Annotated in this window: 135 protein-coding genes and 2 tRNA genes (1 of these 137 only partly in view); 66 read left to right on the forward strand and 71 right to left on the reverse strand. The window is 63.4% G+C overall.

Features of this window, described 5'->3' with window-relative positions:
* Positions 1-74 precede the first annotated feature (74 nt).
* Together V474_RS01795 and V474_RS01800 are read right to left on the reverse strand one after the other, a co-directional pair.
* Positions 75-1,394, reverse strand: coding sequence for a chloride channel protein (locus tag V474_RS01795; RefSeq protein WP_059149841.1), 1,320 nt, complete (start codon positions 1,392-1,394; stop codon positions 75-77).
* 233 nt (positions 1,395-1,627) lie between these two features.
* On the reverse strand, positions 1,628-2,239 hold the full coding sequence (locus V474_RS01800) for a hypothetical protein (protein ID WP_059149842.1): 612 nt from the start codon (positions 2,237-2,239) through the stop codon (positions 1,628-1,630).
* Between the two features lie 447 nt (positions 2,240-2,686).
* On the opposite strand from V474_RS01800, the gene V474_RS01805 reads away from it, so the two are divergent.
* The 4 genes from V474_RS01805 to V474_RS01820 all read left to right on the forward strand — a co-directional run bounded on the left by V474_RS01805 (position 2,687) and on the right by V474_RS01820 (position 6,941).
* Positions 2,687-4,303 carry a phospholipase D-like domain-containing protein gene (locus V474_RS01805; protein ID WP_082699556.1) on the forward strand — a complete coding sequence of 539 codons (1,617 nt, stop codon included), beginning with the start codon at positions 2,687-2,689 and terminating at the stop codon, positions 4,301-4,303.
* Positions 4,272-4,892 (forward strand): GTP cyclohydrolase I FolE, encoded by a 621-nt coding sequence (gene folE, locus V474_RS01810; RefSeq protein WP_059149843.1) that lies wholly within the window; start codon positions 4,272-4,274, stop codon positions 4,890-4,892. The genes V474_RS01805 and folE overlap by 32 nt, the downstream gene beginning before the upstream one ends.
* Before the next feature lie 18 nt (positions 4,893-4,910).
* Entirely contained in the window at positions 4,911-5,372 is a 462-nt protein-coding gene (locus V474_RS01815) for a GFA family protein (protein WP_082699557.1), read from the forward strand.
* Between the two features lie 120 nt (positions 5,373-5,492).
* Complete coding sequence (locus V474_RS01820) at positions 5,493-6,941, forward strand: hypothetical protein (protein ID WP_059149844.1); 1,449 nt, start codon at positions 5,493-5,495, stop codon at positions 6,939-6,941.
* A 3-nt stretch (positions 6,942-6,944) separates the two neighbouring features.
* On the opposite strand, the gene V474_RS01825 is transcribed toward V474_RS01820, so the two are convergent.
* Positions 6,945-7,625, reverse strand: a complete 681-nt coding sequence (locus tag V474_RS01825; RefSeq protein WP_059149845.1) for an SDR family NAD(P)-dependent oxidoreductase — start codon at positions 7,623-7,625, stop codon at positions 6,945-6,947.
* Positions 7,626-7,790: 165 nt separating this feature from the next.
* Positions 7,791-8,270, reverse strand: a complete 480-nt coding sequence (locus V474_RS01830; protein WP_059150730.1) for a peroxiredoxin — start codon at positions 8,268-8,270, stop codon at positions 7,791-7,793.
* 295 nt (positions 8,271-8,565) lie between these two features.
* On the opposite strand from V474_RS01830, the gene ahcY reads away from it, so the two are divergent.
* From ahcY to trxA, 9 genes are all read left to right on the forward strand, one after another.
* A complete protein-coding gene (ahcY, locus tag V474_RS01835; RefSeq protein WP_059149846.1) occupies positions 8,566-9,987 on the forward strand; it encodes an adenosylhomocysteinase in 1,422 nt (473 codons plus the stop codon).
* A 153-nt stretch (positions 9,988-10,140) separates the two neighbouring features.
* Positions 10,141-10,404 (forward strand): hypothetical protein, encoded by a 264-nt coding sequence (locus V474_RS01840; RefSeq protein ID WP_059149847.1) that lies wholly within the window; start codon positions 10,141-10,143, stop codon positions 10,402-10,404.
* A 396-nt stretch (positions 10,405-10,800) separates the two neighbouring features.
* Positions 10,801-13,158 carry a sensor histidine kinase gene (locus V474_RS01845; RefSeq protein WP_059149848.1) on the forward strand — a complete coding sequence of 786 codons (2,358 nt, stop codon included), beginning with the start codon at positions 10,801-10,803 and terminating at the stop codon, positions 13,156-13,158.
* Entirely contained in the window at positions 13,155-13,598 is a 444-nt protein-coding gene (gene tsaE, locus V474_RS01850; protein WP_059149849.1) for a tRNA (adenosine(37)-N6)-threonylcarbamoyltransferase complex ATPase subunit type 1 TsaE, read from the forward strand. Before V474_RS01845 ends, tsaE begins: the two co-directional genes overlap by 4 nt.
* A complete protein-coding gene (locus tag V474_RS01855) occupies positions 13,595-14,611 on the forward strand; it encodes an aminoglycoside phosphotransferase family protein (RefSeq protein WP_059149850.1) in 1,017 nt (338 codons plus the stop codon). The genes tsaE and V474_RS01855 overlap by 4 nt, the downstream gene beginning before the upstream one ends.
* Positions 14,608-15,333 (forward strand): nucleotidyltransferase family protein, encoded by a 726-nt coding sequence (locus tag V474_RS01860; RefSeq protein WP_059149851.1) that lies wholly within the window; start codon positions 14,608-14,610, stop codon positions 15,331-15,333. The genes V474_RS01855 and V474_RS01860 overlap by 4 nt, the downstream gene beginning before the upstream one ends.
* Positions 15,326-18,328, forward strand: a complete 3,003-nt coding sequence (gene addB, locus V474_RS01865; protein ID WP_059149852.1) for a double-strand break repair protein AddB — start codon at positions 15,326-15,328, stop codon at positions 18,326-18,328. Before V474_RS01860 ends, addB begins: the two co-directional genes overlap by 8 nt.
* Positions 18,325-21,855 carry a double-strand break repair helicase AddA gene (addA, locus tag V474_RS01870; RefSeq protein ID WP_059149853.1) on the forward strand — a complete coding sequence of 1,177 codons (3,531 nt, stop codon included), beginning with the start codon at positions 18,325-18,327 and terminating at the stop codon, positions 21,853-21,855. The genes addB and addA overlap by 4 nt, the downstream gene beginning before the upstream one ends.
* Before the next feature lie 91 nt (positions 21,856-21,946).
* On the forward strand, positions 21,947-22,267 hold the full coding sequence (gene trxA / locus V474_RS01875) for a thioredoxin (RefSeq protein ID WP_059149854.1): 321 nt from the start codon (positions 21,947-21,949) through the stop codon (positions 22,265-22,267).
* 94 nt (positions 22,268-22,361) lie between these two features.
* Here the strand turns inward: trxA and V474_RS01880 are convergent, their stop codons facing one another.
* From V474_RS01880 to V474_RS01895, 4 genes are read right to left on the reverse strand one after another with little or no spacing between them, the layout of a single operon-like run.
* Positions 22,362-23,171: an inositol monophosphatase family protein gene (locus V474_RS01880; RefSeq protein WP_059149855.1), complete on the reverse strand. Its 810-nt coding sequence runs from the start codon at positions 23,169-23,171 to the stop codon at positions 22,362-22,364.
* Positions 23,168-23,791, reverse strand: coding sequence for a glutathione S-transferase family protein (locus V474_RS01885; RefSeq protein WP_059149856.1), 624 nt, complete (start codon positions 23,789-23,791; stop codon positions 23,168-23,170). The genes V474_RS01880 and V474_RS01885 overlap by 4 nt, the downstream gene beginning before the upstream one ends.
* Before the next feature lies 1 nt (position 23,792).
* On the reverse strand, positions 23,793-25,019 hold the full coding sequence (gene argJ / locus V474_RS01890; protein ID WP_059149857.1) for a bifunctional glutamate N-acetyltransferase/amino-acid acetyltransferase ArgJ: 1,227 nt from the start codon (positions 25,017-25,019) through the stop codon (positions 23,793-23,795).
* Between the two features lie 32 nt (positions 25,020-25,051).
* Positions 25,052-25,996 carry an acyltransferase family protein gene (locus V474_RS01895; RefSeq protein WP_059149858.1) on the reverse strand — a complete coding sequence of 315 codons (945 nt, stop codon included), beginning with the start codon at positions 25,994-25,996 and terminating at the stop codon, positions 25,052-25,054.
* A gap of 203 nt (positions 25,997-26,199) precedes the next feature.
* Here V474_RS01895 and V474_RS01900 point away from each other — a divergent pair, with 203 nt between their 5' ends.
* Complete coding sequence (locus V474_RS01900; protein ID WP_059150731.1) at positions 26,200-26,478, forward strand: hypothetical protein; 279 nt, start codon at positions 26,200-26,202, stop codon at positions 26,476-26,478.
* A gap of 115 nt (positions 26,479-26,593) precedes the next feature.
* Positions 26,594-29,353: a preprotein translocase subunit SecA gene (gene secA / locus V474_RS01905; protein ID WP_059149859.1), complete on the forward strand. Its 2,760-nt coding sequence runs from the start codon at positions 26,594-26,596 to the stop codon at positions 29,351-29,353.
* A gap of 275 nt (positions 29,354-29,628) precedes the next feature.
* Here secA and V474_RS01910 read toward each other — a convergent pair whose 3' ends face one another.
* The 4 genes from V474_RS01910 to V474_RS01925 form a co-directional block, all read right to left on the reverse strand.
* Positions 29,629-30,045, reverse strand: coding sequence for an acyl-CoA thioesterase (locus V474_RS01910; protein WP_059149860.1), 417 nt, complete (start codon positions 30,043-30,045; stop codon positions 29,629-29,631).
* An 11-nt stretch (positions 30,046-30,056) separates the two neighbouring features.
* Positions 30,057-30,512: a MarR family winged helix-turn-helix transcriptional regulator gene (locus V474_RS01915; RefSeq protein ID WP_059149861.1), complete on the reverse strand. Its 456-nt coding sequence runs from the start codon at positions 30,510-30,512 to the stop codon at positions 30,057-30,059.
* A gap of 150 nt (positions 30,513-30,662) precedes the next feature.
* A complete protein-coding gene (locus V474_RS01920) occupies positions 30,663-32,954 on the reverse strand; it encodes a bifunctional salicylyl-CoA 5-hydroxylase/oxidoreductase (protein ID WP_059149862.1) in 2,292 nt (763 codons plus the stop codon).
* A 103-nt stretch (positions 32,955-33,057) separates the two neighbouring features.
* Entirely contained in the window at positions 33,058-33,522 is a 465-nt protein-coding gene (locus tag V474_RS01925) for a MarR family winged helix-turn-helix transcriptional regulator (protein ID WP_059149863.1), read from the reverse strand.
* A 103-nt stretch (positions 33,523-33,625) separates the two neighbouring features.
* On the opposite strand from V474_RS01925, the gene V474_RS01930 reads away from it, so the two are divergent.
* The 3 genes from V474_RS01930 to V474_RS01940 all read left to right on the forward strand — a co-directional run bounded on the left by V474_RS01930 (position 33,626) and on the right by V474_RS01940 (position 38,094).
* A complete protein-coding gene (locus V474_RS01930; RefSeq protein WP_059149864.1) occupies positions 33,626-34,402 on the forward strand; it encodes a cyclase family protein in 777 nt (258 codons plus the stop codon).
* Between the two features lie 6 nt (positions 34,403-34,408).
* The gene (locus tag V474_RS01935) at positions 34,409-36,553 is read left to right on the forward strand and encodes an indolepyruvate ferredoxin oxidoreductase subunit alpha (protein WP_059149865.1); all 2,145 of its coding nucleotides are present in this window, start codon (positions 34,409-34,411) and stop codon (positions 36,551-36,553) included.
* A 68-nt stretch (positions 36,554-36,621) separates the two neighbouring features.
* Positions 36,622-38,094 carry an indolepyruvate oxidoreductase subunit beta family protein gene (locus V474_RS01940; protein WP_059149866.1) on the forward strand — a complete coding sequence of 491 codons (1,473 nt, stop codon included), beginning with the start codon at positions 36,622-36,624 and terminating at the stop codon, positions 38,092-38,094.
* A 60-nt stretch (positions 38,095-38,154) separates the two neighbouring features.
* Here the strand turns inward: V474_RS01940 and V474_RS01945 are convergent, their stop codons facing one another.
* From V474_RS01945 to V474_RS01960, 4 genes are all read right to left on the reverse strand, one after another.
* The gene (locus V474_RS01945; protein ID WP_059149867.1) at positions 38,155-38,781 is read right to left on the reverse strand and encodes an OmpA family protein; all 627 of its coding nucleotides are present in this window, start codon (positions 38,779-38,781) and stop codon (positions 38,155-38,157) included.
* Positions 38,778-40,613 carry a cation:proton antiporter gene (locus V474_RS01950; protein WP_059149868.1) on the reverse strand — a complete coding sequence of 612 codons (1,836 nt, stop codon included), beginning with the start codon at positions 40,611-40,613 and terminating at the stop codon, positions 38,778-38,780. Before V474_RS01950 ends, V474_RS01945 begins: the two co-directional genes overlap by 4 nt.
* Positions 40,614-40,681: 68 nt before the next feature.
* Entirely contained in the window at positions 40,682-42,019 is a 1,338-nt protein-coding gene (locus V474_RS01955; protein WP_059149869.1) for an anti-phage deoxyguanosine triphosphatase, read from the reverse strand.
* Between the two features lie 116 nt (positions 42,020-42,135).
* On the reverse strand, positions 42,136-44,298 hold the full coding sequence (locus V474_RS01960) for a M3 family metallopeptidase (protein WP_059149870.1): 2,163 nt from the start codon (positions 44,296-44,298) through the stop codon (positions 42,136-42,138).
* 720 nt (positions 44,299-45,018) lie between these two features.
* Here V474_RS01960 and V474_RS26780 point away from each other — a divergent pair.
* Positions 45,019-45,153, forward strand: a complete 135-nt coding sequence (locus tag V474_RS26780; RefSeq protein WP_269085124.1) for a hypothetical protein — start codon at positions 45,019-45,021, stop codon at positions 45,151-45,153.
* Here the strand turns inward: V474_RS26780 and V474_RS01965 are convergent.
* Together V474_RS01965 and V474_RS01970 are read right to left on the reverse strand one after the other, a co-directional pair.
* Positions 45,143-45,217: transfer RNA gene (locus V474_RS01965), tRNA-Asn, on the reverse strand. The genes V474_RS26780 and V474_RS01965 overlap by 11 nt on opposite strands.
* 141 nt (positions 45,218-45,358) lie before the next feature.
* Complete coding sequence (locus tag V474_RS01970; protein ID WP_236710760.1) at positions 45,359-46,132, reverse strand: NAD kinase; 774 nt, start codon at positions 46,130-46,132, stop codon at positions 45,359-45,361.
* A 97-nt stretch (positions 46,133-46,229) separates the two neighbouring features.
* On the opposite strand from V474_RS01970, the gene V474_RS01975 reads away from it, so the two are divergent.
* Positions 46,230-47,612, forward strand: a complete 1,383-nt coding sequence (locus V474_RS01975; protein WP_059149872.1) for an EAL domain-containing protein — start codon at positions 46,230-46,232, stop codon at positions 47,610-47,612.
* 25 nt (positions 47,613-47,637) lie between these two features.
* On the opposite strand, the gene mfd is transcribed toward V474_RS01975, so the two are convergent.
* Positions 47,638-51,138 carry a transcription-repair coupling factor gene (mfd, locus tag V474_RS01980; RefSeq protein ID WP_059149873.1) on the reverse strand — a complete coding sequence of 1,167 codons (3,501 nt, stop codon included), beginning with the start codon at positions 51,136-51,138 and terminating at the stop codon, positions 47,638-47,640.
* Between the two features lie 296 nt (positions 51,139-51,434).
* Here mfd and V474_RS01985 point away from each other — a divergent pair, with 296 nt between their 5' ends.
* On the forward strand, positions 51,435-52,181 hold the full coding sequence (locus tag V474_RS01985) for an SDR family NAD(P)-dependent oxidoreductase (RefSeq protein WP_059149874.1): 747 nt from the start codon (positions 51,435-51,437) through the stop codon (positions 52,179-52,181).
* A gap of 49 nt (positions 52,182-52,230) precedes the next feature.
* On the opposite strand, the gene V474_RS26010 is transcribed toward V474_RS01985, so the two are convergent.
* The 3 genes from V474_RS26010 to V474_RS01995 all read right to left on the reverse strand — a co-directional run bounded on the left by V474_RS26010 (position 52,231) and on the right by V474_RS01995 (position 53,297).
* The gene (locus V474_RS26010) at positions 52,231-52,380 is read right to left on the reverse strand and encodes a hypothetical protein (protein WP_169794983.1); all 150 of its coding nucleotides are present in this window, start codon (positions 52,378-52,380) and stop codon (positions 52,231-52,233) included.
* A gap of 166 nt (positions 52,381-52,546) precedes the next feature.
* Positions 52,547-52,819: an FAD assembly factor SdhE gene (locus V474_RS01990; protein WP_059150732.1), complete on the reverse strand. Its 273-nt coding sequence runs from the start codon at positions 52,817-52,819 to the stop codon at positions 52,547-52,549.
* Positions 52,820-52,874: 55 nt separating this feature from the next.
* The gene (locus V474_RS01995) at positions 52,875-53,297 is read right to left on the reverse strand and encodes a baeRF12 domain-containing protein (protein WP_059149875.1); all 423 of its coding nucleotides are present in this window, start codon (positions 53,295-53,297) and stop codon (positions 52,875-52,877) included.
* 111 nt (positions 53,298-53,408) lie between these two features.
* On the opposite strand from V474_RS01995, the gene recG reads away from it, so the two are divergent.
* The 16 genes from recG (at position 53,409) to V474_RS26020 (ending at position 61,949) form a co-directional block, all read left to right on the forward strand.
* Complete coding sequence (gene recG / locus V474_RS02000; RefSeq protein WP_059149876.1) at positions 53,409-55,466, forward strand: ATP-dependent DNA helicase RecG; 2,058 nt, start codon at positions 53,409-53,411, stop codon at positions 55,464-55,466.
* A gap of 136 nt (positions 55,467-55,602) precedes the next feature.
* Positions 55,603-55,679 (forward strand) — tRNA-Pro (locus V474_RS02005).
* A gap of 139 nt (positions 55,680-55,818) precedes the next feature.
* Entirely contained in the window at positions 55,819-56,346 is a 528-nt protein-coding gene (locus V474_RS02010; protein WP_059149877.1) for a hypothetical protein, read from the forward strand.
* The gene (locus V474_RS02015) at positions 56,333-56,710 is read left to right on the forward strand and encodes a hypothetical protein (RefSeq protein WP_148649251.1); all 378 of its coding nucleotides are present in this window, start codon (positions 56,333-56,335) and stop codon (positions 56,708-56,710) included. Before V474_RS02010 ends, V474_RS02015 begins: the two co-directional genes overlap by 14 nt.
* On the forward strand, positions 56,707-57,267 hold the full coding sequence (locus V474_RS02020; RefSeq protein WP_148649252.1) for a hypothetical protein: 561 nt from the start codon (positions 56,707-56,709) through the stop codon (positions 57,265-57,267). Before V474_RS02015 ends, V474_RS02020 begins: the two co-directional genes overlap by 4 nt.
* A complete protein-coding gene (locus V474_RS02025; RefSeq protein WP_059149880.1) occupies positions 57,264-57,575 on the forward strand; it encodes a hypothetical protein in 312 nt (103 codons plus the stop codon). The genes V474_RS02020 and V474_RS02025 overlap by 4 nt, the downstream gene beginning before the upstream one ends.
* Entirely contained in the window at positions 57,565-57,867 is a 303-nt protein-coding gene (locus V474_RS02030; protein ID WP_059149881.1) for a hypothetical protein, read from the forward strand. Before V474_RS02025 ends, V474_RS02030 begins: the two co-directional genes overlap by 11 nt.
* A complete protein-coding gene (locus tag V474_RS02035) occupies positions 57,867-58,355 on the forward strand; it encodes a DUF1643 domain-containing protein (protein WP_059149882.1) in 489 nt (162 codons plus the stop codon). The genes V474_RS02030 and V474_RS02035 overlap by 1 nt, the downstream gene beginning before the upstream one ends.
* A 351-nt stretch (positions 58,356-58,706) precedes the next feature.
* Positions 58,707-59,054 carry a hypothetical protein gene (locus tag V474_RS26015; RefSeq protein ID WP_169794984.1) on the forward strand — a complete coding sequence of 116 codons (348 nt, stop codon included), beginning with the start codon at positions 58,707-58,709 and terminating at the stop codon, positions 59,052-59,054.
* Positions 59,051-59,503: a helix-turn-helix domain-containing protein gene (locus tag V474_RS24740; RefSeq protein ID WP_169794985.1), complete on the forward strand. Its 453-nt coding sequence runs from the start codon at positions 59,051-59,053 to the stop codon at positions 59,501-59,503. The genes V474_RS26015 and V474_RS24740 overlap by 4 nt, the downstream gene beginning before the upstream one ends.
* A complete protein-coding gene (locus V474_RS25415) occupies positions 59,504-59,923 on the forward strand; it encodes a hypothetical protein (RefSeq protein ID WP_148649253.1) in 420 nt (139 codons plus the stop codon).
* Between the two features lie 90 nt (positions 59,924-60,013).
* Positions 60,014-60,280 (forward strand): hypothetical protein, encoded by a 267-nt coding sequence (locus V474_RS02040; RefSeq protein ID WP_059149883.1) that lies wholly within the window; start codon positions 60,014-60,016, stop codon positions 60,278-60,280.
* Positions 60,281-60,348: 68 nt separating this feature from the next.
* Positions 60,349-60,564, forward strand: a complete 216-nt coding sequence (locus tag V474_RS02045; RefSeq protein ID WP_059150733.1) for a hypothetical protein — start codon at positions 60,349-60,351, stop codon at positions 60,562-60,564.
* A 129-nt stretch (positions 60,565-60,693) separates the two neighbouring features.
* Positions 60,694-60,909, forward strand: coding sequence for a YHYH domain-containing protein (locus tag V474_RS24745; protein ID WP_082699561.1), 216 nt, complete (start codon positions 60,694-60,696; stop codon positions 60,907-60,909).
* A 419-nt stretch (positions 60,910-61,328) separates the two neighbouring features.
* On the forward strand, positions 61,329-61,691 hold the full coding sequence (locus V474_RS02050; RefSeq protein WP_059149884.1) for a thermonuclease family protein: 363 nt from the start codon (positions 61,329-61,331) through the stop codon (positions 61,689-61,691).
* Between the two features lie 102 nt (positions 61,692-61,793).
* A complete protein-coding gene (locus V474_RS26020; RefSeq protein ID WP_169794986.1) occupies positions 61,794-61,949 on the forward strand; it encodes a hypothetical protein in 156 nt (51 codons plus the stop codon).
* Between the two features lie 6 nt (positions 61,950-61,955).
* On the opposite strand, the gene V474_RS02055 is transcribed toward V474_RS26020, so the two are convergent.
* On the reverse strand, positions 61,956-62,576 hold the full coding sequence (locus V474_RS02055; protein ID WP_059149885.1) for an SOS response-associated peptidase: 621 nt from the start codon (positions 62,574-62,576) through the stop codon (positions 61,956-61,958).
* A gap of 100 nt (positions 62,577-62,676) precedes the next feature.
* Here V474_RS02055 and V474_RS02060 point away from each other — a divergent pair, with 100 nt between their 5' ends.
* The 6 genes from V474_RS02060 to V474_RS02080 all read left to right on the forward strand — a co-directional run bounded on the left by V474_RS02060 (position 62,677) and on the right by V474_RS02080 (position 66,460).
* Positions 62,677-63,000 (forward strand): hypothetical protein, encoded by a 324-nt coding sequence (locus tag V474_RS02060; RefSeq protein ID WP_059149886.1) that lies wholly within the window; start codon positions 62,677-62,679, stop codon positions 62,998-63,000.
* An 11-nt stretch (positions 63,001-63,011) separates the two neighbouring features.
* Positions 63,012-63,380 (forward strand): hypothetical protein, encoded by a 369-nt coding sequence (locus V474_RS02065; RefSeq protein WP_059149887.1) that lies wholly within the window; start codon positions 63,012-63,014, stop codon positions 63,378-63,380.
* A gap of 389 nt (positions 63,381-63,769) precedes the next feature.
* The gene (gene tnpA / locus V474_RS26930; protein ID WP_059149888.1) at positions 63,770-64,144 is read left to right on the forward strand and encodes an IS66-like element accessory protein TnpA; all 375 of its coding nucleotides are present in this window, start codon (positions 63,770-63,772) and stop codon (positions 64,142-64,144) included.
* A complete protein-coding gene (tnpB, locus tag V474_RS24750) occupies positions 64,141-64,488 on the forward strand; it encodes an IS66 family insertion sequence element accessory protein TnpB (RefSeq protein WP_255535862.1) in 348 nt (115 codons plus the stop codon). The genes tnpA and tnpB overlap by 4 nt, the downstream gene beginning before the upstream one ends.
* A 62-nt stretch (positions 64,489-64,550) precedes the next feature.
* Entirely contained in the window at positions 64,551-66,161 is a 1,611-nt protein-coding gene (gene tnpC / locus V474_RS02075) for an IS66 family transposase (protein WP_059149889.1), read from the forward strand.
* The gene (locus V474_RS02080) at positions 66,161-66,460 is read left to right on the forward strand and encodes a hypothetical protein (RefSeq protein WP_059149890.1); all 300 of its coding nucleotides are present in this window, start codon (positions 66,161-66,163) and stop codon (positions 66,458-66,460) included. The genes tnpC and V474_RS02080 overlap by 1 nt, the downstream gene beginning before the upstream one ends.
* Positions 66,461-66,471: 11 nt before the next feature.
* Here V474_RS02080 and V474_RS02085 read toward each other — a convergent pair whose 3' ends face one another.
* The 17 genes from V474_RS02085 to V474_RS25425 form a co-directional block, all read right to left on the reverse strand.
* On the reverse strand, positions 66,472-66,840 hold the full coding sequence (locus tag V474_RS02085; RefSeq protein ID WP_148649254.1) for a hypothetical protein: 369 nt from the start codon (positions 66,838-66,840) through the stop codon (positions 66,472-66,474).
* Positions 66,841-66,998: 158 nt separating this feature from the next.
* The gene (locus tag V474_RS26025) at positions 66,999-67,145 is read right to left on the reverse strand and encodes a hypothetical protein (RefSeq protein ID WP_169794988.1); all 147 of its coding nucleotides are present in this window, start codon (positions 67,143-67,145) and stop codon (positions 66,999-67,001) included.
* Between the two features lie 192 nt (positions 67,146-67,337).
* Complete coding sequence (gene lysC, locus V474_RS25420) at positions 67,338-67,607, reverse strand: Rz1-like lysis system protein LysC (protein ID WP_148649255.1); 270 nt, start codon at positions 67,605-67,607, stop codon at positions 67,338-67,340.
* Positions 67,534-67,926 carry a hypothetical protein gene (locus V474_RS02090; protein ID WP_059149892.1) on the reverse strand — a complete coding sequence of 131 codons (393 nt, stop codon included), beginning with the start codon at positions 67,924-67,926 and terminating at the stop codon, positions 67,534-67,536. The genes lysC and V474_RS02090 overlap by 74 nt, the downstream gene beginning before the upstream one ends.
* Positions 67,923-68,288, reverse strand: a complete 366-nt coding sequence (locus V474_RS02095; protein WP_059149893.1) for a phage holin family protein — start codon at positions 68,286-68,288, stop codon at positions 67,923-67,925. The genes V474_RS02090 and V474_RS02095 overlap by 4 nt, the downstream gene beginning before the upstream one ends.
* Before the next feature lie 14 nt (positions 68,289-68,302).
* Positions 68,303-68,980, reverse strand: coding sequence for a glycoside hydrolase family protein (locus tag V474_RS02100; RefSeq protein WP_082699562.1), 678 nt, complete (start codon positions 68,978-68,980; stop codon positions 68,303-68,305).
* Between the two features lie 99 nt (positions 68,981-69,079).
* Complete coding sequence (locus V474_RS02105; protein ID WP_059149894.1) at positions 69,080-69,373, reverse strand: hypothetical protein; 294 nt, start codon at positions 69,371-69,373, stop codon at positions 69,080-69,082.
* A 2-nt stretch (positions 69,374-69,375) separates the two neighbouring features.
* Positions 69,376-69,837 (reverse strand): hypothetical protein, encoded by a 462-nt coding sequence (locus tag V474_RS02110; RefSeq protein WP_148649256.1) that lies wholly within the window; start codon positions 69,835-69,837, stop codon positions 69,376-69,378.
* 53 nt (positions 69,838-69,890) lie between these two features.
* Positions 69,891-70,637, reverse strand: a complete 747-nt coding sequence (locus V474_RS02115; protein ID WP_201785981.1) for a hypothetical protein — start codon at positions 70,635-70,637, stop codon at positions 69,891-69,893.
* A complete protein-coding gene (locus V474_RS02120; protein ID WP_059149897.1) occupies positions 70,601-70,891 on the reverse strand; it encodes a hypothetical protein in 291 nt (96 codons plus the stop codon). Before V474_RS02120 ends, V474_RS02115 begins: the two co-directional genes overlap by 37 nt.
* On the reverse strand, positions 70,891-76,458 hold the full coding sequence (locus V474_RS02125) for a hypothetical protein (RefSeq protein ID WP_059149898.1): 5,568 nt from the start codon (positions 76,456-76,458) through the stop codon (positions 70,891-70,893). Before V474_RS02125 ends, V474_RS02120 begins: the two co-directional genes overlap by 1 nt.
* Positions 76,458-76,874 carry a DUF6950 family protein gene (locus V474_RS02130; RefSeq protein ID WP_059149899.1) on the reverse strand — a complete coding sequence of 139 codons (417 nt, stop codon included), beginning with the start codon at positions 76,872-76,874 and terminating at the stop codon, positions 76,458-76,460. Before V474_RS02130 ends, V474_RS02125 begins: the two co-directional genes overlap by 1 nt.
* The gene (locus V474_RS02135) at positions 76,874-77,509 is read right to left on the reverse strand and encodes a hypothetical protein (RefSeq protein ID WP_059149900.1); all 636 of its coding nucleotides are present in this window, start codon (positions 77,507-77,509) and stop codon (positions 76,874-76,876) included. Before V474_RS02135 ends, V474_RS02130 begins: the two co-directional genes overlap by 1 nt.
* Positions 77,509-78,108 (reverse strand): hypothetical protein, encoded by a 600-nt coding sequence (locus V474_RS02140; protein ID WP_059149901.1) that lies wholly within the window; start codon positions 78,106-78,108, stop codon positions 77,509-77,511. Before V474_RS02140 ends, V474_RS02135 begins: the two co-directional genes overlap by 1 nt.
* 42 nt (positions 78,109-78,150) lie before the next feature.
* Positions 78,151-80,631 (reverse strand): tape measure protein, encoded by a 2,481-nt coding sequence (locus V474_RS02145; RefSeq protein ID WP_169794989.1) that lies wholly within the window; start codon positions 80,629-80,631, stop codon positions 78,151-78,153.
* Positions 80,632-80,697: 66 nt separating this feature from the next.
* Positions 80,698-81,069 (reverse strand): HK97-gp10 family putative phage morphogenesis protein, encoded by a 372-nt coding sequence (locus V474_RS02150; RefSeq protein WP_201785983.1) that lies wholly within the window; start codon positions 81,067-81,069, stop codon positions 80,698-80,700.
* 25 nt (positions 81,070-81,094) lie between these two features.
* Complete coding sequence (locus tag V474_RS25425; protein WP_148649257.1) at positions 81,095-81,367, reverse strand: hypothetical protein; 273 nt, start codon at positions 81,365-81,367, stop codon at positions 81,095-81,097.
* A gap of 57 nt (positions 81,368-81,424) precedes the next feature.
* Here V474_RS25425 and V474_RS25430 point away from each other — a divergent pair, with 57 nt between their 5' ends.
* Together V474_RS25430 and V474_RS02165 are read left to right on the forward strand one after the other, a co-directional pair.
* Positions 81,425-81,886 carry a zinc ribbon domain-containing protein gene (locus V474_RS25430; RefSeq protein WP_148649258.1) on the forward strand — a complete coding sequence of 154 codons (462 nt, stop codon included), beginning with the start codon at positions 81,425-81,427 and terminating at the stop codon, positions 81,884-81,886.
* A gap of 76 nt (positions 81,887-81,962) precedes the next feature.
* Positions 81,963-82,298, forward strand: coding sequence for a hypothetical protein (locus V474_RS02165; protein ID WP_059149906.1), 336 nt, complete (start codon positions 81,963-81,965; stop codon positions 82,296-82,298).
* A gap of 163 nt (positions 82,299-82,461) precedes the next feature.
* On the opposite strand, the gene V474_RS02170 is transcribed toward V474_RS02165, so the two are convergent.
* From V474_RS02170 to V474_RS02210, 10 genes are all read right to left on the reverse strand, one after another.
* Complete coding sequence (locus V474_RS02170; RefSeq protein ID WP_059149907.1) at positions 82,462-82,929, reverse strand: hypothetical protein; 468 nt, start codon at positions 82,927-82,929, stop codon at positions 82,462-82,464.
* A complete protein-coding gene (locus V474_RS02175; RefSeq protein WP_059149908.1) occupies positions 82,929-83,384 on the reverse strand; it encodes a phage tail protein in 456 nt (151 codons plus the stop codon). Before V474_RS02175 ends, V474_RS02170 begins: the two co-directional genes overlap by 1 nt.
* A 134-nt stretch (positions 83,385-83,518) precedes the next feature.
* On the reverse strand, positions 83,519-83,677 hold the full coding sequence (locus V474_RS26030; RefSeq protein WP_169794990.1) for a hypothetical protein: 159 nt from the start codon (positions 83,675-83,677) through the stop codon (positions 83,519-83,521).
* Positions 83,678-83,689: 12 nt separating this feature from the next.
* A complete protein-coding gene (gp17, locus tag V474_RS02180) occupies positions 83,690-84,151 on the reverse strand; it encodes a tail completion protein gp17 (protein ID WP_059149909.1) in 462 nt (153 codons plus the stop codon).
* The gene (locus tag V474_RS02185) at positions 84,151-84,528 is read right to left on the reverse strand and encodes a hypothetical protein (protein ID WP_059149910.1); all 378 of its coding nucleotides are present in this window, start codon (positions 84,526-84,528) and stop codon (positions 84,151-84,153) included. Before V474_RS02185 ends, gp17 begins: the two co-directional genes overlap by 1 nt.
* Entirely contained in the window at positions 84,528-84,923 is a 396-nt protein-coding gene (locus V474_RS02190) for a DUF4054 domain-containing protein (protein ID WP_059149911.1), read from the reverse strand. The genes V474_RS02185 and V474_RS02190 overlap by 1 nt, the downstream gene beginning before the upstream one ends.
* A 71-nt stretch (positions 84,924-84,994) precedes the next feature.
* Complete coding sequence (locus tag V474_RS02195; RefSeq protein WP_059149912.1) at positions 84,995-85,303, reverse strand: hypothetical protein; 309 nt, start codon at positions 85,301-85,303, stop codon at positions 84,995-84,997.
* 3 nt (positions 85,304-85,306) lie between these two features.
* Positions 85,307-86,323, reverse strand: a complete 1,017-nt coding sequence (locus V474_RS02200; RefSeq protein WP_059149913.1) for a major capsid protein — start codon at positions 86,321-86,323, stop codon at positions 85,307-85,309.
* Positions 86,324-86,334: 11 nt separating this feature from the next.
* On the reverse strand, positions 86,335-86,700 hold the full coding sequence (locus V474_RS02205) for a head decoration protein (protein WP_059149914.1): 366 nt from the start codon (positions 86,698-86,700) through the stop codon (positions 86,335-86,337).
* A 3-nt stretch (positions 86,701-86,703) separates the two neighbouring features.
* A complete protein-coding gene (locus V474_RS02210) occupies positions 86,704-87,783 on the reverse strand; it encodes a DUF2213 domain-containing protein (protein WP_059149915.1) in 1,080 nt (359 codons plus the stop codon).
* 63 nt (positions 87,784-87,846) lie between these two features.
* Here V474_RS02210 and V474_RS02215 point away from each other — a divergent pair, with 63 nt between their 5' ends.
* Positions 87,847-88,188 carry a hypothetical protein gene (locus V474_RS02215; protein ID WP_201785984.1) on the forward strand — a complete coding sequence of 114 codons (342 nt, stop codon included), beginning with the start codon at positions 87,847-87,849 and terminating at the stop codon, positions 88,186-88,188.
* Here the strand turns inward: V474_RS02215 and V474_RS02220 are convergent.
* From V474_RS02220 to V474_RS02230, 3 genes are read right to left on the reverse strand one after another with little or no spacing between them, the layout of a single operon-like run.
* Complete coding sequence (locus V474_RS02220) at positions 88,185-88,988, reverse strand: phage minor head protein (protein ID WP_059149917.1); 804 nt, start codon at positions 88,986-88,988, stop codon at positions 88,185-88,187. The genes V474_RS02215 and V474_RS02220 overlap by 4 nt on opposite strands.
* 1 nt (position 88,989) lies before the next feature.
* On the reverse strand, positions 88,990-89,169 hold the full coding sequence (locus V474_RS26460) for a hypothetical protein (protein ID WP_059149918.1): 180 nt from the start codon (positions 89,167-89,169) through the stop codon (positions 88,990-88,992).
* Positions 89,166-91,073 carry a phage portal protein gene (locus tag V474_RS02230; RefSeq protein WP_059149919.1) on the reverse strand — a complete coding sequence of 636 codons (1,908 nt, stop codon included), beginning with the start codon at positions 91,071-91,073 and terminating at the stop codon, positions 89,166-89,168. The genes V474_RS26460 and V474_RS02230 overlap by 4 nt, the downstream gene beginning before the upstream one ends.
* 57 nt (positions 91,074-91,130) lie before the next feature.
* Between V474_RS02230 and V474_RS02235 the strand changes: the two genes are divergently transcribed.
* A complete protein-coding gene (locus V474_RS02235; RefSeq protein WP_059149920.1) occupies positions 91,131-91,649 on the forward strand; it encodes a hypothetical protein in 519 nt (172 codons plus the stop codon).
* On the opposite strand, the gene V474_RS02240 is transcribed toward V474_RS02235, so the two are convergent.
* The 18 genes from V474_RS02240 to V474_RS02310 form a co-directional block, all read right to left on the reverse strand.
* Positions 91,646-93,052 (reverse strand): phage terminase large subunit, encoded by a 1,407-nt coding sequence (locus V474_RS02240; protein ID WP_236710512.1) that lies wholly within the window; start codon positions 93,050-93,052, stop codon positions 91,646-91,648. The genes V474_RS02235 and V474_RS02240 overlap by 4 nt on opposite strands.
* Positions 93,049-93,420 (reverse strand): DUF4031 domain-containing protein, encoded by a 372-nt coding sequence (locus V474_RS02245; RefSeq protein WP_059149921.1) that lies wholly within the window; start codon positions 93,418-93,420, stop codon positions 93,049-93,051. Before V474_RS02245 ends, V474_RS02240 begins: the two co-directional genes overlap by 4 nt.
* Positions 93,417-93,920: a terminase small subunit gene (locus tag V474_RS02250; RefSeq protein WP_059149922.1), complete on the reverse strand. Its 504-nt coding sequence runs from the start codon at positions 93,918-93,920 to the stop codon at positions 93,417-93,419. Before V474_RS02250 ends, V474_RS02245 begins: the two co-directional genes overlap by 4 nt.
* Positions 93,917-94,111 carry a hypothetical protein gene (locus V474_RS02255; RefSeq protein WP_059149923.1) on the reverse strand — a complete coding sequence of 65 codons (195 nt, stop codon included), beginning with the start codon at positions 94,109-94,111 and terminating at the stop codon, positions 93,917-93,919. The genes V474_RS02250 and V474_RS02255 overlap by 4 nt, the downstream gene beginning before the upstream one ends.
* Positions 94,112-94,285: 174 nt before the next feature.
* Positions 94,286-94,846 (reverse strand): hypothetical protein, encoded by a 561-nt coding sequence (locus V474_RS02265; protein ID WP_059149925.1) that lies wholly within the window; start codon positions 94,844-94,846, stop codon positions 94,286-94,288.
* Positions 94,843-95,067, reverse strand: a complete 225-nt coding sequence (locus tag V474_RS02270) for a hypothetical protein (RefSeq protein WP_148649259.1) — start codon at positions 95,065-95,067, stop codon at positions 94,843-94,845. The genes V474_RS02265 and V474_RS02270 overlap by 4 nt, the downstream gene beginning before the upstream one ends.
* Before the next feature lie 2 nt (positions 95,068-95,069).
* The gene (locus V474_RS02275) at positions 95,070-95,330 is read right to left on the reverse strand and encodes a hypothetical protein (protein WP_059149927.1); all 261 of its coding nucleotides are present in this window, start codon (positions 95,328-95,330) and stop codon (positions 95,070-95,072) included.
* The gene (locus tag V474_RS26035) at positions 95,327-95,500 is read right to left on the reverse strand and encodes a hypothetical protein (RefSeq protein WP_169794991.1); all 174 of its coding nucleotides are present in this window, start codon (positions 95,498-95,500) and stop codon (positions 95,327-95,329) included. The genes V474_RS02275 and V474_RS26035 overlap by 4 nt, the downstream gene beginning before the upstream one ends.
* Positions 95,497-96,159, reverse strand: coding sequence for a hypothetical protein (locus tag V474_RS02280; protein WP_148649260.1), 663 nt, complete (start codon positions 96,157-96,159; stop codon positions 95,497-95,499). The genes V474_RS26035 and V474_RS02280 overlap by 4 nt, the downstream gene beginning before the upstream one ends.
* The gene (locus tag V474_RS25435; RefSeq protein ID WP_148649261.1) at positions 96,095-96,802 is read right to left on the reverse strand and encodes a hypothetical protein; all 708 of its coding nucleotides are present in this window, start codon (positions 96,800-96,802) and stop codon (positions 96,095-96,097) included. The genes V474_RS02280 and V474_RS25435 overlap by 65 nt, the downstream gene beginning before the upstream one ends.
* Positions 96,799-97,098, reverse strand: a complete 300-nt coding sequence (locus V474_RS02285) for a RusA family crossover junction endodeoxyribonuclease (protein WP_148649262.1) — start codon at positions 97,096-97,098, stop codon at positions 96,799-96,801. The genes V474_RS25435 and V474_RS02285 overlap by 4 nt, the downstream gene beginning before the upstream one ends.
* A gap of 56 nt (positions 97,099-97,154) precedes the next feature.
* Positions 97,155-97,301 carry a hypothetical protein gene (locus tag V474_RS26040; protein WP_169794993.1) on the reverse strand — a complete coding sequence of 49 codons (147 nt, stop codon included), beginning with the start codon at positions 97,299-97,301 and terminating at the stop codon, positions 97,155-97,157.
* Entirely contained in the window at positions 97,298-97,495 is a 198-nt protein-coding gene (locus V474_RS02290; protein ID WP_059149929.1) for a hypothetical protein, read from the reverse strand. Before V474_RS02290 ends, V474_RS26040 begins: the two co-directional genes overlap by 4 nt.
* Positions 97,495-97,782, reverse strand: coding sequence for a DUF2312 domain-containing protein (locus V474_RS02295; protein ID WP_059149930.1), 288 nt, complete (start codon positions 97,780-97,782; stop codon positions 97,495-97,497). The genes V474_RS02290 and V474_RS02295 overlap by 1 nt, the downstream gene beginning before the upstream one ends.
* A gap of 50 nt (positions 97,783-97,832) precedes the next feature.
* Positions 97,833-98,246 carry a hypothetical protein gene (locus V474_RS02300; RefSeq protein WP_059149931.1) on the reverse strand — a complete coding sequence of 138 codons (414 nt, stop codon included), beginning with the start codon at positions 98,244-98,246 and terminating at the stop codon, positions 97,833-97,835.
* On the reverse strand, positions 98,243-98,494 hold the full coding sequence (locus V474_RS25440) for a hypothetical protein (protein ID WP_148649264.1): 252 nt from the start codon (positions 98,492-98,494) through the stop codon (positions 98,243-98,245). The genes V474_RS02300 and V474_RS25440 overlap by 4 nt, the downstream gene beginning before the upstream one ends.
* A complete protein-coding gene (locus tag V474_RS02305; protein ID WP_059149932.1) occupies positions 98,495-98,812 on the reverse strand; it encodes a LexA family protein in 318 nt (105 codons plus the stop codon). It lies immediately after the preceding gene.
* Positions 98,809-99,024 carry a helix-turn-helix domain-containing protein gene (locus V474_RS02310; protein ID WP_059149933.1) on the reverse strand — a complete coding sequence of 72 codons (216 nt, stop codon included), beginning with the start codon at positions 99,022-99,024 and terminating at the stop codon, positions 98,809-98,811. Before V474_RS02310 ends, V474_RS02305 begins: the two co-directional genes overlap by 4 nt.
* A gap of 87 nt (positions 99,025-99,111) precedes the next feature.
* Here V474_RS02310 and V474_RS02315 point away from each other — a divergent pair, with 87 nt between their 5' ends.
* From V474_RS02315 to V474_RS02390, 19 genes are all read left to right on the forward strand, one after another.
* Entirely contained in the window at positions 99,112-99,549 is a 438-nt protein-coding gene (locus V474_RS02315) for a helix-turn-helix transcriptional regulator (RefSeq protein WP_082699566.1), read from the forward strand.
* Between the two features lie 227 nt (positions 99,550-99,776).
* On the forward strand, positions 99,777-100,028 hold the full coding sequence (locus V474_RS02320) for a hypothetical protein (protein ID WP_059149935.1): 252 nt from the start codon (positions 99,777-99,779) through the stop codon (positions 100,026-100,028).
* A complete protein-coding gene (locus V474_RS02325; RefSeq protein WP_059149936.1) occupies positions 100,025-100,258 on the forward strand; it encodes a hypothetical protein in 234 nt (77 codons plus the stop codon). Before V474_RS02320 ends, V474_RS02325 begins: the two co-directional genes overlap by 4 nt.
* A 37-nt stretch (positions 100,259-100,295) precedes the next feature.
* On the forward strand, positions 100,296-100,538 hold the full coding sequence (locus V474_RS02330) for a hypothetical protein (RefSeq protein WP_059149937.1): 243 nt from the start codon (positions 100,296-100,298) through the stop codon (positions 100,536-100,538).
* Complete coding sequence (locus tag V474_RS02335) at positions 100,535-100,882, forward strand: hypothetical protein (RefSeq protein ID WP_148649265.1); 348 nt, start codon at positions 100,535-100,537, stop codon at positions 100,880-100,882. Before V474_RS02330 ends, V474_RS02335 begins: the two co-directional genes overlap by 4 nt.
* Before the next feature lie 363 nt (positions 100,883-101,245).
* The gene (locus V474_RS02340) at positions 101,246-101,497 is read left to right on the forward strand and encodes a hypothetical protein (RefSeq protein WP_059149939.1); all 252 of its coding nucleotides are present in this window, start codon (positions 101,246-101,248) and stop codon (positions 101,495-101,497) included.
* Positions 101,494-101,775, forward strand: coding sequence for a hypothetical protein (locus V474_RS02345; RefSeq protein WP_059149940.1), 282 nt, complete (start codon positions 101,494-101,496; stop codon positions 101,773-101,775). Before V474_RS02340 ends, V474_RS02345 begins: the two co-directional genes overlap by 4 nt.
* Positions 101,772-101,942 carry a hypothetical protein gene (locus V474_RS26045; protein WP_169794994.1) on the forward strand — a complete coding sequence of 57 codons (171 nt, stop codon included), beginning with the start codon at positions 101,772-101,774 and terminating at the stop codon, positions 101,940-101,942. Before V474_RS02345 ends, V474_RS26045 begins: the two co-directional genes overlap by 4 nt.
* Positions 101,939-102,118, forward strand: a complete 180-nt coding sequence (locus tag V474_RS25445; RefSeq protein ID WP_148649266.1) for a hypothetical protein — start codon at positions 101,939-101,941, stop codon at positions 102,116-102,118. Before V474_RS26045 ends, V474_RS25445 begins: the two co-directional genes overlap by 4 nt.
* On the forward strand, positions 102,115-102,942 hold the full coding sequence (locus V474_RS02350; protein WP_059149941.1) for a hypothetical protein: 828 nt from the start codon (positions 102,115-102,117) through the stop codon (positions 102,940-102,942). The genes V474_RS25445 and V474_RS02350 overlap by 4 nt, the downstream gene beginning before the upstream one ends.
* 10 nt (positions 102,943-102,952) lie before the next feature.
* Complete coding sequence (locus V474_RS02355) at positions 102,953-103,357, forward strand: hypothetical protein (RefSeq protein ID WP_059149942.1); 405 nt, start codon at positions 102,953-102,955, stop codon at positions 103,355-103,357.
* A 23-nt stretch (positions 103,358-103,380) separates the two neighbouring features.
* Complete coding sequence (locus V474_RS02360) at positions 103,381-103,572, forward strand: hypothetical protein (protein ID WP_059149943.1); 192 nt, start codon at positions 103,381-103,383, stop codon at positions 103,570-103,572.
* A gap of 63 nt (positions 103,573-103,635) precedes the next feature.
* Positions 103,636-103,905, forward strand: a complete 270-nt coding sequence (locus V474_RS02365; protein ID WP_148649267.1) for a hypothetical protein — start codon at positions 103,636-103,638, stop codon at positions 103,903-103,905.
* Complete coding sequence (gene ssb, locus V474_RS02370) at positions 103,905-104,453, forward strand: single-stranded DNA-binding protein (protein WP_059149945.1); 549 nt, start codon at positions 103,905-103,907, stop codon at positions 104,451-104,453. Before V474_RS02365 ends, ssb begins: the two co-directional genes overlap by 1 nt.
* On the forward strand, positions 104,453-104,806 hold the full coding sequence (locus tag V474_RS26870) for a DUF968 domain-containing protein (RefSeq protein ID WP_082699626.1): 354 nt from the start codon (positions 104,453-104,455) through the stop codon (positions 104,804-104,806). Before ssb ends, V474_RS26870 begins: the two co-directional genes overlap by 1 nt.
* Complete coding sequence (locus V474_RS02375; protein ID WP_059149946.1) at positions 104,799-105,206, forward strand: recombination protein NinB; 408 nt, start codon at positions 104,799-104,801, stop codon at positions 105,204-105,206. Before V474_RS26870 ends, V474_RS02375 begins: the two co-directional genes overlap by 8 nt.
* The gene (locus V474_RS02380) at positions 105,203-106,321 is read left to right on the forward strand and encodes an ATP-dependent DNA helicase (RefSeq protein ID WP_059149947.1); all 1,119 of its coding nucleotides are present in this window, start codon (positions 105,203-105,205) and stop codon (positions 106,319-106,321) included. Before V474_RS02375 ends, V474_RS02380 begins: the two co-directional genes overlap by 4 nt.
* On the forward strand, positions 106,318-106,935 hold the full coding sequence (locus V474_RS02385) for a hypothetical protein (protein ID WP_059149948.1): 618 nt from the start codon (positions 106,318-106,320) through the stop codon (positions 106,933-106,935). The genes V474_RS02380 and V474_RS02385 overlap by 4 nt, the downstream gene beginning before the upstream one ends.
* A 91-nt stretch (positions 106,936-107,026) precedes the next feature.
* A protein-coding gene (locus V474_RS02390; protein ID WP_059149949.1) for a hypothetical protein crosses the window boundary here: on the forward strand, positions 107,027-107,137 show its 5' portion. 309 nt of this gene lie beyond the right edge of the window; the window shows 111 of its 420 coding nt (coding positions 1-111); the start codon lies at positions 107,027-107,029; the stop codon falls past the right edge of the window.

Here is a 107,137-nt window from a genome sequence, read left to right on the forward strand (position 1 = left end):
CCCCGCCACTGGCGGGGTTTTTTGTTTCTGCTCCAAGTTTGGGTCGCCGCCTTGCGGGTGCTGTTGCCCCCGCCTCAGCTGGTCGATGGCGGGGCGACGGGCTTCGCGGTGAAACCGCGCGACAGGCCGTGGTACAGCTTTTCCCGGCAGACCAGCGTGCTGACGGCATCGGCGATGATCGCGGTGAGGAACAGCGGCACGATCATGCCCCGGCTTGCGGTCGTTTCCATCAGGATGATCACGGCGGTGAGCGGTGCGCGCGTTACGCCCACGAAATATCCGGTCATACCCAACAGCACCACTGCGGGCATGGGATCGTCGGGGAAGACATAGGACAGCAGTTGCCCGAATCCGGCACCGACAGAGAGCGAGGGTGCGAAGATGCCTCCAGGAGCGCCTGAGACCGCCGTAGCGGCAGTGGCGAGGAACTTGGCGGGGCCGAACCAGGCTGAGACGCCTTCCTGCCCCTCGATCATGGCGCGGGTGGTTTCGTAGCCGGTGCCCCATGTCGAGCCGCCGCTGAGGATGCCAACGACAGCGACGATCAGTCCGCATAGGACTGCCGCTGTTACCGGGCGGCTGCGGACGGCAAGGAACCAGGGGTGGGTACTGCGCGCAAAACCGAGGAGAGTTCGCGAAAACATGCCGCCCAGAACACCGCCGAAAATTCCCGCAATCGGGGCGACCACTACGACCGACCCAATCACTAGGGTCTGGTGCATCGCGCCGAAGTAGACGTAATCGCCCGCGATGCTCAGGCTGACGAGACCCGAGACGACCACGGCGGCCATGACCAGCACTGCAACCCGCTGTTCGAACGCAGCGGCCAGTTCCTCGATTGCGAAGGCGACGCCCGCCAGCGGTGTGTTGAAGGCGGCGGCAACGCCGGCCGCGCCGCCGGCAATGAGCACGCCCGAAGTGACGGGCACACGGAATATCCGGTGCAGCGCGACCATGATTGCGGCGCTGACCTGAACCGTGGGCCCTTCGCGGCCGACCGAGCCGCCGCCCAGCAGCATCGTCACCGTCAGCAGCAGCTTGGCGATGGCGGTGCGCATCGACAGCATCGGCGTGCGTGCCAGGTCGAGGTCCTGTCCGGCCGCCATTACCTGCGGAATGCCCGAACCGCGCGCGGCGGGGCACCATCGCTGGGTGATCAGCACTACCGCGCCGAATACCAGCGGGGTTAGCACCAACGGCGCGTAAGGGTGGACGTGGACGAATTGGAGGAAGATCTTCTGTGCGCTGTCGCCTGCCCAGGCGAAGGCAATGGCAACAAGGCCCAGCAGCACCGCACCGATGCCTGTCGCCGCACGGCGACGCGCAAGATCAAGCGATCCGTCAATGCCGGGGACGGCGAGGAAGAAAGCTCGGGTGCGTTCCAGAAGAGTCAAGATTGGTCCGCTCGCTGTTCAGGCGACGCTGCTTTGCGCGTCTTAGGAAGGGCTTGCGGTCCCATTGGGGCAGTCGAGCGGGGTATTGCAAGGCCGAATCCCTGGCCCGCGAGTGACTTCAGCGAGTTCGCGCCTGCCGGAATACGATACGATAAAGGGCCGGGAAGCGACTTCGCATCGCGTCCCGGCCCCATTTCATCGCGCCCGCAGGCGCAAGGAAAAACTAACCTCGCTTACTGGCCGGTAGTGTCGCTGGCGGCAGCGGTGCCGCTTGCAGCCGCGCCTGCGTCCGTGCTGGCCTGAGCCGAACCGGCTGCCTGGGTGGCCTTGGCGAAGTCCGCGGCAGTCATGCCAAGCGCCAGCGAACCGTCGGTGCCGATGCCGATATAAGACTTCTTGAGCGCGGCAGCCGAACCGTTGCTGAGCGCGACGGTGACGTTGTCACCCTCAACCTTGGAGACGGTGCCGATGACGACACCGTCGCTGCTCTTGATCGGCGCATCGGCAACGATGGCGGCGTCCTTTGCTGCCGTGTTTTCAGCCTTGGCACCGTTGACGGCAGCTTCGAGCTGCGCCTTGTTCATGCCGATCGTCAGACCCTTTTCGCGGGTTACGAAGGCGCTGGTAGGCAGGCCGGCGCGTGCGGTGCCTGTTGAAACGGTCACGACGTCGCCTTGAACGGATTCCACGGTTCCGACTTCGCCGCCCTCGGCGTCGAAGACCTTCGCGCCTACGGTTGGGGCAGCTGAGGCTGCCGCCGCCGGCGCAGGTGCGGCCTGGGCCAATGCGGCGACGGGAGCCAGGCTTACGGCGGCAATCGCTGCGGCGATGATGGTTTTCTTCATGGCGTACTCCTTCTTGACGGGGCCGTGGGAGGGCGGCCCCGGGACAGACCCCCTGTCAGGGGCGTGAAAGGCAGTCCGGGACCTCTTGAGGTACCCGGACACAGACCCCTCCGGCATCGCCGGCCCTGCCGTCGCAATGGTATCGCGGGTCGGCAGATGGGGCGGTGAAAGACTATAGGGAGCCGAATGCGCAGCGGGGTGAACGGTTGCAAGAACAAGGGCGAATCGCCCTGTAGGCGCGATGAACGGCCTTTGTTTTGCGAAAAATGCGCGGTTTTCTGCCAATTCCGACGCTTCTTGATCTCTCGTCGGAGGGGAATCACCTGTGGGGATCGGTCACAGCGTGCCGGGTCGGCGATGCAGTTGAGCATCTTATGTGTGTCAAAGGGAACATTCAGAGGGCTGGCGGCTTGAGGCCGGGTGGCGGACGTTCCAACAAGGCTGTCGATGGATGAGATTGCGGCGGAGGGCACCCTTGGGGGTGCCTTGCCAGGTGAGAATGATGCCGTGAAGACGCAGTATGATGAAGCGGTTTCGCCGTCTGTGTGGCGTTATGTCATTGCACGGCGGGCGCATGTGGTCATCGACGCGGCCGACTATTTCGAAGTGATCCGCGAAGTCATGGACGAGGCGCAGCAGCGCATCTTCATGGTCGGCTGGGACTTCGATTCGCGGATCCTGCTGACATCCGGCAGGCGCTGGTGGCACCGCGGCCGGCATCGGAAATTTCCTGCGCGGCTTGGTTCCTTCATGCTGTGGTTGGTGAACCGCAGGCCGGGGTTGGAGATCCTTCTGCTTAAATGGAACTTCGCAATCGTGAAATACATGTTCCGCGGCACCATGCTGTTCGACCTGGCGCGCTGGGCGAAGCATCCTAGTATCGACTTCAAGTTTGATTCAGCACACCCCATCGGTTGCAGCCATCACCAAAAGATCGTCGTGGTCGACGATGTCGTCGCGGCTTGTGGCGGCATTGATATGACCTCGGACCGCTGGGATACGCCCGACCATATCCCCAAGGACCCGCGCCGCCGCCGGCCGACCGGGCGCCTCTATGGCCCCTGGCACGACGTCACCATGCTGCTGGAAGGCGAAGTGGCCGCTGCGCTGGGCGAGCTCGGACGCGAGCGCTGGAAGGTTGCGGGCGGGGGCGAGCTTGCTCCTTGCCGCCCGCAGGAGCAATCGCCCTGGCCTGCCAGCCTGCGTCCCGAATTCGAGAATGTCGAGGTCGGCATTGCCCGCACCCGCGCGGAATATGGTGATTGCCCGCAGGTCAGCGAGATCGAGCAGCTGTTCGTCGAGCAGATCCGGCGCGCCAAACGCTTCATCTATGCCGAGACGCAGTATTTCGCCTCGCGCGCCATCGCCGAGGCTATCTGCGAGCGATTGCTGGAAGACGAACCGCCCGAGTTCTTCATCGTCAATCCTGTCACCGCCGACGGCTGGCTGGAGCAGCAGGCAATGGACACTGCCCGCGTCGAACTGGTCGAGACGCTTCAGAACGGGGACCATGCCGGTCGTTTCCGCATCTTCACCCCTTCCGCCTCAGACGGTACGCCGATCTATGTCCATGCCAAGCTGACGATTGTCGATGACGAGATCCTGCGCGTCGGTTCGGCCAACATGAACAACCGTTCAATGGGGCTGGACAGCGAATGCGACGTCTTCATCGATGCCGCGCGTCCGGCTAATGTTCATGTGGGCGATACGATCACGGGGCTGCGGATCCGCTTGCTGTCCGAGCACTGCGGTATCGCCGAAGCCGAAGTGACGGCGGGGATCGCGCGGCACGGTTCGATGGCGGCGATGGTCGATGCCCTCAACCGGGCGACACCGCGCACTGGCAAATATCTCGAACCCTTGCCCTTGAAACAGTTGTCGGAAGCTGAAAGAGCAATCGGCAAGAGCGGGGTGCTCGATCCGGAACGCCCTGGCGAAATGTTCGAGCCTATCGAGCGACGTGGGTTGTTCCGGCGCAACGGACGGTTGATGCGTATGCGCCTGATGAACAGGTTGAAAAGGAACAAGAGGGATGAGCAGTCTGGTCGGTCACGACGAGGATGATCTGCAGGACGGACCTTTGGGCAAGCCCGCAGTCCCTGGACATGTGCAGGACGCCATCCGCACCCTGATCGAGTGGGCAGGCGACGACCCGACGCGCGAGGGTCTGGTCGACACACCCAAGCGCGTCGCGCGGGCATGGCTCGAATATTGCCAAGGCTACCAGGAAGACCCGGCGGTTCACCTTTCCCGCATTTTCGAGGAAGTGGGCGGCTACGATGAAGTTGTGCTGCTCAAGGACATTCCGTTCCAGTCGCACTGCGAGCATCACATGGCGCCGATCATCGGCAAGGCGGCGATCGCCTATCTGCCGCGCGACCATGTGGTGGGCATCTCAAAGCTGGCACGTGTGCTGCACGGCTTTGCGCGCCGGTTACAAATCCAGGAACGCCTGACAGCCGAAGTCGCGCAGTGCATCTGGCAGCACCTAAAACCCCAGGGCGTGGCAGTGGTGATCGAGGCGAACCACGCCTGCATGACCGCGCGCGGCGTGCGTACGCCGGGTGTCAGCATGATCACCAGCCGGATGATGGGCACCTTCCTTGAGGACGAGCGTTCTCGCAAGGAAGTGCTCAGCCTGATGGGGTACTGATCTGCGAAAGAGGACGTGATGGGACAGGCGCATGTTCTGGAAGGTGGCTGCCGCTGTGGGCAAGTGCGCTTTCAGTTGACGGCGCCGCCCCTGATCGAAAGCCTGTGCCACTGCTCGGGCTGCAAGCGGATGACCGCTAGCGCTTTCTCGACGACGATTTCCGTTCCCACCGAGGGGTTCGAGCTGGTTTCGGGGAAGCCCGAGGTAGGCGGTATTCATGGCGACGAGGCGCACCACCACCATTGCCCCTGGTGCAAGTCCTGGGTCTTCACAAAAGTCGACCCGTCCATGGGGTTCATCAATGTGCGCGCAACGCTGCTCGACGACCCGCGAGCGTTTTTACCTTACGTGGAAATGCAGGCAGCCGAAAAACTCTCTTGGCTCCATACCGAGGTGGAGCGCCGTTATGATCGCTTCCCGCACCTGCACGAATATCCCGAACTCATCGCCGGCTACGCTGCATGGCGGGCTGCGCGTTAGGTCCTCACCGGGAGCTGGAAGACGGACTGACCCGGCATCGTTTCCCAATTGCTCAACATGAGGGCTTGAACGCGCAGGCGGCTGCGGCAAGAGACGCATGTTTCCGGGGCGTACAGGCAGATGATCGACCATATTCGCAGCACACAAGAAAGGAAGGTCAACGCGGCGGGCATACTGCTGGCGTTGGTCCCGGCTGCCATGCTGCTCGTGCTTCTGCTGCGCGCCGTGTGGGACGTCGATATCTTCTGGCAGCTCAAGCTGGGCGAATTGATCCTCGACCACCCAGGGCCGATCTCGCACGAGCCTTTCTCGGCGCTGCACTTGGGCGATCCGATGTCGTCGGTGGCTTGGGCGGGGCAGGCGCTGATGGCGCTGGCGCGGCGGGTGGGCGGCTGGGACCTGCTGCGGGTGGTGGATGCGGTGTGCTGGCTTGGCGGCTTCTGGGCCGTGGCCGCCGCCTGCCGCTTGCGCGGCGCGGCGATGCCCGCGATCATGCTGGCGCTGGTCCTGACCTTCATCGCCGCGCTGCCGACCGCGAGCATCCGCCCGCAGAGCTTTGCATGTCTTTGCTTCGGGCTGCTTCTGGCCCTTCAGCGGCTAGGCCTGCGCCCCATGCTGACCATTGCGCTGGGCACTCCGCTACTGGTGGCGTGGCAGAACCTGCACCCCTCGGTCAGCGTGGGCGTCATCGCGATGGGGCTGGCGTCCTTGCCGGGCTGGATTGCTTGGCTGGGCGACCGTAGCCGCACCTTGCCGGTAGCTACGAGCGTTCTGGCACTGATCGGCGCGGCGGCGGTTTTCGCGACGCCTGACGGCATTTCGATCGTCCACACTTCCGCTGCGAATGCCGAAGCGAGCATCGCCATCGGCGCCAGCGAGTGGCTGCCCCTCTGGATTTCCGGCAATCGTTTGAATGCGGTGCCGGTGCTGGTGACGATCTTGCTGGCCGCGCGGCTGGTCATGGGCAATCGTCGGCGGATCGATGCCGGCGAACTGGCGACGGCGATCGGCCTGCTGTTAATGACGATCACAGCCTATCGCTTCGTGCTGTTCTGGGCCGTGGCGATGGTCCCGGTCATCGCGCGCGCCGGCCCCGGCCCTGATGACGGACGCAGCATCGGTTCAGGCACCGGTAGCGGCTGGGGTACCGCAAGGGTGGTAGGCCCGATCCTCCTTGTCACCCTGTTCGCGCCGCTGCTGGCACCTACGCGTTTCGCCGCGACCCTGCCGCTGGCTGCCGTGGAACGGCTGCGCAAGGAAGGCGTGCGGGGCACTGTCTACGGAGATTTCCCCTTCGGCGGCGCGATCATCGATGCCGGCTATCCGGCTTGGCATGTCGCCTATGACGGGCGCTATTACCGCTATTCCCGCAAGGAGTGGCAGTACAACGGCGGGATCGAGAACGGCATCGTTCCGCTGGTTGACGTCGTACACAAATGGCAACCGGCGGCATTCGTGCTCGATGCGAAGCACAACGCGCCGCTCGCCGGAGAACTGGCCGATAGCCGCGCGTGGCGCTGTATCTGGACGCGGGACGGGATTGTCGTCTACGTGCCCCGGCGGCGCTGAAAATCAGCCGCCGCGTGTAACCGGGATCAGGGCGCCGCTGATCGCGCGCGCACCGTCTGAAGCGAGAAAGCCGATGACATCGGCAATGGCGGCAGGCTGTACCCACGTCGAGAAATCCGCATCGGGCATGTCGGCCCGGTTGACCGGGGTGTCGATCGTGCTGGGCAGGACCGCATTGACCGTTACGTTGGTTCCCGACAGTTCCTCGGCCAGTGCCTCGGTCAAGCGGTGGACTCCCGATTTCGACGCCGCATAGGCGCCCATTCCGGCACCCGCCCGGTTAGCGGCGCCGGCGCCGATGTTGACGATGCGCCCCGCCGCAGAGGCCTTGAGCGCGGGCAGGGCAAGCTGGGTAATCGTGGCCGCCGTCAGCAGGTTCATCGACTGCATCCGCGCCCAGGCCTCGATCGAGCCGCCTTCCAGCGTTTCCCAGGTAAAGCCTCCGGCGACATTGACCAGAACGTCGATCCCGCCATGCACCGCCGTGACTTTGGCCAGTGCCGCTCCGGTCGAAGCGGCATCGGTAAGGTCAATCCCGCCGATGTCGAGCGCGCCGGGCAGGGCGTTTCTGGCTTCGGGTGCGAAGTCGATCCGTGCCACCTTGTCGCCGCCTTGGGCGAAGGCTTGCGCCACCGCCTCGCCCAGAACGCCGAAACCACCGGTGACGATAACCGAACGTGACATATGCTGTTTCCCGAAGTGAGCCTGTTCAATCGTGCTAACCCGGGTACAGGTGGGCGACAAGGCGGGCGGGCCTTCCAACGCCCTGCCGATGGCTGCGTACCATGCAAAAAGGGCGGCCATTCCCGATGGAAAGGCCGCCCTCGTGCGATCAGCCGGTTCTGAGGATCAGAGCTGGCCGAGCATGTGGTCCGCCGAGGAAACCTCGAACGTGCCGGGAGCCTCGACGTTGATCTGCTCGACGACACCGTCATTGACGACCATCGAGAAGCGCTGGCCGCGCGTGCCCATGCCGAAGCCCGAACCGTCCATCACCAGGTCCACGGCCTTGGCAAAGTCGGCATTGCCGTCTGCCAGCATGGTCACGTCGGACGAGCCCGAAGCCTTGCCCCAGGCGCCCATCACGAACGCATCGTTGACGGCGGTGCAGGCGATCTCGTCGATGCCCTTGGCCTTGAGGTCTGCGGCCTTGTCGACAAAACCGGGAAGGTGCTTGGCCGAGCAGGTCGGCGTGAAGGCGCCGGGAACCGAGAACAGCGCAACCTTGCGGCCAGCGAAGAAGTCCGCGCTCTGGACCGGTTCGGGACCGCCTTCGCCGACCTTGATGAACTTGACGTCGGGCAGTTTGTCTCCAACGGCGATGGTCATGAATTCGTCCTTTCGTTCAGGCGCACTTGCGTCGCGGGAGATATAGGGCGGCACGGTGCTTCGACAACGGCTGGCCGATGGGAAATTCCAGTCCGTGCCCACTAACCGACAATCTGTGCCGCCAGTTCGGTGAAACGGTGCGACGCACGGTAAGGATGCGGCGCGGCAATCATATAAAGATATCTTTATATTTGCCACCGCCGGGTGGAAACGATAGGGATGCGTCATTGTCGGAGCTGCGCTCGGGGTTCGTCCCGTGCGTAGCGCCGACGTGACAAACCCCAGGAGCTTTCCCTTGGCCACTGCCTCGACCGCCATTCAAGACTACGTGATCGCCGACCTGTCGCTTGCCGACTTCGGCCGCACCGAAATCGACATCGCCGAAACCGAGATGCCGGGCCTGATGGCCCTGCGCGCCGAATTCGGCGACAGCAAGCCGCTCAAGGGCGCGCGCATTACCGGTTCGCTGCACATGACGATCCAGACCGCCGTGCTGATCGAGACGCTCGTCGCGCTCGGCGCCGAAGTGCGCTGGGCCACCTGCAACATCTTCTCGACGCAGGACCACGCCGCAGCCGCCATCGCCGCTGCCGGTATCCCGGTCTATGCGATCAAGGGTGAGAGCCTGTCCGATTACTGGGACTACGTCGGCAAGATATTCGACTGGGCGACCGATGAAAACCCGGAACTCACCGCCAACCTGATCCTCGACGACGGCGGCGACGCCACCATGTTCGCGCTCTGGGGCGCGCGCGTCGAAGCTGGCGAGACTCTGTTCGAGCCTTCGAACGCCGAGGAAATCGAGTTCGTGCGCGCGCTGAACGCTTTCCTCAAGGCGCGTCCGGGCTACCTGACCGCTTCGGTCAAGGCGATCATGGGCGTTTCGGAAGAGACCACCACCGGCGTTCACCGCCTTTACCACCTCGCCAAGGAAGGCAAGCTGCCGTTCCCCGCGATCAACGTGAACGACAGCGTCACCAAGTCGAAGTTCGACAACCTCTACGGTTGCCGTGAATCGCTGGTCGACGCGATCCGCCGCGCCACCGACGTTATGCTGGCCGGCAAGGTCGCCTGCGTCGCCGGCTTCGGCGATGTCGGCAAGGGTTCGGCCGCCAGCTTGCGTAACGGCGGCGCCCGCGTTCTCGTCACCGAAGTCGATCCGATCTGCGCACTGCAGGCGGCGATGGAAGGCTACGAGGTGGTCACCATGGAAGACGCCGTTACGCGCGCCGACATCTTTGTGACCGCGACCGGCAACGAAGCCGTCATCACCGGCGAGCACATGGCCGCGATGAAGGACAAGGCGATCGTGTCCAACATCGGCCACTTCGACAGCGAGATCCAGATCTCGGCGCTCGACAATTACGAGTGGAAGGAAGTGAAGCCGGGCACCGATCTCGTCACGTTCCCGGACGGCAAGCAGATCATCATCCTCGCAAAGGGCCGGCTTGTTAACCTTGGCTGCGCCACCGGCCACCCCAGCTTCGTGATGTCCGCCAGCTTCACCAACCAGACGCTGGCGCAGATCGAGTTGTTCACCAAGAGCGCCGAGTACGAAAACCGCGTCTACGTGCTGCCCAAGCACCTCGACGAAAAGGTCGCCGCGCTCCACCTCGAAAAGCTGGGCGTCAAGCTGACCGTGCTGTCCAAGAAGCAGGCCGATTACATCGGCGTGCCCGAGGCCGGCCCGTTCAAGCCGGACCACTACCGTTACTGATCGATTTTCGATCCGATCCACAGAGGGGCGCGTCCGCAAGGATGCGCCCTTTTGTCGTGGCGCGGCGGCAGCAAGCTTTCGGGGGTTGACGGGCGCGCCAGCCTTGCCGAATGCCCGGAGCTGCATGTTGCCGCCTAAAGGAATGGAAGAACAATGACCGCATCAGTCCCCGCCGAGGATCTGCGTGACCACTTTGCCCATTGTATTCAGGTATTTGGCGGCGTTACCGCATCCTCGCGGCGCCTGGGTATCGACGAGCGGGCGCTGCGGCGTTTCATCAACGGCGAACTGCCGGTCAGCGCGCGGTTGCTGGGCGACACCGCAGCGGCCTTGCGCACCCTGATCGCCGAGGCGACGGCGGCGCAGGCTCATATCTTAGCAGCAATTGGCACCGGGACGGACGAACCGCACGGCTGAAAGCCGCGCACGGTTTCGGATGTTTCGACAGGCTCAGCCCGAGCGGGGCGGGTGGGACGCTGGCAGCATTCTAACGTCATGAACCATATTGGTTATAATTTCAACCCACTCATTGCTCCCGAGGTGTAAGGGCGCTGAGGTGTATCGGGCAGTCCTCGTGGGCTGGGTCGCGGTTTTCGGCGGTATGCATCCACCTCAAGCGCCCTGTCGAAGTCGAACCTGCTCATTGTGGTCCCCGGCCCCGGCCCGATGTTCTTTTTCGGCTGCGTGATCGCTTCAGGCGTAATCCCGTTTTCGCCGGCGGACGATTTCATGCGCCCGTCCGGCGCGCGTATCTACCGGAATCGCGCCATTCCCCATTGTCAGCACCGGCGGGGCGCATCATAGCCTAGCGCAATGGAATTCTCCCGCTTCCTGCCCGTTCTGATTGGCCTGCTGCTCGGCGCTTGGACCATGGCTGCCGCCTGGGCCGTGCTGGCCGCCCGCGCCCGGCAGAACCGCGCCGAACATCAACTTCGTTCCGCCCGCCGTCTTGGCCGCATGGTCGAGGAATCTCCGGCGCTGCCTCTGCTGGTGCGCACCGATGGCCGGATCGAGGCCAGCCCGCGCCTTGGTCAGTGGCTGGGGCTGGACGGGGTGCCGCAATATCTTTCCGAACTCGATGGAAACGGGAAGGGCCTGCCTGCCGACAAGCTGGCCGAACTGACCGAAGCGGTGCGCCGTTGCCAGAAGACTGCCGCACCGTTCCGCATGGTGGCGACGCCCCACGGATCGAGCCGCAGCTTGGCCCTGCGCGGGCACCTTGCCGACCCGCAGGTATCCCCCGGCGGCGCGGCGATGGTCTGGGTCTTCGACTTCAGCGACAGCGAGACCGAACTCACCCGCCTGCGCGATGAAGCGGCCCGCGCGCGCGGCGATTTCCACGCGCTCGTCTCGCTGATCGAGGCCGCGCCGATGCCGATGTGGTTCCGCCGCCCGGACGGCGAACTGCAGCTGGTCAACCATGCCTATGTCGCGGCCGTGGGGGCTGAGAGCGCCGATGCGGTGGTCGCCAAGGGCACTGAATTGATCGAGGCGGTGGACGGCATCGCCCCCGGACACGTCGCGCGTCAGGCGATGGAAAAGGGCATCCCGATCGAGCGTATCGTCTCCACCACCATCGACGGCCAGCGCCGCGCCTTACGCGTTAGTGACCTGCCGCTGGGTGATGATGGGGTGGCAGGATATGCCGTCGACATCGAAGACCTTGAGGAAATGTCCCGCTCGTTCCGCGCCTTCCGCGAGGCGCAGCGCGCATTGCTCGACCAGCTCTCCGCCGGTGTTGCTCAGTTCGACGCCAAGCGCCGCCTGACGTTCGCCAACCAGCCGTTCCAGCGCCTGTTCAAGCTGGATGGCCGCATCCTCGTCGATCCGCCTGCGTTCGAACGCCTGCTCGATGCCGCGCGCGATGCCGGGCGCGTGCCTGAGGTGCGCGATTTTCCGGCGTGGCGGCGCGAGAAGGCAGCATGGTTCTCCGCCGGCAGCACGCAGGAGGAGCCATGGGCGCTGGCGGACGGCACGCATTTGCGCATTGTCGCCCAGCCTGTCCCCGATGGCGGGTTGCTGCTCATTGTCGAGGATCGCACCGAACAGCTGCGACTTTCCGCCATGCGCGATACCCTGCTGCGAACCCGTACCGCCACGTTCGACAGCCTGTTCGAATCGATCGCGGTGTTTGCGCCCGATGGCCGGATGCAGATCTGGAACCGCCGCTTCGCCGCCGACTGGGGGCTGGAGAACGAGTTCCTCGACACCCACCCCCATATCGAAGCGCTGCTTCGCAAGATCGCCTCGCGCCTGAAACGGCCGGTCGAGGCGGAAACGGTCGGCAACGTCGTGCGCGCCGCTACGCTCGACCGCAACCAGACCGGCGGGCGCATCGCGCTGGCGGACGGACGAATGCTGGAATTTGCCGGGGTGCCGCTGCCTGATGGCAATGGCCTGCTGGCGGTGCTGGACATCACCGATTCGCAAAAGGCCGAAGACGCCCTGCGCGAAAGCAACGCCGCACTGATAGAGGCGGATGCGATCAAGACCCGCTTCCTCGCCAACATGAGCAAGGAACTGCGCACTCCGCTGACCTCGATCGGCGGCTTTGCCGAGATGCTGGAAACTGGCCTCGGCGGCGATCTGAGCGATGCGGGCAAGGATTACGTCGTCTCGATCATCACCGCTTCGGCGCAGCTGGGCGAGCATATCGACAGCTTGCTCGATCTTTCGCAAAGCGAAGCGGGCCTGCTTCCGCTAAAGCTGGAGGAGATCGACCCGATGCCCTTCGTGCGCACCGTGGTGGAGGAGAGGGCAGGGCGGCTGCAGAAGGCGGGGCTGACACTGGACCTGCAGGCCAATGGCCTGATGCGCCCGCTGGTGGCCGACCGCCGCCGGCTGGCGCGCGCCATCGGCCATATCGTCGACAACGCCATCGCCGCCTCGCCGCGCGGGGCCCGCGTGCTCGTCCATGTCTCGCGGCGCAAGTCGGCTGCAGGGGAGGATGTTGTGCGGATCGTGGTCCAGGACAAGGGCGCCGGGCTCGACAGCCGCAGTCTCGCCCGCGCGCTTGATGGCATGAAAGTAAGCGCCGACGGTAAAAGCGTGGACCGCCGCCAGGGCCTTGGCCTGCCGCTTGCCCGGCAGTTGGTGGAAGCGCACGGCGGATCGCTGCGCCTCGCTTCCGAGCCGGGCAAGGGCACCAGCGCGATCATCGAACTGCCATGATCGCGCTGCCTGATCTTGCCGCGATGGACCGCCTTGGCCGTGCGATTGCCCAGGAACTGCGCGCCGGGGATGTCGTCGCGCTGACCGGCGGCCTTGGCACGGGCAAGACCACGCTCGCCCGCTCGATCATCGCCGGATTGGGGCATGAAGGCGAAGTGCCGTCGCCCAGTTTCTCCATCATCGAGCCCTACGATCCGCCCGGTGTTAGGCTGCCGCTGGTCCACGCAGACTTCTACCGCCTAAAGCATCCGGACGAGGCCCAGGAGATCGGTCTTGACGATTACCGCAACGGCGCCGCGCTCATCGCCGAGTGGCCCGATCACGCCGGCGGCTTCGCGCATGAGCCGGGCTGCCTTTCAATCACGCTGGAAGTTGCGGAAGAGGGCAGGATCGCCATTGTCGAAGGTGGGCCAGATTGGCTAGGGCGGATGCCACGATGACGCAGAACACTGTCCCCTTGCCCGCCACGTCCCTGCCCGAGGGCGTCGACGCTTTCCTAGCCGCCGCCGGTTGGGGGGCTGCCGAGGTGGAGCCATTACCTGGTGACGCCTCGTTCCGGCGCTACTTCCGCGTGCGCAAGGCCAGCGGCGAAACCGCCATGCTGATGGACGCACCGCCGCCGAACGAAGACCCGGAACCGTACTTGCGCGCGGCGCACTGGCTCGACGCCAACGGAATGCGGGCGCCGCATATCCTGGCGGAGAACGCAGCACGCGGTCTCGTTCTGATCGAGGATTTCGGCGAGGCGCGCATGCGCGACTACCTCGATCAGTGGCCGGATGACGAGCCTGCAATCTACGGCGCGGCTGTAGATGCGCTGACCAGGCTGCACCAGTTGCCGCCGGGGCCTTTCCGCGACTATTCGATGAGTGAGTACCAGCGCGAAGTGCGGCTGTTCATCGACTGGTACTGCACCGCGCAGAACCTTTACGTCGATGTCGCCGGTTTCGCTTCCGCCTGGGAATCGGTCATGGGCGAGCTTCTCGGCCGTCAGCGACAGAGCGGCGTCACCGTGCTGCGCGATTATCACGCAGAGAATATCATGCTGCTCGGCAGTCTGGAAAAGCAGGGCCTGCTCGACTTCCAGGACGCTCTGGTGGGCCACCCGGCATACGATCTGGTGTCGCTGCTGCAGGACGCGCGCCGCGATGTCTCGCCCGAGCTGGAGGCGCAGATGTTCGACCATTACGTGCGCAAATCCGGCGCCGATGCCGATACATTCCTGGCCGATTACGCCCGCCTTGGCGCGCAGCGTAACATCAAGATCATCGGCATCTTCGTGCGCCTGTGGCGCCGTGACGGCAAGCCGCGCTACCTCGATCTGATCCCGCGCGTCTGGGCCATGCTGGAGCGCGATCTCGCGCACCCGGCGCTTGGGCCGCTCGCGGCGTGGTTTGATTCGAACATTCCGGCCGCCCTGCGCGATGCCGACGGGGGCACTTTCGAGCGATGAGTGAAAAGCCGCTCGCCAGCGATACGGCGATGATCCTGGCTGCCGGGCTGGGCAAGCGCATGCGTCCGCTCACCGCCAGCCAGCCCAAGCCACTGGTGCGCGTGGCGGGCAAGTCGCTGATCGACCATGCGCTGGACAAGGCTGGCGCTGCCGGCATCGCCCATGCGGTAGTCAATGCCCACTACATGGCCGACGCGCTGGAAGGGCATCTGAAGGTCCGCAAGTCCGCACCGCAGGTCGCGCTGTCTGACGAGCGCGACCAACTGTTGGAGACGGGCGGCGGCATGGTGCGCGCGGCCTCACTGCTCCCCGATCCGTTTTTCTGTCTCAACAGCGACAACATCTGGATCGACGGCCCCACTGACGTCTTTTCGGAACTGTCGCAGTGCTGGGACGCGGAGCGGATGGATGCGCTGCTGCTCGTGGTGCCGCATACTCGCGCGCGGAATTACCGGGGCGAGGGTGACTTTCACCTCGATGCTGCGGGGCGGGTTTCGCGCCGCCGGCAAAGCCGCGTCGCCCCGTTCATCTACACCGGCATCCAACTTGTTTCGAAGCGGTTGCTGCGCGATGCCCCTGAAGGGGCGTTCTCCACCAATGTATTGTGGAGCCGCGCGATCGAGGAAGGCCGCCTCTACGGCGTTTCGCATATGGGCCTGTGGTGCGAGGTGGGTGAGCCTTCGGCCATCAAGCCCACCGAGGAATGGCTGACGCGTGCCTGAGAAGGCGACGCTCGGTAAAGGTGGCCCCAAAGTCTACTCGATTGCTGCGCATCGCGGATTTGCCGATGCCTTGGTCGCCGGCCTCGTGCCGCGTTACGCGCAAGGCGAGCTTGGCCTTGCGCGGCTGACGCTGCTGCTGCCGAGCCGCCGCACGGTGCGCACGATGACCGAGGCTTTCGTGCGCCATTCGGGCACCGGCCTGCTGCTGCCGCGCATGGTGGTAGTTGGCGATCTCGATCTGGACGAGACGCTGGGCCCCCTGCTCGATCCGCTGGGGGCGGCGGATATTCCGCCGGCTGCGGACCCGACGCGGCGCTGGCTGCGGCTGGCCCGTTACTTGCGCGAAGTCGAAGGCGATACCGCCGGAAAGGGCGCGGCATTGCTGCGACGCGCTTGGGAAATCGGGCGCACGATGGACCGCCTGCTGGCCGAGGGTATTGCCCCGATCGACCTTCTTTCCGACCGCGTGATCGGCATCGTCGGCGAGATGGCGGGGCACTGGACCGACAATACCCGCACCTTCCTGATGGTGCAGCAGCACTGGATCGCCGAACTCGCCGCGCGCGGAGAAATCGACGCGCCGGAACGCCGCAATCGCCTGTTCGATCACGCCGCCGCGCGCTGGGCGCAAAGCCCGCCTGCGTGGCCCGTGGTGGCAGCGGGCGTGACGGGCGCATCGCCTGCTCTCGCAAAATTGCTGCGGGTGGTGAGCGAGATGGAGCAGGGCAGCGTCGTCCTGCCCGACCTCGACCTGTCGCTTGATGCAGAGGTCTGGGACGAACTCGGCACTGCGGGCAATCCGGCTCAGTATGACGATCCGCCGTTCGGGCGCGGCGATGCGGTTACACACCCGCAGTACCACCTAAAACTGCTGCTCAACCGCATGGATCTGCGGCGCGACGAAGTGCAGCCCTGGCACCGCTCCGGCCCCGCCGCGGCGCCGCCGGAGCGCCGCCGCGTGATCTCCAACCTGTTCCTGCCGCCGCGCGCATCTGCGGCGTGGGTAGACCTTCCCGCCGAACATCGCCGCCTTTCCGGCGTGCGGCTGATGGAAAGCACTCACCCCGGCGAGGAGGCGCAGGCTATCGCCGTGCTGATGCGTGAGGCGCTGGAAACGCCCGAGCGCCGCGTTGCCCTGATCTCGCCCGACCGGGGCCTTGCCGCGCGCGTCGTCGCGCATCTGGAACGCTGGGGCATCGCGGCCGACGACACCGCCGGTCGCCCCTTGCCGCAGACCGCCGCCGGGCGCCTTATGCTACTGGTGGCGGAAGTGGTTGCCGAGCAGGCCGCCCCGGTGCCGCTGGTGGCGCTGCTGGTCCATCCGCTGGCAGGCGCAGGCGAACGCCGCCCACGCTGGCTGGAGAGTGCGCGGCGGCTGGACCTTGCTCTGCGGGGGCCGCGCCCCGGCGTCGGCCTCGCACCGGTTGCAGCCAAGGCGCAGGAGGCGAAGCTGGGAGACTGGTGGGGCGAGGTGGAAACGCTGCTCACTCCTCTGTTCGCGCTGACCGATGCCGAGCCGCTGGAGAAGCTGCTCGGAATGCTGGCCGATGCTGCGGAGGCATTGTGCGGCGAGACGGTGTGGAGCGGAGCGGACGGCCGCGCGCTGGGCGCCTTCGTTGAAGAACTGCGCGATGCCGCGGCGGCTGCGGGAACCCTGCTCGATCCGCGTGAACTGCACGCCGTGTTGCGAGATGCGATGGACCGCGCCTCGGTGCGTCCGCCCTGGGGCGGGCACCCGCGCGTCTCGATCTATGGCCTGCTCGAAGCGCGGATGAGCCGGGCCGATCTGGTCATCTGCGGCGGGCTTGTCGAGGGGGTCTGGCCGGCCAGCCCGACACAGGATTCGTTGCTGCCGCCGGCGGTGCTGCGCTCACTCGGGGTGCCGGGCGCGGACTTCCGCATTGGCCTTGCCGCGCACGATTTGGCGGCAGCATTAGGTGCGCCCGAAGTGGTGCTGAGCTGGGCGCAGCGCGACGAGGGCGGGCCGGTGATCCCCTCGCGCTTCGTGCTGCGGGTGCGCGCAATGCTGGGCGACCAGTTGGGGCGCCACCTTGAGAGTGAGGCGCTGCGCCTGGCTCGCCTGATCGACGATGCAGCATCCGTGCCGCCGCATCCGCGCCCGCAGCCCAGTCCCTCGGCGGAGCAGCGCCGAGTCGATCTTTCGGTGACCGGGCTGGACCGCCTGCGCGGCGATCCCTACCAGTTCTACGCCAGCGCGATCCTGGCCCTGCGTAGCCTCGATGGTCTTGATGCCGAGCCGAGCGCGGCGTGGAAGGGCGAAGTCGCGCACCTCATCATGGAACTGTGGCACCGCGCGGGTGAGCCTGAAGGCGGCCTGCACGCCATTGCGCAAGATGTGCTGACGCAGCAGAACGCGCATCCGCTGATGCGGGTGCTGTGGTGGCCGCGCCTGTCTGCCGCGCTGGAGACGTTCGAGCGCAAGATCCTTGCTGCCAAGGCCAATGGCCGTGAAGTGCTTGCGGTGGAGGCATGGGGCGACATGCAGCACCGCGATATCCGTATTCACGGCCGCGCCGACCGTCTGGACCGGGCCGAGGATGGTTCCCTTGCCGTGGTGGACTACAAGACCGGCCAGCCGCCGACCGGTCGGCGCGTGGAGGAAGGCTTTGCATTGCAGCTCGGCCTTGTTGCGCTGATCGCCGAAGCCGGCGGGTTCGAGGGGGTGTCGGGCAAAGCGAATGCCTTTGAATACTGGTCGATGGCGAAGGCCAAGGACGGCAGCATGGGCTATGAATTCGAACCCGTGCTGGAAGGTCGCAAGAAGTCGGGCATCCCGCGTGAGGACTTTCTGCCAGAGACGATGCGCTACCTCGACGATGCGCTGGATCGATGGATTTTAGGCGACGAAGCCTTCGTGGCACGGCTCAACCCGGAGCTGGGCAGCTATGCCGATTACGACCAGTTGATGCGGCTGGACGAATGGATCACGACGTTGGGGGGCACTTCGGCGCAAGGCGGGGAAAACGCGGTATGAGCGGCGCGGCAACCGTCCACCCGCTGCACGGCAACCAGATGCTTGCGGTCGATCCGCAGGAAACGGTGTGGCTTTCCGCGTCGGCTGGGACCGGCAAGACGCAGGTGTTGTCCTCGCGCGTGCTGCGGCTTTTGCTGCAACCTAATATCGAGCCTTCTCAAGTTCTGTGCCTCACGTTCACCAAGGCGGGCGCGACGGAAATGGCTGCCCGCATCAACGGCACTCTGGCCGAATGGGTGCGGCTGGACGACACCGCGCTGGGGATGCGGCTGGCTGCCATAGGCGCGACCGCCAGCGCAGAGAGCAAGGCGCGGGCGCGCACGCTGTTCGCCTCGGTACTCGACAGCCCGGGCGGGGGGCTTCGGATCGACACGATCCATGCCTTCTCGCAGTGGCTGCTGGCGACGTTCCCGCAGGAAGCCGATCTTATCCCCGGCAGCCGCCCGATGGAAGAGCGCGAGCGCGAACTGCTGGCGCGGCAGGTGCTGGCGGATCTCCTGGTGAATGCGCAGGACGATCCGCTGGGCGATCCGGCTTTGCTGCGAGCGGTGGAGGGGCTGTCGCTGCGGCATGGGCCTGACGCCGTGCTCGGGTTCCTGCTGCGCTGCGCCTCCGCGCGCTCGGCATGGTTTGGACCCGGTGGTTGGCAAGCGGGCGATATGCGCGCCAACGTGCTGCGGCTGGTCGGGCTATCGCCCGAGGCGGACCGTGACTGGCTTGCTGGACAATGTTCGGATGCTGCATTCGACGTCGTATCGCTGCGCCGCTGCATGGAGGTGAACCACCAGTGGGGCACCAAGACCGGACTGGGCGCGGTCGATACGATCAGTGAATGGCTGCTTGGCGATGGTGCGCAGCGACTGGCCGGGCTGGACGCACTGACCGGCGTGTTCCTGACGCAGAAGGGCGAACCTAAGGCGAGCAAGTCTCAGGACAAGATCGACCCTGCCTATGGCGAATACTGCGCCCGCGTGGTCGAGCGCATCGATGCGATCTGCAGTGCACGGGGCCTGCTGGACCTTGCTGATCGGCTGGTTCCCGCGCTGCGCCTGGGCCGGGCGTTCGCGATTGCCTGGGACGAGGCGAAGCAACGTGAGGGGCTGATCGATTTCGACGACCAGATCCGCCGCGCCGCCGATCTGCTGGGCAATCGCGATCAGGCGGACTGGATCCGCTACAAGCTGGACCGGCGCTTTGACCACATCCTCGTCGACGAGGCGCAGGATACCAATGCGGCGCAATGGGATATCATCTTCGCCATGGCGGGCGAGTTCTGGGCTGGGCTTGGCCAGCATGAGGGGCGCGGGGGTGGCGGCGGCCGCCCTGACGAACTGATGCGCACGCTGTTCGTCGTCGGCGATTACAAACAGGCGATCTTCCGATTCCAGGGCACCAGCCCCGAGAATTTCCGCCGCGCCGCCGACCGCGTGCGGCGCGAGATGGGCGAGGCCGCGCAGAACGCGCAGATGCTGCGCAACACCTTTGCGCCGCGCAATCTGCTGGAGCTTGGACTCGACCGTTCCTTCCGTACCGCGCAGACAGTGCTGGATTTCGTGGACGAGGCGATCAGCGGCATCGGTCACGCAAACTTCGGGCTGGATGTCCCGCCCGGACGGCATGAAGGCCAGGACCGCAAGGGTTACGTTGCGCTGTGGCGGCCGGTCAGTGATACTTTGGAAGGCGAGGACGAGGGCGCCGGCGAGGATGACGGCGAAGACGGGACCGCGCCGAACTGGCTTTCGCGGCCCGACCGGCAAATGGCCGAGCGCATCGCGCTTCAGGTCCGCGAATGGCTCGATCCGCATGGGCCCGGCCTGACGCTGGTCAAAGGTACGCCCCGCCGCGCGGGGGCGGGCGATATCATGGTGCTGGTGCGCCAGCGCAAGGAACTGGCCGGGCTGATCGTGGCGCGGCTCCATGCGGCAGGGGTGCCGGTCGCAGGCGTCGATCGACTGCGACTGGGGGCGCCGTTGGCGGTCAAGGATCTGGTTGCGGCGCTGCGTTTTGCCGTGCAGCCGCTCGACGATCTCAACCTTGCAGGTTTGCTGGTGTCGCCGCTGGTGGGGTGGAGCCAGGAGCAGCTTCTCGCCCATGCCTATCGCCCGAAATACACGGCTTTGTGGGAGCATTTGCGCCGCTCGCGCGAGCCTGAAGTGGCTGCGGTCATGGCGCAGCTGGTCGATCTCCTCGGGCGCGCCGATTTCAATCCACCGCAGGATTTGCTGCACTGGCTGCTGGTCGGCCCGTGGCAGGGGCGGCGCCGGCTGGTCGCGCGGCTGGGCACCGAGGCTAACGATCCGATCGACGAACTGCTCAATGCCGCAAAGGCCTATGTCGTCACCGATACGCCCAGCCTTGCGGGCTTTCTTGCGTGGTTCGATGCCGGCGACGGCGAGCTAAAGCGCGAGGCGGACAATGCCGCAGGTCTGGTGCGGGTGATGACGGTGCATGGCTCAAAAGGCCTGCAGGCGCCAATCGTCATCCTTGCCGATGCCACCAGCAATCCCGACAACGCGCGTGAACGGGGCATGGACCTGCCCGATCCAGCCAACGAGGCGCGCGTGATCCCCTTGCCGCCGCTCTCGAAGGACGAGAAGCACGGCCGCATTGCCGCGCATATCGAAAATGCGCGCAGCGCTGACGAGCAGGAGCACTGGCGGCTGCTCTACGTCGCGATGACGCGCGCCGAGGAAGCGCTGTTTGTGGGCGGCGCACTGGGGCCGAAGGATCGCGAGGGGCCTAGCCCGAAAAGCTGGTATGCGCGTCTGCGCGACGTGTTCCCCGTCGGGGCCGAGGTTGCCGATCCGATATGGGGCGCGCGATGCGAGCATGGCGGGTTGGCGGCTTCCACCCCGGTGAAAGCCGCTGCGGCGCAGCTGGACTTGCGCGATCCGCTGCCGGTCTGGTTGGAGCGCGGACCGCCCGCCGAACCGCGCCCGCCGCGCCCGCTCGCCCCTTCCGCGCTGGGCGAGGACGATGCGCCCGATCCGCCGTTCCCGCCGGGAGCGGGGAGCGATGCTGCCCGGCGCGGTACGCTGGTGCATAAACTGCTCGAACGTTTGCCCGAAGTGGTACCCGATGCGCGCGAAAGCGCCGGTTCGGCCTGGTTGGAGCGCCACGCGGCAGACCTTGGTAACGAGGACCGCGCGGCCATGCTGGGCAGCGCGATGGCCGTGCTGGGCAACCCTGCATGGGCAGACCTGTTCGCGCCCGACAGCCTTGCCGAAGTGCCGGTGGCGGCGGTCGTGGGCGGGCAGGTGGTTGCCGGTACGATCGACCGCCTGGTGATCGAGCCGACGCGCATCCGCGTCGTCGACTACAAAAGCGCGCGCCGTCCGCCCGAAAGTCTGGACAAGGTGCCGAAAGGGGTGCTGCGCCAGATGGGCGCCTATGCCGCCGCACTGGAAGCGACGTTTCCGGGACGCGACGTGGAGGTGGCGCTGCTCTACACCGCCGTGCCGCTGCTGATCGAAGTTCCGGCTGAAGTTCTGGCATTGCACAAGCCGGACTTGACGGTGCGCGAGTAAAGCTTTCATGCGCGCGGCGTTGCGTCCCCGCGTTTCATCCCTAGATTGCGCATCAGCCTATTCCCCCGACCCATTTCCCAGGAGCTATTCGATGTCCACCATTGCCGTTACCGACGCCAGCTTCGAGGACGACGTCCTCAAGTCCGACAAGCCCGTCCTCGTGGATTTCTGGGCCGACTGGTGCGGTCCGTGCAAAATGATCGGCCCGGCTCTCGAAGAGATCGGCGAGGAACTGGCCGACAAGGTGATCATCGCCAAGATGGACATCATGGCCAACACCGGCATTCCGGCGCAGATCGGCGTCAAGTCGATCCCGCTGCTGGTGCTGTTCAAGGACGGTCAGCCGGTCGCGCAGAAGCTGGGCGCTGCGCCCAAGAACGCGCTCAAGGGCTGGCTCGAAGCCGAGCTTTGATCGGCTGAGTTTCCTAGGTTTGAAAACCCCGTCGCAGCAATGCGGCGGGGTTTTTCTTTGGCTTGAAAGCCCTCATCTGAAGAGAAGGTAGGCGTCAGCCGATTTTAGCGACGATCTTTGCGAAGTCGTCCCACAGCGACGGGCTGGAGGCGCCGATGAGGTCGCGGCGTTCGTATTCGTCGGCGCGGTATGCGCTGCCGTCGGGGCGGGCAGCCTTGCCGCCGGCCTCGTTCAGCAGCAGCACGCCCGCCGCGTGGTCCCAGGGCAGCGTGCGGTTGAACACCGATATGTCGTTGGTGCCCAGCAGCAGGCGCGGGTACTGTTCGGCAGCACAGCGCGGGATGTCGACAAGGCGGTAGTGCGGGGCGATGTGGGTGAGCACTTTCTCGCGCGCGCCTTCATCGAGGAAGATCGTCGAGATGGCCGCGATCGGCGTGCTTTCGCCAGTGGTGCGGGCGGTGATCCGCTCTCCGTTGATCCAGGCCCCGGTGCCCAGGCCGGCATGGCAGAACCGGCCGCTGAGGCAGTCGAGTATCCAGCCGCCGAGAATTTCGCCCCGGTCCGCCAGCGCCACGATCACGCCAAAGGGCGGCTTGCCGGCGGCGAAGTTGTTGGTGCCGTCCACCGGATCGACGATCCAGCACAGGCCATCTTTCAGGCGCTCCATCACGGAGGCGTCCTCGAACACGGCTTCCTCGCCGACCACCGCCGCTTCGGGCAGCAGGGCGGAAAGGCGCTGCGTCAGCAGGGCTTCGGCTTCGCGGTCAGCTATGGTGACGACGTCGTCCACCGCCTTGTTGTCGATCTCGCTGGCGGCAAGCGACTGGTAGTGCGGCAGGATCGCACGCTCGCTCGCCTCGCGCATGATGGCTTCGACGGCGGCGTGGAGGGCGGGCGTTATCACGTCAGCGGGATCATCACTTGGGCGGCGAAGCCAGGGCGCTTGCACAGCCGCGTGTACCAATCGGTCACGGCGGCGAATTCGGGCTTTTCGAAGGGCAGGCTGAACCAGGTATAGGCGTAGACGCCCATGGGAATGTCGCCGATGCCGAAGGTGTCGCCCGACAGCCAGGGCTTTCCCGAAAGGTACTTGTCCAGCACAGCCATGTGGCGGGCGCAGGCGGCGACGCCCGTGGCGATAGCTTCGTGGTTCCAGTCTTCGCGCGGGGTGCGGGCGTGGCTGAGGAAAGGCACGCGCTGCGCCTCGGCATAAGCGAATTGCCAATCCATCCAGCGGTCGGCCAGTGCGCGGTCGATGGGATCGCGCGGGAACCAGCGCTCTCCGCCGTATTCGGCTGCCATGTAGCGCAGGATCGCGTTCGATTCCCACAGTACGACCTTGCCATCCTCGATCATCGGGATCAGGCGGTTTGGATTCTTGACGAGATAGTCTTCGGTATAGCCGAACTGGCCGCCGATATCATTACGCACATATTTGAGGCCCAGTTCCTCGGCGAACCAGGCGACTTTCTTGACATTGTGGGAGTTCAGCCGCCCCCAGAGCGTGAATATGGGAGAGGCCATGTCAGCTCCGGTAATCGGCATTGATCGAGATGTAGCCGTGGGTCAGGTCGCAGGTCCACACGGTAGCGCTGCCGTCGCCAAGGCCCAGGTCGACCTCGATCGAGATGTCGTGGCCCTTGAGGTGCGCGGCCACGGGGGCCTCGTCGTAATCGGCCAGGGGCACGCCCTCGCGTGCCGCCCAGGTGCCGCCGAAGCCGATCGAGAGCTTGTCGCGGTCGGCCGGTTCCCCTGCCTTGCCCACCGCCATGACGACGCGGCCCCAATTGGCGTCCTCGCCCGCGATGGCGGTCTTGACCAGCGGCGAGTTGGCGATGGCCATGCCGACTTTGCGGGCGCTCTCATCCGAGACGGCACCGGTGACGGCTACGGCGATGAACTTTTGCGCACCTTCGCCGTCGCGCACGACGAGGTGGGCAAGCTGGCGACACACGTCATGGACGGCAGCGGCGAAAGCATGGGCGCCATCGCTCTGGAATGAGGTGAGCGGGGCATTGCCTGCCTTGCCGGTGGCAAACGCCAGTACGGTGTCGCTGGTGGACGTATCCGAATCGACGGTGATGCACGAGAAAGTGCGCAGGTTTGCGGCGGAAAGGCAGGCCTGCAGGAACGCCGGCTCCACCGCTGCGTCAGTGAACAGATAGCCGAGCATCGTCGCCATATCCGGCGCGATCATGCCCGAGCCCTTGATGATGGCGCTGATCGTGACCTTGGTATCGCCGATCATCGCCGTTGCCGCCGCGCCCTTGGCGAAAGTATCGGTGGTGGCGATGGTGTTGGCGGCGTCTTCCCAGGTGCAGGGCTGGGCGGTGAGCGCCTTTTCAACGCCTTCGCGTGCCTTGTCTTTGGGCAGCGGCACGCCAATCACACCGGTCGAGGAGACGAAGACCTGCTCACGCGGAGCACCGATGTGGGCGGCAACCTGGTCCATGATCTGCTCCACCGCCTCGCGGCCACGGTAGCCGGTGAAGGCGTTGGAGTTACCCGCGTTAACCACCAATGCACGGGCACGCCCTTGAACTATGTTGTCGCGGCCCAGTTCTACCTCGCTCGAACAACACAGGTTCTTTGTAAAGACGCCCGCGACGGCGGTGCCTGCCTCAAACGTGACATAGGTGAGGTCGCAGCGGCCCCAGTCCTTGTAACCGGCGCGCACGACATGCGGCGTCACCCCCGCGATCGCGGGCAGGGCGGGGAAGGGCGAGGCGAGCGGGGAGACGGGGTAGGCCATAATCCAAGCGACTAGCGCATGGTTATGACAGGTCAAGCGTCGGCAAGCGGAACCGGTACGGGCCTGCGGGCCGCTTGTTTGCGTGAGGAGGCACAGGCGAGAGCAGCGGAAACGATAAAAGCTGCGAAGATGCCGATGAAGCGGCCCTGCTCGCCGCCGCCAAACCTGTCTGACAGCATCAGGATCGGGAAATGCACCGCGTATAGCGGGAAAGATATCGCTCCGAGCGCTTCCAGGATGCGCTCTCCCGATAACGGCGGGACTGCGCAGGCGGCGATCCAGAACAAGGCGGGGAAGACCATGGTGATGACGATGACATCGCCGGCCCAGGGCGCGAGCGGCAGAAATGGAATGACGATGACGATGGGCACCGGCAGTAACAGGGCGATGCGCCAGTCCAGCAGCGGTGTCGGCCGGCGTTCGCGCCAGATGCGGGCAAGGACGATGCCCAGCGTATAGGACCAGCCCGCCCGCAGCACGCCAGTCGGCAACGGCGCGATCCCGGCGCCCAGATCGCCGTGCCCGGCGCGCGCCATCATTACCGCCATGCCCAGCGCGCAGGCACAGGCCAGTATCAGCAGCCGCGCACTTGTCATACGGTGCAGCCAGCGCGCGTGGACGGCGTTGGCAGCCAATTCGATCATCAGCGACCATTGTGGCGGGTTAAGCGGGAACATGGTGGCCATCGGCAGCGGAATCATTGCAGCAGATACCACAAGGGCAAGAACGCAGGCGATGAGGGGATAGTCGCCCCCCAGCATGGCGAGAAATCCTGTGACGCTGCCCACCGCGACCATAGGCAGGAACCGGCGCAGGCGCTGGCGCAGGAATGGCGTTGCCGCCAGTCCGCCGGCAAAGCGCGCCTCGAAAGCCAGTGTCAGCACGAAGCCGGACAGCAGGAAGAACAGATCGACGAACAGATACCCTCGCGAGAAGGCGTGGCCGGCGCCGCTCAACTGGGCATGGAACAGTACCACGCCGATCGCGGCGACGCCGCGCAGCCCAGCCCGTCGAGCAGGACAAGCCGCGCGGGGCGTTCAGGTCTGTCGGTTGCCGCCATGTTCATGCGCCGGGTCTAACCGCAACAAGGTAAACATGCGGTAAGCGTAGCCTGCGTCTTTCGGCGCCCCCCGTGATGTTGCCGGTGGACAGGCCGCATCGCCGCCCTTATCTGCTCTGCATGGCTCATCGCCTGCTCTTGACCCTGCTTGCCCTGCTGACGGGCCTTGCCGCGCAGATCGGCCCTGCCGACGCGTGTGCGTCGCGGGTGGCGAGTGTGCAGGTGGCGGCGCTGCGCGAAGTTTCTGCGATCAAGGCGCCCCGCGCGCCTGCCGCATTGGCGCAATTGCCCGAACCGGGCCTGCGCAATACCCGGCTCCATGCCCCGCTGCGTATGGCCGTGCCGGTTCAAGTTGCCGTGGCGACAGTCCTCACCGGGATAGACCGCGCGCGCGAATAACGCGCGGCGCCTGCAACTCTTCGCTTTCTCGCGAGCTTCTGACGCGCCCGGGCCATGCCCCGGCTGCGCGCACCTTCGATCTTTACGCATTCACGAAAAACAGGGGTCACCCGCCATGCTCGGCGCACTCGTCAAGTCCATCTTCGGCTCGTCCAACGAGCGTTACGTCAAGTCGCTCGACAAGGTCGTAGCGCAGATCAATGCCTTCGAACCGGCAATCGAAGCCCTCAGCGACGAGGAGCTTTCGGCCCAGACGGTCAAGTTCCGCGAGATGCTCGCGAACGGCTCGAGCCTCGACGACCTCCTGCCCGAAGCGTTCGCCACTGTGCGCGAAACCTCGCGCCGCGTATTCGGCATGCGCCACTTCGACGTGCAGCTGATCGGCGGCATGGTCCTGCACCGCGGCGAAATCGCCGAGATGCGCACGGGTGAGGGCAAGACGCTGGTGGCCACCACCGCCACTTACCTCAACGCATTGGAAGGCAAGGGCGTCCACGTCGTCACCGTGAACGACTACCTTGCTCGCCGCGATGCCGAGCAGATGGAGCGAGTCCACGGGTTCCTTGGCCTCACCGTCGGCGTGATCGTGCCCAACCTCAACGAATTCGAGCGCCGCGAGGCTTACGCCGCTGACATCACTTACGGCACTAACAACGAGTTCGGCTTCGACTACCTGCGCGACAACATGAAGCATGAGCGCAGCCAGATGGTGCAGCGCCCCTTCAACTACGCGATCGTCGATGAGGTCGATTCCATCCTGATCGACGAGGCCCGCACCCCGCTCATCATCTCCGGCCCAACCGACGACAAGAGCGAGCTTTACGTCCAGGTCGACGCCATCGTGAAGCAGCTGGTCCCCGAGGACTACGAGGCGGACGAGAAGACCAAGAACATCAGCCTGACCGAGGACGGCGTTGAAAAGGCTGAGCGTATGCTCGAAGCCGCTGGCCACCTCGAAGGCTCGAACCTGTATGACGTCGAGAACACACAGGTGGTCCATCACCTCGATCAGGCGCTGAAAGCCGTGGTCATGTTCAAGCGCGACACGGATTACATCGTCAAGGACGACAAGGTCGTCATCATCGACGAGTTCACCGGACGCATGATGGACGGCCGCCGCTGGTCGAACGGCCTGCATCAGGCGGTGGAAGCCAAGGAAGGCGTCAACATCGAGCCGGAGAACCAGACCCTCGCCTCGATCACCTTCCAGAACTACTTCCGCATGTACCCCAAGCTTTCGGGCATGACCGGCACCGCCGCTACGGAAGCAGGCGAATTCTACGACATCTACAAGATGAACGTCGTCACCATTCCCACCAACGTCGCCGTCATGCGCGTCGACGAGGAGGACGAGTTCTATAAGAACACGATGGACAAGTTCGCCGCCATCGCCAAGCTGATCCGCACCAAGTACGAAAGCGGCCAGCCGGTCCTCGTCGGCACCGTTTCGATCGAAAAGTCGGAACTGCTGTCAGACTTCCTCAACAAGGAAGGCGTCAAGCACTCGGTCCTCAACGCCCGGTTCCACGAAATGGAGGCGCATATCGTCGCGCAGGCAGGCAGCCTCGGCGCGGTGACGATCGCCACCAACATGGCGGGCCGTGGTACCGATATCCAGCTTGGCGGCAACGTGGAATTCCGCGTCGAGGACGAACTGCGCGACATGCCCGAGGGGCCCGAGCGTGATGCAGCCGTGGCCAAGATCAAGGCCGAAGTTGGTGAACAGAAGCGCCTCGTCCTCGAAGCGGGCGGCCTGTGCGTCATCGGCACCGAGCGTCACGAAAGCCGCCGCATCGACAACCAGCTGCGCGGACGTTCAGGCCGTCAGGGCGATCCGGGTCTTTCGAAGTTCTACCTCTGCCTGGAGGACGACCTCCTGCGCATCTTCGGCCCCGACACGCTGTTCTCCAAGATGATGAACAACAACCTTGCCGACGGCGAGGCGATCGGTTCCAAGTGGCTGTCCAAGGCCATCGAAACCGCGCAGAAGAAGGTCGAAGCGCGCAATTACGAAGTGCGCAAGCAGGTCGTAGAATACGACGACGTGATGAACGATCAGCGCAAGGTCATCTACGAGCAGCGCTCTGACATCATGGACGCAGAGACCGTGGATGATGTGGTCGTCGACATGCGCAATGATACCATCAACGCCCTGATCGCCGACACCTGCCCCCCGGGCTCCTATCCGGAGCACTGGAAGATCGAGGAACTCAAGGAAAAGGCGAAGGACATCCTCAATGTCGATGCGCCGATCGATGCATGGGTGGAGGAGGACGGCATCGATCCCGAGGTGATCGAGACGCGTATTTCGGACATCGCCGATGCGCAGATGAACGAGAAGATGTCGCAGGACGATCCGGCAATCTGGCGCCAGGTCGAAAAGTCGATCCTGCTCGACCGGCTCGACCACTACTGGAAAGAGCACCTCGCCACGCTAGACGCGCTGCGGCAGGTGGTGTTCCTGCGAGCCTATGCGCAAAAGCAGCCCATCAACGAATACAAGCAGGAAGCGTTCAGCCTGTTCGAGCGCATGTTGGAAACGATCCGCGAGGACGTGACCCGCATCATTTCGGTCAGCGAACTGCGCATGCCCGAGCCGGCGCAGTTGCCTGAGCTGCCCGACTTCCTGACCGGCCACATCGATCCCTTCACCGGCCTCGACAATTCCGCTGACGGTGATGGTTCCTCGCTGAACCCGGCTTTGTTCGGCTCCCTTGCCGGCAGCCCGCAGGGCTTCATCGAGCAGGGTACCGGTGGGCAGGATGGCGGCGAGCATGTAGGCAACCCGTTTGCCGACCTGCCGATCAGCCGCAACGCACCGTGCCCCTGCGGTTCGGGTAACAAATACAAGCACTGCCACGGCGCGCTCGTATAAAAATACCGAGTTGAATGAAAAGGCGCCGCCCCTGCTTCCGCCGGGCGGCGCCTTTTTTAATGAATGAGCCCCTACGGTGGAAGCAGCAGAGTGAGCTCATGATGGATATGCGATCGGCCGCGAGCATCGCCGTGCTGGCATTCGGGATAACCTGATCCGTCGCACGGCTGTCAGCGGCAATGCGGATTTTGCCGGCACATTGCGATGAAGGATATCCGCGCTAACCTCCGCCCAGCCCTCTAACCGCAATCAGTGCAGGGGCTGCAATCCTTAGATCAGCAGGCCGGGACCAATCCTGCCTCGATCGCGGCGCGGACGCCTTCGGGCCACTCGACCGGGCGGTGGCTAACGAGGTCCATGCAGACCAGCACGACCTGCGCGCGCAAGCGTTCGCGCCCTTCGCCGGTGAACACAATGGAAATTCCGCAGGAAGTGCGGCCCAGGCGCTGGGGCGTGATGGTGATCTCAAGCCGGTCGCCAAGGCGGCTAGGCGAGACGAACTCGGTCTCCAGCTTCACGGTCGGCACGCCGATATCGTGCTTGAGATGCATAGCCGCGAAATCGAGGCCCAGATCCTGCTCGAACCAATCCTCGACCGCACCGTTCAGCATCTCGAAGTAGCGCGGGTAGAAGACGATTCCCGCTGGATCGACATCGGCGAAGCGCACCTGGGCGCGGGTGGTGAAGGGCATCTTGGACTATCCTAGGCGATGGATGACTTGAGCTGGCTCAATAGGTCGAAGAGGTGGCGCTGGTTGGTTTCCGGGAACTCCGCGAGCGCCTCGCGGACCCAGCCGTGATGCGCTTCGGCCAGCGCGGAGAACTGGGCGCGGCCTTGCGGCGTCAGTGACACGATCGCCGAGCGGCCGTCGTCCGGGGCAGGGCGCGAATGGACGAGGCCCTGTTCCTGCAACTGGCGCACAATCGCGGTGACGTTGCCGTTCGATACCAGCAGTGCGCGCGACAGTTCGCCCATGCGCAGCCCGTCGGGGGCGCGGTCCAGGGTGGCCAGGATATCGAAGCGAGGCAGAGTGGTGCCGAACTGCTCCTCGAAATTGCGACGCAGACGCTTCTCGATGATTTTCGCGCAGTCGAGCAGACGCACCCAGACGCGCAGGTCCAGCGTGCTTGCAGATGCAGGTTTATCGGACTCGCCCATAGCCTCGAAAGCTCCTCTTTCGGGAGTTTCCATAGCGTCCGGCGCGAGCATGTCGATTCCTGCAAGGGACATTTAACTGACCGTGTCTGCGATTAATCCGCCACCCCCGCGCAGGCTGGGAACTGCGTGAGGGTGACGGAACTGGTTGGCTCAGGCCCGGCCGCGCGCGGCGCGCAGTGCCATGGCCTGGCCTAGGCGGTAGGGAGGGGGCACCGGCTGTTCGTCATAGCCGGCTGCGGCGGCGGCGCGCAGCGTCCATACCGGGTCGAACAGGTGAGTGCGGCCAAGTGCGACGAGATCGGCGCGGCCGGCGGTCAGGATCGAGTTCACTTGGTCGGCGTCGGCGATGTTGCCCACGGCGATTGTGGGGACGCCCGCTTCGTTGCGGATCTGGTCAGCAAAGGGGGTTTGGAACATCCGGCCATAGACGGGGCGACCTTCGGGAGCAGTCTCGCCAGCAGAGACATCAATAATATCGACGCCTGCTTCGCGCAGGCTGCGGGCGATTTCAACGGCCTCGGCAGGCGTGACACCGGCTTCGCCCACCCAGTCGTTTGCGGAGATACGTACAGCGAGCGGCTTGTCCTGCGGCCATGCGGCGCGCACGGCGCAGATGACGCGCAGCGGCAGGCGCATGCGGTTTTCGAGCGTGCCGCCGAACTCGTCATCGCGCTTGTTCATGACCGGGGTGATGAAGCTGGAAAGCAAGTTGCCGTGGCCAGCCTGTACTTCGAGCATGTCGAAACCGGCCTTGTCGGCGCGCACGGCCGTAGCGACGAACTGCTGGACGATCAGGTCCATCTCGCGCGCTTCGAGCACCTTGGGCACGGTGCCGCCCTCACGCCACGGCCGCGCGCTGGCCGAGACGGTGGGCCAGGGTTTGTCCAGGGCTACGTCGTAGCCGGCGCCTTCGCCCGGAATCTTGCAGGCCGCGCGGGCACCGGAGTGGCCGATCTGGGCGCAGGTCTTCGCGGACGAATGTTTGTGGGCGAACTCGTTGAAGGCGGACCAGCGCTCGGCTTGACCGTCGTGCCACAGGCCGGGGCAGGCGGGGGTGGCGCGGCCTTCGGGGCTGACGGCGAGTAGTTCGGTGACGACGAGACCGGCCCCGCCCAGCGCGCGGGCGCCGTAGTGAACCGAGTGGAAATCCGTTGCATAGCCATCCGCGCTGGCGGAATACGTCAGCATCGCCGGTATGACCACGCGGTTGGGAACTGTCATGCCGCGTAAGGTGTAGGGCGTGAACATCGGCTGCACCGGGGTGTCCTGATCCTCGTTACCGTTCCAGAACCAGCGCTCAAGGCCGGCCAGCCAGGCGGGATCGCGCAGGCGCAGGTTCTCGTGGCTGACGCGCTGCGAGCGGGTCATCAACGAGTAGGCGAACTGCGGCAGATCGAAACCGAGGTAACGGTCGAGAGTCTCGAACCATTCTGTGGAGTTTCGCGCAGAGTTTTGAATTTTAAGGACTTCGATGTGCCGCTCTGCTTGATATTCGGCAAGCGCACCGGCCAGTTCCTCGCGGCCGGTGATGCCGGGGCGATCCAGAACCTGCGCCAGCTTTATTGCGTCTTCGAGTGCAAGTTTGGTGCCCGAACCAATTGAGAAATGGGCGGTGTGCGCGGCGTCTCCCAGCAGCACCACGTTGTCGAACGACCACTGGCGACAGATCACGCGGCGGAAGTTGATCCATGCCGCCGAACCACGCAGGTGGGTTGCATTGGTGATGAGCGGATGGCCGTCCAGATGGCGGGCAAAGACCTTTTCGCAGAACGCGATCGAATCGGCCTGCTCCATCTTGTCGAGTCCAAGGCCTTCCCACGTCTCGGGTGAGCATTCGACGATGAAGGTCGAGTGCGTGGCATCGAAGCGGTAGGCGTGCGCCCAGATCCAGCCGTAGTCGGTGTTTTCAAAGATGAAGGCGAAGGCGTCGAACAGCTTGGTGGTGCCGAGCCACGAAAACTTGTTGCGCTTGGTGTCGATATCGACCTCGAACTTTTCGAGATTAGCGGTGCGAACCATTGAATTGATGCCGTCTGCGGCGACGATCAGGTCGAAATCGGCATAAGCCGAAAGGTCGGCGCTGAACATCGTTTCGAAATGCATCACCACGCCCAGCTCGGCGGCGCGGGCCTGCAGGATCTGCAGCAGATGCTTGCGGCCGATGCCGATGAAGCCGTGGCCCGAAGAGGTGATGGTGTTTTCGCCCACGCTCACATCGATGTCGTCCCAGTGGGCGAAGCTGCCTGTGATGGTGGCGGCGCTGACCGGGTCGTTGGCCTCGAGGTTCGCCAGTGTCTGGTCCGAGAACACCACGCCCCAGCCGAACGTGTCGCCTGAGCGGTTACGCTCGAAGACGTGGATCTCGTGGCCGGGGTCGCGCAGCTTCATCGAGATCGCGAAGTAGATACCGGCAGGTCCGCCGCCGAGACAGGCAATGCGCATGGAAGGCCTCCTAAGAATGTTTCAGGCCTAAACTAATATGGTTGCAAGTGCAAGTTGTTCGTTTAGCGAAGGGTGCGGGTCTCGAAGCGCCGGGCGAGCGCTTTCAATCCAAGTTGTCGTGGAGGCGGCCGAGCATATCCAGCATTCGCGTGAAATCGGTCGCAGAGAAACCGCGGATGATCTTTTCGTATAAAGGCGCCGTTACCAGACGCGCTGCCGCCAGCTTGTCGCGGCCTTCGTGTGTCAGCGCGATTTCGGTCACGCGGCCATCGGTATCGCTAGGGGCCGTAGCTACTAGGCCGGCCTTGGACATGCGCTCGACGATGCGCATCATGGTCGAGAGGTTGATGACCGCCGACTTGGCCACCTGGCCGATGGCGAGCGGGGCATGCTCGCCCAAAATCATCAGGACGCGCCAAGTGGGGATGTCGATCCCGATACCGCGAAGCTCCGACTCGATTGCCACGTTGTACCGACTCGCTGCCCGGTTGAGCAGGTAGAAGGGGTAGGCATCGAGGCGGAAATCTTCCGACCCGGGGTTACCAAAAGGGCGCAAATCCTCGCTCATCCCAAGCTCCAGACGGGTCTCCCGCCACTCCATGACATTTTAGTTGCATATGCAACTTAATCGGATAGTCTTCGCGTAATGGTCCGAAAAGGAGCCCAAGTCCATGACAGACGTTCTCGCCCCCTTCGCACAGGCACTCGTTGCCGGTGACATCACCGTTGTCGACCTCACTCAGATCCTTTCCGAAGACACCCCGCTGCTGGTGCTCCCCGAACCTTTTGGCCAGACGGCCGCCTTCTCACGCGAGGAAATCTCGCGCTATGACGAGCGCGGTGTCGCCTGGCACTGGAACAATTTCACGGTGGGCGAGCATACCGGCACGCACTTCGATGCGCCGGTGCACTGGGTCTCGGGCAAGGACCTGGCGGACAACACGGTCGACTTAGTGCCCGCGCAGAAGCTGATTGCGCCTGCCGTCGTGTTGGACTTTTCGGCCGAATGCGCCGCCGATGCCGACTTCCTCCTCAAGGCCGACCACATCAAGGCGTGGGAAGCAGTCCATGGCGCCATCCCCTCCGGCGCCTGGGTGCTGTTCCGAACCGACTGGTCGAAGCGCCAAGTGGACGACTACACCAACCGCCGCGAGGACGGTGCGCACACGCCAGGCCCTGACGCCTGCGCGATCCGCTATATCGTCGAGGAGCGCGACGTGCTGGGCTTCGGTGTCGAGACGATCGGCACCGATGCGGGTCAGGCGCATATGCTCGACCCCATGTACCCGGCGCACACGCTGCTTCACGGCGCGGGTAAGTATGGCCTCCAATGCCTTGAAAATCTTGATAAGCTGCCGGCGACCGGGGCGGTGGTGATCGCCGCTCCGCTCAAGATCCTTGGCGGCTCTGGCAGTCCGCTGCGCGTCCTCGCGCTCGTCTCGGAGTAAGGGCAGATGGCGGAGCGTTCCTTCAAGAAAGAAGTCACGAAGCTGACCGCGGGTGAGGGCGAGACCTTCACCGGTGAGGGCATTCTGGCGGTTACGAAGGCACTGTTGCAGTCCGGCGTCGCTTATGTCGGCGGCTACCAGGGGTCGCCGATCAGCCACCTGATGGACGTCTTCGCCGACGCCAACGACCTTCTCGAAAGCCTCGGAGTTCATTTCGAGGCCAGCGCCTCGGAAGCGACGGCGGCGGCGATGCTGGCGGCCTCGGTCAATTACCCGCTGCGCGGCGCCGTAGCGTGGAAGTCGGTGGTGGGCACCAATGTGGCATCGGATGCGCTGTCGAACGTCGCCTCGGGCGGCGTTACCGGCGGCGCGCTGATCATCGTGGGCGAGGATTACGGCGAAGGCTCCTCGATCATGCAGGAGCGTACTCACGCTTTCGCGATGAAGTCGCAGATGTGGCTGATCGATCCGCGTCCGAACCTGCCCAGCATCGTCGATTCGGTGGAGCAGGCGTTTCGTCTTTCCGAAGCCTCGAACACCCCGGTCATGCTTCAGCTGCGCGTGCGCTCGTGTCACATGACCGGATCGTTCGTGGCCAAGGACAATGTGCGCCCGCCGCTGACCGTGGGCGAGGCCGCGGCCCATCCCGTTCGCGATACCGACCGCATCGTGCTGCCGCCGGCGAACTTCCTCCACGAAGTCGAGAAGATCGAGAAGCGCTGGCCCGCAGGCATCGCCTATGTTCGCGACAACAAGCTGAACGAGTGGTTCGGCCCGGAAGAGACGGGTGAGGGCATTGGCCTGATCGTTCAGGGCGGGCTCTACAACAATCTCAACCGCGCGATGGAATTGATCGGGCTGGCCGACGCTTACGGCGAGAGCAAGTTGCCGATCTACTGCATGAACGTGGCCTACCCGGTGATCCCCGAGGAAGTGGCCGAGTTCTGCAGGAACAAGAAAGCCGTTCTCATCCTTGAGGAAGGCCAGCCGGAGTTCATCGAGCACGAGCTGAACACGCTGGTCCGCCGGGCAGGGCTCGACACCCGGATCGTCGGCAAGGACACCATGCCGCGTTCGGGCGAATACACGGCCGAGGTGATCCGCAAGGGCCTCGCCAAATTCCTCGCCGACCATGCACCGGCGCTGGCGCCCGAACTGGAAGCGGCGAACCCGTTGCCGGCTCCGGTCGCCAAGGAAATCCCGCAGCGCCCCGCCGGTTTCTGCACCGGCTGCCCAGAGCGTCCGATCTTCACCGCGATGAAGCTGGTGGAGCGCGAACTGGGTCCGACACACGTTTCGGCGGACATCGGCTGTCACCTGTTCTCGATCCTGCCGCCTTTCAATATCGGCAATACGACAATGGGCTATGGCCTTGGCGCGGCGGGTGCATCGGCGTTCAAGCCCAAGGAAGGTGAGGGCTCCAAGCGGTCCATCGCCATCATGGGCGACGGCGGTTTCTGGCATAACGGCCTGACGTCCGGCATCGGCAATGCGGTGTTCAACAAGGACGACGGCGTCACCATCATCATCGACAACGGCTATTCCGCCGCTACCGGCGGGCAGGACATCCTGTCCTCTCGCGCGGACAACAAGAACCGCGTGACCCGCAACCTCATCACCAAGGCCGTGCGCGGCGTTGGTGCGAAGTGGGTGCGCGAGACCACGCGGACCTACGACGTGCCCAAGATGCGCGACATGTTGCGCGAAGCGCTGACTACTCCTGAAAAGGGGCCGAAGGTGATCGTCGCGCAATCCGAATGCATGCTCAACCTGCAACGCCGCGACAAGAAGGTGAAGGCCGCCGCGCTAAAGGCCGGGGAGCGTGTGGTGCGCGAACGCTTCGGTGTCGACGCCGACACCTGCACCGGCGATCACAGCTGCATCCGCCTGTCAGGCTGCCCTTCGCTGACGATCAAGCCCAACCCCGACCCGCTGCGGCAGGACCCGGTGGCGCACGTCGAGAACTCCTGCGTGGGTTGTGGCCTGTGCGGGGAGGTCAGCCATGCCGCCGTGCTGTGCCCCAGCTTTTACCGTGCGCATATCGTTGCCAATCCGGGCAAGTTGGAGCGGTTCAAGGCGAAGATCAGCGGCGCGATCATCGCCCGCTGGCAGGCCAGCGCCGAGCGTGAGCGCGTGGCGCGGGCGTTCTGAAAATGACGTCGTCCCGGACCTGATCCGGGACGACGATAAAAACAAATCTCCTGATGCGAGACACAGCTATGACCACCGCTCCTAACCAGAACCGCCTGACGATCGCCATCCTCGCCCTGGGGGGGCAGGGAGGCGGCGTGCTGGCAGACTGGATTCAGGAAGTCGCCCGCGCCGAGGGGTGGATGGCGCAGGGCACTTCGGTCCCCGGCGTCGCACAGCGCACCGGATCGACCGTCTATTACGTCGAACTGGCAAAGCCTGACGGCTCGGGTCGTTTGCCGGTGATGGCGCAGATGCCGATGCCCGGCGATGTCGATGTGGTGGTCGCCTCGGAACTGATGGAAACGGGGCGCGCGCTGCTGCGCGGGTTCTCCACCGCCCACCGTACCACGCTGGTCGGCTCTACCCACCGCATTTATGCCATCGGCGAAAAGCAGGCGATGGGCGATGGGCGCGGCAACGGCGAGAAGATCATCGAGGCCGCACACCAGCGCTCCAAGCGTTTCGTAGGGTTCGACATGGAAGCGGCGACCGAGCGCTCGGGCAGCGTTATCAGTGCGATCATGTTCGGCGCACTGGCGGGCAGCGGCGCCCTGCCGTTCCCGACCGAGACGTTCCGCAAGGCCATCGAACACAGCGGCATCGCGGTGAAAAGCAACCTCAACGGCTTCCAGGAAGGCTTCGATCAGGCGCAGGCCCCTGTCGCCATGCCGGTCGAGGACGTCCACGAAGTTCCGGTTCCCACCACGGTTCGGGGCCGCGAACTGGCTGCGCGCATCACTGCCGCGCTACCGGTCCCCGCGCATGTCAACGCACTGCATGGTGTTGCCAGGCTAATGGATTATCAGGACGGCGACTATGCCGCGCTTTACCTCGATCGTCTGGAAACGGTCGCCGCGCTCGATGCCGCGCCGTTCGAGATGACGGCGGAGACCGCCCGCCACCTAGCGCTCTGGATGGGTTACGAGGACACCATCCGCGTTGCTGACCTCAAGACGCGCGGCAGCCGCATCGCCCGCGTGCGCGGCGAAGTGAAGGCGCAGGATGACCAGATCCTCTCGATTACCGAATTCATGCACCCGCGCCTGCAGGAAGTGTGCGAGACGCTGCCTGCCGGAATCGGTCGTAAAATCCTTGGCAGCAATCGAATGACGGACCTGCTGGGACGCTTCTTCACGCAAGGCCGTCATGTCGAGACGACTGGCCTGCGCTGGTTCCTGGCGCTGCGCGCTCTGGCGAAGATGCGTGGGATGCGCCCCCGTTCGCTGCGCTACGTCGAGGAGCAGGAGCGCATCGAGGGGTGGCTTGAACTGGTGCGCAGCCAAGCTCCCCTTGACCTTGGCGTCGCGCTGGAGTTGGTCAAGTGCCAGCGCCTGATCAAGGGCTACGGCGATACCTTCGAGCGGGGACTTGCGAATTACGAGCGCATCGTTGCCGAACACCGCCGCTCACCGCGCGGTGCGGGCGAAATCCGTCGTCTGCGCGATCTTGCTCTGGCGGATGACAAGTCGGTCGCGTTCGTCGAGGCGCTTGCCGGCTGATCATCACGCTGTCGCAGTGAAAAGCTCCGCTGTTCCCGCCTTTGCGGGGATGGCGGGAATTCAGTCCGAAGTCTGTGGCTCCGCAGCCGGTGGCGGCGGCGGAATATCGACCTTGATCTCCACTCGCCGGTTCTTCGTCCGCCCTTCGAGATCGTCGCTGCCATCGAGCTTGCGATTGGGCGCAATGGGGCGGCTTTCGCCGAGCGGGATCACGGTGATCCGGGCTTTCGCCACGCCCTTGCTTTCGAGGTAATCCCGCGCAGCTTCGGCGCGTCGACGCGAGGCGGCGAGGTTTTCCGCATCGGAGCCGCGCGAATCGCTGTGGCCCCAGATCGTGATCGGGCCGCCAGCCAGAAACGTGGGGCTGGTCATCAATCCGTCGATCAGCGCCGTGCCTGCCTCGTCCGGCTTGGCGCCTTTCGCAGGGTACGGGACGACGACCTGCACGGGTTCCAGCACCGGCGCATCTGTCGGCCCGGCATCCACCTCGGCACGGATGATCGATTTCTTGACGATGGTATCGTCAGCTTCCGGCTCTGCCATGACGCTGCGCGGGGCATCCGTGGCAACAGCCTCGGTCGCGTCGCCGCCGGTGGGCTGGCCTGGCTGGCAGCCGGCCAGCAGCAACGGCGCCGCGACTAGGGCGGCAGGCGCCAGAATGTAAGGGATTGCTGGCAGGCCTCTCATGCGTTCGCCTCCTTCTGCGGGGTTTGGCGGGAAGTATCGGGCTCGCCGTGGCGCGACGGGCCATAGGAGACGACCACATCTCCTGGCTGCGGTGTCGGCCGAGAAGCGTGCGTAAAGAACCGGATCTTGCCGTCCTTGCGCAGCACGAACAGCATGTCGGCCTCGTCGGAAAGCGCGGCCTGCGCATCGGCGAAGTCGAACTGGTCGCTGATGCGGGTCTTGCGGAAGGTCCAGCCCGCCGCTTCGCGCTCCATGATTTCCGCGACGCCGTGGCCGGAGCCGAACATGGCGCGGCCGCGCAGGGCCTCGGGCAGGCTGCGATGGTCTTCGTCATCGCCCATACCGCCGAGCTGGTAAACCGAATCGCGGCCGATATCGGGCGCGAACTCGCTGCAGACGAGGGCATTGTACGCCTCGTTCTCGGTCGTCGCGACGAGGACCTGGAACTGGGTGAGGTCGAGCCGCTCTTCCGTCGCCTCCGCCAGAATCTCGCCGTGATAAGTGGAGATACCAGCTTGTCGTGCACCGGAAAGGCGCTGCCAGCTGTTGTCCGCGATCATCACCGGCAGGCCGAACTGGCTGAGCTGGCGGGCCAGCGACAGGCTCCACGAGGTGCTGCCGACGATCAGCAGCCCCTTCTGCGGCGCCCCGGTGACGCCCAGCCAGCGTGCCACATACCGGATGCTGAAACCGTGGGCGATGATCGTGGCTATCACCACCGAGAACGACAGCGTCACCAGAATGGAACCGTCGTCGTAGCCCAGCTGGTCCAGCCGAAGCGCAAACAGGCCCGAGACGGCGACAGCAACCACACCGCGCGGCGCGATCCAGGCGACCAGCAAGCGCTCCTTCCAGGGAATCTTGCTGAAGGCCAGGCTGACCAGCACGGTTGCCGGGCGGACAAGGAACAGCAGTGCGAGCAGGAAGGCGATGAAGCGCCATTCGAATTGGCGCAGCACCTCGAGGTTGAGCGAGGCCGAGAGTAGCACAAAGACGCCCGAAATCAGCAGAACAGTGATGTTCTCCTTGAACGGATGGATATCGCGCAGGGAATCGAGCCGCATGTTGGCGATGGCGATACCCATCACGGTCACAGCCAGAAGACCGGTTTCCTGCTGGATCAGGTTCGAGAGCACGAAAGTGCTGATCACCGCGACCAGCAGCACCGGGGCCTTGAGGTATTCCGGTACATGCCCACGCGGGAAAGCCCAGGCGATGGCCTTGGCGACAAGGTAGCCGATCAGCCCGGCCACAACCGTCGCGCCCAGCAATGAGGCCAGTACCGATATCAGTGTGCCGCCTTCACCGGAACGGCGCAGATATTCGTATGTGATGACGGCGCACAGGGCGCCGATCGGATCGTTGACGATGGCTTCCCACTTGAGGATCGCGCGCGGACGGGGGGCTATGTTGCTTTGCCTTAGCAGCGGCAACACCACTGTCGGTCCGGTCACTACGAGAATGCCAGCGAAAAGGATCGCCACCGGCCAGACCAGACCGGCCACGTAGTAACAGGCGAGCGAGCCCAGCACCCAGCCCAGCGGCACGCCAATAACGCCCAGTCGCGTCACTGCGCCTTCGGTCTTGCGCAATTCGCGGAAATTAAGGCTGAGACCTCCTTCGAAAAGGATCAGTGCAACCGCCACGGAGACCATTGGCTCCAGCAGTTCGCCGAACGTGTGCTCGGGTATTACGAGGCCCGTGACCGGCCCGGCGATCACACCGGCGGCGAGCATTAGGGCGATAGCCGGCCAGCCGGTACGCCATGCGATCCACTGCGCGCCGATACCGAGAATGCCGATCAGCGCGAAGACAAGGGCTTGTTGCTCCATATGTTGGGCTTAACCAACAATGCCGTAAAAGGTAACCGGCGGCGGCTACCTTTCTACAGTCGAGAACGTCAGAGCCGGTCGAATACCGAACCCATGCGCGGACTGAACAGGCGTTCGTAGGTCCGCAGCAGGTGCGTGTCCGTCATCGCTGCGACGTAATCGCAGATCACTCGCAGGTCGCCGTCGGCGGCATCGAGGCGGTCCCGCTCCTCGCGGGGGAGCAGGCGCGCCGGGTCAGCCGCCAGCGCCTCGAAAACGGCGACGACCATCGCCTGACCTTTGAATTCGAGTTGCTGGACTTCGGGGCTGGCGATGACTTCGCGCACTACGAAGCCCTGCAGTGCATCGAGGAAATCGCGGCGCGGGCCGGAAAGCGTCACGCGCCAGCGCAGCAGGGGTTCGCGAAAGCCCTTCTTCTCGACGTAATGCGCGCCGGTCAGAAAATGGTGGACCAAGCGGCTGACGAAGCGCTTGCGGCTGTTGGCGCCGCCGAACAGTCCTTCCACCATGTGCGAGAAGACGTCGTTTTCGCTTTCGCCGGGATATTTTTCCTTGAGCGCGTCGAGGAACGAGGCGCATCGCCCATCAAGCGCGGCGGTGAAGGCGTCCCTGGTGACGAGGCCCAAGGCGATGGCGTCCTCAAGGTCGTGGACGCCGTAAGCGATGTCATCGGCGACATCCATGATCGTACAGTCCAGCGACTTGTGCAACGTGCGCGCGTGCTTGCCCGGCACCGGCTCCAGCGTCTGGAACCTGGCGCGCTCAGCCGGGGAGAGCGGGGCGAGTATCCAATCGACAACGTCCTGCTCGCTGTCGAAATGGCACTTGGGAGGCTTGCAGGCGCGGGGATCGAGCACGCGGATGGTCGAGGGGCCGCCGAGCAGCTTGGGCGCGATGTCCGGGTTGCGGGCGGCGGACCAGGGCGCTGGATACTTGAGCACGCCCAGCAGGGTACGGCGGCACAAATTGGCACCGGCATTGGCGGAGAAGGTCTCTAGGCGAGCGAGGATGCGCAGGGTCTGGCCGTTGCCTTCGAACCCGCCGACATCCCTCATGCAGTAGTTCAGCGCCACTTCGCCGCCATGGCCGAACGGCGGGTGCCCGAAATCATGGGTGCAGCCGATCGCGTGGATCAGGCTGCGATCGGGCAAGAGCGGTGCGGCGGCATGGTCGGGAAAGGACTTGGCCAGCTGCCGGGCGAGGCCACCGGCGATCTGGGCGACTTCGAGCGAATGGGTGAGGCGGGTGCGGTAAAAGTCGCTGTCGCCCAGATTGAGGATCTGGGTCTTGCCCTGAAGGCGGCGGAATGAGGCCGAGTGGATGACGCGGGCATAGTCGATGTCGCCGTCTTCGCGGGCATCTTCGGCCTGGGGGTTCCAGTTCTCGCGGCGCGCGTGCCAGCTCATGCATTCACCATACACCGGCTATTCCAGCTGACGAAGCGCAGGGCAAGGCCCGCCGCCGATCCCGGAGCGGAGGGGGAAGGGATGCGGGGGACAAGTGCCCCGCATCCCGTTTTCCCTTACTTGGCTTCTGGCGCCAGGCCGCGCGCTTCCAGCATCGGTTCGACCTCGGGGTCATGCCCTGTGAAGTCGCGGAACAGCTGGGCGAAGTCCTTGGTATGGCCCTGGCCCAGGAACGACTTGCGGATGTGGTCGCCGTTGGCGCGGGTCATGCCGCCATTCTTTTCCACCCAGTCCCAGCCGTCATGGGCCAGCATTTCGGTCCAGATGTACGAGTAGTATCCCGAGGCGTAGCCGTTGTCCCAGATATGGCGAAAGTACGGCGTCTTGTAGCGCGGCGGGATGAGGTCCGTCGAAAGGCCAGTGGCGGCCAGCGCCTTGGCCTCGAACGCCATCGGAGGCTGCGCGGCCTCTTCGGGCGAGAGTTTGTGCCAGTCGATGTCGAGCATCGCCGCTTCCAGCGTTTCGCCCAAACCGAGGCCCTGGTTGAAGGTTTTCGCCGCCTTGATCTTGGCGACCAGTTCGGCGGGGATCGTCGCCCCGGTCTGGTAGTGCTTGGCGTAGTGATTCAGCACGGCGGGCAGAGTGGCGAAATTCTCGTTGAATTGGCTGGGGAACTCGACGAAGTCGCGCGCGGTGTTGGTGCCCGACAGCGAGGGGTACTTCTGGCTGGCGAAGAAGCCGTGCAGCGCATGGCCGAATTCGTGGAACATCGTCTCCACATCATCGAAGCTGGCAAGCGCGGGCTGGCCCTCGGCGGGCGGCGCGATGTTCAGGGTGTTCGAGATGACCGGCTTCTCGCCGCGCAGATAGGATTGCTCGACGAAGTTGTTCATCCAGGCGCCGCCCTTCTTGTTCGACCGGGCGAAGGGATCGAAGTAGAAGATCGCCAGTTCGCTGCCATCGGCGTCGAGCACTTCGTAGGCGCGCATCGTTGGGTGGTAGACCGGCAGGTCGGTGCGGCGCTTGAAGGTCAGGCCGTATGTCTGGTTTGCGGCATAGAATACGCCGTCTTCCAGGGTGCGCCAGACGTCGAAATACGGCTTGATCTGGTTTTCGTCGAGGTCGTACTTCGCCTTGCGGACCTTCTCGGCGTAATAGGACCAGTCCCAGGCTTCCAGTTTGATGTTCTGGCCTTCCGCCTTAGCGGCGGCCTCAAGCATTCCGGCCTCGCGGTCCTGCGTGGCGCGCAGGGCGGGCACGAAGCCGTTCATGAATTCCATCGCCTTGGCGGGCGTCTTCACCATGCGGTCGTACATCTGGTAGGTCGCGAAGTCGGGCTTGCCCATCAGCTTCGCCTTCCTGGCGCGCAGAGTGGCCATCTGCGTGACCATGGCGGTCGTGTCGTACTGGTCGCCGCCAGAAGTGCGGTTGACGCTCGCCTCCCACAGGATCTTACGGCTGTCGCGGTTCGTCAGGCTGGTGAGCGCGGCCTGCTGGGTGGTGTTGCCCAGCGCCAGCATGAACTTGCCCGGCTTGCCCTTTTCGGCGGCGAGCTTGGCGGCGGCGGCGATCTCGGCCGGAGAGAGACCCGCAAGCTGCGCCTCGGTGTCGAATACCGGTGCCTTGGCGGCCGTCGCCGCGGTCAGCTTCTGCGAGAACGCGGTTTCGAGCTTGGCGATCTCAAGGTTCATGGCCTTGAGCTCGGTCTTCTGCGCGGGCGTTAGCAGAGCGCCGCGATGGACGAATTCGTCGTAAGTGGTCGCCAGCAACATGGCGTCCTCGCCGGTCAGAGCCTTGCCGGCGGCGCTGTCGTGGACGGCCTTGACGCGGGCGAACAGTGCCGGGTCGAGATAGATGTCATCGTTGAGCGCGGAAATCTGCGGGCTGACGGCGGTTTCCACAGCGTCCAGCGCGTCGTTGGTATTGGCCGAGGTCAGCTGGCCGAAGGTGCTGTAGGCGCGGCTGAGAAGCTGCCCTGTGCGCTCTTTCGCGACGATCGTGTTCTCGAAAGTCGGCTTGGCCTTGTTGGCGGCGATCGCCTTGATCTCGGCGCGCTGGGCAGCGATGCCGGCCTCTATCGCGGGCTGCCAGTCGCTGTCCTTGTAGGCGGGGAAGTTCGGCGCGTGGAAGGGCAGGGTGCTCGGCTGAGCGAGCGGGCCGGTGTAGGCCGGGGCGGCTGCAGCCGTCTTTTCCTTGGCAAGTGCTGTCATCGGAAATCCTCCAAGCAGGCCGGCACCAAGGACGAGGGGTGCGGCGGCGGCCATGAGCCGGGTCTTCATGTAACTATTCTCCTGCCTTCGGCTACCCGTGAAACGGCCGGGCGCTGTGCCGGAAAGTGGCAACATGCGCGGCAAACGGTCGGGCACCGGGGTGGTCAATGCGCAGGTTTCAAGCCGAGAAAACGGGCACTTGCAAGGACAAGTCGGCGCGGAGGGGAACGGTTGCGCAATCTGCAGGGGCCCGTATCCCGATCACGCACAAATCCGCCCCGGCGCGCAATCAAGTTGCGGCGCACCGGTCTGCGGATGCCTCAGGCCGCGTTACAGCAACTGGCGAAAGGACGTGCGCAGCGCTAGCGGGTCCATACCCCAGCGTCAGCCAACTCGTCGATCCCTTCGATGTCGTCGTGGACCGGGGGGCTGCTGGCTGACCCGACTGTCTTCGCGCCCGGTTTCGGCTGCAATGCATGAATTCACGTAATGGCTGATGGGTTCGGCCGGTAGCGGTTGAGCAGTCGGACTAAGAGCACCATGGGGCGGGGGGACTGAAAGTGCCCGAGGTTTACGAAAGTAAGCCTCGGGCCAGTTTCCTGGCATCGTAATTACGACCCAAGGGACACCGCCGCCTGATAGTTGCGTCTATTTCTCAAGCCATCCCACGATCATGGTATGGAAATGATTCTTGCGGGCTTCTGTGCGTAATAAAAGTGCGCGTTTGGACATGATTGGCGCAGACGCAAAAATGCGTTCGAGATAAATAGGGTAGGGCCGAAGATGTTGATGACGGCAGATGCCAGCGGAATCGCGATCAAGGCTGCCGCGACGGACCCATTGCCTCACCTCTTTGATGGTGAGACAGATCGCACCCCGAAAGGATTGATGATGCCGGTCTATCTGGAAAAATTGGCTCCCTGAGTAGGATTCGAACCTACGGCCATTCGATTAACAGTCGAATGCTCTACCGCTGAGCTATCAGGGAGCGGCCCGGCAATGTCACCACCGCTGGGCAGGGGTGCGCCTATAACAGCGTCAGAAAGATTGGCAACCCTGCGAGGTAAGAAATTTTACCGTCGCCGCAGAAATTTCGATCAATTTTCCAGAACCTACGCAATTCCGCGGATCAGACCTGAAATTGCTCGGCAAATATGCGTTCTTCCAGCGTAAAGCCGGGGTCGAACAGCAGAGTTAGCTCCTTTTCCGCCGACGCCACGATGCGGACGGTGGCGACGTCGCGCACTTCCTTCTGGTCGGCGACGGCGGCGACGGGGCGCTTGCCGGGTTCGTGGATGTGGAATTCCACCTCGGCGCTTTCGGGCAGGATCGCGCCTTTCCAGCGGCGGGGGCGGAAGGGGCTGAGCGGGGTCATCGCCAGCATCCGCGAGCCCAGCGGCAGGATGGGGCCATTGGCGGACAGATTGTACGCGGTGGAGCCGACCGGGGTGGCAACAAGAATGCCGTCACCCGCCAGTTCCTCCATGCGAACCCGGCCGTTGATGCGGATCTCGATTTTCGCGGTCTGCCGCGTTTCGCGCAGCAGCGAGACTTCGTTGATCGCGTAATAGCTGTATTCCCGTCCGTCGCGGCCGGTGGCGTGCATGATAAGCGGGCGGACGGGGACGCTATGTGCCTCGGCCACGCGGCGGGCGATCGGCACTCCGTCGTGCGGGCCGTTCATCAGGAAGCCGACGGTGCCCAGATTCATGCCGTAGACCGGTTTGATCGGGTGGTTGTCCAGCATTTCGTGAAGGACATGCAGCAGGAACCCGTCACCGCCAAGCACGACCAGGACGTCGGCGTTCTCGGGCGATACCCAAGTGTGCGATTCGCGCAATGCCGCAGCGCCCGCCTGCGCCTTGGCGCTGTCCGACACGACCAGCGCCAGTTTCGCATCCATGCTCACTTTTATCTCCGGCATCAAATGCGTCCAATTCCGGGACCGGGGCTGTCGAATTTTGAAAGGTTTTGCAAGGCCTTTGGGTTATGGCCGGTCGATGGGCGTAAAACGAGATGATCAGGTTCACAGGGAACCTAAGGCGATAGTAGCCAAGGGCAAGGCCGCCAAAGGGCTCACGGACCGCCTCACCGGCATTCCGGGGATCGAGGCTGTGCACGACCGCGTCGCCGCCTGGCGTGAAGATCCGGTGCTGATGCCGCACATGGCGCACGTCCACGCCATGCTTCTGAGCCTGCGTCGGCTCGATGCGATCAACATGGCCTACGGCGCCGCCGCCGGTGACGGCGCGCTGGAAGAAGTCGCCGCGCGCATCGGCCATTTCGCCGAAGAGGAACTTGACGGACCCTGGCTGCTCGCCCGCGCCGGGGGGGGCAGCTTCCTCCTCGTCGCCAACGAAGCCTGCAGCCGCGAGCGCTGGCAGCTCGTCGCCGACCAGCTTGCCGACATGATCGCGCGGCCGATCCCGATCTCGACCGGCATCCTGCGCCTGTCTCCGCGCGTCGCGCTGATCCGCGCGCTGACGGGAGAGAGCGTCGAATCGATGCTCGACCGGCTTGGCCACGCGCTGGGCGATGCGCACGAACAGCACGGGACCCGCCTTGCCTGGGCGGACGGCGAAGTCACGCCGCCGGGGCGCTCTGCCCAACAGTTGGAGGCAGACCTTCTCATTGCGATCGACAATGACGAGATCGAGGTGCTGTTCCAGCCCCAGTTCGATCTGACCGACGATAGTCTCACCGGCGCCGAAGCCCTTGCACGCTGGAGGCACCCGGAACTTGGCCGCATCGGTGCCGGGGCGCTTTTCGCCATCGCGGAAAGGGCGGACTATGTCGGCCCCCTGTCACGCCACATCGCGCACAAGGCCATGTGGGCCGCCAAGGAATGGCCGGAAAACCTGCGGCTTTCGATCAACGTGACGGCGGCGGACTTGGCGTTCGGCAGCTACACCCGCCAGATGCTAGACCTCGTGCGCGAGAGCGGCTTTCCGCCGCGCCGGCTGACGCTGGAAGTGACCGAGCAGACGTTGATCGGTGACATCACGCTGGCGGCGCAGACGATGGCGGAGTTTTCCGCGCAGGGCATCCGCATCGCACTCGATGACTTCGGAGCGGGGTTCTGCAACTTCCGCTACCTCAAGGTTCTGCCGATCCACTACCTCAAGCTCGACCGCTCGATGATCGACGGGATCACCACGGACCGCCGGGACGTGGCAGTGCTGCGCGCGATCGTGGCGATGGCGCGGGCGCTCGATCTTCAGGTGATCGCCGAGGGGATCGAGGACGAAGGCCAGCGCGTTGTCGCGGCTCGGGAAGGGTGCGCGTACTTCCAGGGCTTCCTGCGAGCGCAGCCGATGAGTGCGGCTATGTTCCAAAAACTGGCGCGGGCGGAAGAAATGAAAGAAGCAAGCAGGGGAGCATAGCCTCCCTGCACGCGCGCTTCTACTCTTACGCTTTACGCGCAACCGCGCTCAGACCCTTGGTCAGTTGCAGCAACCCGTTCAAACGGCTCTTGGGATCGCCCCAAGCGCGCTGCAGCACCAGCTTGTTGTCCGGGCGCAGCTTGATGGCGCCTTGCAGTCTGTCTGCATAGGCGATGAGGCCCTCGGGGTTCGGGAAGCTGTCGTTGTGGAAGCTGACCAGCGTTCCGCGCGGGCCGACGTCGATCTTGGCGATGTGCGCCTCGATCGCCTGCCGCTTGATCTGGATGAGCTGAACGAGGTTCGCGGTCGGCTGCGGCAGGGGACCGAAGCGGTCGATCATTTCGGCGGAAAGCGATTCTATTTCGGCGCGCGAGTCCGCGTCGTTGAGGCGGCGGTAGAGCGCCATGCGCACTGCCAGGTCGGGGACGTATTCCTCCGGGATCATGATCGGCGCTTCGACCGTGATCTGCGGGGACAGACCGCTGGTGTCCTTCTCCAGTCCAACGCCGCCGGCGCGAGCGGCCAGGATCGCGTCTTCCAGCATCGATTGGTACAGTTCAAACCCGACTTCACGAATATGGCCCGACTGTTCATCGCCCAACAGGTTACCGGCGCCGCGAATGTCGAGATCGTGGCTGGCGAGTTGGAAGCCTGCGCCCAACGAATCGAGATCGCCGAGCACTTTGAGGCGCTTTTCGGCGACTTCGGACAGCGCCTGTCCGCCGGGCGTCGTCAGGTAGGCATAGGCGCGCAGCTTCGAACGCCCGACACGGCCGCGCAGCTGATAAAGCTGGGCAAGGCCGAAGCGGTCGGCGCGGTGAATGATGATCGTGTTGGCGCGCGGGATGTCGAGGCCGGATTCCACGATCGTCGTGGAAAGCAGCACTTCGTACTTGCCCTCGTAGAAGGCGCTCATGCGCTCCTCCACTTCGCTGGGGCTCATCTGGCCGTGGGCGACGATGCTTTTCACTTCAGGGACATGCTGGCGCAGCCAGTCCTCCACTTCGGCCATGTCGGCGATGCGGGGAACGACGATGAAGCTCTGGCCGCCGCGGTGGTGTTCGCGCAGCAGAGCCTCGCGCATCACCATGTCGTCCCATTCCATCACGTAGGTGCGCACTGCAAGGCGGTCCACCGGCGGGGTCTGGATGGTCGAGAGTTCGCGCAGGCCCGACATCGCCATCTGTAGGGTACGCGGGATTGGCGTTGCGGTGAGCGTCAGGACGTGGACGTCGGCGCGCAGCTGCTTGAGCTTTTCCTTGTGATTGACGCCGAAGCGCTGCTCCTCGTCGACGATGACGAGGCCCAGGCGCTTGAAGTTCACCGTCTTGGACAAGATCGCGTGGGTGCCGCAGACGACGTCCATCGTACCATCAGAAAGCCCGTCACGCGTGGCTTTGGCCTCCTTTTCGGGGACGAGGCGCGAGAGGCGGCCGACGTTGAGCGGGAAGCCGGCGAAGCGATCCGCGAACCCGGAATAGTGCTGCCTCGCAAGCAGGGTGGTCGGGGCAACGACGGCTACCTGCTGGCCGGCCATGGCAGCCACAAAGGCAGCGCGCAGTGCCACTTCGGTCTTGCCGAAACCGACATCGCCGCAGACCAGCCGGTCCATCGGACGGCCGCTGGCGAGGTCTTCCAGCGTATCGCCAATGGCCGCTTCCTGATCTTCGGTTTCCTGCCAGGGGAAGCGGTCGATGAACTGGTTGAAGCTGGATTCCTCGGCCACCAGCGCAGGCGCCTCGCGCAAGGCGCGTTCAGCAGCGGTGCGCATCAATTCCCCGGCGATCTCGCGGATGCGTTCCTTGAGCTTGGCGCGGCGTTTCTGCCACGCCTCGCCGCCCAGTTTGTCGAGCACGGCGCCTTCGCTCTCGCTGCCATAGCGCGAGAGAACGTCGAGGTTCTCGACCGGGATGTATAGTTTGTCACCGCCCGAGTAGGTCAGCATCACGCAGTCGTGCGGGGACTTGCCGACCGGAATCGACTGCAGGCCTTCATAGCGGCCGATCCCGTGGTCCATGTGGACGATCAGGTCGCCGGGCGTCAGCGCCGACAGTTCGGCAAGGAAGGCGTCGGAATCCTTTTTGCGCTTCTTGCGGCGGACAAGGCGGTCCCCGAGGATGTCCTGCTCGGTGATGACCTCGACCGACTGGTTCGAGAACCCGGTTTCCAGCGGCAGCACCAGCGCTGCGGAGCGGCCCTGAACAGCAAGGCCCAGCGCTTCCTGCCAGGTATCGGCAAGGCGCGGCTCAGGGCCCTTTGCCTCACCCAGAATTGAGGCGAGGCGGGCACGGCTACCGGTGGAGTAGGCGGCGAGGATCGCCTTGCGACCTGACTTGGCGACAGCGTGCAAGTGCTTGGCAGCGGCTTCGTAGGCGTTGTCGCCGCGCGCGCGTTCGGGCGTGAAATCGCGGGCGTTGCCAAAGCCGAAGTCGATGACCTTGGCCGATTCGGGCTGGGCGAAGGGATCAGCGCGGTGGACGGGCAGGGCGCTGACGGCGAAGTCGAATTCTTCGCGGTTAAGGTAGAGCGAATCGATCCTCAGCGGACGGTAGGAACCGGCCTTTTGCCCTGAGGTTTCGGTACGCGCCCGGTGATAGTCGGCGATATCGGTAAAACGCTCGTCGACTGCGCCCAGGGCCGGGCTGTCGATGATGACAAGGTCGTCGTCGCCAAGGTGGTCGAACAGGGTGACCAGTCGGTCCTCAAACAGCGGCAGCCAATGTTCCATGCCCGCAAGGCGGCGCCCTTCGCTGACCGCCTGATAGAGCGGATCGGCGGTGGCATTGGCGCCGAACATCTCGCGGTAGCGGGTGCGGAAACGCTTGACGGTGTCGTCGTCCAGCAGCGCCTCGCTGGCGGGCAGCAGCAGGTGATCGGACACTGTGCCGGTAGAGCGCTGGGTGCCGGTGTCGAACAGGCGCAGCGTTTCCAACTCGTCGCCGAAGAAGTCGAGGCGAAGGCCGGCTGCGTCTTCCCCGGACTTGAGGCCCGATGGCACGATGTCGAAGATCGAGCCGCGCACGGCGAATTCGCCCGCATCGATCGCGGTGTCGGTCCGCTGGTAGCCCTGACGGCGCAGCAGCGCGATCAGGCTTTCGTGGCCCACTTCCATGCCGGGCTTGAGCAGGCGCACCGATTCGCGGATGCGGAACGGGGTGAGCACGCGCTGGAGCAGGGCGTTCGTCGTGGTGACGAGAAGCTGCGGGCCGCTGCGTTTCAGCTGCAGCCGGTGCAGTGCGGCAAGGCGGCGGGCGCTGACCGATAGCGCGGGGCTGGCGCGGTCGTAAGGAAGGCAGTCCCAAGCTGGAAACTCGATCACGTCGAGTTCGGGCGCGAAGAACTGCGCCGCCTCCGCGACGGCGCGCATCGCAGCCTCGTTGTCGGCGACGAAAACGGCGCGGCCGCTTTTCTTTGCGCTGTCGGCAGCGCGGGCGAGGTCGGCCATGACCAGCGGCTGGGAGCCACGCGTCACCGAAGCCAGCGTCAGCGGCGTCGTGGCGGAGAGGATGCGGGAAAAATCAGTCATGCGGGATGCGTGGCGGGATATGCGGCGCGGACGGGAAATACAATCATATTGAGCGTGGCGGGCGGCGGCGACCATCCTGGTCGTTGCTTATTTGCGCGATCGTCATCCCAGCAATATTGCGAGTTGCGCGGTAAGGCGTGCCACTCGAAACGTGGGATCGTTCAAATCTGGCCCCATCTCGTCATTCCCGCGAAGGCGCGACGCTGTCGGACCTTATCGCCACACGCACCGGCATAAAGTGGGTTCCCGCCTTCGGGGGAATGACGAAGGGCTTATTCTCGGAAACAGGAAGCGACATGACCGCAATCGACAGACTGGACGGCAAGCGCGTCCTCATAACCGGCGCATCGAGCGGACTGGGTCGCCACTTCGCGGGCGTTCTCGCAGATGCGGGAGCCGAAGTCATACTGGCAGCCCGCCGGATGGAAGCGCTGGAAGAGCTGGCGGGTGAGATTGGCGCGGCGGCGTCTTGCGCGACCATGGACGTCACCGATCCCGCGAGCATTCAGGCGGCGTTAGCGCAGATCGGCGCGGTCGATGTGCTGGTTAACAACGCGGGCGTGTCCGCTGCCCACTCGCTGCTGGATGTGAGCGTGGAAGAGTACGATCACATCATGTCCGCGAACATGCGCGGCGCTTTCCTTGTGGCCACCGAAGCAGCGCGGTTGATGCAGGCGGCAGGCAAGGGCGGCGCTATCGTCAATGTCGCCTCCATTCTCGGGCTGCGGCAGGGCGGGCAGCTTACGGTCTATGCGATGAGCAAGGCGGGCGTCGTGCAGATGACCAAGCAGATGGGACTGGAACTGGCCCGTTATGGCATCCGCGTGAATGCCTTGGCGCCGGGCTATTTCGCCACCGACATGAACCGCGATTTCCTGGAGAGCAGTCTGGGCGAGGCGATGGCGCGACGAATTCCGCAGCGGCGATTCGGCAACTTCGATGATCTTGACGGGCCGCTGCTGCTGCTGTGCTCGCAAGCGTCGCGATATATGACCGGCGTGGTCATCCCGGTCGACGGCGGGCACGTGCTCAGCGCGTTGTGACGGGAAGGGCTGGCCGCTTCCCGTCCGCGCCAAGCAGCGTCGCCTAGCTTCAGGCCGCGCGTTTCATTTCTTCAACCGGAGCATCGGCGCGAGCGAAGGCCGGCTTCTTCTCGGCGAATACCGGCATGTGGCGCTCGGCGACGACAACATCGCTACGGAAGGCAAAGCGGACAGCGACGGGGGAGAGAAAAGAGAACATAGGAACCTCAAGGACAAGTTTTGCTGCGTCGCAGCATCGCCGATGCCTATGACGCTCCAAGGTTCGCATCGCAAATGCACGGTAGTATACCGCAGTTGCACAAAACGGGCGGATCGTGTCCGTCCGACATTGTTCCTCCCCGAATGTGGCCGGGGAGGAATGTACGTCAGTCTCGCGGGATCACCACGTAGTCGAGCTTCATCATGCGCTCGACCAGCGGGCCGCGATATTCCTCGGGAATGCTCAGTGTGCCGAGCGCCCAGCCCATGATATCGACGTCTTCCTCGTCGATCATCTTTTCAAACAGGACAATCTCCTCTTCTGACCATTCAGAGTGGAAGCGGTCGAAGAAGCAGCCGATCATGTAGTCGGCCTCGCGGGTGCCGCGATGCCAGGCGCGGAACTTCAAACGGGCGAGGCGGGGCGATAGTGCGGTCATGTCCGCGCCGTTACAGCGCGGCGCGGACATGAGCAAGATTTGCGGGTTACTGTGGTTAGCCGTGTAGCACCCGGATTATCTCGGCACTTGGACGCCCGGTCAGGGTCTTGGGCACTTCGCCGACCAGCACGTCCTTGAGCTGCTTGTGATAATGTCGGCGCATCTCGCCCAGTGAGCGGGGGTCAGCCACGACCACCAGTTGTTCGATCTCGCGCGCCAGCACCTGCTCGTTGAGCCAGCCTGTCACCGCCGCGACATGGGCGGCTTCGTCGAGACCGTCGCGGCTGCCGTCACCGGTGCGTGCCTGATGGCGGGTCTGCCCGTCGGTCTTGCGATTTCCGGCGCTGAAATTCGTGGCTTCGAGGGCGGGCACTTCCATCGAGATCAGCTTCGGCTCGGCTTCGGCGCCTGAGTTGCGATAAAGTTCGAAGTTCTCTCCATCGACGATCGCGAACACGGTTCCGTGGGGCAAGAGCATGGGCTTCTCCTTTGGTTTTTAGTGCATGCTTGAAAATTGCCAACGGACCGATGTGGAGGGGTGTTCCATGCTGTCTGGTGAAACGGTGCACAGTCGCGCTAAGAGGCGCCCATGCGGCCCGAAGCGCTCAATTCCCTGTTCGTCGAAACCGATGCCCTCGATGGCGTCGGGCCTAAACTTATGCGCCCGCTTGAGAAACTGGGCCTCACCCGCATTCGCGACCTTGCCTATCACCTGCCCGATCGCTTCGTGGAGCGGCGGGCCATCGCCAATCTGGATGAGGCGGCGGTGGGCGAGAACGTCATTATCGCACTGACCCCGCGCGAACATCGTTCGCCCAGCGGACGCGGCCCTTTCCGCGTGATGGCGGAGGATGCGGTCGGCAATATATGCACGATCACCTACTTCGGCCGGGCTTCCTATACCGCGAAGAAACAGCTTCCGGTTGGCGAACTGCGCTGGGTGGCGGGGCGAATCGACCAGTACGGCCAGATGCTCCAGATTGTGCATCCCGAGCACATCTCGGAGGATGCGTCCGCCCCGATCGGTAAACTTTGTGAGCCGATCTATCCGCTTTCCGAAGGGATGACGCAGGGCCGTATCGGCGCGCTGGTGGCGCAGGCCCTTAAAGGTCTGCCCGAACTTCCCGAGTGGATCGAACACGGCCTGATCGCCCAGAAGGACTGGCCCGCCTGGCGTGAGGCGCTGGGCGAGGCGCACCGGGGCGTCAATGCGGCCGCACGCGATCGGCTGGCCTATGATGAACTGTTCGCCAATGCGCTGGCGCTCATGCTGGTGCGCGAAAGCAACCGTTCGCAGCGCGGTACGCCTCTGGTGGGCGATGGAGCCTTGCGCGCAAAACTGCGGCTGCCGTTTGCGCTGACCGGCGCGCAAACCCGCTCCATCGCCGAGATCGAGGGCGACCTTGCGCAGCCGTCGCCGATGCTGCGGCTGCTGCAGGGCGATGTGGGGTCGGGCAAGACGGTGGTGGCGCTGTCCTCACTGCTGATCGCGGTGGAGGCAGGCGCGCAGGGCGCGCTGCTGGCGCCGACCGAAATCCTTGCCCGCCAGCATTATGAGACGCTTTCGAGGATGCTTCAGGGCACCGGGGTCGAGATTGCGCTGCTGACGGGCCGGGACAAGGGCAAGGCCCGCGAGGCGATCCTGATGGGGCTGCTGGATGGCTCCATCCAGATCGTCGTGGGCACCCATGCGATCTTTCAGGACAGCGTGGCTTACCGCAATCTCGCGCTGGTGGTGATCGACGAACAGCACCGCTTCGGTGTCGGCCAGCGGCTGATGCTGGCGCGCAAGGGGCGGCGCGCGCCGCACACGCTGGCGATGACTGCAACGCCGATCCCGCGCACCCTGACGTTGGCGCAGTACGGCGAGATGGAGGTTTCCAAGCTCGACGAATTGCCGCCGGGCCGTCAGGCGATCGATACGCGGGTGATCTCGGTCGAGCGGATGGACGATGTCATCGGCGGCATTGCCCGCCACATCGAGACCGGGCAGCAGGCCTACTGGGTCTGCCCGATGGTGAACGAGAACGAAAACGAAGACCTCGCAGCCGCAGAGGCGCGCTATGCCGCGCTCAAGGAGCGATTCGGCGATACCGTCGCGCTGGTCCACGGCCAGCTTCGCCCGGAAGCCAAGGACGCGGCGATGGAGCGCTTCGCACGCGGCGAGGCCAGCCTGCTGGTGGCGACCACGGTGATCGAGGTCGGCGTCGACGTGCCTAATTCCACGTTGATGGTAATCGAACAGGCGGAGCGCTTCGGCCTTGCCCAGCTTCACCAGCTGCGCGGGCGCGTGGGGCGCGGGTCGGAGAAGTCCACCTGCCTGCTGCTGCGCGGCACCCAGATGTCCGAGACCGCCCGTCAGCGGCTGGCCCTGATGCGCGAGACGCAGGACGGCTTCCGCCTTGCCGAAGAAGACCTGCAGCTGCGCGGCGGCGGCGAACTGCTGGGCACGCGCCAGTCGGGCGACACACCGTTTCGCATCGCCAGTCTTGAGCAGATCCAGAAGCTGCTGCCGATCGCCCATGACGACGCGCGTCTGCTCATCGAACGCGACGGCGGCCTTGCCGGTCCTCGCGGTGAGGCGGCGCGGTTGCTGCTCTATCTGTTCGAGCGCGACTGGGGCGTGCAACTGCTGCGCTCGGGCTGATCGTCGTCCTGGCGGAGGCCGGGATGACGTCAATGCAAATGCCCGAATATTTTCCCAAACGCCCCCTTGCCACCTCCGAAGTCGCCCTATATAGGCGCGCTCCTGCCCGGGGCGGTCTTCGGATTGCCCCTCCGGTCGGGGAATAGCTCAGCCTGGTAGAGCACTGTCTTCGGGAGGCAGGGGCCGGAGGTTCGAATCCTCTTTCCCCGACCAACAAATAGGCCATTCCTGTGGTCTGACGCGCACAACCTGTTCCCGTTTCCGTTCCTGCAACGGTTTCGGGAACAGGGCGAGCAGCAACAGGATCATCACTCCCGCGCGGCTCTAACCACAAGCACGGTGGAGCGCGCCCATGACTGATCCCGATTCTATCGACAGCCACGAATCCGTCCAGAGCGCCGTTGAGGCGGTGGACCAGCACGGCATCGCCGCCTGCCCATTCTGCGGAAATCATCTCACCTATTCGAGCGGTAAATTCAACAAGGTCGGTCGCTGCGACACGCAAGGCTGCTGGCTCTGCGAGCGCAAGCTGACCGTCCCGGTCGATGCGCCGGATCAGATCGCGCAGTTCAACACTCGCGCCTCCCTACTCGCCGCGAGCGAGGGGGAGGAAATACCCTATACCTGCGATGCCTGCACGACCGGCCTCTACAACAGATGCGAATGCCACCCCGCCCCCTCGGATCAGGAGAAGCTGGTGGAGGCCGCGCAGAAGATGGCCGACGCTCTGGTCAAGATCAGCGCAGCGCTCGCTGGCCGGGTGCACAGCCGAGACGCTATCGCCGCGCTAGTCGCCGGGGATGCTGCCTATGACGCCTTCACCCGCGCCACCACCCGCCTCCGCACTGCCGGGGAGGGCGCTAATCATGGGAATGTTTGATTACGTCCGCAGCCAAATCGCGCTGCCCGATGGTTTTACTGGCGAACTGCAAAGCAAGGACTTCGACTGCTATCTGTCGGTCTTGGAAATCCGCGAGGGTGGTACACTCTGGATCGAGCGATTTGAGACAGAGGAGGTGCCTCTTGCTGAACGCCCATACCCCGAAGCTGATGACTGGCGCTCCTTCATCGGTTCCGAGCGCCGCATCAACGAGCGTTGGGAGCAGATCGAGTTCCACGGCGACATGAACTTCTACGGCACCGATGCGGACATGGGCTGGCATGAATACACGGCCCGGTTCTCGAACGGCAATCTGGATTGGATCAAGCAGATTAGTCCTGCCGGGGAGGGCGCTGGGTCATGAGGATCGCGGCACACCACATCCCAGGCACGTCGGAGAACCGACTGTCCTCGATGCTGCATAGCAATCCAGATTACACACCGACTTGCGCTTGGCCTGAGGACTGCACCGTGCAGTGGGGCCACGGCATCATCCCTGCCGTACCGTTCTTCGAAGCGTTCCCGACCGGCACATTCATCCGAGGAGAGGGTGCGACTATCGCGGAGGCGGAGCAGAAGGCTTTCGAGAAGTATCAGCGCGACCGGGCTTGCGACCACCTGTGGGGCCGCCACCGTCCGAACCACAGCACGTACACCAACGGTGCGGCCTTCTGTCGTAAGTGCGGCGGCTTCCGTGGCAGCATGTTCCGCGAAGTAGTCATCCTTGGTCACTGGCGCACGCCGCTGTCGCGTTGGGAATCGGACTGGCTGGCCGAACTCGAAGGGCCGCGAGATCCCGACTTTGAAGTGCACATGGAGCGCAAGTATCCGGGGCACGCCGAATCCTGCCGCAAGTCACGCCGCCTCCTGCGGATCCGCAAGAACCTGTTCGGCGTCGAAGAAGCGAGGATTTTCCCATGACCCCACCCAACACCCCCCGCAAGGATGAGGTGCGTGAGATCGCGGCAAAGCTGACTAAGGCGCAGCGGGAGGCTGTTTCCTCATGCTTCCAAGATGCGGCACGACACGCGCCTTACCACATGTTGCCGAATACGGTCGCCAACAGGAAGGCCTTTCGCGATCTCCTGTCAGCCGGTTTTGTCACGACCGAGGATGGCGGCTTCGACCTCATCATCAAGCGCGGACACTACTTGGCGATGGTTTGCCTCACTCCGCTTGCCCTGTCTGTCAAAGCCTACCTCAAGGAACACCCCCGCAATGCCGACTGACAAGATGGAGCTTATGGCGCTTGCTGGCGATCACAGGGCTGCGTATTGCGACCCTGACGACATCATCCAGCCCGCGCTCGACCTGCCTCCATGGCCGAAACCGTGCGGTGCCTGCGCCTTCCTTCCCCACGATCCGCAATTGCTCGGCGCCGAAACTGTAGCCGATCTGACGGCAGATGTGATTGCTGGCGAGGTCGAGTTCTATTGCGCCCACCGGACCACCAAGCATGGGCTGCACCGGGTTTGCTGCAACGCTGCCGCCCTAGCCGCCCAAGAGAAGGGGGAGGGCTGATGGCTGCGATAATCTCCGACTGCGGGAAATACCGCTACCGCCTTGAGCGCGAAGGCGTGGGCCTGGGATCGACTGCGATCATCATGGTCAACCCATCGACCGCCGATGCAACGCAGGATGACCGCACGATCGGCAAGCTGCGCGGCTTTGGCGAGCGCAACGAATGGGGCCGGATCGTCGTCGGCAACCTGTTCGCTTACCGGGCGACCGACGTGCGCGAGCTGGGCAGGGTGGCTGACCCGATCGGCCCAGAGAACGACGATCATCTGAACGCGATCCTCGCAGAATGCGATCAGGTGGTCTGCGCCTGGGGGCCGATCTCGAAGCAGCCGAAGCAACAACGCAATCGCTATCTCAATGTCATGGCCCTGATCCGCCTTGCTGGCCTCGACCCACTATGCATCGGGCAAGCCGCCAAGTGCGGGCATCCAAAGCATCCACTCATGCTCGGATATGACCAGCCGATCGAGCAATGGTGCGCGCCCTGATGTGCCAGTAGCGATCCCGCGCTGGCGGTTTGAGCAGCTAACTGCGAATTTTCGCTTTGCACCATTCTGATCATTAAGCGATGCTACGCCGGCTTATCGAGGCGGTCCCGATCGCGGCGTTAAGGATTGAATAATCCGTGGCGGTATACATATATGTTGACGTGGCCCGAGTTGGCAGGCTTATGCGATTCTGGAGAACTGAGGAAATGGCTGCCGAGTAATGTACAAACTACCAGTCCCAGTGGCCGGTCGCTCCTTATGATTCCTAGTGTCCATTCAAGATTTCAGGACAGTCCATGGCCGGGTTCCGACGGCGAACACCCTAAGCGGACACTCGTGCGGCGGGCAGCTATGCGAACGGCCCTTGAACGTTATGTTAAAGGCTCGTTTGTTTTTCTCGATCGCGACATCAAGGAATTGGGAAGCAAAAAACCCAGGTCTGACATGCAAGGGTTTTGGGAATTTAGGTCTCAAGGCCCCATGACCGAGACGCGACTTTTTGGTTTTTTTGCCAGGCAGGGAGCGTTTGTGGCCACTTCTTTTCGTGCGCGAGATGAGTTCGTTGAAGACGAATCTGAATGGCTGCACGAGCGAGAATCTTCGCAAAAGTTATGGGACGGCTTGACCGGGGGCGCCGCCTATCTTGTGGCACCTTGGCCGGTCCGTACGCGCGCCCATTTGAAGGAGTATACCGGGTGACTATCGAGCTAGATAGAACTGCAGTCATGCCGTTGAACGCGGCCCCGCCATTGTCACCCGAGGATTTGGACGACGCGTGCTTCCGAGCCCGGGATCGCGCCTGGGCTGCGGTTTATGGAGAATTTCTTGACCGTGAGGAAGCCGAAGGTTTGACATATGCTGCTTTGGGCGAGCGCATTAACAAACCCAGATCTCAAATTCATCGCTGGATGAGCGGCCCATCCAATCTAAGTATCGCATCGCTCGGGCTATTGGCTGAGGGAATGAATGCAGATTTGGAAATTTCATTGCTGCCCCGATCTATTCCTGATGCTGGGCGTAATCATGCACACCCATTAGAAGATGCAGTGGCGACAGTTATTAGCAAAAAGCCTTTAGTTTTTACTAATACATCTTCATTTAAAATGAAGATTATTAAGTACAATGGCATAGTTGCCTTGGAGGTTTAAGTGTTGAAAAACTTTAACCTACATGACGCCGTCCTGTGCGAAGATGTTCGGCAGGAAATAACAGGTAAATTTTTGATAATCGGAGCATATTCCGGCAATATCATGGTTTCAAGTTTTCCAGCTAATATTGCGGTAAACTTCTACTTGCCATTCGAGCCGTTGGTATCTGGGGAAGTTTTGTTTTCAATCAGATATTCTATTGAGAATGGAGCTACTGCAATTCTTGAGGGCGGTGTTGAGGTAAATGCAGTAGGAGAAACCAGCGCTTTGTTCGGTCCTAGGGTCGAATTACCGGTTGGTCAGGAAGGTGCACTAACAATAGATTTTAGCGAAGATGGTGGAAAAACCTGGGTTGCTGTGGTCAAGAAATCTATCATGCTGGGGGTTACTGCGTCACCTTTCGGAACGCTATTCGCTTGAGCGTATCGCAGCTATGGCGAGTTCCATAAACCTCGCTGGCATATCGAGAGGCGCCTTGCCGGGAGACCTGATGAGGCATAGCCTCACCACATGACGAACCTCGACAATTTGCGGTCCACCACCGAGGAGGACGCCGTGCTGGCATTGACTGATGTCGGCGCGGCGCTGCCCATTGCCGACAGCGCCACCCTCGCGATCGTGATAGGCCGGATGCTGGGTAGACCAGTAAGAGAAATCGATACCGTCGATGCCCTGCGAGACGCCTATGTCGGCCTGCCGATCACGAACACAGCTGCGCTGCTGGAGGCCTTCAACCGACATCTCGATATCGTCCTGGGCGAGGACACAGAGGACTAGTCAGCACACAGGACTTTCGTTTCGTGCCCGGCTATACAGAATTTCTCAGTGAAAAGAGGATGCCTTCCATGATTCGCAAGCTGATGACTGCCGCTGCCCTCGTTGGAATGCTCGCCGCGGCGCCTTCGATGGCAGCGCCGTGCAAAGACGCCAAAGGCAAGTTCGTAAAGTGCTCGGATTCGAAGGCAGGGGCGACTGCCATGAAACCCGGCGTGGTGAAGGATGCCAAGGGAAAGTGCCACATCGCATCAGGTCCGAAGAAGGGCCAGTTCACAAAGTGCTGATCTGAGTTTGTTGGGGTGCTGGCAGTTTGCCGCGCCCCGTTTTTTTCTAACCTTCGGTCGCGTTGCTCTTAATTAGGGCAAAATTAACGCCGTGCCCTCAAGTTTAGCGGATCAACAGGAGGGCGAACAATGAAGCTTGCTGCATTAATGATTTCGGCTGTTCTTTTCGGAGCGGTCCCGGCTATCGCGCATGAAACCGTCGAAACGGTGAAAGCAAAGCCAGTGGCTCCCAAGGGACAGCAGGTCCAGCAAACACAGACGGCGCAGCATAGTGGTGGAACGGACGCAAACGGCTGCCACACCAATCATTCGACTGGCGTGTACCATTGCCATAACCCGAAGTAACTCCCACGCGCGCTTGGCAGATATCAAGGCGTTTTGACTTGATCTTGCTAAGCGCGTGAATGCCGGGGTACGCGCAGGTTGCAAATGCGCGTGGATAAAGGCGCCTAGCCCTGTAGGTGCCAACGCGGTGCGTAATTTCATCTAGTTAATTTGCAGACTACCGCTTGCGCCTACCATGAATGGGCGATGATATTTGCGTGGCTTCTCAACTTCCTGGCAGCGGCACTCCGTAGAGAACCTTGCCCCAACGAACATCCAGAATGCACCACTCAGGTGCGCTGCTCGGACTGCTGGGCCGACACGTTCCTGTGAAGCGATTGACGCTTTTGGACGTGGGGCTCGGGATGGTTGCATTCTACCTTTTGGCATTCCGTATTTGGATATAGCCCGGCGCGGCAATTGCTGGCATCGGCTCGCTCATGTCTCTTGCCCTAGCTATAGCCTGCATCGCCTCCATCCATGACGGGGATACCGTGCGTCTTTGCGACGGCGAGCGGGTGCGCCTTGCCAACATCGATGCTCCTGAGCTTTCCGGCTCGCCTCGGTGCAGCGCAAAGAGCCGTGCGCGGCTTTCTGCATCCGCGAACCCCTCATGGTGCGACTTCGCCACCGGCACTGAGAGCAGGGACCAGCTACGGTCGTTCCTCGGCAGTGGGTCGCCCATGATCCAGCGCTTGGGCGTTGATCGGTATGGCCGGACCCTCGCAACGCTTTCGGTGAACGGCAGGGATGCTGGGGAGTATCTCGTCAGACGAGGGTTGGCGCGCCGCTGGCAGAAGTAGCGGTGATTGCAGGGTTTTAATTGGATCGGCGCCGCCATCATGCCCATTTGTACGCTGATAAAAGTAAGAAGGTGCAAAATGGAAGCCGGGACGTTCCTACCAATGATCTCAGAAGCCCAGATCGCTGATGCGCTGGCCAGCGCGCCATTATCAGGCTGGCCGCGAGACGAAGAAGAGTTGGCTAGCCTCTTCAACCGCATTCTCAACGGTATGCTGATCGACGAAGATTGTCATAGACCCATCGCGGTCAACGGCTAAGCGGCATCACCTTACCTGGGGGCTGCGCGGCTTGAACCAAGGCTCTGGCGTGCGGTCTACCGCAAGCGAGCCTTGCCATACCTGACAAAGAGCGAATGCATCCTCGGCTGTCCCGTCCGTCCAGCGCGACCAGTCCTTGGGCGCCAGGATAGTCGGCATGCGGTCGTGGACATCGGACATCTGCTCGCAGCCGTCGACCATGACCATCGAATAGGCTTCGCCCCATTCCGCAGTCGGTCGCCAGACACCCGCGACCGCGAACACATCCTGATCCGGCAGTGAATACCATGTGCGCGTCATGGTGCCCTGGTCGCCCTCCGCCTCGGCCCAGGCCGTCACCGGGATCAGGCAGCGCCGGTTGACGAAGCTGTCGCGCCAGAACGCTGTGTGTAGCTTGTCCTCGCGGGCATTGTTGATGGGCTTAGGTTTGAGGGGCGCGCCGGTCTTCTTGCTCTTCAGAATCAGAGGGAAGCCCCAGGACATAGCCCGGACGCTATCCCCGGCTGCGACGAGACCGGGATAGCCGGGATAGACCTCAGCGGCGAAGTTTGCGCCGGGGGTGGCGGTGCGGCGAAACAGGTTCGCGATCTCGGCCCCGGCCCGGTTCATGCGGTAGAGGTTGCACATGCCGCATCATGTGCGACCACCAAGCGCGCTGTCAAACGGACTCGCCACGCCGATCTGTTCCGTTTATGTTCTCGGGTGTGATGGTGATTCGGAGCCCCTGATGAAATGGTCGGAAGGAGGCTTCATGCTGCCGACCGACATCTTCGAGGCGGCGACCCTGCAATACTCGGTGATGGCGATTTGCGATTGCCAGCATAGCGCGCGGTTCGAGACGAAAACGCTGTGGTGGCATTTCAAGCGCCGCCGCTGGGATGATCGCCTTGGTCCGGCAAAGCAGCGGTTCTGGTGCCGGGTGTGCCGGTCGAAGCTGCGCAAGAAGGTGCGGCCAGTGAGGCTTGAGTTCGTAGCTTGGGCGAAGGGCGATTTCGAACTCGCTTGGCCCGACGAACGGACATGGAAGGAAGCGGTGAGACGGGTGCGATGATGGAGAGAACGATGGACAAGAACGTAGTCGATGATCTTCGCCGCGAGGTCGGCCGCATAGCAGGGGGTGGCGGTGCCTGGCAGGATATTACAAAGCCGATGGATCACCGCGCCTTCACGCCTGCCCCGAAGGATGTGAGGCTGCGCGAAACTGGGAGGACGAAAGACTTGGAAGAGCGCGGACCATTCGGCCGCTGGCTCCTGATGCAGGTCGACCGGGAAGGCTTCATTGGTCGCTTGGCAACCGCAGCCCGCGCAGACCGGTCGTTCCCCCAGAATGGCGACCCTGAGGCGGTGCGCAAGCGCCTAAGCGAGCAGGGCGCCGATCCCGACATGCATGAGGCGCTCGATGATGCGGAACTTGACTGGTCGAGTTTTTAGCTGTGGCGGATCGGTTCCGCATAGCTACCTTCAGCGGCTGCACGCGCCTTGGTGATTGACCTTGGATTATGCGAGGGCCGACGCCGTTGCGCTGGAACTTGCGTCTAGGTGGCGCGTGATGGCATTCGAGTCATGTCGGCGTATTCTGTCATACATTTGGAAACCGCTTCATAACCAGCCTTCGTCAGTTCAAGATTTGCGCGTCTTGCGTCCTTTGGATCTTCGTTGCGCAGCAATAGGCCACGGCCTTCGAGTACTGCGATCCATCGCAAGGCCGTCGTTGAGGGAACGTAACCGTCCGATTGGTACCGCCTGCCGGATGGCGCGATAATCTCTTAGGAGACGGTCATAGCGACGTCGCTAACGACGTCTCTTGATCGGGGATTGCGATGAGGGCGGAGATACTGGGTCAGGAACGACGGCGCCGGTGGACGGACCAGCAGAGGCTTGAGATCATCGGATCTGTCGGCGTGAATGGCGCGACGCTGGCAGAGGTAGCCCGGCGCCACGATGTAACCCGACAGCAGATTTACACGTGGCGCCATGATTTGAAGAAGCGCGGGTTCTTGCTGGCCTCACCGGAGCCAGCCTTTCTGCCTGTGGAGATTCCTGCCGTTCGGAGCCCTGGCGTTGCCCACAGCGCTAGCCCAGGCGGGACGTGCATGGTTGAGCTGCGTCTGACGCAAGGGCGGACTTTGCGCTTTGGAAGCGACATCGAGGCCATCGCTCTGACCCGGCTTATCCGCTGCGTGGAGGCGGCGTGATCGGGCCGGGAACTGGCGTGCGGGTTTATCTGGCCTGCGGCGTCACTGATATGCGCAAAGGCATCTCTGGCCTTGGTCAGCTGGCCCAGACGGTGCTGCGACAGAAACCGACAAGCGGCGCGGTGTTCGCTTTTCGAGGACGTCGCGGGGACAGGGTGAAGCTGCTGTACTGGGATGGGCAGGGATTTTGCCTGTACTACAAGGTTTTGCAGCGTGGCCGTTTTCCTTGGCCCTCTGCTGCGGACGGGACTGCGCGGCTGACCTCAGCCCAGCTCGCAATGCTGTGGGAAGGCATCGACTGGAGACGCCCAAATTGGGGCGCGCCGCCTGCCCATGTGGGCTGATTTTTGTTCCTGAATCTACTTGTTTTCATGGATATTCCTGCCCCTGGCTGGTAAGCAGGATCATGCTGAGCGCGGCGCAAAATCTTCCCGAAGACCCGGCTTTGCTGAAGGCGATAATCGCCGACTTGCAGGCGGAAAACGCGAAGCTGGCGGCAACGGTCCGTGCACATGATCTGGTGGTTCAGGCACTGCGTCTGCGCATTGCAAAACTGAAGAAACAAGCCTTCGGCAAATCCTCGGAAAAGATCGAACGCGAGATCGAGCAGCTGGAACTGGCGCTAGAGGACATTCTGGTCGCTGCGGCACAAACCGTCGCTTTGCCGAGTGATGTCGAAGAGGATGAAGCCACTGCGCATGTAGACAGCGCACGGGCCATGGCCCGGCGTCCGCGCGTTGCGTCCGACACGCCGCGCGAGCGAAAAGAACTCGACCCGGGCAGCGCTTGTCCCGATTGCGGGGGCGAGTTACGCCTCGTCGGCGAGGACGTGAGCGAAATCCTCGAGATGATCACAGCCAGGCTGAAGGTGATCGAGGTAGCGCGGCCGAAAAAGTCCTGCCGCAGCTGTGAGAAAATGGTGCAGGTGCCGGCTCCGAGCCGCCCGATCCCCGGCAGCATGGCCGGAAGCAGCCTGCTGGCCTACGTGCTCGTCTCAAAATTCGACGATCACTTGCCGCTGTACCGGCAGAACGAAATCCTTGCCCGCATGGGCGCTGACATTCCCCGCAGCACGCTGGCTGACTGGTGCGGCAAGGCGATGCGAAGCCTCCAGCCCCTGATCGAGCGTATTGAGGCTTCGGTTCTGGCCAGCACCGTCATCCACGCCGATGATACACCGATCCAGGTGCTGGACCACACAAGGCGAGCCAAGGGGCTCGGCAAGGGCGTAAAGCAAGGCAGGATCTGGGGTTATGTCTGCGATCAGCGCCCGTGGAACGGGCCGGCACCGCCGGGTGTGGTCTATCGCTTTGCCCCCAACTGGAAGGCGGAGCACGTGCAAAACCACCTTTGCAATGCGAGCGGCATTCTCCAGGCCGACGCCTACAAGGGATATGCGAAGCTCTATGAGCCCGGCGCGGACGGCGAACCGCGCTTCCGGGAAGCTGCCTGCTTCGCCCATTGGCGGCGTGACTTCCACGACATCTGGAAAGCGAACAAATCCCCGATAGCGCGAGAAGCCCTCGATCGCATCGGCCAGTTGTATGACATTGAACGCGAAATCGCCGGGAAGCCTGCCGATGTTCGGCGTGCCGTCCGCCAGGAGCATAGCAAACCCAAACTCGAGGCGTTGCGCGCCTGGGCCGAGCAGCAACTCACCCGCATCCCCGTCAAGGGCGACTTGGCCAGCGCTATTCGTTACGGCTTGGGTCGCTGGCAAGCCTTCTCATTGTTCACCGAGGATGGGCGCGTCGCCATCGATAACAATGCCGCTGAGCGAGCCGTGAGACCTATTGGTCTAGGAAGACGCAACTGGCTCTTCGCCGGCTCCGAAGCAGGCGCTGAAACCCTGGCGCGGGCCATGACGCTTATTGAAAGTGCCAAGATGAGCGGACTCGATCCGCAGGCTTATCTCGCCGACGTGCTCGGCCGTATCCATGATCATAAGATCAACCGGATCGAGGAATTGCTGCCTTGGAACTGGGTGCCCTTGGTGCCGTTGGCAGAGGTAGCCTGATGGCCACGATCACCCATGTGCACACACTGGCCTATGCTGCCGAAATGCTCGGCGAGGACGTGGAGCTATTGCAAGCTATCGTCTGGAACGACGACAATCTGACATACGGCAGCATCATCACCGTTTACACTGGCCCGGATGAGACCATTACGGCGCTCACCGACGACGGCGTCGACGAATTGTCAGATATGCTTCGAGAAGCACGCCGCACCACCCAGACCTGGCACGGCTTCCTCGACGACGACTTCGTTGACGATCCAGAACTCGCCACTCGCTTCAAGGCCCAACCACTGCGGTAACAATCGGACGGTTACGAGGGAACGCAGGCACCGATACATGCGCTTGTGACGCTGGTCTTCTTCCCGTCAATTTGGCGAACATAAAGGTCCAGCAACATGTCCCATGCCGGCTCGCCCATCAGATCTATACTCACGTGGCGATCGCGTTTTCGCCGACATTCATATATTCCAGCAGCAATGTCCCTCAATTCGGAAGTTGTGGGAGTAAATTTGACGTTTTTGTTAGTCGTTCTAGCTGGTTCTGCGTCTTGGCGTTGGGAAAGGATTTCAAGCGCCTGAGTGAGCTGGGCTGCTTGAATTGAAAGTTGCTCCAGAATTTCTTGCTGCAAAGCGGGGGACGGTTTTTTGCCCGAAAACGTCTTAACACTCTGCATCGCCATCCAACTCCGAATCATCATTAATAATTTGATGATTTGAGTGTATTCACTGAGTTAGCATGTGCAGCATTAACGTTTTGAAACTATTAAAAACATAGCTTCAAAATGGTGATAATTTATGCCGGATCGTGATTGACTCTGTGATCTAAGCTGGCGAATCGTTACTGTGGCATGTCGAGCATTCCCCGGACTGCATCCAGTCCAGCCTGCACGTGGGCGGCGGCTAGCTCTAACTTGAGGGCGTCGAGCTGAGCGAGGACCTTCTCCAGATTGGCGACAACTTCGAGAATTTCTTCGATGACCATCACGTTCAACCTCATTGAAGGTACTCACTTGCCACGCATGTTAACAAATTTTCATACCGGGTTATACGTAGTAAAAATCAGGATTGCCGACCAGATGGAGATGGCGATTTCGGCGCAGATACGGCGCTAATGGAAACGCGTGGGCAGCCGATAATCGCCTTCCATGCCGACAATCCAAGACGTCCATCAAAGCGTTTATTGGCCGCGCGCCTCTGTATCATGCGCCCTAATCGCATCGACCCGCGCCGCGCAGACCTTGAACGCCGCGATGTAAATACCGCGGCTTTCGATCACCGACGCGATCGTCTCCTGCGGCACGTCCTGCACCGTGCAGCGCGCCATCAGCCCGGCCGGGATGCCCTGATAGGCAGGCAGCGGCGCAGAGGCGATCTCACCTCTGCTGTTCGAGCAGGCGCCTAAGGTCAGCAGGCAGGCGGCGAGCCATGAGTTCGCGAACTTCCGCATTGCTTGTCTCCAGGTCTTTGAGCTGCGCGGCGGCAGCAGTGTTCTGTGCCTCGATCAGGGCGAGCTTGTCCTCCAGCAGCAAGACGTTGCGCTGCTCCAGGTCGCGAAGGCGGTTCTGCTCGGCGGCGTGTGCGGCCCAGCCTTTGTTCGCGGACACCAGCCCGTCGATCTGGACCTCCTTCGCGGCGATCTGATCGTTCTGGCGCTGGATGTGCAGATAACCGGCAATGGTGGCGCCGATTCCGCAGACGGCCAGCACACCCACCATGGCGAACAGTTCGGACTTGAACGGTGCGATCAGACTGAGCAGCCACCTCATGGCCGGTCCTCCTCTTGAGCTTTTGCGGCCGCGACCCTTTTGTCGGTATTGGCGCGCAGTTTGACCCCCAGCTTTTCGTAGACGATGCGCTCAATCATACGGATGGTGACGTTTGCCCCGAGCCATCCGAACAAGCCGACGATGGGCCCGGTCCAAAGCGGATCGAGATTCATCGCGAGGCACAGGAGCATGACGAGGAAACCGACGAAGCCGGACGACACCGCCTCGGTCGTCGCCCGCAGCCAGTTCATCTCGTTGCCCTTGTCGTGCTCGCGCATGGCATAGCCGAGCAGGCCGCCGACTGCCGCCAGCAGGGTATAGCCCGCCGCGCTGAGCCAGTCGGAGAGGGAGAAGTGTTCCATGTGCCTCGCTTACGTCATGCAATCGTCAGGAACTGATCGTTCACCCAGGCATCGCGGCCTTGGTAGACGAAGCGCACCCAATCGCCGGTATCTTCCAGCACTGTGATCGCGGTGCCGCGCGACAGGCCGCCCAGCTTCGTTGCAGAGGCCGAGGGCTTGGCGCGGACATTGAGGCCCGAGCCGGCGTTCACCACGCGCACGTCGGCCGCCGCGACTGGCACCGGCTGCTTGACGACGATCGGCGCGGCGCTCTGGTACAGAGCAGCCTCGTCGGCCCGCCGCGACTTGAGCCCGTTCATCGCCTTGCCATCGTTGTAGATCCACTTGCCGAACTGGCCCGCCGCATCATCGAACCGGCCCGCCTTGTGGAGCTTGCCCAGCGTGGACGAGGCGATGGCGCCGGTGTTGTAGTGGAACGATACCAGCGCGTCGAACTGCGCCTGGCTGGTGGGGGTGTCACCGATGAACTTCGACACCATCGCCGCGTACTTCACCAGGTCCTGCTCGAAACGTGCATCGGCCTGTGCCTGCGTCCAGACCACTCCCTTCGCGATGCCGGGGCCGGTGGCGCCGTAGCCAATGGTCCACGGCTTGCCATCCTTGCTGCCGGGGTCGGGGTAGGCGGCCAGCTCGCAGCCTTCCCACTTATGCATCAAGGCGATGCCGGACGTGCCGACTTTGGTGGGGTTCATTATGGAGTCCCATTCGTGGCCTGCAACACGGCTTCGGCAGCAGGAACGATGTCGGTTGCGTCCATCAGTCGGCCCAATGGTCGGGGGTGGCGAAAGTCATTAGGAGCTCGCGGTTTCTTGCGCCGCGACCAGCGCCTCGATGCGCGAGATTTCGCCATCAACCAGGTTGCGCGTACCGGTCACCACGCTGATCACGTTCATGGCCTGCTGATAGGCTACGCTTTGCGTGAAAAGGCTGGGCAGCAGCGCTTCCAGGTCGGCCGCCAGCGTGGCGACCTTGCCGGTGGCGAGGACGGACTTTACCGACTTGGAACCGTCGAGCGAGGCGATGTCGCGCTCACGCTTCAGGTCGGCGATCTGGGCGTCGATATCGGAGATAGTACGTTCGGTCATGGTCAGGCTCCTTCGGTGGTAGAGGGAATAGCGACGGGCGCGGGATCAACGCCGTCCATTTCGTCGAGGGTATCGGCGACGTTGATCGTCATCGGCTTGCCGAACAGATCGACGAACAGCTTGGCCCGGATGCCAGCAGGATCGTCGATCACTTCGCGACGGCCGGTGATGCGCGAACGCGCGCAGAACAGCTTGCCCTCGGCCATGACCGGGGCGGCTTCACCATCGGCCGGCGGCACCGGCTCGACGATGCGAAGCTCGATCGCGTTCACCATCGCCATGCCGTCGACCGCGGCTTTCTTGACGAAGCCGTACTGGTCGGAGAGCTGGTCGACTAGCGGGCCCGCGCCAGCGTCGAAGATGATCGAGCACGGGTTCGCGCCATCGCACGGTTTCATCACGGCGATGATGCAGGCAGCAGGGATCTCCAACCGCTCACCAGCGGCTGTTTTCAGATGCAACATAGAGGCTCCTTTGAGAGCAGGGTGTCAGGGAAAAGAGACGGGGATTACCGCCGTCAGTAGTTGGTCACGTCGAGGATCGCCCAGGAATACTGGGTCATCCTTCTGTCGTATGCAGCAGGAGGCGGAGGTCCCGGAGGCACGGGAATGAACGTGCTGTTATAGTAGGTCTGGATGCTCTGTGAGGAGACGGCACCGCCGGAAATGCTGACCCCGAAAGCCCAGGAGGCCATACCATCGGTGTAGCCCTGTTGAGTACCGCCTTGCTGGATGATCGTGCGGGTCTGCCGCCCGGTCATGTTCCCCATCACGACAGCGTAAGCCTTGCCTGCCGGCAGACTGACGCCGGGGCCGGTGGAGGCTGTAGCATCAAGATCACCCCTCAACGTCGTCACGATCCGGGCATAACGATGCCGGCTATCGTATTTGACGACACCGCCACGCTTGATCCGCGTGCCCCAGCCTGGGCCCAGGGCCGGCGGGTCGCCAAATTCGTAGCAGGTGATGCTGGCCGATCCGCCTGCGGTATTCGTGCGAAGATTGAATATCCATGCGTTTGCGGCGTCGTCCCTTCTTACATAGTTCACGAACGTCGGACTGGCGCACGCGATGGCTATCACCGGCATATTCGCGCCGTAATAAGTCCACTCTGTGGTTCCAGTCGTTGTCTGGGTGGCTTTCGACCGCATGGCCATGTTCGCATACAGATCGTCGATCTGGACCGAGCCCGTCGCTCTGTTCTTTAGCCTCGCGCCAAACCTCGCCATCAGCGCACCCAGTAGGTGATGATGCAGGGAATCCATGTCCCTGCCGTTTGATAGGTCCACGTCAGCACGTTGCCGGAGACGCTAACGCTGGGCGCCGCGAAGCCGGAGCTGGGCGGTACGTTGATGATGGTGATCTGCCACTCGACCGCGCCGGATAAAAGGCCGTCGTCGGTGACGGAGCCGTTTGCCCCGTTGGTACTCACCCTGCCGATGATCCGGCCCATGTTGGTGAACGGGTCGATCTCCGTCACGCCGTTGCGCTTTACGCGCATTCCCCACTCGCCGGCCATTACGCGAGATACCCTAGCTCAATCGTGACGCCGGCAGCGTCGTCACCGATGGTCTGTGTCGGTCGCCCCGCACCGTCAAAGGTGACCTGCCAGTATCCGCCCAAGCCGGATGGTGTGACCATGCGCACCTTGTCCATCCGCAGGGTCATGTCCGCCCGGCTTCCATTGTTGTTCAGCTTCACACCGCTCACGTAGCCGTTGACGTCCAACTCCACGCCCCACTGGCCCATCAGGGTCGAGACGTTGTTCTGCACGGTGGTGATCGCGGTCTGCTGCGTCGTGATCGTCACGCCCTGAGTGCCGACCGTGTTCGAAAGCGAGGCGTACTGCGTGTTGAGCGCGGAGAGCGCCTGGAACTGCTGGACCACGCTCGCTTCGGCCGAAAACGGGGTTGCCACGCCGCCGCGCTCGAACTTGACCTGCCGGATGTGAAAGTTGCTGACCGTACCGCTCTGCTTGAACCAAACAGCATAGATACGCGCCGTCGCGGTGCTCGCAGGCGCGAGCAAGCTGACCTTCAGTTGCTCCCGGCCAGCGCCCGTCGCGTCGAAGCTCACGCCGCTGGGCCGCGGGGTGCCGTTGCTGAACCCCACCTGATTGCCTGCGGCATTTAAGTACTCAATTTGCAGGTAGTGCACTCCGGTGCCACCGGTGATGATCTGCCCCATGTCAGCAGACAGAGTGTAAATGGCCCCACCGCTCGCCGGCATTTCCCGGTACAGGATCCTGTTCCCGCCATCCGCCAACGCGGTGTTGCTGGAGACATAGGCACCCCACCCGTCCGCAAGAGGGCCCGGTCCAAATGTACCGTTGGAGGTCCAGCCTGCGATGCCGTTCTCGAACCCACCGTTCTCGGCAAGGTTCGGGTTGCTTGCGGTAACCCGAGTGGTGAGCGTGGCGGCCTGACTTTGCAGGGTCGAGATGGCTTGCTGGGCCTGCGTGATCGAAGACCCTTGTGCAGAAACCGTGCTCGAAAGGCCCGCGATATTCTGGTTCGCGCTGGTGATCGCCGTGGCGTTCTGCCCGACACTCGCATTGGCGGTAGCAAGATCAATGCTGAACTGCGCGATCTGGCCCGCGTGGCTGGACGATGCCGACTGCAACGACGTGATCGAAGATCCCTGCGCCGACACCGTGCTCGACAGCGAAGCTAGGTTGCCCTGCAAGCCGGTAATGGCCGTCGCGTTCTGGGCGACAGTGGCGCCTTGCGTGCTGACCATGTTCGACAGCGAGGCGTACTGAGTGTCCAGGGTAGACAGCGCCTGGAACGACTGCACAACCGTCGCTTCCTGAGAGTAGGGTGTGGCCACCGTTCCACGCTCCAGCTTGATCTGGCGGGCATGGAAGTTTTGAGTGGTGCCGCTTTGCTTGAGCCAAATCGCATAGATGCGCAGCTTCGCAGTGCTGGCGGGAGCGATCAGGCTGACCTTCAGCTGCTCGCGGCTTGCGCCGGTGGCATCGAAGCTGACACCACTTCCACGAGACGGTCCATTCGCGGCGGGACCGATTGGGTTCCCGGCGCCGTCAAGCGGCTCGATCACGAAGTAGTGCACTCCGGTGCCGCCAGTGATGATCTGCCCCAGGTCGCCAGTGAGTGTATAAGCGATACCGGCCAGCGCCGGGACCTCCCGATACAAGATGACCGATGTGCCGTTCGTGACGGCCGAGCTCGTGACGACGTAAGGCCCCCAGCCATCCGTCACCGGGCCGGGGTAGAAGGTGGTGTTGGATGACCAGCCTGCCGTTCCGTTCTCGAACCCCGGCGTCAGATTCGGGTTACCTGCCGTGACTTTGCTGGTCAGCGTGGCGATGTTCTGGCTCGCGGCCGTTACCGCCGTGGCGTTCTGGCTGATGCTGGCGTTGGCGGTCGCCAGATCGGTGCGCAGCTGCGCGATGTCCCCGGCGGCAGTAGAAGATGCTGATTGCAACGACGTTATGGACGAGCCCTGCGACGAAACCGTGCCCGACAGACTGGCAAGGTTGCCCTGCGCGGTGCTGATCGCCTGCGCATTCTGGGTGATCGAACTTTCCGTAGTGCCGACGCGTGCGCCCAGGCTCGCGAGGCCTTCGTTCGCCGTGCTGACGGCGCTGGCGTTCAAGCTGATATTGGCGTTTGCCGTCGAAAGGTCCGTCTTCAGCGTGACGATATCGCCTGTCGCTGTCGACACTGCCTGTGCCAGCGACGAAATCGACGAACCCTGCGCGCTCACGGTGCTTTCCAGCGTCGCCGTTCGTCCGGTCACACCTGTGATCGCTGTCGCGTTCTGGCTGATCGACGCGCCCTGAGTGCCGACGGTGGTGCCCAACTGGGCTACCTGCGTGTCGAGCATCGTTAATGCCTGGAACGACTGCACAACCGTCGCTTCCTGGGTGAACGGCGTCGGAATGGTGCCCCGTTCCAACTTCATCTGCCGAACGTGACAGTTGTTTGCAGTGCCACTTTGCTTGAACCACACCGCGTAGACGCGCAGCTTCGTAGTCCCGGCGGGAGCGATCAGGCTGACCTTCAGCTGCTCGCGGCTTGCGCCCGTGAAATCGAAGCTGACACTGCTCTGGCGAGCAGGGCCGTTCGCAGGCGGGCCAGCCTGATCGCCCGCGGCATTCAGAGGCTCGATCACAAAATAGTGTGACCCGGCACCGGCGGTGATGATCTGCCCCAGATCGCCGGTCAGCGTGTATGCGGCGCCGGCCAACGCAGGTACTTCTCGATAAAGGACGATCTCGGCCCCGTCAGCTATGACCGAGTTGGACACAAGGTACGGTCCCCATCCGTCCGACGTTGGGCCGGGGTAGAAGGCGGCGTTTGCAGACCATCCGGCAGCACCGCCTTCGAACCCGCCGTAGGGCAAGATGTTCGGGTTGCCGGCAGTCACCTTCAGGGTAAGGGCAGCGATATCGCCAGCCTGGGTGGACGACGCCGTTTGCAGCGAAGTGATTGACGCGCCTTGCGTGCCGACCGTATTCGACAGCGAGGCAATGTCACCGGACGCGGTGGACACAGCTTGTGCCAGTGATGAAATCGACGAACCCTGCGAAACCACAACCTGAGAGATTGAGGCGATGTCGCCCTGCGCCGTCGAGATCGCCGTAGCGTTCTGGGAAATCGACGCGCCCTGCGTCGATACCGTGCTCTCCACCGTTGCAAGGCGGCCAGTGTGGTTGCTGACCGTCTGCGACAGGCTGGTGATCGAGGCGTCTTGGTCGCCCAGCGCCTGCTCGACAGTCGTGATCCGGCCGCCGGTCGCGATGATGTCGGCCTGCGCCTGCTGGATGGAGGCGCCCTGCGCTGCAAGGTCGGACTGGGCCTGGGTTACGGTAGCCTGCAGCGCGGTCGCGTCCTGCTGAATCTGCGCGGCTGTCTGCTCCAGGCCGGCGATGTCGCCTTCCAGTGCAGCCTTCGTCGCCGCCGCGTCCTGCTGTATCTGCGCGGCCGTGCCCTGGAGCGCGGTGACCTCCGCCTGCACCACGGCGGTGGCTGCCGCCGCATCGGTCCTGATCTGATCCGCCTCCGCGCCCAGCGCCGCGATGTCCTGCTCGAACCCGGCCCGGACGGAGTCGGCATCGGCCTGAATTTGCGTGATGGTGCTCTGCGCGGCGGCGATGGCCGTCTCAGCGGCGGCAATGTCGAGGTCGAGCTGGGCGAGATCCTGATCTATGCCGCCCAACTGATCTTCAATAATCGTGATCTTGCCTTGGCCGGTGACCACGTTGGCGAAGATCGTGAAGCTGCCCAGGATGCTCTCGACACGGTAGCCGATCCGCACGTCATAAGCGGTCGTGCTTTCGAGCGGCGCGATCACATGACTGACGGGGTCGACCGCAGACAGGATAGCAGAACTGGTCCACTCCTCGGTGCCGGACAGGCGATAGTCGATCACCACCGCATCGGCTGATGGCAATTCGCTCTCGCCAACCACCAGCAGCGCGGGGAAGCCTTCACCCGAAGTCGCCCCGGAGACCGACCAGCTCGTTTCGACCGGCGCGGCGGGTTTCAGGTCGGGCGCGGACAGCTGGAATGGCGCCGGCGGCGTGGTGGACTGCCCGAGAGCATAGGCGTGCTTCGAGTAGGTTTCCGTCTCGGCCGAGAACGACACCTTGCCGGTGGCGGGGTCGATCGCGCGCCGGTTGATGAGCACAGGCTGATTGATCAGGCCTTCTTCGGGGACGTTGAGGTAGATCACGTCGCCGGTCTTGAGGCCGATCCATTCCGGCCCGGTCGTCCACGTGAAAGGCCCGGCCTCCCGGCTGTCGACGATCGCATAGGCGGCGAGCTGGCCCGGCTGCGCGGCGTTGGCGCCGGAGAATACCTGCACCAGCGGGAAGTCGATTTCCTTGTTGCGCTGGCCCTTGTCGGCAGTGACATAGGCGGGCTCGGTCACCGCCGTGCCGCTGATCACCGCCCAGTCGCTATCCTCGTCGACATAGCGCGGGATGACGGTGTTGAACCGGTCGCGGCGGCTTTTCGTCGCGGCGATCGAGAGGCTGTCCAGCAGATGCCGGCTCTCGATGGTGGCGATGGCGGTGCGCGGCGCCGAGACGAGGCAGCCGATCATCGCTCCGGTCTGCGTCGGGCGCGCGCCGCCGGCCTGCAGGATGCGCTTCAGCGTGTCCCACTTGCTGTCCGTGGTCCATTCGACGCCGCCGACCTTCCAGACGTTGGCCTCGCACACGTTGGCGCACTCGACGAACTCGGCCACGCGAATGTTCGCCACCGGCGCGCCGATACCGCAGGTGCGCTTGCCGTTCTGCCAGCGGCCCAGCGCCCAGGTGAGTGCGTGCAGGCCGGGATTGTCCGACCAGACGTAGGTGGTTTCGTCCAGCGCGCGGCAGGGGCCGGAGCCGCCGGGATAGGTGCTGTCGAGGCGCGGGTCGTAGACTTTGACCCACTTGCCGATCCACGCAGGTTCCGGTGCGCCGGCGCCATACATCTCGCCCTGTTTGTTGTAGCGCAGGCACCACATGGCATGAGTGATGCCGGAAAGGCGGTGCGGAGCGGTCCAGCCCGGGGCGGTTCCTCCCTCCAGGTTAAGGGCAATAGCGCTAGCTTGTGAGCCGCCTAGATGGATTTTTTGACCCATGTAGTTTCGGAAGTTGCCAATGGCCTCGCCGCTACCATCGAAGGTCACCACTTCGTTGTCGGCGGTGAATTTCTCGATGCCTTCGATCTGCCCGCCGATGCTGAGCAGCGCGCCGAACCACAGTAGATCGTTGAACTTGGTGTAGCCCGGCCGGGTGTTGGTGTCTGCGAACATGCGCAGGCCCGACATGCGGGTCCGGCCCATGGCATACGGCAGGCCGCTTTGCGGGTTGGTCTGGAAAGTGGTCGCGCTGCCTTGCGTGGACATGCCGGGGGCGGTCGCGCCAGCTACGGCGGAGAGAACGCCCGCCGCAAGCCCGCCATAGGCACCGATGGTGCCGAGGGTGGCGGCGGAAACACCCGCTATACCGCCCGCACTGGCGGCGGTCGTGCCAACCGCGGCAACTGCCGGTGCGGCGAGTCCCGCCGTGGTTGCGACCAGCGCGACGGCGGCGACGACCATGCCCACGGTGCGGAAAGCCTTGGCCATTACAGGACGCTCCAGGCGCGGACGATGCTGGTGGGCATGAACGTCACCAGCCCAGGGTGATCTTCATGGAAGCAGAACAGGTTGCCGTTGCCGGCGTAGAGGCCGATGGCACCGGGGCCTTCCCCCTCGATCTCGGCAATATCGCCCAGCAGCATTCGCGACGGCGCGATCTGGGCCAGGCCCAGGCCATCCGCCATGTCCGCAAGCGAGGCGTACCCGAGGCGCTGAAGTGCGCGCGTGGCGCCCAGCATGGACGAGTAGGACCCGGCCTTGCTGATCGCGATCTTGTAGCCGAGCTGCTTGAGGTGGAACGCGGCGACCCGTGCGCAGTCCACCTTCCCCCAGGCGAACGGCTTGTCACGGTACTTGGCCATGGTCGCCTCGATCGCGGCGTGGCGGCGCTCCAGCGGTGTCATCAGGAAGCAGCCCTTGATCGGTCGAACACAGCAGCCAGGGCGCCGCTCTTTGCAGTGCTACCCTTCGGCGGCTTGACGCCCCAGTAGAGGTTTACGTCGGTGCCGGTCATGAACTCCAGCCCCAGCTCGCCGGGCCAGATCGACTGATGCCAGCCATTGGAGGCGCGCTGGCCTTCCTCGACCTCGAACAGCCGCTCGAACACGCTCACAGCGCTCAACTCCAGCGTCCGAAGCCCACTCTGGTCGATGCTGATCGTGGGCACGTCGATCTCGCCCAGAAACAGCGTCTCGGGCGTGCCGATGGCGATCCCCGAGATTGGATCGACGGCTCCAGCCATCAGGTGGATGACGCAGCCCTGCATGGCTGGATTGGAAAGCGCCGCCGCGGCGCTCACGTCAGGCGGATTGAGAGTGATGGTGATCTCAGGCGCGCTGTCGCCGATCTCTTCCGCCAGTTCGGAAATGTCCGAAATCGTGCCGAACGTCGGGTCCAGGCCGATATACGTCTCGCCGTTCACTACCACGACGCCAGACCCGTCCAGCAGGCGCAGCGTGTATCCGGGTAGTTCGATCTTGAGTGCGCCGAACAGCAACACCGATGGCAGGCCAAGGGCGGCTCTAAGTGCGGGGTCCATCAGGCGGCCTCCATCACGGAGAACGAGAACTCGCGGGCGTTGTCGAGCCCGATTTGCCACGAAAGCTCATCGCCCGGCGAGACGAGGCCTTCGATCATGGGCCGGGCGATTTCCAGCACATCGTTGACCGACAGCGGGGTGCGCAACAGGGGGAAGATCGACGCGGTGAGGTCGCCGCTGCTGTTCGCCGCGCCATCGGCGGTGAACATGTAGATGTAGCGCCGGCCCGAATGGATCAGGCTGAAGAACTGGCCTTCCTTGACAGTGTAGCCCGCAATCAGGCCCTTGATCGGTATCGACGTGCCACTGGTGACCGCAGCGCTCACGAGGGGGGCGCCGGGAGTGCCGGGATCGAAGTCGAGCAGGGGCCATGGCAGGATCACCGAGGATTGCCGGCCTTGGAGAAGGCGCGACAGGTAGATCATGCCGCCATCCTCGATGTCGAGGCCGGGCATCTCAAGGCGCAGGCCAAACCGGGTGCCGAGCCGGTTGACGCGCTGCTCCGGGCCACCGAGGAATGGCGTCAGTATCCCGCCGAAGTCCCGCAGCAGGACTGTGTAGTCGGTGGGCATCGGGCAGGTGGGCAGGGCGATAGGCATCGGCGGGAGCGTGCCTCGCCGCCACGCTTTGGTTTACCGCCATCAGCGGCCCGGGATGCGGCGGCGGGCCGCGCGGGCCGCGTCCTTACCTGCCCCGGTCTGGGCTTGCACACCGGATGCCATCGCTATCGGCGCGGCAACGGCAGCAGCGCCTTGCTTTACCTTGGCGTCGAAATAATCGTTTGCCTGCACCTGGACGACCACCGTTTGCTGGACAGCACGAGGGGAGGCGCCCGCAGCCGATACGCCCGTCATCGCCGCTGCGGCGCGTCCGTTCGCCATGGCGGCGAGGTTCTGCACACCCAGGCGCTTCACCGCGTTCGCCGGGATGACGTACTCGCCCTTGTGGACGATCCCCGCAGGCTCGTTCACTGGGCCGTCGCCGGTGTAGCCGCCCGAAGCGAAGCCGAGAGCGCCGCCGCGCGTGACAGTAATTTGCGAGGCCGAGGAAGCCGCAGCACCGCCACCAACTCCCAGCAACCCGCCAATCCCTCCCAGGATGCCGCCAAGGCCGCCGCCACCCGAACCACCGAAGATCGCCTGCTTGATCTGCAGTTTGATCAGGTCGGCGATGATCTGATTGATCACCTGACCCGCGATGCCGCCCATCTTGATGAATTCAGCGCTGGCGTCGGCTATGCCATCAGCCAGATTGTCTACCGCATCGAGTTCAATGCTCTCGATCGCGTCGTTCATGTTTGCAGCGGTCTCGCGGACTTGCTGGCGCCGCTGTTCTAGGGGGGAGGCGGCAGCGCGGTTGGTGCTTTCCGTTTCCGCCGATTGGCGCCGGCGCAAGTTCGCCAAGGCCTCATCCAGATCTGCAATCTCGCCATTGGCAGCTGCGCGGCGGATTGCAGCCTCCTCCTCCTTGTAAGCAAGATCGAGGATGCGCAATTCAACGTCACGGCGGGCCTCGCGCGAATCAAGCAGCTGTGCCTCGACCTGCAAGGTGCTGGCCTCATCACGGGAGCGTGCTGCTTCCTGGGCTGCCTTGACCTCGGTAGCGCGGCGCTTAACCAGCTCGTTGCGCAGGCCGGCGAGCTCGCTGTCGACCAGGATGCGGCGGTCAGCCTCCTCCCGGCCCAGTTTGCCGAGCTTCACCTGAGTTTCGATGTCGTCGACCTGCTGCTTGCGTTCGCTCTCGATTGCGTCGAGCTGGAATCGCAGCACGTCCTCAGTCGCAGTGGCCAAGGCAGACTTCGCCGCATTGATGTCGTCCTGCAGCTGGGCAGAATCGCGGGCGCTGGTGGCGTCATCGCGGATCGCGCGTAGGCGTTCTTGTTCTGCCTTGCGGGCTTCGGTGGCGGCTTTGTTGGCTGCGCTCGCGCCGCCGGTCTTTTTGCCAGAGGCTGCTGGCTGCGCGCGAGGGGTAAGCGCGGCAATACCAGCTTGGCGTGCCTGATTAGCTAATTCGAACGCGGATCGAGTGGGAGCGAGCGTTAGTCCGTTCTCGCGGCGCAAACGCAGGTCTGCAGCATCCCTGTCGCGACGATAGCGCCCTTGAAAGTCGCTGCCGTCGATGTCGAACTGCGTTCCGTTCAGTTTTTGGCCGAGGTAAGACTTGTTGGCCAGCCAGTTGGTGACAGAGTCGATCTGTCCCAACGACTTATCGACGTCCCGGCCAAGATCGACCTTCGCCGACTGGCCATTCACATATTCGAAGAAGCGCCTGGCCTCGTCAAATATCGGGCCGAACGCACCTACAAGGCCCTCGATGCTGGCGCGGACAGCGATGCCCATATCAACGGCATCCTGCTCCAGCTCCTTGAAGCCATCGCTGCCGTCTGTGATGAAGTTGGCAAGCGCGGTCGAGAACTGGCCGCCGCGATCGAAGGCCCCGAACGTGATGATCGCCGCGTTCTCAACCTGCGTCATAGCGTCCCCGAAGGTCACCGGAAGTTCACGGAACTCGCTGTCGATGCCTTCGGTGAATTTCTTGTTGGTCAGCGCGTTGAGCAGCTTGTCGGAGGTGAGTTCGCCAGCTTCGCCAAGTGCCTTGATCTCGCCCTTGCTCTTGCCCATGCTGTCGGTGAGCAATGTGGCGAGGCGAGGTGCCGCCTCCAGTACGCTGTTCAGTTCGTCGCCGCGCAGGGCGCCTGACGCTAAGGCTTGACCGAATTGCAGGGTGGCGGATGCTGCTTGGTTTGCATCGGCGCCGCTGATCTTGAGCGTTTTCGAGAAGGTTTCAGTCGCCCGAGCGACATCATTCTGGGTCGCGCCCAGGTCTTTGCCGGCCCTTGCGAAGTTGCCGTAAAGCGCGGTCGTTTCAGTCAGGCCAGAGCGGGTGTCGGCGGCGATCCGCCGGGCGTCCTCCTGGGCTTTGGCGAAAGTGCCGAACCCCGCCGTCGCAAGCCGAAGCTGAGCGTCGATCGTCTTGGATGCGTCGGCCAGCTGCAGGAACTCGCCGACCAGCGCCGCCGCAGAGACGCCAGCGAACAGCCCGCTCAACGTGCTGGCGAACTTGCGCACTCGGCTTTCGATACCACCAAGCTGCCGGTCGGTGTCACGGCCGGCGCGGCGCATCTCGCGTTCGAGGGAATCGACGCGCCCAAGAACTTCGATGATGACCTGTTCGGAAACTGCCATGGTTTAACGCTCCTGCGCGGCGCGACGAACGCCTCGCTTCACTGCTCGATTGACAAGTTTTTCAACTTCGGCGCGTTTCGCGTTGGCGGCAGGCGCCATGAACGGCCTGGCAGCAACTTTGCTGGTCCCAAACTCAAGCGCCGCCGAGTATTCCGCGTTCGACGAAACTTCGACTTTGAAGCGCCCTTTGTGGATGTTGTAGATATGCCCAGCCAAGCCGCCCGTGTCGTTGTTCGGGGGTGAACCCGGGGCGGAAGGTGTGTGGTTGGCGCCACTGACGGCGCCCGACGTGATTGAGATTTGAGCCTCGACTTTGATCGCGTCCCCGCCTGCGAATAAAGCTTGGTCGACTTCGCGCGCCGTCTCAGCGGTCATACGGCCCAACAACGACGAAATGGATCTACGCCGTGCCATGGACGCCCTCCGCATTCGGGCGCAGGACAAGTGCACACACGATATCGAGGGCGGGCCCGGAGCCGACTTCCTTTTCCAAACCCCGGAAGGTTGCGCCGATATGGGTTTTGGAGCGGCGGAAGCGGCGGTAAACCGCTTCACGGTCGCTAGGATTGATGGCGACGTGTTTGTCGCTGACGCGCTCGACGTTGCGAGCTGACGCCATTGTGGTGGTCGCTGCGGCAAAGCGGCTCAACGTGGCGGGATCGACCTCGGGCATTGCAGCAGGCTATGCGCTGGCGCTATGCAGCCTTACCGTTGTCGGTGGGGTGGTACGATGAAGCGTTGTCCAAAATGCGCAGAGAAAATCCAGGACAAAGCCTCTGTGTGTCGTTTCTGCGGGGTCGATCAACCAGCGCTACCGAAGGGCGACAACAAAGCGCTTTATGTAGTGTGCACGGTCATCGTCGTGCTTCTGTTTGTTGCCAGTCAAGGCAGGGAAAAAACTGCTGCAGGGTCAGGAATCGACGCACAGGTGCCCGCCGACCCCCACGGCGGATGCCTCCTTCGTGGCATTGGGGGGCAGTCCCTGAACTTCGCCGGGTTGGTCGAAAACCGCCTTCGTAACCCCAGCAGTTTCGAACACGTTGCCACCGTAGCGGGGCCAGTAGTCGATGGGGTTTTTCCGGTGACCATGAAATATCGGGCCACGAACGGTTTCGGCGCGATCGATACCTATGTCGCCATTGGCGAGGTGCGCGTCGAAGGATGTGGGGCGAGGGTTATCACGACGGAATGAGGGCGGCACCGCAGAGCCGCCCATCGACTCCCCCGATCCTCCCGCGCCATAGTGCGGCGCGAATCGAGGGGGTGATATGGCTGATGATCCGGTGCCGCAGCGCATTGAAATACCAAAGCGCGCGAAGCAGAGGCGGTTCGAGCAGTTCGAACGAATGGGCGAGGCTCGCGTGCGAGAGTTAATCCTGATCGGGCGTTATACCGGTCAGACCTTGGAGTGGGCGCGGGAATGGCTCTCGCGCTTTGATAACGCCTCCCGTGAAGAGCGTATGGAGGCTTCCAATCGGGAAAGCAGCCAAACCGCTCGCAGCGCAAAAAATGCGGCGTGGGCAGCGGCAATCGCAGCGGTGATGGCGGTGATAGTTCCGATAGTCATGCCGTTCATCTTTCGATATTTTGGGATCAAACCCTAACTGGCCCTGTGAGTGTCCATGAACCGTCGAAGCCTGTCAGGATCGACCGACCCATTGCCCGATCCCTCAGACTGATGCGCCTCGTTGTGGGCCTCCAGGGCCTCAAGGTACTCGCCCAGCGACAGATCCCGGTAATCCAGGCCCATGCCGCCGCAATTCGCAATCACTTGGCCCCGGCGAAACGGCGTTGGCGCTTCGGCTTTACGGGGTCGGCTTTTTTTTTGAGCGAAACGCCCTTGATCGTGGCGTGAAGGATATCCCACGCCAGCAGCGCGCATCCTTCGAAGTTGCGCAGCAGGTTTTCGTTGACCAGGCGGGCGGCCAGCTTGGTGTCGACCTCAAACTGGTCGCCATCCTTCTCGCCTGAGTTCCCGCCGATCAGCGCTCGCTCGATGATGTTGTGCAGGTCGCCAGCGAATATGCTGCCACCGGGCACGCGCACCAGACTGCCGTCCGGGTCAACCGCGATGCCGGCAGATAGCTCGTCGTAGAGCTGGAACATCGAGACGGGATATTCGCGGTTACGCAAGGCCGGGGTGACCGGCCCCTTTTCTACCGCCAGCACTGCTGGAAGCGGGAGGTAGAAGGTGAACCGGCCGCCGGCGAAATCCCGCTCGATAGCCGTGTCCATCAGGCAGCAGCTACCCAGACCAATTCACCTTCACCTTCAAGGGTGATGTCGGCCGTGCCTCCAGTGTCACCCTCGACCGCGAAAGCCTGGTTGCGCGCGGTCATCATGGCGATGCCGCTGTAGGTGCCCATCAGTTCGCCCGCGTCGGTGTCATCGTCTCGGTACAACTCGATATCGTATTCCTTCTTCACGCCGAACGCGTTGGAATAGGCCGTCTCGATATCGATGTTGTCTTCGCCAGACCCGCTGACGTTCCAAGAATTGCCGTTGTTGCGGATCTTGCGGGTGCCGGGGCGATTAGGCTTGGCGCAGTCGCGGCGGTAGCGCTCGCTCATGTTGACGCTGCGGTTGATCGTCACGTTCTCGATGCCGCATAGGAGCGTCATCACGACGGGCGGGCCGTCTGCGGTCTTGATCTTGAGTAGGGCGAAATCGGCGCTATTCGGCTCGGACACGGGCAATTCTCCAGCAAGTTTGCCAGAGACTAAGGCCCGTCAGTCTTCTGCTTTACCGCCCTCTATGGCGTGGAAGCGATTGCGCCTGCGCTCGGCTTCCCATTCTGCTTTTGGTGGCTCCTGGGCCATGATAATCATTGCGCGCATGACGCGGGCGGCAACCTCGTCGCCATCCTCTTCAAGATCTCGGCGGCGGCCATAACGTCGTTGATGGGGATCATGTTGGACCGGATCATCTGCGTGAGCAGCGCAGTCACAACCCGTTCGGAAACCGGCACTTCATCGTCATCCATTCCGGTGACGTATCAGCCTTGGTAGGCCCGCGCAACGATGGCCGCGATGCCGTGGTATGCGTCAGCTTCCGCGCCGTCCTGCATCAGATCGGCGGACGAGACGATGAAGCGGTAGCGTCGGCCAGCGACCTCGTAGGCATGGCTGTGGATCGCTTCGACCACCGCGTCATTGAGGCGGCCGGCGTGATCCTTTGCAGTTTCAATGATCTGCGAGGACGAATTGAAGCGCGGCTTGGCGAATGAGTGCAAGCGAAACCTCACCTCCGACCGGGCGGTACATCCTCGGCCGCGCGGGATTGCTTGGGATGCGTCGAGCCGGACGAAGGGCCACACTGGCGCGCCCTGCGCATCAAAGCCCGCAGTTTTTGGCTGGGGGTCGATCGAAGTCTTCGGGAGAATGGCGATAAGCGGTGCATAGGCCTTCAACGTGATGATGGCGGCGCGTTCAGTCTCGCGGATCAGGACGGATGCCATTACCCCTGCCTCCCACGCAGTTCGAACCCGGCGGCGCCTGTGTCTCGGTCCACGCTCTCGATGCCCCAGAGCCCGGCGAACGGTCCCTGCAGTAGCTCGATGCGATCCTCGGTGGAGATTTCGCCGGTGAGCGTATCTGCCAGCACGATGATGCGGCGGTCCTTCTCGATGAATCCCTCGGCCTGGCGCATCGACAGCGTGGCGGCATCGACCTGGGCCATGCAGTCTCGACGCGTTGGTTCGCCGCTGCCGGGAATGATCGACCCGCCGTCGTCGTATTCGATCTCGCCTTGAGTGATGATCTGCGCGGGCCAGTACGGTCCGCCGAATACCGCTGAGAATGCGAGGCCGATGTCGGCGAAGGCTGCATCGAGCATCAGCAGGGCGTCCCGGTAAAGCCCATAAGCACCGGCCCACTAAACAGGCGGCTCTGGATAGCCTGAAACTCGACGCCGTATGGGGTAGATCCGTACCCACCCTTGGCGCGCTGGGCGACGACGCTTTCGGCGATCGAGGCAGAAAATGTGCCCGATTTGAAACTGGTCGCCCCGGTCGCCAGGAGCATCGCGCTACCAGCAGCGCCGCCGATTCCTTGCGACGCCAGATAGTGCGCCGTGAGGAACTCGGTCGCGTCCTGCTGCTCGTCGCCGTAGTTCTCGCCGACCTTCGCCTCTGCCTTCGTGGCCCAGGCGGCATAGGGCGCTTCGGTGAGCGTGGAGAAGGCAGGGAACAGGGCTTGGAAATCGGCTAGGGGGAGGCGGGTGTAGGGCAAGGATAGGTCCTTACGAAAAGTGCCGCCACCCTGGTGAGTAGCGGCCCGTATGCGTGACGAAGGCGGGAAGGTTAGAACTTCGGTTCGTTCGCCAGTTCGATGGCGGCGAGGATGTCGTCCTTCTTGGTCGCTTCGCCCAGGTCGATGCCGTTCGTCTCGGCAAAGGTCTTGAGCTCCGCCACCGTCATCTTGGTGATGTCCGGCGCATCCATTTCCTCGTAGCCCTCACCGTCGAGCAGTTCGGCTTTCAGCCCCTCGACTTCGCCGATCGGCTGCGAAACGTGGACGGTGGCCGTATCGCCCGGCGCGACGAGCTTCACGCCATCCGGGGTCTGGAAGGCCTTCGTGCGGAAGTCGTTGTTGGTGACCTTGTACTTCATGGCTTACGTCCTCGTGCCGGTGCGGAGAAGGTCGGGGCGCTGGTTGAAGTACAGCGGGTAGCTGTACAGTTCGCCACGGGTCCAAGCTGCGCGCTGCAGATCAGGGATGTTCAGGGCGTACACGTCCTGGCCGGGGGTGTTGACGTAGGGGCCGAACTCAGCCGGTGCCATCGCCTTCTTGAACACGTCCTGCGCGCCCACGGGGAAGAAGATGGCGTTGTCCACGCCCACCGCGACGGTCGAATTGTCGTCGGTGCCCTGGTAGTTATGCCAGGTGATGCCGCCATATTCGAAATCACCGAAGCTGTTGTTGCCGCGCAGATCGGCGGCAGCGGACCAGTTCAGATAGGTGGTGCGGACCTGCGGGTGGTTGATCAGCGCGTCATAGAAGGCATCGCCGACCAGTGCGTGAACCTTCGTTGCCGGGGTCCATGCGCCCTTGGAGGTGCGCTTCATCGAGCGGATCACCTGCGCGCACTTGCCGCGAACGTCGGTGGTGTCGACGTTCAGTGCGAAGCTGATGGCGTCGGGCGCGGTCACGCCGAACGCGGTGAAGTAGTTGTAGATCACCGTCGTGCCATCGGCATCGAGAAGGAGGCCCTGCAGCGCGCCCAGACGATGGAACTCGTGGGTCAGTTCCATGTCGTTGCGGACGCGCGAGAGGCGGCGCAGGTACTCAGTCTGGACCGACTGCAGTTCGCTCTGCGACCCGAAGGCGCGGATGCCTTGCACCTCTTCGGCGTAGATCGTGAAGCCCTTTGCAAGACGCGTGGTCTTGAGGGGCACTGCGTCACGCTGATCGCGCACCAGTTCGGCAGGCGGTGCGCCGACCGGCGACGAGGGGATGAGCGCCAGCGTCGAGCCGCGACGATCGACCCAGATGTCCCGCGTGGTCACGGCCATCGAGTCGAACAGGCCGAGCTGCCCCAGAAGCTGCGGAACGTAGTCCATCTTGTCGACCGCGCCGGTGAGCGAGGTCATCGAGAAGGCCGACGAGTTGAAGATATCCATTCCAGCCATTGTCGGGCCCCTTATCGAACGATGATGCCGAGCGCCGCGAGTGCAGCGTTGGCGGTTGCAATGGCTGCGGCGTCTGCGCCGGCAGAGTAGGTGAGGTTCGCGCCCACGACCTGGGCGTCACGCGAAACGATGGTGCGCTTGGCGGTGCCGATGACGCCTTCGAACAGAATGCCCGCGACGGTCTGCGAGCCGTCCGAGGCGCCGGGCGCGTGCCGCACGAAATTGCCGCCAGCGGTGATCTTGCCAAGCAGCGTGCCGGCGACAAGGCCGGGTGCAGCACCGCCGGCGACGGTCACCTGGTCGCGCGAACGGTACATGCCCTGCGCTTCCGAGATCAGGAAGCCGGCGGTGTGAATGCCTTCGGTCAGAATGGCCATGTCTTAGGCTCCCTTCTTCACGGCCACGCCGGCCGACTGGAATACGTTGTCGTTCCACGCGGATGCGCCGTCCGAGACGTTGATAGGCGAACCGATCGGCTGCACCGCCTGGTCGTCGACCTTCATGTCCCGGGTCAGCGAGTCGAACGCGATCTGGACGTGATCACCGGCGTAAGTGTTGCCCGGCATCATCTTGTCTACGACCGCCTTGATGATGGTGGCCTCGTCCATGGCGTCGGTGACGGGGATGCCGGCCGACTTGCCCTTGGCGACGACGACCGCGAACTGGCGGGCAGCATCGCGCAGCTGGGCCGGGGTCGGCTTGGCCGCTTCCAGCGCCTGCTTGTCGGCGGTCAGCTTGGCGATCTCCGCATCCTTCGCGACGATGGTCGCGGCGTCGGTGACGGACTGCGCCTGTGCGGTGGTGAGGCTCGCGGTGGCAGTGTCGCGGGCGGCGATAAGGGTGGCGATCGTCCGTTCGGCGATCTCTGGGTTGGCGATATCGACGGAATACCCGTCAACCGTCAGCAGCTTAGGCACGGGCATCTCCTGAGTAAGGGAATCGAGGATGTTGGAGGGGAGGGCGTCACAGACGGCGAAACCGTCCTTGATGGCGCATTCGGAACCAGCGCGGCCGCGATCGACCAGCGCAACATGGTTTCCGGCGATGGAAGTCTGGCGCGCCTGGCACTTGGTGCCGTCCGCTGCGGTGAAATCGCCGAACTCAAGGTCAGCGCTGTAGCCGTTGCTTAGTTCGCGCTTGCCTGCGTCCACTTTGGCGATGGCGCTGGCGTCGGTCAGGAGGAGGTCGAAGGCGAGATAATCACCGTCGCGCATCGCGCCCATGACGGTCCCGCGCGCGTGATCGCGCCAGTTGGCGGTGGTGACCGGGGCGGCAGGGTGGTCGTCGGTGACCGGCTTACCGATGAAGGAGCGGACTGCCTTTTCGTCGAAGACGGTGCGGTCGTCGCGGAGCACGTTGACCAGCGCAGTGTCGCGCAGCCCGTGCTTGTTGTCGGGGTCTACCTCGGAGCCGCCGTACTGGTAGACGCCGATGCGCGCCGCCCGTGCGCGGACAGCCATCGCGCCGCCCTCAATGCGGCGGGGTGCGTCTAGCGTGAGGCTGTCCCGAAATTGCATGACACCTTGAATAAGGCAGCGAATTATTTGAGTTTACCGCCGTCACACGAAAACGATTCGGGGGTAAAAATGGCAAATAATCTGCACGTGTCGTACGACCTCAACTCGCCGGGCCAAAACTACGAAAAGGTCATTGGTGCGATCAAGACTTTAGGCGATTGGGGGAAAATTCATAAATCTTACTTCTATGTAACATCCAACTATACGTCGTCTCAGGCTGCGGACATTGTTTGGGCCGCAATGGATTCCAGTGACACGGTTTATGTCGTAGATGCGACTAACAACACGGCCCACTGGTACAACGTAGATACTGAGGTGACCTCGTTCATCAAGGAACGGTGGGCCTAATCGAACGCAACCACCGCCTGCGATCGACACCCGCAGTAGGGCAACCGCCCAGGTAGATCCTGCGGCGCCGTTGCGTCGGTGTAATCCTTGCCGTCCCGCGCCGCGTGCTCGGGGCGGTAGTGGAGTTTATGACTCGATCGCCACTTCCACGTATCGATGCCCGCCTCGCGCCGACGCTCATCCGCGAGCGCGCTGGTCAGCTTGGTGAGCTGGTCCGAGGCGATCCGAACCGATCGGTCGCGACCCATCCCCGTCTTCTCGCGGATCGTCTTCGCCACCTCGCGCGCCGGGGTACGGTTGGTCAAGCCGTCGAATACCGCGGCGCTGATGCGCTGGCGCACCTGATCGGACACGTCTGCCACGAGAGCAGCATTCCACTGGATCGTCGTCTCCAGGCTGGCGCGCACGTCCTCGGGTCCAAGCATGGTCTGCAAGTCAACGCCGGTGGCCGACAGCACAGCGCCGCGCCACTTGCCGCGCTGCCACTGCTCGACGCGCAACGCCCACTCCCGCAGCGCCGGGGTCAGCATCAGCACAAGGCGGTTCACCTCGCCGGCGGCCGTGTCGATCTCGGCCTTCACGTCGGCCGCGCTGTCGGTGGTCATCTCGCCGATGGTGCGGGCGTATTCGGCCTCGATGCGGGGAAGGGCGCTTATCCACGCTTCGACCACAGGCTTATACACAGCCCGATAGAGGTCGGTCGCCAGCACAGCCGGGGGCACAATATCGCGCAGGACTATGCTCGACCGGCGGACATTGCGCTGCCGGCGGGCGAGGATGGCTAGGTCGAAGCGGGGCACGTCATCCCTCAATCGGCGGCAGCGGCTTAATCGTAACCACCACCTCGAAATCTTTCCCGCCGGGCTTACCGACCCATCCCGTCGACCTCGATCCTTCGAGACGCACATCGTATGAGCCGTTGATACCCATGGCCTTCATGGCGGCCTGGATGGCATCGGATGCGTCGAGGACGGATTTCATGCCTCAACCACCTTGGATTTCCAGTCGAGGTCCAGCGGCTCGAACAGCTCAGGCCCGAACTCCAGCGCACCGGTGAACGGCTTGAGCGCATCGAGGTCGAAGTCGGCCGGCACGTCGTACGAGATGGTGACGTGCGGCTGATAATCGGGGAAGTCGTGGGACCCGCCAGCCTCAACCATGGAGCGGTGCCGGCCCTCAATGTCGTAGGACGCGAACAGCAGCACGACGGCGCTCTCGCCCAGGCGCTCGATCGCGCGCGGGCCACCGGGCTTCACGCGCACATTTCCCTTGTCGTCACCGCTCCAGCCTTCGCCCATCTTCATCGGGTCCACGGCGGTGCGCGAATAGAGCACGGTGACGTGCATGTCGTCGGCGGGCAGGGTGCTGGTGAAGCCATTGGCCTTCGCCCAAGCGATCAGGTCCGCGCCGTTCAGCAGCTTGCGCTGGACGTAGAGCGGGCGCGGCGTGGCATCGACGAAGAACGCGGCAGCATCGTTGGCGGCACGGCGGGCGGGGACGCTGCCCCCGCCACCGGCAGATGGTACGATCACCTCCTTTCCAGATTGGAGCGCATTGGGATCGTCGTCGTTATCGGCCGGCGGCTTGGGGTTGAGGCCGAAGCGCTCATCCTCAGGGATCTCGGAAAGCGCCTGGTCGAGACCGGGAATGTACTCCCGCTCCGACATGAGGTTCTGCACGCCCTTGGCGAACGCCTCGTCAGGTATAGTGCCCGTGGCCTGCACAAGGGTGACCGCCTCCATGGTGGTCTTGAAGGTCGTTGCTTCCTCTGCCTCGCTGGGTACGGACAAGGGCGCGAACTTCCACGTCACCTTCGCTGGATCGACGCCTGCCGAGCGCAACAGGAACGGGTCCAACTTCTCCAGGCAGGGGCGGGTTTCCAGCTTCTGGCCGGAGACGACCATCTTGTTCCAGTTGTCATCGTCAGACTTGCCCGTGGCGTTCATGCCAGCGGGCGAGCGGCCCATCAGACGGGTGAACGGGATATCCGACACGGCGGCAACGCGCTGGTCGAACGCGTCCATCATCGCGGGTATGCCGTTCCAGGTGACCTGATAGTCGGTGATCGTCTCGCCTGCGTCGTCGGCGCCACCGGATGAGCGGTAGACCGTTGCGTTCAGGCTGCTCTCGCCCAGGCCGATGACCTCGATGCGCTTGTTCAGTTCCTCGACGTCGCGGCTATCAAGATCGGGGATGCCGATGCGCAGGAGCTTGGCCTTGCGAACCAGCGCCGCGAACCATGCCTGCGTCTCGTCGGATCGCGAGACCTCGGTGTAGACGCGCAGCAGCCGGGAATCGCCCCAGAATGCTTCTTCGTCGCCAACGGCGGAACCGGCGGGGATGCGCGCGCCCCGGAAGCAGATGACGCGGCTCGGGTGGATATTAACCGCGGCGCCCGTCTCGCCCTTCATCTCCCACATCGTCGGCTCACCATACTGCGGCGAAGTGAGTTCCTTGATCCATTCCTTGCCGGTGATCTGCCAGCGCGAGACGACGTTGATGGCGACGATGCCGCCCTTGGTGATCTGTTCGGGCTTGAGTTCTTGGCTGTGATCGCCGGCAGTGATGATGAGCAGCGCGCCGCCGCCGATCCCGCGAAGGTTCTCGGCTTCCTGCACCTTGGCGGTCAGGGCAAGCCGGGCCTCTTCCTTCTCGATTGCCTCAATGGCCTTGGCATCAGCCTGCCAGTCACGCCACTCGCGCACACGATCCTCGGCGGGGATCGAAATCACCTTCTTCATCATGCCCGACGCCATGTAGGCGGCAGTGGCCAGTTCGTGGGAGAAAATGCCGGAGAGGGCGGTAGATGTCGCGCCACGTCCGAATGGGTTCAGGCGACCGGCCGCCTCGATAGCGCCGCGCAGACTGTCGGTGATCCAGGCCATGCGGGGAGGGTATGCGGCGGATCGGCTTTAGATTACCGCTGTCGGAGGAGGTATTGCATGACCGAAGAACAACTCAAAGAGTTCGCAGAGCAGGGTATGAGTGAGCGCGGTTGGATAGCTAATTCCTATGCTCAAATTGAATACCTGCTCGGAGATCTCATTGTGCATTGCCGGGAATTCCCGCTCTACATTACTCAGACGGGCACGGTCAGCCACAGTGCTGCAAAGCGGGTGAAGAAGGTTCGTGACATGCTGGCCCTAGATGGCCCGTTATCTCCGTACTCCGAAATCCTCACAAGTGTTCTCGACGCTTTCGAGGGCAATCACGAAGTGCGAAATCTCTTGGCCCATGGGTTTTGCGTGATCCACCACACACCTACAGGTGATGCCGGTTTTGTATTTCGGAAGTTCGACCGCGATGCAGCCACCGAACTTGGCGACGACGCGGCTGCCGTCATCAGGACCTTTCGATTAGTGGATCTCCAATACCACCGCGCCCAAATGGTCGATCAAGCGCAACAGGCACTCGCCGCCTTCGTCGGCATGTACAACGCTCTGGGCTGGGCTGGCCCTTAAAGCAGGTTATCCATCGAATACCCTGCCTTGCCCATCATCAGCTCAGTCATCGCCCAAACCAGCGCATCAGCCCTGTCCGGCGATCCCTCACCGACGTAGCCCGATGCGGTGAAGTTGCACATCTGATCCTCCAGGTCGGGCAGGTTGCCGACGTGACTGACCTTACCCTGCTCGTACAGCGCGGCGATTGGTTCGGCGCGGATCACCTTGCCGCGCGTGGCGGTGACCTCCTTGAACCGGGCCTTGATCCCCGCTGCTCGCAGCACGGCGCCGACCATCGCGCCGCCGAAGTTGCGTTCGGCCACGATGCAGTCGGCGTTCCAGTGAGCCGCGCGGTCATTGACGCGCCGGCCCCAGCCCTCCGGCGATAGCTGGCAGGTCGCATCCTCCAGCACATAGGCCCGGCCATCCACGCCCTTGCCAGCGACCACGATGCCGATGTCATCCCCGCCGCCGTCGCCCTTGGTGCCTGATGGATCGACCGCGACGACGATGCGCTGCATGTCCGGCAGGCCGTTCTTCGCCACTCGGAAGCGATCGATGCCCGGTATCTCGCCGCCTTCGGTAACGCGATCCTCGATCGTCCACAGCGCGCCGTTGACGTCGCTCGCCCATTCGCCCTTCTCGAAGCGCAGGCGCTGCGCCGCGCTCATGTTGGCGAGGATCTCGAAATACTTGGGCGGCAGGTTGGCGGCGTTGTCCGAGGGGTTCACCAGCATCTCGGCGTAATCGTCGGGATCGGCCAGCTTCTCCTTGGTGCCCGGCTTCATCTTCGCGCGGAACAGCACATAGGACCAGTGCAGCTTGGAAGGCGGGTTGCAATCGAAGTAGGCTTTGAGCGACAGGTGCGTGCGGCCGGTTGCCGCGGCAATCGCGGGATCAAGCGGCACGTTCTGCGCCAGGCGAGACATCGCCATTTCGACTGACGACCACGCGATCTGCGAGGACTCGTTGAAGTAGAGCGTCACATACTCGGCGCCGAGGATCTTCTCGACGCGCTCCTTGTCGTCGAGGCCCCCGATCCAGATTTGCGATCCGTTCGGAAACTCGATGTAGAAGTCGGTCTTGTTCCAGGTCACCGCCAGGCCCGGGAAGCATAGCTTGAGAACCTTGGGCAGCGTGTCGGACCAGATCGAGGTCTTCGCGTGGTTGAACCGGAAACGGAAGATTGCATGCCGCCCGCCGGGCGCGTTGATGGCGCGTTGACAGATGGCGCGGATGAGCAGGAACGTCTTGCCCGAGCGCGAGCCGCCCCGGAGCATGATGTTCGTGGCAGCACTGGCGAGGAGGTCGCGCGCCTCTTCCTGCTTCGGGGTCAGCTTGGCGATCGACGGGCCGCCGTTGTGGCCTATGCCGGGTCGTTCAGCAGTAATCTCGGAGGTGAAGCCGGTGGCTGGGCTCATGCGCTCACGACATTCCGCATGCCGCGGCAATTTGCCACCATCTCCATCATCTTCCGGCCGCGCGTTTCACGTGCCGGGTCGCCGGAAGCAATGTCGAGGCGAGAGGTATGCTCTACCGGACCGTATCGATCGGTCAGGATCGCGCCATAGCGCTGAGCTTCGGCCTTCTTGCTCAGGCTGATGTCGAAGTGGACCCACGACGCGTTGCGGTGCTTGCCAAATGACAGCGTGGGGTGGCCTTGTATCCACTTCCGCTGCACGCCGATCGTGTCGACCATGGACAGCAACTCTTCCAAGGTGTCGGCCCACAGGTGGCACATGACCATGTTGCCGAAGCGGTGGCGCACATCGTCGACGTAGACGGTCATAGCGCAGCGTCCTTCGCATCCACCACGACGGTAAGCCCGCCGGTGTGCTCGATCTTTTCCTTGAAGGCCTGCACGTCGATGTGCTTGCCGATCAGCTCAACGCGCTTAATGCGGTCGGACAGTTTGACCTTGCGGACGCTGCCGATGACCACGCCCTCGACGCGCAGTTCCTCGACGTCGACGCCAGCGACAAGGCCCTGCCTCCAGATGAGCGGCCAGTCATGGACCTTCTTCAGGGTGCCCTCAGCGTCGTACAGGTCGGCAAGGTCAGCATCGGCTTCCAGGGCAAGGCGTTGCAGCACCCAATCGGAGTTGACCTGCGTTCGCTCCGATCGCGCCGACTGACCCGCCGTTACCGCTCTCTGCACGTCAACATTCGTCAACAGGCGTTGGCCCTGCTGTTTCGCTGTCTTCGCGCTGTAGCCTGCCCGAATGGCTGCCTGAGTGGCATTAAGGTCGACAAGGTACTCGGCGGCGAAACGGCGCTGCTTGTCGTTCACTTCGCATGCTCCCGCAAATACCGCTTCCGCGCCTCGGCCATCCGCTTAGCCCCCAGCGCCTTGCGCCAGGCCATGACAGTGGACCGCCCCCAGATGTTCTCTACCCGGCGCCAGCCATGTGCAGCGAACTTCTCAAGGAACTCCGGGGGGATCGGCTTGGGCGCGGAGGTGGGCAGCAGCTTACGCGTCATGTTCACATACCTCTGCGCTAGGCAGTATTGCGATCGAAAGGCTATCGATCGCGTGCGGGTATTTGTGCTGGAACGCCTTGCCGCAGGGCAGGCACGTCACTGCGTCGATGGACCGAGTGCGCAGGCGAATTTCCGCGTCTTGCTCGCACTCTGTCGAAATATTGAGTTGGCACCTCATGCTCTCGTCTCGTCCTCGTCGATGATGCTAAACCCTTTGCCGGCCGCGATCTTGAAATCCTCGTAGGCTTCACGGCGGGCCTGCTCGGTTGCACGGTTCCATGCCCGGCGGATCAGGGTCGCCAGCGTCGTGTCGGTGTCCTCGTCATCGAAACGCTGGCCCGTCTCGTACCGGCGCTGGGTCACCACCTCCCGGCAGTCGTTCACGCTCAGGTGTTCGCGGGCTGCGCGCTTGAGCAGCGGCAGGGCCTCGTCCTTGGGCAGGCTGGCGACAGCGGCGTGGTGCTCTACCGACAGGGTGCTGTCGCGCAGGGCGGGCGGGAACGTCGTCGCTGCCTTCAAGGCATCCTTCAAGCGCTTCGGGGCCAGCCCGAGGTTGTCCTGCAGGAAGTCGAACTTCGCCTGCGTCAGGTGGCCGGCGGTCTTGCCCTCTGCCATCCAGTCGGCAATCCGCCAGTCATTGTCGAGGCGTTGGGCGACGAGGGCGCGGCCTTGGGCGATCCAATCTTCTAGGGTGGCAGGGGTAGGCGCCGCCTCGATGATGGTGATGGCGTTCATGCTGGGTCCTTGAGCGAACTGAAGTTGGCGGCAGCGCCGAGCCAAAAGGGGCCGATTTGCAGGGCCACGCCCCTACCGAAGCCGGTAAGAAGCTCTGCGCCGATTGAGAAGTGCGTCGGGCAGAACGCTATGGCGACGATCCAGCAGCTATCCCGCCAGCGCCAGGCCTTGAAGCGATGCCACTTTTCCGGCGTGCTAATGTCGATGGGCGCCCAAGCCATGATCATTCCCCCTCATGGTAATTGCAGTACCGGCGGCGGTGGGCGTGAATGCGCCTACGCTCCTTCGACAGTACGGTGATGATGGAGCCGTCGTTGATGACGAGCCGCTGGCCGGTGCCCAGGGTCACAGCGATCGCGCCGAACTCGACAGCCTTGTGGATCGCGTCGGTCGACAGGATGGCGCGGGCCTTCGCCTCAGACGTGACGCCGGGTATCCGCTGCATGGCGCGCTCTATGGCGTGGACGGTCACGTGGAGCGTCATGACCGAATTCCGATCAGCGCCAGATACACTGGGTGCGCATCGGGATAGCGGCCCTCGCGGTGGTTGCGGGCCATATCTAATTTGCTCATCCCGTTTGCGAGGTGGCCAAGCAGGGTTCCGTTTCCGGTGCCGGCCTTGGCGCGGGGCGCGGCGGTGAAAAGATCGGTCATTCCGCTGCCTCCGCAATGTGATCAGCGGGCACGCAGTCCCGACAATCAACCTCATCGCCTTCCAGGCTGAGGACGCGCCCGAGGTCGTGGCATTTGCGGCAAGCTGGACCGGCGTGCCCGGGCGTTTCGTCTGCGGCATCGGGGTATCGCACCGTCTCGCCACCCGGCAGGATGCGCGCGATGTACGTGCCGTCGTCTTTCGGCCAGAGGTAACCGCGCGTCTCACCGACAGCCTTCCAGCTATCCGGCAGTGCGTCGATCTGGTCCTGAGTGAACGTGCCAGCGGCAAGATGCGCCATCACACCATCGAACCGCCGCTGACGATCCCAAAGCACCATGCTCTTGGCTCGGTCCTGAAGCAGCAGCGGCGCGTCGTTGCGCTTCCATTCGCTGATGATGGCCAAGCACTGGGCGATGGTCGGAAACCACTCGCAGCGCTCAAGGGCGCGGTCAGTCAGGTAGCCAATCTGGCCTTCAGAAAACCCGCCGAGCTTGCCGGCATAGGCCCGTATCAGAAGCTCGCCGCTCAGGTCGTCCGAATTGCGCTTGGGCAACGTGGCCATCATCAGGCGCAAGCACTCGTCAAAGCGGGATTCAGAACAGGCTTCGAGGACCGGCAGCGGCGCGTCCGCGATCTTGCGAGCCTGAGCGATCGTCATGGTAGCGGGGTTCACCCGGGCCACGGTCCAATCCCATTTTTCGGTCAAGTGCTGCGATTGCACCGTCCTTGGGCCTTCCATTGCTGCCGGAAGAGCGCGGTCCAGAATTCGTCCGAGAGTTTCCATTTCCGTACCTTCCTTCGTCATGTGCTTTTCGGAGCCAGTTGCGCCACGTGGCATCCCAATCCGATTTCACCCCCTTCGTGCCGGGCGCTGACTTGGCCCAATCTCGGAACTTCGACAGTTCTCGCTCCATCGCACCGGCAGGCCAGGTTTCGATCTCGGCCAGCGTCACCGCATCCAGCGAAGCGGGCTGCCAATCGACCGGGAGCCGGGTGCCCTTACGCGTACGCGGTGATTGTTTTTCCGGGTGGGTAGGGGTGGAGGGGTTAGATTTATTTTCATTGGGGAGGCGGGGAAGGGAGGGGTTGTCCTGTGACGTCCCGGCTTGTCCCGTGCCGTCACGTGACGTCACGTGACATTCCACATCTTCCACATGCCCGGCGCGTTGCTTAGCTTTGCGCTCCCGCTCATTGGCGCGGCGGTTTTCCAGCACCTTTTGCTCGGCGAGCAGCATCGCCACCTCGCCCACCAGTTCGGCGGGGGTGCCAGCTTCAATAAGGCGGGCGAGGAGATTGCTCACAGCGTGATCTCGATCCTGCCGGGCGTGCATGGCTCGGCAATGGTGTACTTCGGCCGGAACTTGCGATCATCGACGCCCAGGGCATCGGCAATGCCGTCACGGGCGGCCTTGAAGCTGGCGATCATGTTGTCGTCGTCGCGGTGCCGGCGGTCGGGCGGGTAGAACGTCACCGTCATTTCGATGCTTCCCGCCTCGGCCAGCGCGGCGCCGATGGCCTTGATGGTCGGCCCGAGGGCGGCGCGGGCGAGCAGCGCCGCTTCCTGGCGAGCGTTGCGCTTGATGCGCGACGAGGCCATCCGATGGACGCGGGCATTCGGTGAAAGCCGCTTGTTGGGCCAAGGCAGGGTGATAATCACTGGCGCGCCACCCCTGGCTTTTCGACCAGATCGTCCAGACCGAGGCGCAGGGCCTTGCGCTCCAGGAACTCGACCTTGGCGCGCGCTGCGGCAAGCTGCCGGGGCAGGTAGTACCGCTGAGTGTATTCCTGAACTGGGGTCACAGCGCAGGCCATTCGAGAGGCGGGCAGTCCTTGCCCTTAGCGCGCAGGTCGGCGCGGATCTGGTCGGCCATGTCACGGCGGCGCTGGCGGTCGGCATCGGCGCGCTTGCGGGCGCCATGGACGGCAAGCGTTGATGCGGCGACCTGGGCAGGCGCGGCCGATGGCCGGCGGCGGTTGAGGATGAAGCCCAGCATCAGTCGATCCCCAGCGCGGACTTGTAGGTGTCCAGCAGGGATTCCATTTCGCGGCGATCGTCGGGCTTCATCTTGCGGATGCGAACGATCTGGCGGGCGATCTTCACGTCGTATCCGACAGCCTTCAATTCGTTGTAGACGTCGCGGATATCGTCGCTGATGCCCTTCTTCTCGTCCTCCAAGCGCTCGACGCGCTCGATCAAAAGGCGAAGGCGGTCATCAACCGACCGATGCTCTACGCGCTCGGTGCCGGGGATGGTGATCTGGTCAGGGTCGGATACGGGCATGTCGTGATCCCTTGAAAATGAAGGCAGTTGATGGGTGCAGGGGTGCCGGGTCAGGCCACCGCTCGCAGCTTGGCGGCCTTGCGGTTCAGGCTGGCGATCTCGCAGGCTGAAAGCTCGCGCCCGCCAGGGCTGGAGGGATGGTGCGCCTCGCCCTTGGCGGCGAGGAAGTCGCGCGCGGCCTTCTCGATCTCATCGTGGCAGATGCCGTCGGGCACGGTCACGATCGCGTGGCCGGCGGGCAGGAGCAGAGAAAGCAAATCGTCAGGCAGAACACCGATGAGGGCGTCCAGCGCTGACATCGGCATTTCCGTTTCGCCAGCGGCATAGTTGCGCACCGACTGGAGGTTCAGGTCGGCATCGGCGGCGATCATCTTGAGCGTCAGGCCTATGCGGGTCGGGTCTTGGGCGATGCGAAACATGCGCTTCTGACGATCAAGGATTTGCTCTTTGCGAGACAGGATCATTGTTGCACCTGCGAAGTAGAGGAAGCGGCATGGAAACCGCGATCAAGAGAAAGGCCCGAGCCGCACACGTTGGAGGGCTGCGGCTCGGGCAGGTGGCTGGGCAGGGTTCCCAGCGGAGAGATGCGGCCGACGCGCGGGGTTGTCGCGTCGTCGGCCGGGCGACCGTCAGGGACGGCGGGGGAAACAAGGCCTGCATAAGCGAGGTCGCTATGGTCGCAGGTGGGACGGTGGCAGACAGCGCAAGTCATTCACGCGGCCTTCGGAATGGAGCGGCGGCGGTTGATCTCGGCCTGCAGCTGGTAGTCCGACGCCAGCGTCAGCGCGTGGGCGACGTCCTGGCGGCGGTCACCGTCGCGAATGATCTCAATGGCGCGGGCCCGGTTCGGGATGCGGCGGATGTAGGCGCGCTCTTCCAAGGCCGAGAGCAAGCGGTGCACAGCGCTCTTGGAGGTCAGACCGACTGCAGCGCCCATCTCGGCGAAGGTCGGCGCGACGCTGCCTGGGCCAGACATGTAGCCCTCAAGGTAACGGAACAACTGGGACTGCTTGGGGGTGAGGCCGATCATGCGGCGCGACCAGTTTGGCGCGCTGCCACGATCCCGAAAAAGTCGTTGGGCGTGACTTGGCCGCCCGTTCTTTCAGAGATGACCCGCATCAACTCAGGCGAGGGAATGCGGCCGGCGATGAAGCGGCTCACGGTCGGCTGTTCGCATCCGATGGTGTCGGCGAACTGCTTGTGGGTGATGCTGTGCTTTTTGAGATAGGCTTCGAGCGTCATAACGAGGCATATACCACCACGGTATATTCCGGCGCAAGCGTTTATTCCGCTGACGACGTTCCGCTTTCTCGCTGCCCGGCGCAAATTATGCCGATGCGGTATTCTTTCGAATTCAAAGCCCTGCGGAAACGCAGCCGGCTAACCCAAGGCCAGCTAGCGGAGAGGGTCGGGGTTGAGCAGCCGACCATCCAACGGTGGGAGGCGGGCAAGCAAAAGCCCAACCTTGAGGATTTGGATAAGCTGGCGAACGCTCTCGGCGTGCATCCTGGCGAACTGTTTCGCGATCAGCAATTGACCACCGATCCTGTAACTACTGAGGCCGCCCTCCGCGAGTTGGCCTCCGCAGCGATCCGAAGCGCTGGCGGCAATGTGCCGGCGTCAAGCGTTCGGCCGATCGTTCATGGTCTGCAACTCGGACTTGAGCTGCTGCTACGGAATCCAACCATTCGGTCCAACGCGGATGCGCTCGCGGTGGCTGTTCACGCAATCGAGTCTCCGTCTCCCGAAGCCACGCCGCAACCATGATCCGCTGCATAGCGCAGTCGAGGAAGCAAGGTGCACTGCCGCGCTCGCATTCTGGGTTCGGCAGTATAATCCGTTCCATCGAATCGCCCTTTTGTTCCACTTCTGTTCCATGCCATAAATGGGCTGAGGCTTGTAGGAAAATTATCTTTTCGCGAAAGATGGGAAGCTATTTTCCTATACGGTATAGGATAATTCCTACGGTTGCGCTGTCCGCTCTTGCCCTGGGTTTGAGCGGATGCGGGCAGGGCGATAACAGCAGTGTAAAGGGATACGACGCGCTGGTTTCCCACGTTGAGGGCGAGAAGGTCGGCGCCGACATCGATCAATGGATCGAGATGAAAAACATGGCTGGTGAGTGGGAGAAGACCGGCCTGATTTTCGGCTACATCGGTGATTACGATGAGTGCGTGAAGGCGATCGATGGCTTCAAGCGCGCCAATGACGCACGGGAATACCGATGCGTTCCGGCGCAGAAATGATCCTCGCCCAACTCTTCGTCCACGGCGGCGGCGGGCGGAAGGTAAATTGGGGCTTTCGCAAGTTCGCTGCGGTGCCGTCACCGGGCGATCTGGTGCAGGCGACGGGGCCGGATGGGAAGATCCATTACGCGACCGTGAGGCACGTTGAGTTCGAGGCATTGGCGCCTGATTCGCCGGAAGAGCCTCAGGTGATCGTCGTTGCGGATTGGAAGGTGGCTTATGAGGGGTGAGGGTAGAGTGCCCACGCATGAATTGAGGGGTGATTGAATGTCACTGACCAAGCAAGAAAAGTTGAATATGCGGCTCTGTGTCTGGCACTTGGCCCAAGCATCTCGCCAAAATTCAATGGCTATGCGCTATCTGGCCCTCCACCAGCTTTACTCAGATGATGATCGAGGGGAAGACGCGGCTAAGGCGCTCGACGATTTTCGCGACAGCTTGGAAAAAAGCGATGTTGAGGTAAGCGCAGCTCAAGATGCAATTACTACAGCTTTAGGCCTGGAAGAATGATGTCATCGCCGGACACCATCGCCGCAATCATCCGTGATTTGGAGCAAATGAAAAGTGGCCAGCACGAACCGCCGCCGCCACCCACCTTGCCGCCATCGCAGGGCGATGGTAATGACGGAGGTATGGAGCGCCGCATCAACACCTTAGAAGGCAAGGTCGATAAACTCGTCGATCGCACTGTCGCAATAGAGGTTGGAATCGCTACGCTTACTGAGCGCATGGCGCACTTGCCGAGCAAGGAATATCTGGACGACAAGTTCGGGAAGATGTTGACGCGCACCGGTATAATGGTGGCCATCATAGGGGGCATTGTCGGATTAGCCGTGAGATTTATTCCGGCCTGACCTGCCCCGCCGACCGCGAACCAGCCTCATCTAACCAGTGGGGCTTTTTCATGCCCCAAACCCGATTGACCGACTCACCCCTGATTAGATAATCTCACGTCGCGCCTACTCCGCGATCTGTCGGCGCCCTGTACTTCACTGGCCCCGCCCCCTCCAAGGCGGGGCTTTTTCGTGCTTGAAATAGCGGCGCGGTCTCGCGCGGTGGGGTCGGCGTAGCGTAAGACGATGGGTAGTTTAACTACCACCAATGTTGAGCAAGACTGACAAGAAAAATACCATCGCGGTATTTTTGGCTTGACGCAAGAAATACCATAGCGGTATATATGACCTCGACAGCAGCACACGGCTGCTTCGGAGGTCCCGATGAAAATCACACTCCAGACCCGATACCAAGACGGCAGCGTGGCGCATCAGCGCGACGTTGACGCCGATGACCTGAACGCCGCTCTCGCCTGGGCGGTCGCCAGCTGGGCGCCTGCACAGGGCCCGCGCTGCGTCGACGGCCCCGGTCGCTACCTCAACCGCAACCTCATGGTGTCGATCGACGGCGCTGAGTTTGAACCGGCATATGCCGCTCTCGCTCGCGCCTGCACTCCGGTGGGTTTGGCGGCATGACTGGTCTTGCTCAGCAGGCGCGCGTTCTTGACGCTGCCGTCGCAGATGCCTCACTCCCGGCCTTCGCGCAGAGCCAGGCCGATTTCGACTTCGCCATGTGGAAGGATGCGCTGGATCGCCTTGACGCGACCCGGGGTGATTTCCGCGATGCCATCGGTCTGCTCAGCCAGTTCCTGACGGCCATGCGCATGGAAGGCGCGAGCGGCCCGCTCACCAACTACGCGTGGCGCCGCACTGAAACGGCGATGCGCGACTGGGGGCTGGAGACAGCACAGTGAACCATTCCGAAGCTATGGGCAACGTAGCCCCGCCGCTGATCAGTGAAGCCGCAGAGGAAGCGCGGAAGGAGCGTATCACTTGGATCGCGCTGGGCGCGTTCGGGCTTCTGACCGGCTGCATCGTGTTCGTCGCTCTGTGCCACGCTCTCGGCCCGGTGCCCGCATGAGCGCGCACCCGCACTTCCGCCTTTCAGTCGGCCTGATTGCCCTCGCGTTTATCGTGCTGGTCGCAGCTGCCGTCTCCGCTCTCCCCGCCGTCGCACCCACCGGTTCCCCTGCCGGTCCGACGTCTCCCCACAACCTCGGCACGGGTGCTGCCGAGGCAACGGGAGATCGCCCGTGAATGCTGTGTCGAGGATCGATGTCCCCGTAGAGGAAAAGCTGACTGGTCTTGCGCTGTTGCGCGCGCCGTTTCCGCCGAACCAAATCAGCAAGCTTCCCAAGGAAACGAAGAACCAGATCGACGCCCGGAAGGCGAACAAGAACCTGATGGTCTGGAAGTGCCCGGAATGCGGCGGGCCGCACCATAAGGACGCGGTTCACCTTGATTACGTCGGACACGCCGCGCTGACGGATCGCCTTCTCGATTGCGACCCACAATGGAATTGGGAGCCGGTCATCCTCCCCGGCCTGCCGAACCCCGGCAACGGTATGTGGATCAGGCTCACCGTGTGCGGTGTTTCCCGCATCGGCTTCGGTGACGCAGGCACGAAGCAAGGTGGAGACGCGATCAAGGAAGTGATCGGCGATGCGATGCGTAATGCCGCGATGCGCTTCGGGGCCGCGCTGGACCTCTGGCATAAGGGCGACCTTCACGCCGACGAGGCGGAAGAGGGCGAGACCGCCGCGCAGCCCACGCGTCAGCAGCAGGACCAGCGCGATGAGCCCCGCATCATCAGCCAGCACCAGTGGGCCAAGATCACGGAACTGTTACGTGCCACCGGCGCTCAGGCAAAACCGATCCTCGACCACTACAAGGTCGCGGACCTGAAAGACCTGAACGAGCGGCAGGCCATGAAGGCCATCAACCAGCTGGAAGACAAGCTGGCCGAACTTGCAAAGGCCGACACCAATCGCGCCGGCCAGAGCGGCAGCCGCCCGGCTGAACGCGGCGGCGCGCCGTCTGGCGAGTACGGCGACATCGCCGACACCGACATCCCTTTCTGAGGAGCATCCCATGGAATACCAGTCCAGCAAGGGCGCCGTCGAGATTTCGACGATGCCGCTCTCCTACGCCAAGAACGCCTTGAACAAGCTGGTCCGCAGTGGCGAAGCCGGCCGCAAGGCCGAGGTCGATGCGCTCCAGGCCCACGTCGACAAACTCACAGCCGAAGCCGAAGCCGCAACGCTTTCTGCCCCAGCGCCGCGCGAGGCCGTGATCGGCGACAACGGCCCACCGGCCGACGAAGCCCCGCCCGAGGTCGCGCCCAAGTGGGAAGTCGTTCAGATCCACATGGATGACTTGCTCACTGAGGCATCCAACTGGGCGGATGGCGTCGAGATCGTGAGCCAGTCGCAGGCCGATACCGTCGCCGCGCTGCGTGAGAAGCTGCAGACATCGCGGACGAGGCGCGCAAGGTAGAAAAGGCCCCGCTCGACATCGCGGTGGGTGAGATTCAGGACCGCTACAACGCGTACATCGCCCCCATGAAGAACCGGAAGCCCGGTTCGGTGATGAAGGCGAAGTTCGCGCTCGGCAACCTGCTGACGCCTTGGCTCAACAAGATCGAGAGTGAGAAGCGCGAACGCGAGAAGGCCGCGCGCGAAGCTGAGGAAGCTGCCCGCAAGGCGGCATAGGCCGCGCACCAGGAAACTGCCGGTTCGTCCGACTTGGGCGCGATCGAGGACGCGGCGGCTCTGATGGAGAAGGCCGAACAGGCTACCGCCGCCGCCCGCGCCGTCGAGCGCGAAAAGGTCCAGGCGCGGGGCGAAGTGCGCGCCGTCAGTATGCGCTCGTACTGGCGCGCCGAGATGATCGAGGGGCAGGGTGCCGCCGTCGTCCGGCACTACATCGAACGCCACCCCGACCGCTTCAAGGCAGCGCTCAAGCGCCTGGTCGACGAGGACGTTGCTGCCGGCGTCCGCGGTATCCCCGGCGTCAACATCATCGAAGACCGGAAGGTCGCGTAATGTCGGACATCAACATCTGCACGTTCACCGGCCGCTTGGGCGCTGACCCTGAGGTCAAATCGTTCCAGTCTGGAGGGCGTATCTGCAACCTCCGCATGGCCGTCGGCCAGCAGTGGAAGGATAAGGCCTCGGGCGAGCGCAAGGAGCGCACCGAGTGGGTACAGGTCACCATCCAGAACGATGGCCTGGTCGGCGTGGCCGAACGCTTCCTTCGCAAGGGCAGCCGCATCGCGATCAGCGGCGAGTTCAGGACAAGGAAGTGGCAGGACCAGAACGGCAACGATCGCTATTCCACCGAGATTGTTCTGTCGCCGTTCGGCGGCACCCTGACGATGCTCGACGGGAAACCCGAGGGTGAGCAGCAGGGCCGGGCGCGCGGCAATGACCAGCGCAACGGGGACGATCGCGGCGGCGAACGCAGCACCGGAAGCTGGGGCCGCGAGCCCGACGGTTCGCGCGGCGGCAGTTCGTGGGGCAGCGGTGCCGGCGGCTTTGGCGATGACCTCGACGACGATATCCCGTTCATCACCAACGCGAGTGCTTGGTAATGGCCCTCCCGCGTCGGATACCGAAAGAGCGTAACCGTTCGGAGCGCTGGCGATCGCAGGCGCACTGCACCTTCGTGCGGTCGCACCAGTGCTGCGTTCCTGGCTGTCAGGAAATGCCCATTGAGGTTGCGCACGTCCGCTCCGGTTCCGACGCCGGGATGGGTCGCAAGCCTTCAGACTGGTTCACCGTCAGCCTGTGCCGGGGTCACCATTCCGAACAGCACCGCATCGGGGAGGCCCCGTTCGGCCGGGCGCACGGCATAGACCTGCATGCGCTCGCAGCCGAGTTCGCCGCAGCAAGCCCCAAGGCCGCTGACATCCGCAACGAACAGAGGGAGCGTCACTGTGGCTAAGCAAGGCGGCCAGACCCTCATCCTCGCTAACCCGGCTGTCCGCGCTCGCGCGCATCAGTTGATCGAGATAGCCCCTCCCGGCGCCGTTCTCAACATCAAGGAGGCGGCCCGGACCAGCGACCAGAACGCGAAGATGTGGGCGATGCTCTCCGACATTGCCCGCGCCAAGCCGATGGGCCGCACGCTCTCCACCGAAGTCTGGAAGGCGCTCTTCATGAATGCCGCCGGGTTCACCTGCACGTTTGAGCCGACGCTCGATGGCCGGGGTGTGATCCCGCTCGGGTTCAAGTCGAGCCGCCTATCGAAGTCCGAATTCTCCGATCTGATCGAGTGCATGCACGCCTTCGCGGCTGAGCACGACATCACGTTCACCGATCCCGTAGAAAGGAAAGCTGCATGAGCTGGTCCCCGCAACAGGACGCGGCCATTCGTGATGTCAGCGAATGGCTTGCCGACCCAAGCGGCCAGCAGGTCTTCCGCCTGTTCGGCTACGCCGGCACCGGCAAGACGACGCTCGCCAAGGAACTCGCCTCCAAGGTGAAGGGCACCGTGCTCTATGCCACCTTCACCGGCAAGGCCGCCCTGGTCCTGCGCAAAAAGGGCTGCAAGGACGCCTCGACGATCCACTCGCTGATCTACAGCGTCGAGATCGATTCGAAGACCGGCGCCGCGGAATTCAAGCTCAACGAGCAAAGTGACCTCAGCGAGGCCGAACTCCTGATCGTGGACGAGGTGTCCATGGTCGGCGAGGATCTGGCGCGCGATCTGCTCAGCTTCGGCAAGCGCATCCTCGTCCTCGGCGATCCCGCGCAGCTGCCACCGGTGAAGGGCGAGGGCTTCTTCATCAACGGCGAACCCGACGTGATGTTGACCGAGGTCCACCGCCAGGCGCAGGACAACCCGATCATCCGCATGTCGATGGACATTCGCCAAGGTAAGCAACTGCAGGTCGGCACGCACGGCAGTAGCCTTGTAACCCGCAGCAGCGCGCTTGGAAGGGATCGCCTCGGTGAACTCGTCCTTGGTGCCGACCAACTGCTTTGCGGCCTGAACCGCACCCGCGTCTCCTACAACCACCGCATCCGCGCAATGATGGGCCTGCGGGGCGTTGCCCAGCCTTGGCACCCGACCATCGGCGACCGCTTGATCTGCCTCCGTAACGACAAGGAGAAGCACATCTTCAACGGCGGCCTGTGGGACACGGAGAAGGTCGAGGAATTGGGCGACGGCAAGCTGGGCATCCGGGTCCGCTCGCTCGATGAGAAGCGCGATCCGATCAAGGTCGAGGTGTTCGAGCATTTCTTCAATGGCACTGAGCAGACCATCGACTGGAAGGCCAAGCGCGGCACGCAGGAGTTCACCTTCGGGTGGGCGATCACCTGCCACAAATCGCAGGGCTCGCAGTGGGACAACGTGATCATCTTCGATGAAAGCGGCTCGTTCCGCGATGCGAAGCGCAACTGGCTTTATACAGCCGTCACGCGCGCCGCCGAACAAGTCACGGTGATCGTATGAGCCAGAACACCAGCACCGCCGTCATGCAGCGCCGGGTGGAAGCGCACGATTCCCTCGACGACTTCCCGACGCCGCCCTGGGCCACGCGCGCCTTGTGTGAATGGATCGGCGAGAACACGCACCACGACCTGAGCATCCAGACGTGCCGCGAGCCAGCTGCCAATCGGGGCCACATGGTCAAGCCGCTGCGGGAATACTTCGCGAGCGTCGACGCTGCCGATGTGCACGACTACGGCGCCGGCTTCCCGGTGGAGGACTACCTGTTCGGCCCGGCGCCCTCGCGCGTCGTCTGGACCATCACCAACCCGCCGTTCAAGCTGGCCGAGCAGTTCATCGAACGCGCGCTGGCGACCAGCACCGGCGTTGCCGTGATCGTGCGGGCCGCGTTCCTTGAAGGGCAAGGCCGGTTCGATCGGCTGTTCTCCAAGTCGCCGCCCAGCCACGTCCTGCAGTTCACAGAGCGCGTCGTGATGCACAAGGGCCGTTTGGCGCCGGAAGGCTCGACCGCGACCGCATACGCCTGGCTGGTTTGGGCTGACCGGGCCGCCGACACGAAGCTCCGCTGGATTCCCCCATGCCGCAAGCGCCTTGAGCGCGAGGGAGATTACGCATGACCATACAAGAACGCCTTGCGGACTGGACCCCGGCCCGCACCGACTCCCAGCACGGCGACCAGTTCGATGGCAGCGAGCAGGGGGAGTGAGCATGGAAATCTCAGTCATTCGCACCGAGAAAGTGCAGGTCAAGTCGCTCAAGGTTGAAGCCGGCGTGCGATATTGGGAGGATGCCGAGGTCAACGGGACCACGGACGAAACC

It is taken from the genome of Novosphingobium barchaimii LL02 (assembly GCF_001046635.1).
Classification (GTDB): Bacteria; Pseudomonadota; Alphaproteobacteria; order Sphingomonadales; family Sphingomonadaceae; genus Novosphingobium; species Novosphingobium barchaimii.

Excerpts from the sequence above, each read along its gene's own strand:
- V474_RS02135 (WP_059149900.1), bottom strand. The coding sequence starts at position 77,509 with ATGGACCCCGCACTTAGAGCCGCCCTTGGCCTGCCATCGGTGTTGCTG.
- tnpA (WP_059149888.1), top strand. The coding sequence starts at position 63,770 with ATGAGGGCGGAGATACTGGGTCAGGAACGACGGCGCCGGTGGACGGAC.
- V474_RS02285 (WP_148649262.1), bottom strand. The coding sequence starts at position 97,098 with ATGGCCTCGTCGCGCATCAAGCGCAACGCTCGCCAGGAAGCGGCGCTG.
- V474_RS02355 (WP_059149942.1), top strand. The coding sequence starts at position 102,953 with ATGGAATACCAGTCCAGCAAGGGCGCCGTCGAGATTTCGACGATGCCG.
- V474_RS02085 (WP_148649254.1), bottom strand. The coding sequence starts at position 66,840 with ATGGCGATGCAGAGTGTTAAGACGTTTTCGGGCAAAAAACCGTCCCCC.
- V474_RS26010 (WP_169794983.1), bottom strand. The coding sequence starts at position 52,380 with ATGTTCTCTTTTCTCTCCCCCGTCGCTGTCCGCTTTGCCTTCCGTAGC.
- V474_RS01960 (WP_059149870.1), bottom strand. The coding sequence starts at position 44,298 with ATGAAGACCCGGCTCATGGCCGCCGCCGCACCCCTCGTCCTTGGTGCC.
- V474_RS02315 (WP_082699566.1), top strand. The coding sequence starts at position 99,112 with ATGCCGATGCGGTATTCTTTCGAATTCAAAGCCCTGCGGAAACGCAGC.
- V474_RS02140 (WP_059149901.1), bottom strand. The coding sequence starts at position 78,108 with ATGCCTATCGCCCTGCCCACCTGCCCGATGCCCACCGACTACACAGTC.
- V474_RS02245 (WP_059149921.1), bottom strand. The coding sequence starts at position 93,420 with ATGACCGTCTACGTCGACGATGTGCGCCACCGCTTCGGCAACATGGTC.
- lysC (WP_148649255.1), bottom strand. The coding sequence starts at position 67,607 with ATGCGGAAGTTCGCGAACTCATGGCTCGCCGCCTGCCTGCTGACCTTA.
- V474_RS26015 (WP_169794984.1), top strand. The coding sequence starts at position 58,707 with ATGCGAACGGCCCTTGAACGTTATGTTAAAGGCTCGTTTGTTTTTCTC.
- V474_RS02195 (WP_059149912.1), bottom strand. The coding sequence starts at position 85,303 with ATGAAGTACAAGGTCACCAACAACGACTTCCGCACGAAGGCCTTCCAG.
- V474_RS02050 (WP_059149884.1), top strand. The coding sequence starts at position 61,329 with ATGTCTCTTGCCCTAGCTATAGCCTGCATCGCCTCCATCCATGACGGG.
- V474_RS02385 (WP_059149948.1), top strand. The coding sequence starts at position 106,318 with ATGAGCCAGAACACCAGCACCGCCGTCATGCAGCGCCGGGTGGAAGCG.
- V474_RS02345 (WP_059149940.1), top strand. The coding sequence starts at position 101,494 with ATGACTGGTCTTGCTCAGCAGGCGCGCGTTCTTGACGCTGCCGTCGCA.
- V474_RS02065 (WP_059149887.1), top strand. The coding sequence starts at position 63,012 with ATGGACAAGAACGTAGTCGATGATCTTCGCCGCGAGGTCGGCCGCATA.
- V474_RS26780 (WP_269085124.1), top strand. The coding sequence starts at position 45,019 with ATGACGGCAGATGCCAGCGGAATCGCGATCAAGGCTGCCGCGACGGAC.
- V474_RS02305 (WP_059149932.1), bottom strand. The coding sequence starts at position 98,812 with ATGATCGGCCTCACCCCCAAGCAGTCCCAGTTGTTCCGTTACCTTGAG.
- V474_RS01935 (WP_059149865.1), top strand. The coding sequence starts at position 34,409 with ATGGCGGAGCGTTCCTTCAAGAAAGAAGTCACGAAGCTGACCGCGGGT.
- V474_RS02025 (WP_059149880.1), top strand. The coding sequence starts at position 57,264 with ATGACCCCACCCAACACCCCCCGCAAGGATGAGGTGCGTGAGATCGCG.
- V474_RS26460 (WP_059149918.1), bottom strand. The coding sequence starts at position 89,169 with ATGAAATCCGTCCTCGACGCATCCGATGCCATCCAGGCCGCCATGAAG.
- V474_RS26020 (WP_169794986.1), top strand. The coding sequence starts at position 61,794 with ATGATCTCAGAAGCCCAGATCGCTGATGCGCTGGCCAGCGCGCCATTA.
- V474_RS26870 (WP_082699626.1), top strand. The coding sequence starts at position 104,453 with ATGGCCCTCCCGCGTCGGATACCGAAAGAGCGTAACCGTTCGGAGCGC.
- V474_RS02030 (WP_059149881.1), top strand. The coding sequence starts at position 57,565 with ATGCCGACTGACAAGATGGAGCTTATGGCGCTTGCTGGCGATCACAGG.
- V474_RS02205 (WP_059149914.1), bottom strand. The coding sequence starts at position 86,700 with ATGGCCATTCTGACCGAAGGCATTCACACCGCCGGCTTCCTGATCTCG.
- V474_RS02165 (WP_059149906.1), top strand. The coding sequence starts at position 81,963 with ATGGCTGATGATCCGGTGCCGCAGCGCATTGAAATACCAAAGCGCGCG.
- V474_RS01860 (WP_059149851.1), top strand. The coding sequence starts at position 14,608 with ATGAGTGAAAAGCCGCTCGCCAGCGATACGGCGATGATCCTGGCTGCC.
- V474_RS02100 (WP_082699562.1), bottom strand. The coding sequence starts at position 68,980 with ATGAACCCCACCAAAGTCGGCACGTCCGGCATCGCCTTGATGCATAAG.
- V474_RS01915 (WP_059149861.1), bottom strand. The coding sequence starts at position 30,512 with ATGGGCGAGTCCGATAAACCTGCATCTGCAAGCACGCTGGACCTGCGC.
- V474_RS01940 (WP_059149866.1), top strand. The coding sequence starts at position 36,622 with ATGACCACCGCTCCTAACCAGAACCGCCTGACGATCGCCATCCTCGCC.
- V474_RS01945 (WP_059149867.1), bottom strand. The coding sequence starts at position 38,781 with ATGAGAGGCCTGCCAGCAATCCCTTACATTCTGGCGCCTGCCGCCCTA.
- V474_RS02275 (WP_059149927.1), bottom strand. The coding sequence starts at position 95,330 with ATGACGCTCCACGTGACCGTCCACGCCATAGAGCGCGCCATGCAGCGG.
- V474_RS02255 (WP_059149923.1), bottom strand. The coding sequence starts at position 94,111 with ATGACGCGTAAGCTGCTGCCCACCTCCGCGCCCAAGCCGATCCCCCCG.
- ssb (WP_059149945.1), top strand. The coding sequence starts at position 103,905 with ATGTCGGACATCAACATCTGCACGTTCACCGGCCGCTTGGGCGCTGAC.
- V474_RS02105 (WP_059149894.1), bottom strand. The coding sequence starts at position 69,373 with ATGACCGAACGTACTATCTCCGATATCGACGCCCAGATCGCCGACCTG.
- V474_RS25425 (WP_148649257.1), bottom strand. The coding sequence starts at position 81,367 with ATGCCCGAGGTCGATCCCGCCACGTTGAGCCGCTTTGCCGCAGCGACC.
- V474_RS02340 (WP_059149939.1), top strand. The coding sequence starts at position 101,246 with ATGAAAATCACACTCCAGACCCGATACCAAGACGGCAGCGTGGCGCAT.
- folE (WP_059149843.1), top strand. The coding sequence starts at position 4,272 with ATGAGCAGTCTGGTCGGTCACGACGAGGATGATCTGCAGGACGGACCT.
- V474_RS01820 (WP_059149844.1), top strand. The coding sequence starts at position 5,493 with ATGATCGACCATATTCGCAGCACACAAGAAAGGAAGGTCAACGCGGCG.
- V474_RS02200 (WP_059149913.1), bottom strand. The coding sequence starts at position 86,323 with ATGGCTGGAATGGATATCTTCAACTCGTCGGCCTTCTCGATGACCTCG.
- V474_RS02235 (WP_059149920.1), top strand. The coding sequence starts at position 91,131 with ATGACCGAAGAACAACTCAAAGAGTTCGCAGAGCAGGGTATGAGTGAG.
- V474_RS25445 (WP_148649266.1), top strand. The coding sequence starts at position 101,939 with ATGAGCGCGCACCCGCACTTCCGCCTTTCAGTCGGCCTGATTGCCCTC.
- V474_RS02295 (WP_059149930.1), bottom strand. The coding sequence starts at position 97,782 with ATGCCCGTATCCGACCCTGACCAGATCACCATCCCCGGCACCGAGCGC.
- V474_RS01885 (WP_059149856.1), bottom strand. The coding sequence starts at position 23,791 with ATGGCCTCTCCCATATTCACGCTCTGGGGGCGGCTGAACTCCCACAAT.
- V474_RS01815 (WP_082699557.1), top strand. The coding sequence starts at position 4,911 with ATGGGACAGGCGCATGTTCTGGAAGGTGGCTGCCGCTGTGGGCAAGTG.
- argJ (WP_059149857.1), bottom strand. The coding sequence starts at position 25,019 with ATGGCCTACCCCGTCTCCCCGCTCGCCTCGCCCTTCCCCGCCCTGCCC.
- V474_RS01910 (WP_059149860.1), bottom strand. The coding sequence starts at position 30,045 with ATGCCCTTCACCACCCGCGCCCAGGTGCGCTTCGCCGATGTCGATCCA.
- V474_RS01840 (WP_059149847.1), top strand. The coding sequence starts at position 10,141 with ATGACCGCATCAGTCCCCGCCGAGGATCTGCGTGACCACTTTGCCCAT.
- V474_RS01920 (WP_059149862.1), bottom strand. The coding sequence starts at position 32,954 with ATGCGCATTGCCTGTCTCGGCGGCGGACCTGCCGGTATCTACTTCGCG.
- V474_RS02040 (WP_059149883.1), top strand. The coding sequence starts at position 60,014 with ATGACGAACCTCGACAATTTGCGGTCCACCACCGAGGAGGACGCCGTG.
- V474_RS02270 (WP_148649259.1), bottom strand. The coding sequence starts at position 95,067 with ATGGCTTGGGCGCCCATCGACATTAGCACGCCGGAAAAGTGGCATCGC.
- V474_RS02115 (WP_201785981.1), bottom strand. The coding sequence starts at position 70,637 with ATGGATTCCCTGCATCATCACCTACTGGGTGCGCTGATGGCGAGGTTT.
- V474_RS01825 (WP_059149845.1), bottom strand. The coding sequence starts at position 7,625 with ATGTCACGTTCGGTTATCGTCACCGGTGGTTTCGGCGTTCTGGGCGAG.
- V474_RS01925 (WP_059149863.1), bottom strand. The coding sequence starts at position 33,522 with ATGAGCGAGGATTTGCGCCCTTTTGGTAACCCCGGGTCGGAAGATTTC.
- V474_RS02325 (WP_059149936.1), top strand. The coding sequence starts at position 100,025 with ATGATCCTCGCCCAACTCTTCGTCCACGGCGGCGGCGGGCGGAAGGTA.
- V474_RS02055 (WP_059149885.1), bottom strand. The coding sequence starts at position 62,576 with ATGTGCAACCTCTACCGCATGAACCGGGCCGGGGCCGAGATCGCGAAC.
- V474_RS01995 (WP_059149875.1), bottom strand. The coding sequence starts at position 53,297 with ATGCTCTTGCCCCACGGAACCGTGTTCGCGATCGTCGATGGAGAGAAC.
- V474_RS01990 (WP_059150732.1), bottom strand. The coding sequence starts at position 52,819 with ATGACCGCACTATCGCCCCGCCTCGCCCGTTTGAAGTTCCGCGCCTGG.
- V474_RS02080 (WP_059149890.1), top strand. The coding sequence starts at position 66,161 with ATGGCCACGATCACCCATGTGCACACACTGGCCTATGCTGCCGAAATG.
- V474_RS02120 (WP_059149897.1), bottom strand. The coding sequence starts at position 70,891 with ATGGCCGGCGAGTGGGGAATGCGCGTAAAGCGCAACGGCGTGACGGAG.
- V474_RS24745 (WP_082699561.1), top strand. The coding sequence starts at position 60,694 with ATGAAGCTTGCTGCATTAATGATTTCGGCTGTTCTTTTCGGAGCGGTC.
- V474_RS01800 (WP_059149842.1), bottom strand. The coding sequence starts at position 2,239 with ATGAAGAAAACCATCATCGCCGCAGCGATTGCCGCCGTAAGCCTGGCT.
- V474_RS02300 (WP_059149931.1), bottom strand. The coding sequence starts at position 98,246 with ATGATCCTGTCTCGCAAAGAGCAAATCCTTGATCGTCAGAAGCGCATG.
- V474_RS02125 (WP_059149898.1), bottom strand. The coding sequence starts at position 76,458 with ATGGCCAAGGCTTTCCGCACCGTGGGCATGGTCGTCGCCGCCGTCGCG.
- V474_RS02035 (WP_059149882.1), top strand. The coding sequence starts at position 57,867 with ATGGCTGCGATAATCTCCGACTGCGGGAAATACCGCTACCGCCTTGAG.
- V474_RS02170 (WP_059149907.1), bottom strand. The coding sequence starts at position 82,929 with ATGGACACGGCTATCGAGCGGGATTTCGCCGGCGGCCGGTTCACCTTC.
- V474_RS01975 (WP_059149872.1), top strand. The coding sequence starts at position 46,230 with ATGGGCGTAAAACGAGATGATCAGGTTCACAGGGAACCTAAGGCGATA.
- trxA (WP_059149854.1), top strand. The coding sequence starts at position 21,947 with ATGTCCACCATTGCCGTTACCGACGCCAGCTTCGAGGACGACGTCCTC.
- V474_RS01845 (WP_059149848.1), top strand. The coding sequence starts at position 10,801 with ATGGAATTCTCCCGCTTCCTGCCCGTTCTGATTGGCCTGCTGCTCGGC.
- V474_RS01830 (WP_059150730.1), bottom strand. The coding sequence starts at position 8,270 with ATGACCATCGCCGTTGGAGACAAACTGCCCGACGTCAAGTTCATCAAG.
- V474_RS02330 (WP_059149937.1), top strand. The coding sequence starts at position 100,296 with ATGTCACTGACCAAGCAAGAAAAGTTGAATATGCGGCTCTGTGTCTGG.
- V474_RS02380 (WP_059149947.1), top strand. The coding sequence starts at position 105,203 with ATGAGCTGGTCCCCGCAACAGGACGCGGCCATTCGTGATGTCAGCGAA.
- V474_RS02280 (WP_148649260.1), bottom strand. The coding sequence starts at position 96,159 with ATGACGATCGCTCAGGCTCGCAAGATCGCGGACGCGCCGCTGCCGGTC.
- V474_RS02145 (WP_169794989.1), bottom strand. The coding sequence starts at position 80,631 with ATGCGCCGCGCCGGCCGTGACACCGACCGGCAGCTTGGTGGTATCGAA.
- tnpC (WP_059149889.1), top strand. The coding sequence starts at position 64,551 with ATGCTGAGCGCGGCGCAAAATCTTCCCGAAGACCCGGCTTTGCTGAAG.
- addA (WP_059149853.1), top strand. The coding sequence starts at position 18,325 with ATGAGCGGCGCGGCAACCGTCCACCCGCTGCACGGCAACCAGATGCTT.
- V474_RS02110 (WP_148649256.1), bottom strand. The coding sequence starts at position 69,837 with ATGTTGCATCTGAAAACAGCCGCTGGTGAGCGGTTGGAGATCCCTGCT.
- V474_RS01805 (WP_082699556.1), top strand. The coding sequence starts at position 2,687 with ATGGATGAGATTGCGGCGGAGGGCACCCTTGGGGGTGCCTTGCCAGGT.
- gp17 (WP_059149909.1), bottom strand. The coding sequence starts at position 84,151 with ATGGCATCCGTCCTGATCCGCGAGACTGAACGCGCCGCCATCATCACG.
- V474_RS02130 (WP_059149899.1), bottom strand. The coding sequence starts at position 76,874 with ATGACACCGCTGGAGCGCCGCCACGCCGCGATCGAGGCGACCATGGCC.
- V474_RS02240 (WP_236710512.1), bottom strand. The coding sequence starts at position 93,052 with ATGAGCCCAGCCACCGGCTTCACCTCCGAGATTACTGCTGAACGACCC.
- V474_RS02310 (WP_059149933.1), bottom strand. The coding sequence starts at position 99,024 with ATGACGCTCGAAGCCTATCTCAAAAAGCACAGCATCACCCACAAGCAG.
- V474_RS02045 (WP_059150733.1), top strand. The coding sequence starts at position 60,349 with ATGATTCGCAAGCTGATGACTGCCGCTGCCCTCGTTGGAATGCTCGCC.
- V474_RS02185 (WP_059149910.1), bottom strand. The coding sequence starts at position 84,528 with ATGCTCGATGCAGCCTTCGCCGACATCGGCCTCGCATTCTCAGCGGTA.
- V474_RS02265 (WP_059149925.1), bottom strand. The coding sequence starts at position 94,846 with ATGAACGCCATCACCATCATCGAGGCGGCGCCTACCCCTGCCACCCTA.
- V474_RS01950 (WP_059149868.1), bottom strand. The coding sequence starts at position 40,613 with ATGGAGCAACAAGCCCTTGTCTTCGCGCTGATCGGCATTCTCGGTATC.
- recG (WP_059149876.1), top strand. The coding sequence starts at position 53,409 with ATGCGGCCCGAAGCGCTCAATTCCCTGTTCGTCGAAACCGATGCCCTC.
- V474_RS25430 (WP_148649258.1), top strand. The coding sequence starts at position 81,425 with ATGAAGCGTTGTCCAAAATGCGCAGAGAAAATCCAGGACAAAGCCTCT.
- V474_RS26030 (WP_169794990.1), bottom strand. The coding sequence starts at position 83,677 with ATGGATGACGATGAAGTGCCGGTTTCCGAACGGGTTGTGACTGCGCTG.
- V474_RS01970 (WP_236710760.1), bottom strand. The coding sequence starts at position 46,132 with ATGGATGCGAAACTGGCGCTGGTCGTGTCGGACAGCGCCAAGGCGCAG.
- V474_RS02150 (WP_201785983.1), bottom strand. The coding sequence starts at position 81,069 with ATGACCGCTGAGACGGCGCGCGAAGTCGACCAAGCTTTATTCGCAGGC.
- V474_RS02090 (WP_059149892.1), bottom strand. The coding sequence starts at position 67,926 with ATGAGGTGGCTGCTCAGTCTGATCGCACCGTTCAAGTCCGAACTGTTC.
- secA (WP_059149859.1), top strand. The coding sequence starts at position 26,594 with ATGCTCGGCGCACTCGTCAAGTCCATCTTCGGCTCGTCCAACGAGCGT.
- V474_RS02015 (WP_148649251.1), top strand. The coding sequence starts at position 56,333 with ATGGGAATGTTTGATTACGTCCGCAGCCAAATCGCGCTGCCCGATGGT.
- V474_RS25440 (WP_148649264.1), bottom strand. The coding sequence starts at position 98,494 with ATGACTTGCGCTGTCTGCCACCGTCCCACCTGCGACCATAGCGACCTC.
- mfd (WP_059149873.1), bottom strand. The coding sequence starts at position 51,138 with ATGACTGATTTTTCCCGCATCCTCTCCGCCACGACGCCGCTGACGCTG.
- V474_RS02365 (WP_148649267.1), top strand. The coding sequence starts at position 103,636 with ATGGAGAAGGCCGAACAGGCTACCGCCGCCGCCCGCGCCGTCGAGCGC.
- V474_RS02230 (WP_059149919.1), bottom strand. The coding sequence starts at position 91,073 with ATGGCCTGGATCACCGACAGTCTGCGCGGCGCTATCGAGGCGGCCGGT.
- tsaE (WP_059149849.1), top strand. The coding sequence starts at position 13,155 with ATGATCGCGCTGCCTGATCTTGCCGCGATGGACCGCCTTGGCCGTGCG.
- V474_RS02010 (WP_059149877.1), top strand. The coding sequence starts at position 55,819 with ATGACTGATCCCGATTCTATCGACAGCCACGAATCCGTCCAGAGCGCC.
- V474_RS02095 (WP_059149893.1), bottom strand. The coding sequence starts at position 68,288 with ATGGAACACTTCTCCCTCTCCGACTGGCTCAGCGCGGCGGGCTATACC.
- V474_RS02020 (WP_148649252.1), top strand. The coding sequence starts at position 56,707 with ATGAGGATCGCGGCACACCACATCCCAGGCACGTCGGAGAACCGACTG.
- V474_RS02060 (WP_059149886.1), top strand. The coding sequence starts at position 62,677 with ATGAAATGGTCGGAAGGAGGCTTCATGCTGCCGACCGACATCTTCGAG.
- V474_RS02290 (WP_059149929.1), bottom strand. The coding sequence starts at position 97,495 with ATGCTGGGCTTCATCCTCAACCGCCGCCGGCCATCGGCCGCGCCTGCC.
- V474_RS01930 (WP_059149864.1), top strand. The coding sequence starts at position 33,626 with ATGACAGACGTTCTCGCCCCCTTCGCACAGGCACTCGTTGCCGGTGAC.
- V474_RS01855 (WP_059149850.1), top strand. The coding sequence starts at position 13,595 with ATGACGCAGAACACTGTCCCCTTGCCCGCCACGTCCCTGCCCGAGGGC.
- V474_RS01900 (WP_059150731.1), top strand. The coding sequence starts at position 26,200 with ATGGCTCATCGCCTGCTCTTGACCCTGCTTGCCCTGCTGACGGGCCTT.
- V474_RS02335 (WP_148649265.1), top strand. The coding sequence starts at position 100,535 with ATGATGTCATCGCCGGACACCATCGCCGCAATCATCCGTGATTTGGAG.
- V474_RS01985 (WP_059149874.1), top strand. The coding sequence starts at position 51,435 with ATGACCGCAATCGACAGACTGGACGGCAAGCGCGTCCTCATAACCGGC.
- V474_RS26035 (WP_169794991.1), bottom strand. The coding sequence starts at position 95,500 with ATGACCGATCTTTTCACCGCCGCGCCCCGCGCCAAGGCCGGCACCGGA.
- V474_RS01955 (WP_059149869.1), bottom strand. The coding sequence starts at position 42,019 with ATGAGCTGGCACGCGCGCCGCGAGAACTGGAACCCCCAGGCCGAAGAT.
- V474_RS02210 (WP_059149915.1), bottom strand. The coding sequence starts at position 87,783 with ATGGCTGTCCGCGCACGGGCGGCGCGCATCGGCGTCTACCAGTACGGC.